This is a genomic window from Pseudomonas sp. WS 5027 (genome assembly GCF_012985695.1).
In the GTDB taxonomy this organism is placed as follows: domain Bacteria; phylum Pseudomonadota; class Gammaproteobacteria; order Pseudomonadales; family Pseudomonadaceae; genus Aquipseudomonas; species Aquipseudomonas hygromyciniae.
In genome coordinates this window covers 57,672-148,220 of the sequence record NZ_JAAQWU010000017.1, presented here as the reverse complement: position 1 = coordinate 148,220, position 90,549 = coordinate 57,672, and the positions used below count along the sequence as shown (strand labels likewise).

Genomic DNA, 90,549 nt, shown 5'->3' with positions numbered 1-90,549 from the left:
CTGTCAAGTGGTTATTTTCAGAAGTTTTCGAGGATTTTCTCAACAACTTCAACCACTTGCGCTTCCGATCTCTCGTTAGCGGGAGGCGAATTCTACAGCGTTACACGCTGCTGTCAACACCTCTTTTTCAACTTCCTTTTAGCTTCGATGAACTAAAGCAACCTACTGCCGAAAACTTCGTAACTCATTGTTTACCAAGGAGTTTTCCGTTTCGACTGCGCCGGAAGTGGGGCGAATTATAGACAGATATAATTCGCCGTCAACCGCTAATTCCAGGTTTATTCGGATTTAAGCGTAATACGCGCAAATGCCTTCTTGCCGGCCTGACAAACGTGGGTCGCACCCAGCTCGTATATAAAGGTGCGATCGACAACCTCACCATCTATACGCACACCGCCAGACCCCAGAAGATCACGCGCCACGGCCGAGTTCTTCACCAGGCCCGCCTTATTAAGGACAGCAGCGATCGGCATTGCCTCGGCAGCAGTCAATTCAATCTCCGGCAGATCATCCGGCAACTCGCCATCCTTCATGCGATTACCCGCAGCACGGTGAGCGCTGGCCGCAGCCTCTTCACCATGGAAGCGCGCAACAATCTCTTCCGCCAGCTTGATCTTGACGTCCCGCGGGTTCGCACCAGCCTCTACGTCGGCACGCAATGCATTGATCTCATCCATGGAGCGGAAGCTCAACAGTTCGAAGTAACGCCACATCAGCGCATCCGGAATAGAAACCAGCTTGCCGTACATCACGCCTGGCGCCTCCTGGATGCCGACATAGTTGCCCAACGACTTGGACATCTTCTTCACGCCATCCAGCCCTTCCAGCAATGGCATGGTCAGAATGCATTGCGCCTCCTGACCATACGCACGCTGCAGCTCACGCCCCATCAGCAGGTTGAACTTCTGATCGGTACCACCCAGCTCGACATCCGCACGCAGAGCCACAGAGTCATACCCTTGAACCAGCGGGTACAGGAACTCGTGAATCGCGATAGGCTGATTGGTGGAATAGCGCTTATCGAAGTCATCGCGCTCAAGCATCCGCGCAACGGTGTACTGGGACGTCAGGCGAATGAAGTCCGCCGGCCCCATCTGATCCATCCAAGTAGAGTTGAACGCGACCTCGGTCTTGGCCGGATCAAGAATCTTGAAGACCTGGGTCTTGTAGGTCTCGGCATTATCCAGAACCTGCTCACGGGTCAGCGGCGGGCGTGTAGCACTCTTACCGCTCGGATCACCGATCATCCCGGTGAAGTCACCTATAAGGAAGATCACCTGATGCCCCAGCTCCTGGAACTGACGCAGCTTATTAATAAGCACGGTGTGACCCAGGTGCAGATCCGGTGCCGTCGGATCAAAGCCAGCCTTAATACGCAGGGGCTGGCCACGCTTGAGCTTTTCGATCAGCTCGGCCTCGACCAACAGTTCTTCCGCACCACGTTTGATCAGCGCTAGCTGCTCTTCAACCGACTTCATAACAGACCCGCAAGGCTCAGATTCAAAGGGAACCAACCATACAAGATCAGGGACTAATTACAAGTTTTGCCCTGCAAACGAACACCATTCGGCGAGCCCTGCATTCGCGAGCTTGCACCACAGATGATTTGGTTATATTTTATACAGTTATTTCATCTTCATCATGTCATTCATCTTTTCCACTTCATCTTTTCAAAGTCAAAATTACCTATGACCACTGAACCGTCTAAAGCGCCGCCGCTTTACCCGAAGACCCACCTGCTCGCCGCAAGTGGTATCGCCGCCCTTCTCAGCCTGGCACTCCTGGTATTCCCTTCCAGTGACGTAGAAGCCAAACGAACGACCTTAAGTCTTGACTTGGAGAGCCCGGTTGAACAACTGACACAAGATCAAGACGCTTCTGACGCGCAACAAGCCACAACCGCAAGCGTCGAGTCGCCGTTTGCACAGATCGAAGACAGCACGGATGACACCAAGACAACCGCCCAGGCAGCACCTGCACCCAAGGTAGCAAAGGGCCCCGAGCACCGTGAAGTAATCGTGGCCAAAGGCGACACGCTGTCGACGCTGTTCGAGAAAGTCGGCCTTCCAGCCGCGACCGTTAACGATGTACTGGCCAGCGATAAGCAAGCCAAGCAATTCACCCAGCTCAAGCGCGGCCAGAAACTTGAGTTCGAGCTGAACCCAGAAGGTCAACTGACCACGCTGCACACCAACCTCAACGATCTTGAAAGCATCACCCTAACCAAGGGCGCCAAGGGCTTCGCTTTCAATCGCGTGACCACCAAGCCGGTGATGCGCTCTGCCTATGTACACGGTGTTATCAACAGCTCACTGTCACAGTCCGCAGCCCGCGCAGGCCTGTCCCACAGCATGACCATGGACATGGCCAGCGTATTTGGCTACGACATCGACTTCGCTCAGGATATTCGCCAGGGTGACGAATTCGACGTGATCTACGAGCAAAAGGTAGCCAACGGCAAGGTCGTCGGTACCGGCAATATCCTGTCGGCGCGTTTTACCAATCGCGGCAAGACCTACACCGCCGTGCGTTACACCAACAAACAAGGCAACAGCAGCTACTACACCGCCGATGGCAATAGCATGCGCAAGGCTTTCATCCGTACTCCGGTTGACTTCGCCCGTATTAGCTCGCGTTTTTCCATGGGCCGCAAGCACCCAATTCTGAACAAAATTCGCGCCCACAAAGGTGTCGACTATGCAGCACCGCGCGGCACACCGATCAAGGCGGCCGGCGATGGCAAGGTACTGTTGGCCGGACGTCGCGGCGGCTACGGCAATACCGTCATCATCCAACACGGCAACAGCTACCGTACGCTATACGGGCACATGCAAGGCTTTGCCAAAGGCGTGAAGACCGGCGGCAACGTCAAGCAGGGTCAAGTGATTGGCTACATCGGCACCACCGGCCTGTCCACCGGCCCACACTTGCACTATGAGTTCCAGGTCAACGGCGTGCACGTCGACCCACTGGGCCAGAAGCTACCAATGGCCGACCCGATCGCCAAGGCCGAGCGCGCGCGTTTCCTTCAGCAAAGCCAACCGCTGATGGCACGCATGGACCAGGAACGCGCCACCATGCTGGCTTCGGCGAAGCGCTAAGCGATGGCGCTCTATATAGGTGTCATGTCCGGGACCAGCCTTGATGGCCTGGACATTGCGCTGATCGAGCAGGATACGGCGGTCAACCTGATCGCCACCCATTACATCCCCATGCCTGAGTCCCTGCGTGTCGAACTGCTAAGCCTTTGTGCCAGCGGCCCTGACGAGATCGCGCGATCGGCGATTGCCCAGCAAAACTGGGTAACACTCGCCGCTCAGGGCGTCCATGCCCTGCTTGAGCAACAGCAACTCACACACCACGATATCCGCGCGATTGGCAGTCATGGACAAACCATTCGCCACGAGCCCGCCCGCGGTTTTACCGTGCAGATTGGCAACCCCGCCTTATTGACTGAGCTGACCGGAATAACCGTGGTCAGTGACTTTCGTAGCCGCGATGTAGCCGCCGGTGGCCAGGGTGCGCCGCTGGTGCCAGCCTTTCACGAAGCGCTGTTTGGCGAGGCTGGCGGCAATCGCGCAGTACTCAACGTCGGCGGCTTCAGCAATCTGAGCCTGATCGAGACCGACAAACCGGTAGCTGGCTTTGACTGCGGCCCGGGCAATGTCCTGCTGGACGCCTGGATTCACCAGCAAAGGGGCGATAACTTTGACCGTGGCGGCCAATGGGCTGCGACAGGAAAGATCCAACCCCAATTACTGACCGCACTGCTCAGCGATCCCTTCTTCCTGACCAAGGGCCCTAAAAGCACGGGGCGCGAAGTCTTCAACCTGCCCTGGCTGGAATACCACCTCGGTCGATTGCCATCATTCAGTGCGCAAGATGTCCAGGCCACACTGCTGGAACTGACGGCGCAGACCATCGTCGAGTCGTTGCAAAGCGCACAACCGCAAACCGAAACTCTGCTGGTATGTGGTGGCGGCGCCCATAACACAACACTGATGAAGCGTATCGCAGCCTTGCTGCCGGCCACTCGCGTCAGCAGTACTGCCACCCACGGTGTAGACCCCGACTGGGTGGAGGCCATGGCCTTCGCCTGGCTGGCCCATTGCTGCCTTGAAGGTATCGCCGCCAACCGCCCAAGCGTTACCGGTGCCCGCGGCCTTCGCGTACTTGGCGCGATCTACCCCGCCTGACACACAGATAGCAAAACGCCGCTTGACCCCATAAGAGCCAAGCGGCGTTTTGCCTATCCGCTATCGATCAGATCGAGAACGACGAACCGCAACCACAAGTCGTGGTGGCATTCGGATTTTTGATCACAAAGCGCGAGCCTTCCAAACCTTCCTGGTAATCCACCTCGGCACCTGCCAAGTACTGGAAGCTCATCGGATCCACGACCAGGCTTACGCCCTCGCGCTCGACGATGGTGTCGTCATCGGCCACATCTTCATCGAAGGTAAAGCCGTACTGAAACCCTGAACAACCGCCGCCCGTAACGAATACGCGCAGCTTCAAGCGATCATTACCCTCTTCATCGACCAGGCTCTTCACCTTGTGCGCAGCACCGTGGGTGAATTGCAAAGCCGTGGGGGTGAAGGATTCAACGCTCATGCTGATAATCTCCCGGCGTAGCGCCGCCATATGCGTGATGGCGGCCATTATCCGCTTCTCCTAGAAAAGCGGTCAACTATTGTTACGGTATATCAATCTGCGTAGCCGCCCTTAAAAACGCAAAAGGCCCGATCAACGGGCCTTTTGCACTGCAGCCGACGCTTTAAGGCAGCATGCCGGCATGGGACAAACCGAGCTTCTCATCGAGGCCGAACAAGATGTTCATGTTCTGCACAGCCTGGCCCGACGCGCCTTTGACCAGGTTATCAATGACCGACAGCACCACGACCAGGTCGCCGTCCTGCGGACGATGCACGGCGATCCGGCATACGTTGGCGCCGCGCACGCTACGGGTTTCCGGGTGGCTGCCAGCTGGCATCACATCGACGAACGGTTCATTGGCATAGCGTTTTTCAAACAGTGCCTGCAGGTCCACCGAGCGATCCTTGACGGTTGCATACAGCGTCGAGTGAATCCCACGGATCATCGGGGTCAGGTGCGGCACGAACGTCAGACCGACGTCACTGCCGGCAGCCCGACGCAGGCCTTGGCGAATTTCCGGCAAGTGGCGATGCCCTTTTACGGCATACGCTTTCATGCTTTCCGAGGTCTCGGAGTACAAGGAGCCTACGGCCGCACCACGACCAGCGCCGCTGACGCCCGACTTGCAGTCGGCAATCAGGCACGAAGCATCCGCCAGACCGGCTTCGAGCAGCGGCAGAAAGCCCAACTGGGTCGCCGTCGGATAGCAACCTGGCACGGCAATCAGGCGCGCCTTGCTGATCTGCTCGCGATTGACCTCAGGCAAACCATACACCGCCTCCTCAAGCAGCTCCGGAGCACCGTGGGGCTGGCCGTACCAATTGGCCCACTCATCGGCATCCTGCAGGCGGAAGTCCGCCGAGAGGTCGATGACCTTGGTCCCGGCCGCCAGCAACTCACCCGCCAAGGCATGGGCAACCCCATGTGGTGTGGCGAAGAACACGACGTCGCAGGCACCCAGGGTCTTGATGTCCGGAACGCTGAACGCCAGGCCATCGTAATGGCCGCGCAGGTTCGGATACATATCGGCAACGGCCAGGCCAGCCTCGGATCGGGAGGTGATGACCACCACCTCAGCTTGCGGATGCTGAGCCAACAGACGCAGCAATTCGACACCGGTGTAACCCGTGCCGCCGACGATACCGACCTTGACCATAAACCTGCCCTCAACGAACCCACTGGAAAGCCGTCGATAATAGGGGTCGTATCGTTCTGCGACAACCGTCAACGTGACGTGCGCGCACTCTAACCTCTACTATCTCCAGTCACCGTGAACCTGGGAATAACTAAAAATGCTTTATCTATGGCTCAAAGCCTTTCATATCGTCAGCATTGTCTGCTGGTTTGCCGGGCTGTTTTACCTGCCGCGCCTGTTCGTCTACCACGCACAAAGCCAGGATGCCGTCAGCCAGGAGCGCTTCAGCCTCATGGAACGCAAGCTGTACAAGGGCATCATGCTGCCGGCGATGATCGCCACCCTGGTATTCGGCATTTGGTTGATCAGCCTAAACCCAAGCGTCTTCAGCCAGGGTGGGTGGATGCACGCCAAGCTGACCCTGGTGGTGCTCCTGATCGGCTACCACCATATGTGTGGCGCCCAGGTAAAACGTTTTGCCCGTGGCGAAAACACCCGCAGCCATGTCTTTTATCGCTGGTTCAATGAAGTGCCGGTTCTGATATTGCTGGCTATTGTAATTTTGGTCGTCGTAAAGCCGTTCTAACTCTAATCAGCCGCACTTAAACCGGGGTACTTCCAATGTCGCTGCCCGCTTTGCTTGAACAACGCCTGCGCCTGCCTGTGGTGGCTGCGCCGATGTTCCTGATTTCCAATCCGCAACTGGTCCTGGCGTGCTGTCGCAATGGCGTGGTCGGGAGCTTCCCGGCACTCAACCAGCGCGAAAGCAGCGGGTTCAAGGCTTGGCTGGAAGAAATCGAAGCGGGCCTGGCGCTGCTGGACAACCCCGCGCCTTACGCGGTCAACCTGATCGTGCACAACAGCAACCCGCGCCTTGAGGCTGACCTGGCGATCTGCGTCGAACACAAGGTGCCGATCGTTATCACCAGCCTGGGTGCGGTCAAGGAGTTGGTAGATGCCGTACACAGCTACGGCGGCCTGGTGTTCCACGACGTCACCACTCGGCGCCATGCCGAAAAAGCTGCCGAAGCAGGGGTCGACGGGCTGATCGCAGTGGCGGCAGGGGCTGGCGGCCACGCGGGCACCTGGAGCCCATTCTCGCTGATCGCCGAAATCCGCCAGTTTTTCGACAAGACCCTGCTGCTGGCCGGCTGCCTGAACCATGGCCACGAGATCCTCGCCGCGCAATTGATCGGTGCTGATCTCGCGTATTTCGGTACACGTTTCATCGGTACCACTGAAAGCCACGCCCCCGATGCCTATAAAGAGATGCTGCTCACATCGCGGGCAGCCGATATCGTGCACACTCCGGCGGTGTCCGGCGTGCCCGCCAGTTTTATGCGTCAAAGCCTGGAAAGCGCCGGTTTCGACCTCGCCGCCCTGCAAGGTAAGGGTGAGATCAACTTTGGCTCCAAGCTCAAGCCACTCAGCGACGAAGCCAAGGCCTGGAAGACTGTTTGGTCCGCGGGCCAGGGCGTCGGTGAAATTAACGATTTGCCCAGCGTCGATGAACTGGTTGCCCGTCTCGATGCCGAATACCGCAAGGCGCGCGAGCAAGCGGTACAATTGCGCTGGCCACGCTGACACACCCGCCAGGCCTGCCGATTGAAGCAGGCCTGCATTACCCCCCTGAAAAGTGACAAGGATGCCCGCATGAGCGACAACCGTTTCAAGATTGTGTTTGATGGAGCCCTGCTCCCGGGTGTCGAAAGCACCACCGCCAAGCTGAACCTGGCCGAATTGTTCAAAAGCGACGTCGAAGCGATCGAAAAGCTGTTCACCGGGCGCCCGGTCGCCCTGAAGCGCGACCTGTCTCACCCCGATGCCGAAACCTACCTGGCGGCCCTGAAGAACGCCGGTGTTGATGCACGTATCGAAGCCGAACAACCCGTGGCCTTCAGCCTGGCTGAAACTCATGAGACCGATTCCGGCCGCTCTGACTTCTCAAGACCAACTGCTTCGCCATACGCACCGCCGCGCGCAGCTGTCGGGGATAATCTTCCAGAGTTTTCCACCCTCAAGGTGTTTACCGTCAACGGCCGTATCGGGCGCCTGCGCTTCCTGGCCTGGACCCTGGTGCTGAGCCTGGCGATGTTCGCCCTCGTGGGCGCCCTGTTCACCGTGGGCCTGGGCATTGCCGCAGTATCTCCCACCGCCGCGATGATCATTGGCTCACTGCTTGGTTTCGTCGTGCTCGTGGCGTCTGTGTGGATCAGTGTCCAGATCACTGTGCAGCGCCTGCATGACCTGGGCTGGTCCGGCTGGTTATGGTTCCTGAACCTCGTACCGATTGTGGGCAGCATTTTCCCGATCCTGCTGATCGTGTTGCCAGGCAATGCGGGCGCCAACCAATATGGTGCGCCACCGCCACGCAACTCGACCGCAGTGAAGGTCCTGGCCACCCTATGGCTAGCGCTGCTTCCATTGATTTTCGCCACTATGGTGATGCTGGCCATGGGCGGTTACCTGGACCAGCTCGAAAGCAGCGTGGACGGCGGCTATGAAAGCAGCTCCATGACCACCGATGAAGACGCTGACCAGAGCGTCATCGTCGGTGAAGAAGACGTGCAAAGTGCTGACGATGCGGCCGAACCTGTAGACTCTCCGGAAGAATGAAGAAACGCCCCACGCCTGTGACGCATCTGTCGCAGGCTCGGTGGCGTTGCGATGGAGAAACGCATGACCCGTTACGCTCTGATCACCGGCGCCTCCAGTGGCATCGGCCTGGCCTTGGCCGAAGCACTGGCCCGGCGCGGCCGCAGCTTGATTCTGGTGGCCCGCCAGCGTGATCAGTTGGAAAGTATTGCCATAGAACTGACCCAACGCTTTGGCGTCGAGGTGTTGTTCCGTGCCTGTGACCTGGGCGAGCCGTTGCGCCTGTCCGGGTTCCTGCTGGAGCTGGAAGAAGGCGAGCGGCAGATCGACTTGCTGGTCAACTGCGCCGGCATCGGCACCAGCGGGCCATTCCTGGCCCAGGATTGGATGACCGAGCAAGACCTGATCGAAGTCAACATCCTGGCCCTGACTCGCCTGTGCCACGCACTGGGCAATTCCATGGCCCTGCACGGCGGTGGGCAGATTCTCAACGTCGCTTCGGTTGCAGCCTTCCAGCCGGGGCCTTGGATGAGCACCTATTACGCCAGCAAAGCCTATGTGCTGCACTTCTCCGAAGGCCTGCGCGAAGAGCTGAAGAGCTGCGGCATCAAGGTTTCAGTGCTTTGCCCCGGCCCAACACGCACCGCGTTCTTCGGCACCGCACAGATGGACACCGCCAAGCTGGGCGGCCTGCAGTTGATGAGCCCGGAAGAAGTGGCTCTGCACACCGTACGTGCCTTGGCCAAGAACAAAGCGATCATCGTTCCCGGTCGCCGTAACCGCTGGCTGGCGTTCAGCCCGCGCTTGAGCCCACGCTGGCTGACCCGCAAGATTGCCGGCGCAATCAACAAGGCCTATTGCCCGCGCTGACCTGCTGAGTACACTCACCCTGCACTTTCATAATGGAGAAACAGCTGTGGATACTCTGTTCACCAAGATCATCAACAGAGAAATACCCGCGAGGATTATCTACGAGGATGACCAGGTCCTGGCCTTCCACGATATTGCGCCAATGGCCCCCGTACATTTTCTGGTGATTCCGAAAAAGCCGATCCGCACCCTCAACGACCTGACGGAAGAAGACAAAGGCCTGGCTGGACACATCCTGTTCACCGCCCAGCGCCTGGCCGTGGAACAAGGTTGTGAAAAAGGTTTTCGCGTAGTCATGAACTGCAATGAGGATGGCGGCCAGACCGTCTATCACATTCATATGCATGTATTGGGTCAACGCCAGATGAACTGGCCACCGGGCTGAAGCCCTATTGCAGGAGCCTGCTTGCCGGCGATGGCGGCCTCAAGAGCCCCATCGCCGGCAAGCAGGTCCTTGTAAGAAGCATGACCCAGCGCAAACGCACGCCCCTCTCTTGCGGTAAACTGGCCGCCGAGATTTTTCCCGGAGGTCAGCATGACTACCCAACGTCACTACTCGCCGATTGACCGACTGCTGCTGCAAGCCGACACGGCCATGCGCACGCTGCTACCTTTCAGCGGCCAGCCGTATCGCCCATCACCGGCCATCGTGCAACCCGAAGCGCAAATGAGCGAGACTGATACCCGTCATGTCGCCGGCCTGATGCGTATCAACCATACCGGTGAAGTCTGTGCCCAGGCGCTGTATCAGGGCCAGGCCTTGACTGCCAAGCTGCCGCAAGTACGTGCCGCCATGGAGCATGCCGCCGAGGAAGAAATCGACCATTTGGCCTGGTGCGAACAACGTATCCGCCAGTTGGGCAGCCACCCCAGCGTGCTGAACCCACTGTTTTATGGTTTATCGTTTGGTATCGGCGCCGCTGCTGGCTTGATCAGCGACAAGGTCAGCCTGGGCTTCGTCGCCGCGACCGAGCATCAGGTATGCAAGCACCTGGATGAGCACCTGGAACAACTGCCGGCCGAGGACGAAAAGTCCCGGGCGATTCTTGAGCAGATGCGTATCGACGAAGAACACCACGCAGAAAGCGCGCTGAATGCCGGCGGCTTCCGCTTCCCGGCGCCGGTAAGGTTTGGCATGAGCCTGATGGCCAAGGTCATGACCAAAAGTACTTACCGCATTTAAACCTCACACGAACATTGTAGGAGCGAGCTTGCTCGCGAAAAACTCAAGGACACCGCGGGCAGCCTGACTAAACCCGTTATCGTTGGCGTTCTTGGCGAGCAAGCTCGCTCCTACAAAAGGTCAACCCAGCTCAATGATCTCGTAATCATGAGTAATGGCCACACCGGCCGCGCCGAGCATGATCGAGGCCGAGCAATACTTCTCTGCCGACAGTTCGATAGCCCGCTTGACCTGCGCTTCCTTCAGCGCGCGCCCCTTGACCACAAAATGCATATGGATCTTGGTGAATACCTTCGGGTCTTCGGTAGCGCGTTCGGCCTCCAGAAAGGCTTCGCAGCTTTCCACCGCCTGGCGCGACTTCTTCAGGATGCTGACCACATCGAAGTTACTGCAGCCGCCCACGCCAAGCAGGAGCATTTCCATGGGCCGTACACCCAGATTGCGACCACCGGCTTCCGGCGGGCCATCCATGACCACCACATGGCCGCTGCCCGATTCACCGAGGAACATGGCTTCGCCCGCCCATTGGATGCGTGCCTTCATCGCCCAGACTCCACTGCTAAAAAAGGGGCGCCAGCTTATCACAGGCCCCCGCGAGCGCAGTGTTCTGCCGCAAGACCATCAACAGTAGGCCTTGATAGATAAATTCCCTGATCGAGTCAGAATGTGTCTGTTAAGCTGGCGCCAAATCAATGGCGCATTGCCATCCATTGGATGGACCTCGCTCGATAAAAATACAAGCCCAACCACACCGTGCAGTCTTTTCGGGATACAACCATGGTTGCTGTTACCCCCACACCCAAGATCAAGAACCTCGATAAGTTACTGACCCATTGCCAACGCCGGCGCTACCCAGCCAAGCAGAACATCATCTGCGCCGGGGAGCGCTCGGAAACCCTGTTCTTCATTATCAAAGGTTCGGTCACCATTCTGATCGAGGATGAAGACGGCCGCGAAATGATCATCGCCTACCTCAACACCGGTGATTTTTTCGGGGAACTGGGGCTGTTTGAGCAAGCCGGCAAAGAACAGGAGCGTAGCGCCTGGGTGAGAGCCAAGATCGAGTGTGAGGTCGCGGAAATCAGCTATGCAAAATTTCGCGAGCTGGCCCAACAAGATCCGGAGATTCTCTATGCCCTGAGCGGCCAGATTGCCCAGCGCTTGCGCAACACCACGCGCAAAGTCGGCGACCTGGCGTTCTTCGATGTCACCGGACGCGTCGCCCGCTGCCTGCTGGAGCTGTGCAAGCAGCCAGATGCCATGACCCATCCCGACGGCATGCAAATCAAGGTCACTCGCCAAGAAATCGGGCGGATCGTCGGTTGTTCGCGGGAGATGGTCGGTCGGGTGCTCAAGGATTTGGAGGAGCGCAACCTGGTTCACGTCAAAGGCAAGACGATGGTGGTGTTTGGCACCCGCTAGTGCGCAAAGACCGGCGCCAGCATCTGGCGGTATAAACCGTCGAGGCGGCTGATTGCATCCGGCGCAGCAAAAGCTTCATGCAGGGCGATATGGCTGTCGGCGCGAACCCGTTGTTCAAGGCCGCACGCCTCATTGAAGCGGTTGACCGCAGCAATCAGCTCCTCGCGATGGTTATCCAGCAACAGCGCGCCATGCACCAGGCCCACCGGGCGCCCGCCACTCTGGCGCCAGCGCTGGGCAGTACCGACCATTTTGCGTCCGTCGAGATTGACGTTATAGCGGCCATCGCAAAAGGCGCCGTCGATTTCGCCTAAAGAAGCATCGCCGCCCAACTCAGTCAGCAAATCGCAGATGGGTTGGCACAGACGCAAGTACCCGGTTTCAATCCGGCCCTGGTCGCCTTCACTGCGCGGCGGTGCGTAGACCAGAGCGATATTGACCGTGGCACTCGATTGCGGCACCGGTTCACCGCCGGTTTCCCGCAGCAATACCGGCCAACCGTGGGCTGCCGACACTTGGCTCGCCGCTTCAAACGCAGGCAAGCGGCTCAGGCGGCGAGGCATCACCAATGCCTGGTCGCTGGGTTGCCAGAACAGCAGCCCGAATGATTGCTCACCCGCACAGACGGCGGCCAGCAAGTCCTGCTCGGCGGCAAGGCCTGCTTCAACGGTCATCGCTACGGGCTGGATCATCGGGCATTTACCTCTCTGAATAAACACAAAAGCAAATGTGGGAGCTGGCTTGTGTGGGAGCTGGCTTGCCTGCGATAGCGATGTATCAGTCGCCAATGCGTTGACTGAAAGTCCGCTATCGCAGGCAAGCCAGCTCCCACAGTGACCGCGTTTCAAGTCAATCCAGCGTCGAACCGCTGACTGGCATACCACGCTCCGGGAAAAACAGGCGCTGCAACTCAGCCCCCGGATTCTCCGCACGCATAAAGGTCTCACCGACCAGGAACGAATAGACGTCGCTGATTTCCATCAACTCTACATCCGCACGATTGACGATCCCGCTCTCGGTAATCACCAGGCGGTCGCGGGGAATTCGCGGCAGCAGGTCCAAGGTGGTTTCGAGGTTGACTTCAAAGGTGTGCAGATTGCGGTTGTTGACCCCCACCAATCTCGTATCGAGGGTTTTCAGCGCACGCTCCAGTTCGTCACCGTCGTGGACTTCAACCAGCACATCCAGGCCCACGCCTTTGGCAACTGCCGCCAGTTCGGCCATCTTTACGTCGTCCAGCGCCGAAACGATCAGCAGCACGCAATCGGCGCCCAATGCCCGGGCCTCGACGATCTGGTACGGGTCGATCATGAAGTCCTTGCGGATCACCGGCAACTTGCACGCAGCACGGGCCTGTTGCAGGTAAGCGTCGGAACCCTGGAAGTAGTCGATATCGGTCAGCACTGAAAGACAGGTCGCCCCACCCTTCTCGTAACTGGCGGCAATTTCTGCCGGCACGAAGTGCTCGCGGATCACCCCCTTGCTCGGCGAGGCCTTTTTGATCTCTGCGATCACCGCAGGCTGCTTGAGCTTGGCCTGGGCGATCAGCGCATTGGCGAAGCCGCGCGGCGCATCGGCGCTTTTCGCCAGGCCTTCCAGCTCGGCCAGGCTCACGCGGGCGCGGCGCTCGGCCACCTCTTCAACTTTGCGGGCGAGGATGTTTTCCAGGACTGTTGGCACACTCATCCTTCATTCTCCATTTTGAATACGGCCGTGAATGCTCCCAGCTCTTCGAGCTTTTCGCGAGCCAGCCCCGTATGCAGCGCATCGTGGGCTAAGGCGACACCTTCTGTAAGACTATAGGCGTGATCGGCTGCGTAAAGTGCCGCGCCAGCATTCAGAACAATCATCTCAGCCGCTTTCTGGCCGTTTTCAGTCTTGCGGCGCCCCAGGGCATCGCGAATCAATTCCAGGGAGGCCGCCGGGCTTTCCACCGCCAGGCCATGCAGGCTCTGGCTCTTCATACCCAGATCTTCTGGCTCGACCCAGTATTCGGTGACTTGGTCGTTCTTCAGCTCTGCCACAAAGGTCGGCGCGGCCAGGCTGAATTCATCCAGGCCGTCCTTGGAGTGCACCACCAGCACATGTTTGCTGCCCAGGCGCTGCAACACTTCGGCCAATGGCCGGCACAGCGCCTGGCTGAACACGCCCACCACCTGATGTTTCACACCGGCCGGATTCGTAAGCGGGCCAAGCATGTTGAACAGGGTGCGCAGACCAAGGTCCTTGCGCGGGCCAGCGGCGTGCTTCATCGCCCCATGGTGAGACTGGGCAAACATAAAGCCGATGCCGACGTTATCGATGCAGCGTGCCACCTGCACCGGTGTCAGATTCAGGTAGATACCGGCCGCTTCCAGCAGGTCGGCACTGCCGCTCTTGCCCGATACGGCACGGTTGCCATGCTTGGCCACGGTGCAGCCGGCGGCCGCCACCACAAAGGAAGACGCCGTCGATACGTTGAAGATATTCGCTCCGTCGCCGCCGGTGCCGACCACATCGACTACACCGTCGAGGGTCTTGAGCTCGACCTTGTCCGCCAGCTCGCGCATCACTGAAACGGCGCCGACGATTTCGTCGATGCTCTCGCTCTTCATGCGCATGGCCATCATAAAGGCGCCAATCTGCGCATCGGAGCATTGACCGGTCATGATTTCGCGCATGACATCGCTCATTTCAGCGGTGCTCAGGTCCAGATGGCCGACGACACGGCTCAGGGCAGTCTTGATATCCATGGAAGGTCCTTAGCGCGTGCCGCCGCTCTGTTTGAGAAAATTGGCGAACAGCTCGTAGCCCTGCTCGGTCAGAATCGATTCGGGGTGAAATTGCACCCCTTCGACATTCAGTGTCTTGTGTCGCAGGCCCATGATCTCGTCGACCGAGCCGTCTTCCAACTGGGTCCAGGCTGTCAGTTCCAGGCATTCGGGCAAGGTCTCGCGCTTGACCACCAGCGAGTGGTAGCGCGTCACCGTCACCGGCAGGTTCAGGCCGTGGAATACGCCCAAGTCGTTGTGAAACACCGGGCTGGTCTTGCCATGCATCACTTGGCGTGCGCGCACGACGTCACCACCAAAGGCCTGGCCGATGGACTGGTGGCCGAGGCACACGCCGAGGATTGGCAACTTACCGGCAAAGTATTTGATGGCCTCCAGGGAAATGCCCGCCTCTGTCGGCGTGCAAGGGCCAGGCGAAACCACGATGCGCTCCGGGTTCAGGGCGGCGATTTCGGCGACTGTCAGTTCATCGTTGCGCACCACCTTGACCTCGGCACCGAGTTCACCCAGGTACTGCACAACGTTGTAGGTAAAGGAGTCGTAGTTATCAATCATCAGCAACATGTGGGTTCAAACCTCTTGAATTCACTGATTTCAAATGACCGCCTTCCAAGAGAGTGACCCGCTGCCAGACGCACTTTCCAGTTGCCAGGATTAGCCGGCAAGGGGCATCGAACAAAGGGTGAAGAAGGCAAATCGGTACAGGTCCGGCCGGGCCGGCAGAGAAAATTCAGGCGCGCCAACGCCAACGGGCGTGTGCCTTGACTACTCGCATCAAGAGTTTGCTGATGATCAACACGGGGAGGGTCTCGTTCATACGTTCCCGCACAGTAACGTAGCCTCGCCGACGGTGCAATATGGAGCAGCAAATACGGGGTTGATGACCGAGGGTTTGTAAGAAAAAACGTTTTTCCTCGCAGAAAACTCCCACTACATTGCTAGTGTTCCACTTCCGATACAAAAACAATCACATGGAATTGCGTATGCTCAGACCATCTTTTGTTGCGCCCCTTGCCGGCTGCCTCTTGGCACTCGCCTGCGCGCAGGCGTTTGCAGCACCTTCACCTTATTCAACCATGGTCGTTTTCGGCGATAGCCTGGCCGACGCGGGCCAGTTTCCCGATGGTTTGTCTGGCGCCAGCTTGCGCTTCACCAACCGTACCGGTCCGACCTTCCAAGGCGACTATGGCCTGGTGTCATCAACCCTGCTGGGCTCGAAACTGGGCGTAGCGCCAAACGACCTGAATGCCTCCACCTCGCCGGTTCGCGCGGCACAAGGCTTGCCCGACGGTAATAACTGGGCGGTCGGCGGCTACCGTACCGACAACATTCTGGATTCCATCACCTCGGTCTCCAACACCGCGATCCCACCCGGCAATGCGGGCGCTGGCACTGTGTTGCGCAGTCGCCAGGGTTATCTGCCGGCAAACGGTGGGCGCGCCGACCCTAACGCGCTGTATTTTCTGTCAGGTGGCGGTAATGACTTCCTGCAACAGCGCGTCGGTAGCCCGGGCGACGCCGTTGCCGCAGGTGGGCGCCTGGCCGACAGCGCCCAAGCCCTGCAACAAGCCGGCGCACGCTACATCATGGTGTGGATGCTACCCGACCTGGGCCTGACACCTGCCATCAACGGCACACCACAGCAGGCAGCGACCTCCGCCCTGAGTAATATTTTCAACCAGGCATTGGTACAACGCCTGTCGCAGATCGATGCCCAGATCATCCCGTTGAATATTCCACTGTTGTTGCAGGAATCCTTCGCCGACCCGGGCCGATTTGGCCTGGCGACCGGGCAAAACCTTACCGGTACCTGCTTCAGTGGTAATAGCTGCACCGCCAACCCCACCTATGGCATCGGTGGCACCAACCCGGATCCGACCAAGTTGATCTACAACGACTCGGTCCACCCCACCGTCGCCGGGCAGCGCTTGATCGCCGACTACGCCTATTCGCTGCTCGCCGCCCCCTGGGAGCTGACTCTGCTACCGGAAATGGCCCAAGGCACCCTGCGTGCGCACCAGGATGAGTTGCGCAACCAATGGCAGGCAGACAATGGCAACTGGCAGGCCGTCGGCCAATGGCGCGCCATTGTGGCCGGCGGTGGCCAGCGCCTGGACTTTGATGATCAACGCAGCTCCGCCAGTGGCGACGGCAGTGGCTATAACCTGAATGTCGGTGGCAGCTATCGGCTCGACGACAGTTGGCGCGTAGGTGTTGCAGCCGGGCTGTATCGCCAGACCCTCGAAGCCGGCGCCAGCGACTCGGACTACAAGCTCAACAGCTACATGGGCAGCGCATTCGCGCAGTATCAGCACAATCACTGGTGGGCCGATGCCGCGCTGACCGGCGGCCGACTGGACTTCGACAGCCTCAAGCGCAAGTTCGCCCTGGGCGTGAGCGAAGGCTCCGAAAAAGGCGACACCGACGGCTGGCTCTGGGCCTTGAGCGGCCGTGTGGGTTATGACATTGCCGGGGTCGGCAGCGATTGGCACCTGTCACCGTTCATCAGCGCTGACTACGCGCGGGTCGAGGTCGATGGCTACGGGGAAAAAGGTAGCCGCTCCACCGCATTGACGTTTGATGACCAGCAACGCGATTCCAAGCGCCTGGGAGTTGGTCTGCAGGGCAGCTACCGGGTCACCCCACAAACCCAGGTGTTTGGCGAAGTGGCTCACGAGCATGAGTTCGAGAATGACACCCAGAAGGTGAACATTTCGCTCAACAGCGTGCAGGGGATCGACTTCAAGCTGGACGGCTACACGCCCCGCAGCAACTCCGACCGTTTGAGCCTCGGGGTCAGCCACAAGCTGACTCAGGAGCTGGCGTTGCGGGCGGCCTATAACGTAAGGAAGGATGACAGCGTGACCCAGCAGGGAGTCAGTGTCGGGGTGAGCCTGGATTTCTAATACGGTCGCAAGTCCAACGTAAAACCAATGTGGGAGCGGCGGTGCGACGATTCGACTTGCCCGCTCCCACACAAACCCGCCCCACAGCTGGATCTGGACCGGCCGTCAGTCCTGCGGGCTCTGCTCGGCCAACGCCACCGCCCGGAACATCGCCCGGCGTTTGTTCAGGGTCTCTTCCCATTCAAGGGCCGGTACCGAGTCAGCAACAATCCCGCCGCCCGCCTGCACATGCAGTTCGCCGTCCTTGATCACCGCCGTGCGGATCGCAATGGCGGTGTCCATGTTGCCATTCCACGCAAAGTAGCCCACGGCACCGCCGTAGACACCACGCTTGACCGGTTCCAGTTCGTCGATGATTTCCATCGCGCGGATCTTCGGTGCGCCAGACAAGGTGCCCGCCGGCAGAATTGCGCGCAGCGCGTCCATTGCCGTCAGGCCGGCCTTCAGCTCGCCGGTAACGTTGGAGACGATGTGCATCACATTGGAGTAACGCTCGATCACCATTTTCTCGGTGAGTTTCACCGAGCCGATTTCCGAAACGCGCCCGGTGTCGTTACGCCCCAGGTCGATCAGCATCAAGTGCTCGGCGATTTCCTTGTCGTCAGACAGCAGGTCTTCTTCGAGCGCCAGGTCGGCCTCTTCGGTCGCGCCACGGGGGCGGGTGCCGGCAATCGGGCGCACGGTGATCAGGTTATCTTCGACACGCACCAGCACTTCTGGCGAGCTGCCCACCACGTGGAAGTCGCCAAAGTTGAAGAAGTACATGTACGGCGTCGGGTTGAAGCAGCGCAGCGCCCGGTACAGGTCGATGGGCGCCGCCTTGAAGTCGATGGACATACGCTGCGACGGCACCACTTGCATGCAGTCACCGGCGAGGATGTATTCCTTGATGGTATCCACCGCACGCTCGTAGTCATCCTGGGTAAAGCTGGAGCGAAACACCGGATCGGCCGCCGGCGGACGGCTGAGGTCCAGGCCGCGACGCGGGGTGATCGGTTGGCGCAGCTTGTCCAGCAGGGCTTCGAGGCTGGCCTGGCCTTGCTCGAACGCATCGGCCTGGGCCGGGTCGGCGAGGACGATCGCGTGCATCTTGCCGGCCAGGTTGTCGAACACCACCACCGCGTCGGAAACCATCAGCAGGATATCCGGCACCCCCAACGGATCGGGGTTCGGGCATTTGCCCAGGCGCTGTTCCACGTAACGCACGCAGTCGTAGCCGAAATACCCCACCAGGCCGCCATTGAAACGCGGCAGGCCAGGAATGGTCGGCACGTTGTAGCGCGCCTTGAACGCTTCGACGAAGGCCAGCGGGTCTTGCACATCGTGGCTTTCGATCTCGACGCCGTCATGGGTGATGCTGACGTGATGGTCATGCACCCGCAAGACCGTGCGGCACGGCAGACCAATGATCGAGTAACGGCCCCACTTTTCACCGCCCTGCACCGATTCCAGCAGATAGGAATTGGGCTCGTCGGCCAGTTTCAGGTAGATCGACAGCGGCGTATCGAAGTCGGCCAGGGTTTCCCGGGCCATGGGGATGCGGTTGTAGCCGGCAGCGGCCAAACGCAGGAATTCTTCGCGGATCATGAGGTGCCTCGTGGCGTGAGGGTCTAACGGTCAGGTATGCAAACGTGCCGCAGCGCGGCCAGGATCAGTCAGGCGCGCCAACGCCAGCGGGCCAGGGCCTTGATGACTTTCATCCAGAGTTTGCGAGTGACCACCACGATGGGATTTCCAGAAGGGGATGGGACAGCGTCGGGCAACGTTATCTCAGCGCCCGCTCCCAAGCAACCGGGGATTAGCAGTCGCAGGTCATCAATGACCAACGCCGGCGACTCTTCAGCAATCGGCCGGCCATGGTTGTAGCCGTAGCTCAGGGCTACGCACTGCACGCCCGCCGCTTTTGCCGCCAGCACATCACTGCGCGAATCGCCGACAAACAGCGACTGGGACGCCGGGATATTGGCCATTTTCATCACAAAGAACAGCGCCGCTGGATCGGGCTTTTTCTGCGGCAGAGTATCGCCGCCGATGATCCAGCGGAAATACCGGCCGATCTTCATCTGGTCCAGCAGCGGCGCAACGAAGCGTTCCGGCTTGTTGGTGATCAGGGCCATTTCCACGCCCTGCTTGTGCAGCCACTTGAGGGTATCGCGTACGCCGGGGTAAACCACGGTCAGTTCGTGGCCGTCTTCGTAGGCGGCGTTGAACAGTTCCAGCGCGTGCTCGGCCTCCACGTCATCGACTCCCTCGGCATCGATGTGATTGGCCAGGGCCCGGCGCACCAGCATCTGCGCGCCGTTACCGACCCAGTCGCGCACCGACTCGATACCCACAGGCTTGCGCCCCAGTTTGAGCAGCATCTGGTCCACCGCCACTGCCAGGTCCGGCACCGAGTCGACCAGGGTGCCGTCCAGATCGAACATCACCAGCCGTGGCAACTTACCGGGGAACAACTGCTCAAAACCGCTCATGGACGCGCCAGCGCCAGTTCTGCACGCATCTTGGCGATCACCGCCTGATAGTCAGGGGTGTTGAAGATCGCCGAACCGGCGACGAAGGTGTCGGCGCCCGCCGCCGCGATGTCACGGATGTTGTTGACGTTGACCCCACCGTCGATCTCCAGGCGGATATCGCGGCCAGAGGCATCGATCAACGCACGAGCTTCACGCAGCTTGTCGAGGGTGCCGGGGATGAACTTCTGCCCGCCGAAGCCTGGGTTGACGCTCATCAGCAAGACCATGTCGACCTTGTCCATCACGTACTTGAGCGTGTCCAGCGGCGTCGCCGGGTTGAATACCAGCCCGGCCTTGCAACCGCCTTCGCGGATCAACTGCAGGGAGCGGTCGATGTGCAGCGTGGCTTCCGGGTGGAAGGTGATATAGGTCGCACCGGCTTCGATGAAGTCACCGATGATGCGGTCCACCGGGCTGACCATCAGGTGCACATCGATAGGCGCGGTCACGCCGTATTTGCGCAGTGCTGCACAGACCATCGGGCCGATGGTCAGGTTCGGCACATAGTGGTTGTCCATGACATCGAAGTGTACGAAGTCGGCACCGGCGGCCAACACGTTGTCCACTTCTTCACCCAGGCGGGCGAAGTCGGCAGAGAGGATCGATGGAGCAATAACGAAGGGCTGCATGACGCACCTTTTCTGAGCTAAATCACGATGGCGCGCATTGTATACCTCATGCTTTGTTGCGCGCACCGTGACCTGACTCAATGGCTAATAGGCGGCGCGGTAGATTTTCTCGATATCCGCCGCGCTGAGCTTGCGCGGATTGTTGCGCATCAGGCGCTCGATTCCCGCTGCTTCTACCGCCATGGCCGGGATCGCCTCCTCGGGCACGCCGAAGCTGCGCAGGCCTTGGGGAATTTCCACTGCGGCACATAGCCGCGTCATCGCCTCCACCGCCTGGTCGGCAGCGTCGTTGATACTCAAGCCGCTGACATTCACGCCCATGGCCTGGGCAATGTCCTGCATGCGCTCGACACAGGCCAGCTTGTTCCAGTGCATCACGTAGGGCAGCAACAACGCGTTGCTCACTCCATGGGCAATATTGAAGCGCCCGCCCAACGGATAGGCCAACGCATGCACCGCGCCCACCCCGGCATTGCCGAACGCCATGCCGGCCATCAGGCTGGCGGTGGCCATATCGTCACGCGCCTGCAGGTGGGCCGGGTTGGCATAAGCCTTGGGCAAAGCCTTGGCGATCAACTTGATCGCACCGATGGCCAAGGCATCGGTGATCGGCGAGGCGTTCAGCGACAGATAGGACTCGATGGCATGCACCAGGGCATCCACACCACTGGCAGCCGTGACACTGCGCGGGCAGGTCAGGGTCATTTGCGGGCTGATCAGCGCGACATCCGGCAGCAGGTAGTCGCTGACGATGCCTTTTTTCAATTGCGCGGCCTTGTCCGAAAGAATCGCCACATTGGTCACCTCCGAACCGGTGCCGGCGGTGGTAGGTATGGCAATCAGCGGCGGCCCCTTGCGCGGCACCTGGTCCACGCCGAACAAATCCGCGAGGGCGCCGTGATAACCGGCATAGGCGGCAACACTCTTGGCGATATCAATGGCACTGCCACCGCCCACGCCGATCAGGCCGTCATGCCCGCCCTCACGGTAGACCTGCATGCAGTCCTCGACGATGGCGACTTCCGGGTCGGGCAGCACCCGGTCGAAAATCTCGTAGGGGCGATCACCCAACTGCGCCAATGCCAGTTGCACCGTGCCGGACTTGACCAACGCGGCATCGGTAACAATCAGCGGGTTATCGATATCCAGCCGGGTCAACTCGGCGGCCAATTGCTCGATGGCGCCTGGGCCGGTGAGCAGTTTGTGGGCGATCTTGAATGAGGAGGTACTCATGTGCGCGGCCTCTTATAAGTTGGGGGGCTGGCACAAGAATAGCTGGGGAATGTGGGTTGTCTGCCATTCAGCGGCTGAATGGCCCCCAGAGAGCACATATCCAATGTGGGTGCGGCGGTGCGACGATTCGACTTGCTCGCGAATGCGTTGGGTCAGCCAATACATGTACTGACTGGCACACCGCATTCGCGAGCAAGCCCGCTCCCACATTTTGATCTGTGCTTGGCGTCAGACCTGTGCGGTGCGCAGTTTTTCGCTACGCCCACGTAGCCACTCCAGGGTCAGCAGCAATACCACCGAGAAGGCAATCAGCAAGGTTGCCGCGGCGGCAATGGTCGGGCTGAGGTTTTCGCGGATGCCGCTGAACATCTGCCGCGGCAAGGTCGCCTGCTCGGGCCCGGCGAGGAACAGCGTCACCACCACCTCATCGAAGGACGTGGCAAAGGCAAACAGCGCCCCGGAAATAACCCCCGGCGCAATCAGCGGCAGCGTCACCCGGCGAAACGCGGTCAACGGCGATGCTCCCAGGCTGGCCGCCGCCCGCACCAGGTTATGGTTGAACCCCTGCAAGGTCGCCGACACGGTGATGATCACAAACGGCACGCCCAGCACCGCATGCACCACGATCAACGAAAAGAAGCTGTTGCCCAGTCCCAGCGGAGCGAAGAACAGGTAACTGGCCACGCCGATAATCACCACGGGCACCACCATCGGCGAAATCACCAAGGCCATCACCAGCGCCTTGCCGGGGAAGTGGCCGCGAGTCAGACCGATGGCCGCCAGCGTACCGAACACCATCGCCAGCACCGTGGCCGCCGGGGCGACGATGATGCTGTTCTTCAAGGCGCGCATCCATTCCGCCGAGGCGAAGAAGTCCTGGTACCAGTGCAGCGAAAACCCCTGCAACGGGTACACCAGGAAACTTCCGGAGTTGAATGACAGCGGGATGATCACCAACACCGGCAGGATCAGGAACAACAGGATCAGGCCGCATAGGATCCGCAAGCTGTAGAACCACACCCGTTCGATGGGTGACATGTAAGGACTGCTGGACATATCAGGCGCTCCTCAGCTCAGGCGCAGGCGGCTGGCGCCCACCAGCCAGTTGTAGATCAGGTACAGCACCACGGTCGCCAGCAGCAGCAAGCCGCCTAGCGCGGTGGCCATGCCCCAGTTGATGCTGGTGTTGGTGTAGAACGCCACGAAGTAGCTGACCATCTGGTCGTTCGGGCTGCCCAGCAGCGCCGGGGTGATGTAGTAACCAATCGCCAGGATAAACACCAACAGGCAACCGGCACCGACGCCTGCATAGGTTTGCGGGAAGTACACCCGCCAGAAACTGGCAAACGGGTGACAGCCCAGGGAAATCGCCGCGCGCATATAGGTCGGTGAAATACCCTTCATCACGCTGTAGATCGGCAGAATCATGAACGGCAGCAGGATATGCACCATGGAGATGTAGACCCCGAGCCGGTTGAATACCAGTTCCAGGGGTTTGTCGATGATGCCCATGCTCATCAGCGCACCGTTGATCAAGCCGCCGGACTGCAGCAACACAATCCACGCAGCGACCCGCACCAGCACCGAGGTCCAGAAGGGCAGCAACACCAGGATCATCAACAGGTTGCTCTGGCGCGCCGGCAGGTTGGCCAGCAGGTACGCCAGCGGATAGGCCAGCAGCAGGCAGCACACGGTAATCACCAGGCCCATCCAGAAGGTCCGGGCGAAGATATCCAGGTAGATCGCCTGGTCCGGCGTGGCCGGGGCAACTTCGCCCAGGTCGTCGATCCGATGATCGACCGCCGCCAGCAGGTAATAAGGCGTCAAGCTGCTGGTATTGCGGCGGATTGCCTGCCAGTACGCCGGGTCGCCCCAGCGTTCGTCGAGGTTTTCCAGCGCTTCTTTATAAGAGGCCGGCACTTCGCTGAACGGCAGCGCCCGCGCGGTTTTGGTCAGCAGGCTGCGATAGCCCGCCAGTTCCATGTTCAAGCGCTTGGACAGATCGCCCAGGGTCTGGTTTTTGCGGGCTTCGCCCAAGTCCTCGCTGACAGCCTGGTACACCGGCTCGCCGGGCAGGCCGCGACCATCCCAGGCGGTAACCGCCACCACGGTACGCGGCAAGCCGGCGACCACCTCCGGGTTACCGACGCTTTTATAGAGCAGCGCAACGATGGGCACCAGGAACACCAGCAGCAAAAACACCACCAGTGGCGCGATCAAGGCCTGGGCCTTCCAGCGGTTAAGCCGCTCGGCCCGCGCCAGGCGTTGCTTCAAGCTGGGGGTGGTGACCTCGTTCGAGGGAACGGCGATGGCCATGGCAAGCTCCGGGTAACGAAAATAAATGCAATCTGCTGAACACCGCAGATCCCCTGTGGGAGCGGGCTTGCTCGCGATGGCGGCCTGTCAGTTGACTCATGTGTAACTGATACACCGCCATCGCGAGCAAGCCAGCTCCCACAATGGGTTATGCGGCGCGGCTTATTACTTGGCGGCCCAGGAATTGAAGCGCTGCTCCAACTGCTCGCCGTTATCCGCCCAGAAGCTCACATCGATCTGCACCTGGTTGGCGATGTTTTCCTGGGTGGTCGGCATATCCTTGAGGATGTCCTTGGCCAGCAGCGGCACGGCCTGGGTATTGGCTGGGCCGTAGGCGATGTTTTCCGAATAGGTTTTCTGCTGCTGCGGTGCGACGGAGAAGGCGATGAATTTCTTCGCTGCCACGGCGCGCTCCTTGCTCAGGCCCTTGGGGATTGCCCAGGCATCGAAGTCGTAGATGCCGCCGTTCCACACCACTTTCAGGTTGCTCTCTTTCTGCACGGCGGCGATCCGACCGTTGTAGGCCGAGCTCATGACCACATCGCCCGAAGCCAGATACTGCGGCGGCTGTGCGCCGGCTTCCCACCACTGGATCGACGGCTTGAGTTCATCGAGTTTCTTGAAGGCGCGGTCCTGGCCATCTTTGCTGGCCAGCACTTTGTAGACATCCTTGGGCGCCACACCGTCGGCCATCAAGGCGAATTCCAGGGTGTATTTGGCGCCCTTGCGCAGGCCACGCTTGCCCGGGAAGTTCTTGGTGTCCCAGAAGTCTACCCAACTGGTGGGCGCAGTCTTCAGTTTGTCGGCGTTGTAGGCCATCACTGTGGACCACACAAAGAACCCCACGCCGCAGGATTGGATCGCGCCTTTCACATAGTCGTCGGGGTTGCCGAACAGTTTCGGGTCCAGCGGTTCGAACATGTCTTCGTCACAGCCACGGGACAGTTCCGGCGACTCGACTTCCACCAGGTCCCAGGACACGCTCTTGGTATCGACCATGGCTTTGACCTTGGCCATCTCACCGTTGTACTCGCCGGCGATGATCTTGCCGTGGCCCGCGCTTTCCCACGGGGCATAGAAGGCCTTGACCTGGGCCGCCTTGTTCGCGCCGCCAAACGACACCACCGTCAGGTCCGGACCTGCCATGACCTGTGAAGCACCCGCCAGGCCAATGGCCAGGGCGGTCAATTTCAGGGATCTCAACATTTATTGTTCTCTCCACGTGCAGGGTTGGGTGAAGCCAAGGGGGCGATCAATTCGCCTCTAGAAGTGGGTCGAGTGCGCGAACGTGCTCGACTTGCCAGCCAATCGGAACCACGTCGCCGACCGTCAGTGCCGGGTCCAGCTCGGCGATCGGTTGTTTCACAAAGAAATCGGCCTTGCCGCAGACTTCCAGGCGCACACGTACGTGATCGCCCAGGTAGATGAATTCGGCCACCCGGCCCGAGAAGCGATTGCTGCAGCTTTCGCTGGAGCCGTTGAGACTGACCCGCTCCGGGCGCACCGACAGGGTCACCGGGCCGCCGATCTGCCCGACATTCACCGCCAGCGCCTCGACCTTCTCGCCCCGCGCCAACTCGACCACGCAACGCTCACCGGTGTGGCTGTGCAGGCGGCCGTTAAGGCGGTTGTTCTCACCGATAAAGTTGGCGACGAAGGTGTTTTTCGGCTCTTCATACAAGGTGCGCGGCGGTGCGATCTGCTGGATCTCGCCCTGATGGAACACCGCCACGCGGTCGGACATGGTCAGCGCTTCACCCTGGTCGTGGGTCACGTAGACCACGGTCACGCCGAGGCGCTGGTGCAGGTGCTTGATCTCCATCTGCATGTGTTCACGCAGCTGTTTATCGAGGGCGCCGAGGGGTTCGTCCATCAACACCAACTGCGGTTCGAACACCAGTGCACGGGCCAGCGCCACCCGTTGTTGCTGGCCGCCGGAGAGTTGCGCGGGGTAGCGCTGGGCGAAGGTGTCGAGTTGCACCATGCTCAGCACGCGCTTGACCCGCTCGCTGACATCGGTCTTGCTCAAACCCCGGACTGTCAGGGGGAACGCCAGGTTCTCGGCCACGGTCATGTGCGGGAACAGCGCGTAATTCTGGAACACCATGCCAATGTCGCGCTTGTGCGGCGGCACATTGTTGATCGAGCGGCCGGCCAGGAGGATTTCCCCGGCAGTCGGCGTTTCAAAGCCTGCGAGCATCATCAGGCTGGTGGTCTTGCCCGAGCCGGACGGGCCCAGCAGGGTCAGGAACTCGCCTTTGCGAATGTCCAGGTTGAGGTCTTTGACGATCAGGTTCTCGCCATCGTAGCTCTTCTGCACACCACGAAAGCTGACCAGCACATCATTTGAATCCACCTCGCTCATACCCGCACCTTTGTGTTTTGGACTGCTGTGGAGCTAGCGTAGTCCAGGCGCAAGCCCCCGGAAATCGGGGCGCAAGAGAGATTGGCATCAGCGCGGTGGAAGGTTCGGGGTAGGGATTGCCCTACACGAATGGCGGGCATGGGACAGTTGCGCGACCAGGAGAACGCGACAAGCCGCAAGCATGGGCTGCGGAGTGTTGCAGGGATGTCGCAAATAGATACGCCTACAGGAGTTTGTGCTCCATGGCGTATTTCACCAGTTCTGCCAGGGAGGTGATGTTGAGCTTTTGCATCAACCGCGCCTTGTGGGTACTGATGGTCTTGCTGCTCAGGGCCAGTTGCTGGGCAATATCGTTGACATTGGCGCCCTGGGCCAAGCGCTCGAACACCGAGAACTCACGCTCGGACAACAGCGAGTGCAAGGGCCGGGCATCGGTGAGGCCGACTTCGAACACCATGCGGTCGGCCAGGTCCGGGTCGATATAACGCCCGCCTGCGGCCACCTTGCGAATTGCCGTCAACAACAGCGCCGGATCACTGTCCTTGGTGGCATACCCCGCCGCGCCGACCTTCAACGCCCGGGCAGCCATTTGTGCCTCGTCATGCATCGACAGCACCAGGATCGCCGGCGGATTGTTCAGCGCACGGATTCGTGCAATCGCTTCCAGGCCGTTGACCCCGGGCATCGAGATATCCAGCAACACGACCTCGCATGGTGTATGGCGCAAGGCTTCCAACAGCTGCTCGCCGTTCCCCGCCTCACCCACCACCAGCAGATCCTTGGCCAGGCCGATCAACTGCTTGATGCCTTCACGGACGATGGTGTGGTCTTCGGCTACCAATACGCGGATCACGGGACTTTCCTCTCTATAACGATTAAACGCCGATATTCAAAATGTGGGAGCGGGCTTGCTCGCGAAGGCGGCGTGTCAGTTGACTTATGTGTAACTGATACACCGCCTTCGCGAGCAAGCCCGCTCCCACAAGGGGCCTAAGGCGCATCCAACGGCACCGTCACGCTCAGGGTGGTGCCCTCTCCCAGTTCGCTGTCCAGGGTCAACTGCCCGCCCATGATCAGCACGCGCTCGCGCATACCCACCAGGCCAAACGACGCCGGGCGCCCCGGTGCGGCGACAAAGCCTGCGCCATCATCGCTGATGGTCAGCCGCAGATTGGCGCCCTCCACCACCAGGGTCAGTTCCACAGTATGCGCCTGGGCATGGCGCATGACATTGGTCAGCGCCTCTTGCAGGATGCGGAACAGGCCAATGGCCTTGGCGTCGCTCAACGCCGGAAGGGAATCCGGCACTTGCACCAGGCAAGGGATCTGCGTGCGCGCCTCAAAGCGCCGCGCCTGCCATTCAATGGCCGATGCAATCCCGGCGTCGAGAATCGGCGGACGCAGCGCGGTGGCCACATCGCGGACCAATTGGAACAGTTGGGCGATCAGGCGCTTCATGCTGTTCAGGCGCTCGTGCAGGCCAGGGTCCAACTGGGCGTAAGCCAACTCGCACATGGACGTTTCCAGCTTCAGCACCGTGAGCATTTGCCCCAGCTCATCATGGACTTCGCGGGCGATCCGCGCCTTCTCTTCCTCGCGCACGGTCTCCAGGTGAGCCGACAACTCGCGCAGTTGCGCCCGCGAGGCGTCCAGCTCCAATTCAATCCGTTTGCTATCACTGATGTCCCAGACGATCCCGTCCCAGACCACCGCGCCATCCTCCATGCGCCGGGTAACGGCCTTGATCTCGGCCCAGCGCTGCTCGCCCTGGCGAGTGAGGATGCGACCTTGCCACGACCAGTTGCTCTCGCTGTCGATGGCCTGGTCCTGGGTCTGGTGATAACTGGCGCGGTCCTCGGGGTGTACCACGCTGCGAATTCCCACATCGCGATGGCTGAGCACGGACGGCGAATAGCCCACCAGGCGTTCGCTGCCTTCGCTGATATAGGCAAAGTCGATGGCCGCGCTCGACGGCAGGCGCTCCAGGCGAAACACCAGCCCTGGCACATTGGCGGCGATGCCTTGCAGGCGCGCTTCACTTTCCTGCAGCGCAGCCAGTGCCCGGCGCCGTTCGGTGACGTCGTTGAGGTACACCACCAGGTACTCACCGCCGGCAAAGCGCAGGAAACTCAGGGATACATCCGTGGGCAACAGGCTGCCATCCGCACGCAGGCACTGGGTGGCGAAACTCTGGGCGCCATCTTCGCTGGCGCGGGCGCGTTTCCACAGGTTCAGCCAGCGGTCCATGCTCAGGCTGGGTTCGAACTCGATCAACGGGCGCTCGATCAGCGCGCCTGGGGCGTAGCCGAGCATGGCTTCGGCGGCGACGTTGGCATAGCGCACATGGCTGTCCCAGTTGACCCAGAGGATACCGACGGTGCTTTGGTCGATGGAAAACTGGGTCAGGCGCAACGCTTCTGCGCCGGCGGCACGGGCCGCGCTTTCCTCACGGGCGGCCAGCAACTGGTGCTCCAGGGCATGTTTTTGCCGACGCTGCCACACCGCGATCGCAAGGCACGCGAGCAACAGCAGGCCCAGCAGCAGGCTGAGGTTTTGCCAGAACCCCGGTGACTCCGAGAGCCGTGGGTATTTGGGTTGCAGCCAACGGGCGTGCAACTGTTCCAACTCACGGGCGGGAATGGCGCGCAGGCCGCTCTCGACAATGTCCGCCAAGGGCGGCCAGTCACGCCGAGTGGCTACCCGCAGCAATTGCGGCAGGCCAATATCACCGACCACTGCCAGGCCGGCGAATTCGGGCTCGACCGACAGCCGGCTCAACTGCGCCTCATCGATCACGGCATAGCGCGCCTGTTGGCTGACCAACAATTGCAGGGCCTGGCGCTCCAGGGGCACGCCTTGCAGGTTCAGGTTAGGGTAATTGCTGCGCAGGTAATCGGCCACGGCACTGGGCATGCGCACGGCAACCCGCGAGTGTTCGTCGAGTTTTTCCAGGTCCACTGCGCCGCTGCCGTCACGGATACCCACGATGTGCTGGGGCACACGCATATACGGGTCAGAAAATAGCCACAGGCGTAGGCCGGCCGGGGTTTGCAGCAGGCCGCGTCCTCGCGCAAGGCGTCTTCCAACTGTTCTTGAGTGGGGAAGTTGCGCCAGGTCAGTTCGATATTCAACGCCTTGGCCAGCGCCTGCATCAGCTCGACATTGGCCCCGGACAACCGCTGCAGGCGCCGGTCGTACTGTGCGTAGGGGGCCTGCAACACCACGCCGACCCGCAGTTGCGGGTGCTGCGCCAGCCACTCGCGCTGCTGGACATTGAGCACCGCCGGCGGCACCACGGACGCAGGCGCGGCACTCGCCATCAAGGGAAAGCACAGATAGCCGATAACCAGCAGACAGCGAAAAATCATCATTCACATCTCACATCCAACCCATTAGGCTGCCGGGATCACTTCTGGCCGGGATTCCACTATGCCCCTGCTTCACCGTTCGACACTGCCAGCATTGTGCCTGTCGCTTCTGTTTACCAGCACCTTTTGCGTACAGGCGGCTGACACCGCGCCGGCTACCGCCGAAAAGCCGCCGGAACGCCAACCTTTGCCCGAGCGCAGCCAAGAAGAAGCCAACGCCCTGGAGCGGCAACTGCCGCCCCAGGAACAGCAACAGTTACAGGCCGGCGACGAGTCATTCCTGGCCCTGTGGAAGCCGGCCAACAGCGCCGAGCCGCAAGGTGTGGTGATTATCGTCCCCGGCGCCGGGGAAACTGCTGACTGGCCGCAAGCAATCGGGCCTTTGCGCCAGAAATTGCCGGATGCCGCCTGGAGCAGCCTGAGCCTGTCGCTGCCCGACCAGAGCCTGGACACCCTGCCACCGCGGGTCATCCAGGCCCCCGACGCGGCTGTCGACACCAGCAGCAAGGATGCCAGCACCGCCGCGCCCAAGCCAATTGAACAAGCGGCCAGCGCCGAAGCCGAAGGCACCGACCCGGCCGTGGTCCCTGGCGTGGATGAGCAGGACAAGACCGACGCAACACGAATCTTCGCCCGTATCGATGCCGCCGTCGCCTATGCCCAGACCCAGAACGCCCGCAGCGTCGTGCTGTTGGGGCACGGGACCGGAGCCTGGTGGGCTGCGCGCTACCTGAGCGAAAAACAACCGGCCCAGGTGCAGAAATTTATTATGGTCGCCGCGCAGACGCCGGTGGGCCGTCAACCGGACCTGCAACAGTTGGTGCCGGCCTTGAAGTTGGCGACTGCCGATGTCTTCTACCAAGACAGCGCCTTGGCAAGCAAACTGGCGCTGGAGCGCGGCCAGGCGAGCAAGCGGCTGAAGAATGACAACTATAAGCAGGTGTCGTTGAAGACGATTCCCGGTAATAGCTCAGCGGCCCAGGAACAGTTGTACCGACGGATTCGCGGCTGGTTGAGCCCGCAAAACAGCGCAAGCTGATCCCCTCCTTGTAGGAGCGAGCTTGCTCGCGAAAAACCTGAGGTCGCCGCGTTTAGCCAGAATAAACGCATTGAGCTTACGTTTTTCGCGAGCAAGCTCGCTCCTACAGGGGCTCAGCGGAAATTGCGCTGCTCGCGAATTATCGTGTAAGCACTATGCAGCTCCCGCGTACGCTCGGTAGCCTCGCGTACTTGCGCAGGGCTGGCGCCACTGCCGGCAATCTTGTCTGGGTGATGGCGACTGAGTAGCCTTCGATACGCACGCTTGATGACCGCAGGCTCGGTCGTGGCGCTCACACCGAGAATCCGAAGCGCTTCCTGGTAGGTGCCGCCGCGGGTGGCCAGGGGTTTGCGATCCGGTTCGTAATCGTGGGCCAGGGCCTGGATCTGTTGTGGCGTCCACCCCAGCCATTTGCCCCACAGTTCGATCAGGTCGCGCTCGGCGACGCTGGCCTTGCCGTCGGCCCAGACCATGCGCCAGCAGGCACGCAGCACACCTTCCGCCGCATGGGGCTGGGACTTGAGCACGCGCAGGTAACTGCGCACGCGATCGGTCCCCGACTTGCCCCGATTGAACGCTGCGATCGCCCGGCGCTGGGCCGGTTCGGTCATGTCCAGCGAGCGCATCTCCACCCGCGCCTGCTGAATATGCCCGTCCACCACCCGCCCGTTGCTCTTCGCCAGGCGGCCCAATAACACAAACAGCAGCTCGTCATTGCGCAGCGCCGGTCGGCCGCCCAGGCGTTCGCGCAGTTGCGCCCAACTGCGCAATTGCAGGCGCCGATCCAGCGCCTGGCCCAATAGCGCGCCCAACATGGCCCCCGGAATACTGGCGATGGCAAACCCCGCCCCGGCTCCGATCAGAGTCCCTGGCCACAGCATCTTACTGGCCCACGGTCAGCAGATTTTCAACCTGCGCCAGGCGCTCCAGCGTACCGACGTCAATCCAGCGTCCATCCATGTGTTCCCCCGAGACCAAGCCTTGAGCCATCGCCGTGCGCAACAAGGGCGCCAGCTTGAAGGCACCGGCGCTGCAACCCGCGAACAGCTTGGGATGCAGCAGCGAAATGCCACTGAAGGTCAGGTTATCGGCATCGGGCGCTGCATCATGAAGCAAACCGTCCTTGATATAGAAATCGCCACCACTGGGGTGATGGCGCGGATTGTCGACCATCACCAAGTGCGCCAGGCCGCTCAAGGGCTGCTTGAGGCGGGCAAAGTCATAGTCGGTCCAGATATCGCCATTGACCACCAGGAACGGCTCGTCTCCCAGCAGGGGCAAGGCCTGGAAAATCCCGCCACCGGTTTCCAGCGGCTCGCCTTCGGGCGAATACTGGATGCGCACGCCGTACTGTGCGCCATCTCCCAGGTAACTCTCGATTTGCTGGCCCAGCCAGGCATGGTTGATGACGATCTCGGTGAATCCGGCTTTGGCCAGCGCCTCCAGGTGATACTCGATCAGGCGTTTGCCGCCGGCCTGGACCAGTGGCTTGGGGGTGTGCAGGGTAAGCGGACGCATCCGCTCGCCCTTGCCGGCCGCCAGGATCATGGCCTTCATACGTGGGCCTCGGCCGGTTGGCGCAGGCTGGACAGCAACTCGCCCAATTCGGCGAGTTCCGGACGATCGGCCAGCACCGCTTCTATATAGGCAAAGAAGCGCGGCACGTCCGCCAGGTAGCGCGGCTTGCCATCACGGTGGCAGATACGCGCGAAGATACCGATGACCTTGAGGTGACGCTGCACCCCCATCAAGTCGCTGGCACGCAGGAAGTCTTCAACATCCGCCTGTACCGGGATGCCCAACTGGCCAGCACGTTCCCAGTAACCACGCTGCCATTGGCGTACCCGCGCTTGGGGCCAACTGAGGAAGGCGTCTTTGAACAGACAGGTAATGTCGTAGGTCACGGGGCCGTAGACCGCATCCTGGAAGTCCAGCACACCTGGGTTCGGCGCGCTGATCATCAGGTTGCGCGGCATATAGTCGCGATGCACCAAGACCTTGGGCTGGGCCAGGGCGCTATCGATCAGCAATTGACTGACCCGCTGCCATAGCGCCACCTGCTGATCATCGAATTCAATGCCCAGGTGCCGGCGCACGTACCATTCGGGGAACAACTCCAACTCCCGGCGCAACAACGGCACGTCATAGCTAGGCAACCCGGCGTCCATCGGCAATTGCTGGAAAGCCAGCAACGCGTCGATGGCCTCGGCAAACAATTGGTCGGCATTTTCACCGTCAATCACATCCAGGTAGGTGTTTTTGCCCAGGTCATTGAGCAAAAGAAAGCCCTGGGACAGATCTTCGGCATAAATTTGTGGAACATTTATTCCCGATTTCGCCAACATTCGTGCGATATCGACGAAAGGTTTGCAGTTTTCCTGGAGGGGTGGGGCATCCATCACGACAAATGTGCGACCTTCGCCTTCCCAACGGAAGTACCGTCTGAAACTCGCGTCGCTGCTGGCCGCAGTCAATGTAGCCGGGGGTACGGCCCCCCAACCCTGGGCATGGAAAAGCTCGGGTAACTGCTGATCAAGCCAGGCTTTGAGGTGTTGCAAACGTAGATCTTGGTCGGGCATTACAAGGGTCTCCGACGGCGCTAGCCGTCAAGCGGGTCATGCTTTATTATCACGCATCTTTTTCAGACCATCGAGAGGCGTGCGGCCCACACCGCGGGCAGATGGCACGCAGGAAGCCCGGACTAATAAGATGGCATTGAAATCCCCCGCGTTTCGTAGAAAATTTCCGTTGCTGGTAACCGGCAGTCTGCTGGCCATGCAACCTTTCGCCACCTCATTCGTGGTCGCCGCGGAACAGTATGACTGCTCAGTCTCTGCTTCGGGTGCCTGGGATTGCGCGCCGAAAGCCAGCGCAGCCCCTTTGCCACCGCGTCCGGTGCATGACGGCAGCGCCGTCAGCTCGGCCAACGGCACGCCGCAAGGCGAAGCTGCTGGTGCCGAAGCCGTGCCGCAGACCAAGCTGGTCACCGAATCCAAGGGCCGTGGCCTGCGCTCGCGCAGCGCCGACTACAGCCACCTGGACTGGGTCCCTCGCGAGAAACTCACCGCTGCGCAACTGGCCGAAACCGGTCCTTATTGCGCCGGTGCGTACATCGAGCCGATCCGTCCTGGCATGAACGACAAGACGGACAAGAGCGATGCGCCGACCTTCATCGGTGCCAAGGCCTCTCGTTACGAGCAGGAAACCCAAGTTGCAACCCTGGCCGGTGACGTGGTCATGCGCCAGGGCAGCATGCAGGTCGAGGCCCAAGAGGCCAGCCTGTACCAGGCCGAGAACCGCGGCGAGCTGAACGGCAACGTGCGTATGCGCGACAATGGCGCGCTGATCGTTGGCGACCACGCCCAGGTCCAACTGGACACCGGCGCCGCGCAGATCGACAACGCCGAATACGTGATGCACAAATCGCGCATCCGCGGTAACGCGCTGTACGCCAAGCGTGCCGAAAACGCGATCATCCGCCTCAAGGATGGTACGTACACCACCTGCGAGCCGGACAGCAATGCCTGGCAACTGCGTGGCAACAACATCACGTTGAACCCGGCCACCGGCTTCGGTACGGCGACCAACGCGACGTTGCGGGTCAAGAACATCCCGATCCTGTACACCCCGTACATCTACTTCCCGATTGATGATCGTCGTCAATCCGGCTTCCTGCCGCCGAGCTTCAGTTCGGGTGGGGAAAGTGGCTTTACGCTGGTCACGCCTTACTACTTCAACCTGGCGCCGAACTACGATGCCACGTTGTACCCGCAATACATGACCAAGCGCGGCATGTTGATGGAAGGCGAATTCCGCTACCTCACCAAGTCCAGCGAAGGTCAGTTCGGCGGCGCTTATCTGAACGATGACAGCGACGAACGGAAGAAGCAGAGCGACTACAACAAAACCCGCTATATGCTCAATTGGCAGCATAAGGGTGGGTTGGATTCGCGGCTGTTGACCGAGATCGACTACACCAAGATCAGCGATCCGTTCTACTTCCAGGATTTGAAGTCCAATCAGATTGGCGTTGAGTCTCGTGAGTTCGTCAACCAGCAAGGCACTGCCAGCTATCGCGGCGATACTTATACCGCTCAGTTGAATGTACAAGCCTACGAGCTGGCGACGATCTCGCAGATCACTCCGTACAACCGGTTGCCGCAGCTAACCATCAATGGTGCGCTGCCTTACCGTCCTGGCGGGCTGTACTTTGCTTATGACGCCGAGGCAGTGCGGTTTGATCGGGATCTGAGGACTGGCAATATCTTCAATAAAGATGGCGGCCCGTTCCCTGACGGCGAACGCCGTCTGGATACATATGTAACTGGGTTGACCCGTGCCAACGGCACTCGATTGAACGTAGCACCAAGCATTTCGCTACCGATGACCTCGAGTTACGGCTTCATCACGCCGAAGCTCAAGTATGCGTACACCAAGTACGATCTTGACCTTGACGGCAGCGGCAAAAAGGATATGGCTGACGCGGGGCTGAAATTCAAGAGCTCTCAAGATCGCGCGATACCAATCGCCAGTGTCGATAGCGGGCTGTTTTTCGACCGCAGCACCCAGTGGTTCGGCAAGGACTACACCCAAACCCTGGAGCCGCGCCTGTTCTATCTCTATGTTCCAGAGAAAGACCAGTCCGACATCCCGATTTTCGACACCAGCGAAAACTCGTTCAGCTACAGCTCGCTCTTTCGCGACAACCGCTTTTCGGGTAAGGATCGGATCGGTGACGAAAACAAACTGTCTCTGGGCGTGACCAGCCGCTGGATCGAAGAAAACGGCTTTGAGCGCCAACGCGTCTCCGTCGGTCAAGCCCTGTACTTCAAAGATCGCGAAGTGCAATTGCCTGGCATTGTCGCCGCCGACCGCGCCGATGCGCAGTCAGATGTCTCGCCAATTGCCCTGGACTACGAGTTCCGCTTCAACCGTGACTGGCGCGCCACTGCCGATTACAACTGGGACACTGAGAGTCACGCCGCACGTTCCGGCAGCGCAATGTTCCACTACCAGCCGGAAGACAACCCAAACAAGGTTATCAACGTTGGTTATCGCTATCGCAACGACCAGGTTGTCTACAACCAGTTGACCGGTAAGTGGCAGTTTGGCGGCGATTACGGCACCGAAGGGCAACCAGGTTTCGAGAAGGATTACTACAAAATCCAGCAACACGATTTCTCGATGATGTGGCCGATCGTTCCACAATGGAACCTGATCACCCGCTGGCAGTATGACTATGCACGCAACCGTACCCTGGAAGCCTTTGGTGGTTTCGAGTACGACAACTGCTGCTGGAAACTGCGCGTGATCAACCGTTATTGGGTTTCCAACGACGAATACACCCAGATCGCCCCGCAGAACGAAAAAGGCGACCACGGGCTCTTCCTCCAAATCGTCCTCAAGGGACTCGGCGGCCTGACTGGCGCCAAGGTAGAGAGCTTCCTCGACAAAGGCATCCAAGGTTATCGTGAACGTGAAGATCAAGCTTTCTGATTGTCTGCGCCCGCTGATGCTGGGCGCGCTGTTCCTGGGTACTGCGGCGGCGCACGCCGCAGTGCAACCGCTGGATAAGGTAGTGGCCATCGTCGATAACGACGTGATCATGCAGAGCCAACTCGACCAACGGGTCAAGGAAGTTCAGCAAACCATCGCCAAGCGTGGCGGTGGCGTGCCGCCGACCAGCGTCCTGGACCAGCAAGTGCTGGAACGCCTGATCGTCGAAAACCTGCAACTGCAGATTGGCGACCGCTCCGGCATCCGCATCACCGACGAAGAGTTGAACCAGGCCGTCGGCACCATCGCTCAACGCAACAACATGAGCATTGATCAGTTCCGTGCGGCCCTGGCTCGTGACGGCCTCTCCTATGAGGACGCCCGCGACCAGATCCGCCGTGAAATGATCATCAGCCGTGTGCGTCAGCGCCGTGTGGCCGAACGCGTGCAGGTATCGGAGCAGGAAGTGAAGAACTTCCTCGCCTCGGACCTGGGCAAGATGCAGCTCTCCGAAGAACTGCACCTGGCCAATATCCTGATCCCGACGCCAGACAGCGCCAACGCCGAGCAGCTCAACGCCGCCGCGGCCAAGACCCAGGCGATCTATGACCGTCTCAAGGCCGGTGCTGACTTTGCCCAGATGGCCATTGCCCAGTCCGGCAGCGACAACGCTCTCGAAGGCGGTGATATGGGCTGGCGTAAAGCTGCGCAATTGCCACCACCGTTTGACCGTGAGCTGAGCGCCATGGAAGTGGGTGGCATCACCCAACCTGCGCGTACGCCGGGTGGTTTCATCATTCTGAAGTTGCTGGAACGTCGCGGCGGTGAGTCTTCGTTGAAGGACGAAGTGCATGTCCGTCACATCCTGGTCAAGCCAAGCGAGATTCGCACCGAGGCTCAAACCAAGGAACTGGCGCAAAAGATCTATGAGCGCATCGAAGGCGGTGAAGATTTCGCCACCTTGGCCAAAAGCTTCTCGGAAGACCCGGGGTCAGCCCTCAACGGCGGTGACCTGAACTGGATCGACCCACGTGCCCTGGTGCCCGAGTTCCAGCAAGTCATGACCGATACGCCGCAAGGTGTGCTGTCCAAGCCGTTCAAGACCCAATATGGCTGGCACGTCCTGGAAGTCCTTGGCCGCCGCGCCACCGACAACACCACCCAGGCCCGTGAGCAACAAGCGCTGACCGTACTGCGTAACCGCAAGTACGACGAAGAGCTGCAAACCTGGTTGCGTCAGATCCGTGACGAAGCCTACGTGGAAAACAAGCTTCCTGGCGCCGACACAACAGGCACCGACCAGGCAGCCCAGTGAAACCCCAGCGTTTCGCGTTGACACCCGGCGAGCCGGCCGGCATAGGTCCAGACCTGTGCCTGCTGCTCGCCTCGCAAGCCCAGCCTCATCCCCTGATTGCCATTACCAGCCGCGACCTGCTCCTTGAGCGGGCCGCGCAACTGGGCGTGGCTGTCGACTTGCTGCCTGTTTCGCCGGGCAACTGGCCCGACCAACCAGCGCCCGCCAACAGCCTGTACGTGTGGGATACCCCGCTGCAGGCCAAGGTGGTTGCCGGGCATCTGGACAAGGCCAATGCGGGCTTTGTGCTGGAGACCCTGACCCGTGCCGGGCAAGGCTGCATCGACGGCGACTTCGCCGGAATGATCACCGCGCCGGTGCATAAAGGCGTGATCAACGAAGCCGGCATCGCCTTTTCCGGCCATACCGAGTTCCTTGCCGAGCTGACCCATACCGAACAAGTGGTGATGATGCTGGCAACCCGTGGCCTACGCGTGGCACTGGTGACCACTCACCTACCCTTGCGCCAGATTGCCGATGCCATCACCCCGGAACGCCTGGAGCGCGTAACGCGCATCCTGCATGCTGACCTGCAACAGAAGTTCGGCATCGCCCAGCCACGGATCCTGGTGTGCGGCCTCAACCCCCACGCGGGTGAAGGCGGCCACCTGGGCCATGAAGAAATCGACATTATCGAACCAACACTAGAGCGCCTGCGCCAAGACGGCATGGACCTGCGTGGCCCACTGCCTGCGGACACTCTGTTTACCCCCAAATATCTGGAGCACTGCGATGCAGTGCTGGCGATGTACCACGACCAGGGGCTGCCCGTGCTGAAATACAAAGGTTTCGGCGCCGCAGTCAACGTGACCCTGGGCCTGCCGATCATCCGCACCTCCGTCGACCATGGCACCGCCCTGGACCTGGCGGGCAGCGGCAAGATCGATACCGGCAGCCTGCACGTGGCCCTGGAAACCGCCTATCAGATGGCCGAGACCCGTATATGACCGAGCATTACCAACACCGGGCGCGCAAGCGCTTCGGGCAAAACTTCCTGCACGATGCTGGCGTTATCGACCGCATCCTGCGCTCCATCCATGCCAAGCCTGAAGACCGCCTGCTGGAAATCGGTCCGGGCCAGGGCGCACTCACCCAGGGCCTGCTCAACAGTGGCGGCCAGTTGGATGTGATTGAGCTGGATAAAGACCTGGTTCCAATCCTCAACCAGCAATTTGCCGGCAAGTCCAACTTCAAGCTGCACCAGGGCGACGCGCTGAAGTTCGACTTCAACAGCCTCAATGCCGCTCCCCACAGCCTGCGGGTAGTCGGCAACCTGCCGTACAACATCTCCACGCCGCTGATCTTTCACCTGCTGAACAACGCCGGGATCATCCGCGACATGCATTTCATGTTGCAAAAGGAAGTGGTCGAGCGCTTGGCGGCTGGTCCTGGTGGCGGTGATTGGGGTCGCCTGTCGATCATGGTTCAGTACCACTGCCGGGTCGAACATCTATTCAATGTTGGTCCGGGCGCATTCAACCCGCCGCCGAAGGTCGACTCGGCGATTGTGCGCCTGGTGCCACACGCGGTGCTTCCTCACCCGGCCAAGGATCATCGCCTGCTGGAGCGAGTGGTGCGCGAAGCGTTCAACCAGCGTCGCAAGACCTTGCGCAATACGCTCAAGGCGCTGCTGAGCAACGCCGAAATCGAAGCTGCCGGTGTCGACGGCAGCCTGCGGCCTGAGCAGTTGGACCTGGCCGCGTTCGTACGCTTGGCCGACCAGCTAGCGATTCAGCCTGCCCCCACCGCCGACTGACCCAGCGCCATCGCTGGTAAGCCGGCTCCTACACGGGTGGACACCCGGTCAGACAGCATGTCTGGCCTAGTGCCCACCTCATGGCCTAGACTGATCCGCATCTGCTGTCCTCCGCTTTTGCTCTTAAGGCCTCTTGCATGTCCGATCCTCGCTATCAGATCGACGTCAGCGTCGTCACCCGCTTCCTGGCGGAACAATCGCAACCCGAACAGAACCGCTTTGCCTTTGCCTACACCGTCACGGTGAAGAACAACGGCCTAGTGCCTGCCAAGCTGCTGTCGCGCCACTGGGTAATCACCGACGGTGACGGCCATGTCGAGGAAGTACGCGGCGCCGGCGTCGTCGGCCAACAGCCACGGATCGACAGCGGTGCCAGCCACACCTACAGCAGCGGCACCGTGATGGCCTCCAAGGTCGGCACGATGCAAGGCAGCTACCAGATGCAGGCCGACGACGGTAAACACTTCGACGCCATCATTGCCCCCTTCCGCCTGGCCGTGCCCGGAGCCCTGCACTGATGGCAGCCTATGCTGTCGGCGACCTGCAAGGCTGCCTGGAACCGCTTAAATGCCTGCTTGAACGCGTAGCCTTCGACCCGGCCAACGATCGCCTGTGGCTGGTGGGCGACCTGGTCAACCGCGGCCCGCAATCCCTGGAGACCCTGCGCTATCTGTACCGCCTGCGCGACTCCCTGGTCTGCGTGCTGGGTAACCACGACCTGCACCTACTGGCGGCCGGTAATAACATCGAGCGCTTGAAAAAGGGCGACACCCTGCGGGAAATCCTCGAGGCCCCGGATCGCGCGGAGCTGCTCGACTGGCTGCGCCGGCAAAAGCTCGTCCATTACGATGAAAGCCGTAATACCGCCCTGGTGCATGCTGGCATCCCGCCGCAGTGGACTCTGAAAAAAGCCCTTAAATGTGCTGCCGAGGTCGAAGCCGCTCTGGCCGATGACACACTGTTCGCCACCTATCTGGACGGGATGTACGGCAATGAGCCAGTGAAGTGGGATAACGACCTGACCGGCGTCACCCGCCTGCGGGTCATTACCAACTACTTCACGCGCATGCGCTTTTGCACCGCCGAAGGCAAACTCGACCTCAAGAGCAAGGAAGGCGCCGACACCGCCCTGCCCGGCTACAAACCCTGGTTCGCCCACAAGGAGCGCAAGACCCGCGACACGAAGATCATCTTCGGTCACTGGGCCGCCCTTGAAGGTCACTGCGATGAGCCCGGTGTATTCGCCCTCGACACCGGTTGTGTCTGGGGTGGCGCCATGACCTTGATGAACATCGACACTGGCGAGCGCCTGAGCTGCCAGTGCGAATCTCCCCTTCCAGTTACACAGCCCGCCGCCGCCAAGCGCTAGACGCCGCTTGCCGCCCGCCCAAGGAGCCCGCCATGACCGAATTCAAACGTATCCCCCCCGAACAAGCCCAGGCCCTGCGCGAGAAAGGCGCCGTGGTGGTGGATATCCGTGACCAGCCTACTTACGCCGCTGCCCACATCAGCGGGGCCAAGCATTTGGACAACGTCAATATCGCCGACTTCATCCGCGCCGCCGACCTCGACGCGCCAGTGATCGTGGCCTGCTATCACGGTAACTCCAGCCAGAGCGCCGCCGCCTATCTGGTCAGCCAGGGCTTCTCGGATGTCTACAGCCTGGACGGTGGCTTTGAGCTATGGCGTACGACGTATCCTGCGGAAATTGCCACAGGCGATTCGCAATAATTTTTTTCAAACCCCGCTACCCCGCGTGACGCTTGGGCTCGCGCCGTTTCTGACGAACGGCGCGCCCAAACTAATTAGGCATCTCGCCTTGACCTCCCGGATTCCCAACTATCATTAAGCGCAGGCCATCCAAAACAGGGGAGAGCCGGTACACCGGCGTGCGGGTCATCGGTAGCGTTTCAAGGTGTTCTGGGGGGAAATGGCCACGGCAAGCGCCACTGGCTGCCAGCATCGACTGATTGATCCGGCGTCGGCTCCACGTATCGAGCGAGGTGACGACGTCATGAGTATTTTTAGCCACTTCCAACAACGCTTCGAGTCCACACAGCAGGAAGAACTCACGCTGCAAGAGTATCTCGAGCTGTGCAAAAAGGACCGCAGCACCTACGCGTCTGCCGCCGAGCGCCTGCTACTGGCGATTGGCGAGCCGGAGTTGGTAGACACCTCCAACAATTCGCGGCTATCGCGAATATTCTCCAACAAGGTGATCCGCCGCTACCCGGCCTTTGAAGACTTCCATGGCATGGAAGAATGCATCGACCAGATCGTCTCCTACTTCCGCCATGCCGCCCAAGGCCTGGAAGAGAAGAAACAGATCCTCTACCTGCTCGGCCCCGTGGGCGGCGGTAAATCTTCCCTGGCCGAAAAACTCAAGCAACTGATCGAAAAGGTACCTTTCTACGCGATCAAGGGCTCCCCGGTATTCGAATCACCCCTTGGCCTGTTCAACGCCACGGAGGATGGCGCGATCCTCGAGGAAGACTTCGGCATCCCACGGCGCTATCTCAACACCATCATGTCGCCCTGGGCCACCAAGCGCCTGGCCGAGTTTGGCGGCGATATCAGCCAGTTCCGGGTAGTGAAACTGTATCCGTCGATCCTCAACCAGATCGGCGTGGCCAAGACCGAGCCAGGGGATGAAAACAACCAGGACATTTCCGCGCTGGTGGGCAAGGTCGATATCCGCAAGCTGGAGGAATTCCCGCAGAACGACGCGGACGCCTATAGCTACTCGGGCGCGCTGTGCCGGGCCAACCAGGGCCTGATGGAGTTCGTGGAGATGTTCAAGGCGCCGATCAAGGTGCTGCACCCACTGCTCACCGCGACCCAGGAAGGCAACTACAACAGTACCGAAGGCCTGGGGGCGATCCCGTTCACCGGTATCCTGCTGGCCCACTCCAACGAATCGGAATGGCACACCTTCCGCAACAACAAGAACAACGAAGCCTTCATCGACCGGATCTATATCGTCAAGGTGCCGTACTGCCTGCGGGTCAGCGATGAAATCAAGATCTACGACAAGTTGCTGTTCAACAGCTCCCTGGCCAAGGCCCATTGCGCGCCCGACACCCTGAAGATGCTCGCCCAGTTCACCGTGCTGTCGCGCCTCAAGGAACCGGAAAACTCGAATATCTACTCGAAAATGCGCGTCTACGACGGGGAGAACCTCAAGGACACCGATCCCAAGGCCAAGTCGATCCAGGAATACCGCGACACGGCGGGCGTGGATGAAGGCATGAATGGCCTGTCGACCCGCTTCGCCTTCAAGATCCTGTCCAAGGTCTTCAACTTCGACCCCCATGAGATCGCCGCCAACCCGGTACACCTGCTCTATGTACTGGAGCAGCAGATCGAACAGGAGCAATTCCAGGCCGAAACCCGCGAGCGCTACCTGCGCTTCCTCAAGGAGTACCTGGCACCGCGCTATATCGAGTTCATCGGCAAGGAAATCCAGACTGCTTACCTGGAGTCCTACAGCGAATACGGGCAGAACATCTTCGATCGCTATGTGCTTTACGCAGATTTCTGGATCCAGGACCAGGAATACCGTGACCCGGAAACCGGCGAGATCCTCAACCGCGTTGCCCTCAACGAGGAGCTGGAGAAGATCGAGAAACCGGCCGGCATCAGCAATCCGAAGGATTTCCGCAACGAAATCGTCAACTTCGTACTGCGCGCCCGGGCCAACAACAACGGCAAGAACCCTACCTGGCTCAGCTACGAAAAGCTGCGGGTGGTCATCGAGAAGAAAATGTTCTCCAACACCGAGGATCTGCTGCCGGTCATCAGCTTCAACGCCAAGGCCAGCAAGGAGGACCAGCAAAAACACAACGACTTCGTCACACGAATGGTCGAACGCGGCTACACCGACAAACAGGTACGACTGCTCTCCGAGTGGTACCTGCGGGTTCGCAAATCGCAGTAAGGCAGCGACGGGCGTGCGCTGCCAGGCCCCAGGCCTGGCAGCTGACCGCTTGTCTCTAAGCTTCCAGCTCGCGGCTTGAAGCTTGTAACGTGAAGCTGCCCGGAGGGCTCCCTATGAGCTATGTGATCGACCGACGCCTCAATGGCAAGAACAAGAGCACGGTAAACCGCCAGCGTTTCCTGCGGCGCTACCGTGACCACATCAAAAAGGCTGTCGAAGAGGCGGTGAGTCGCCGTTCCATCACCGATATGGAACACGGCGAGCAAATCAGCATTCCCGGCCGGGATATCGACGAACCGGTGCTGCATCACGGCCGCGGCGGCAAACAGACTGTGGTTCACCCGGGAAACAAGGAGTTCACCACCGGCGAGCATATCCAGCGCCCTCAAGGCGGTGGCGGTGGCAAAGGCCCAGGCAAGGCCGGCAACTCCGGCGAAGGCATGGACGAGTTCGTGTTCCAGATTACCCAGGAAGAATTCCTAGAATTCATGTTCGAAGACCTGGAGCTGCCCAACCTGGTCAAACGCAACCTGACCGGCACCGACACGTTCAAGACCGTACGCGCAGGCATCAGCAACGAGGGTAACCCCTCACGCATCAATATCATCCGCACCCTGCGCTCGGCCCATGCACGGCGTATCGCCCTGTCCGGCAGCAGCCGCGCCAAACTCAAGGAGGCCAAGGAAGAGTTGGCGCGCTTGAAGCGCGAAGAACCGGACAACTTCGGCGATATCCAGGAAATCGAAGCAGAAATCGAGAAACTCAGCGCGCGCATTCACCGGGTGCCATTCCTCGACACCTTCGACTTGAAGTACAACCTGCTGGTCAAGCAACCCAACCCCAGCTCCAAGGCTGTGATGTTCTGCCTGATGGACGTTTCCGGCTCGATGACCCAGGCGACCAAGGACATCGCCAAGCGCTTTTTTATCCTGCTGTACCTGTTCCTCAAGCGTAACTACGACAAGATCGACGTGGTGTTTATCCGCCATCACACCAGCGCCCGCGAGGTCGACGAAGAAGAGTTTTTCTACTCACGGGAGACCGGCGGCACCATCGTGTCCAGCGCGCTGAAATTGATGCAGGAAATCATGGCCGAGCGCTACCCGGCCAACGAATGGAACATCTACGCCGCCCAGGCTTCCGACGGCGACAACTGGAACGACGACTCGCCCATCTGCCGCGACATCCTGGTCAACCAGATCATGCCGTTCGTGCAGTACTACACTTATGTGGAGATTACCCCCCGCGAGCACCAGGCCCTGTGGTTTGAATACGAACGCATCGGTGAAGCCTTTGCCGACACCTTCGCCCAGCAACAACTGGTCTCGGCCGGCGATATCTATCCGGTCTTCCGTGAACTCTTCCAGCGCAGGTTAGTGACATGACCGCCAAAGAGCATAAGCGCCAACCCATTTCCACGGGGTCCGAATGGACCTTCGAACTGATCCAGGCCTATGACCGGGAAATCAGCCGTATTGCGGCCGGATATGCCCTGGATACCTACCCCAACCAGATCGAAGTAATCACCGCCGAGCAGATGATGGACGCGTATGCCTCGGTGGGCATGCCCCTGGGCTATCACCATTGGTCCTACGGCAAGCACTTCCTCAGCACCGAGAAATCCTACACCCGTGGCCAAATGGGGCTGGCGTACGAGATCGTGATCAACTCCGACCCGTGCATCGCCTACTTGATGGAAGAAAACACCATCTGCATGCAGGCATTGGTGGTGGCCCACGCGTGCTACGGTCATAACAGCTTTTTCAAGGGCAACTATCTGTTCCGCACCTGGACCGACGCCAGTTCGATCATCGATTACCTGGTGTTCGCCAAGCAGTACATCATGCAATGCGAGGAACGCCACGGGATCGACGCCGTGGAGGATCTGCTGGATTCCTGCCATGCCCTGATGAACTACGGTGTGGACCGCTACAAACGTCCCTACCCCATCTCTGCCGAGGAAGAACGGCTTCGGCAGAAGGATCGGGAAGAACATTTGCAGAAACAGATCAACGATCTGTGGCGCACCATCCCCAAACGCGCCGACAAGAACAGCGATAAGGACAATGCGCGCTTCCCCGTCGAACCCCAGGAAAACATCCTGTATTTCCTGGAAAAACACGCGCCACTGCTGGAGCCGTGGCAACGGGAGATCGTGCGGATCGTGCGCAAGATCGCGCAGTACTTCTATCCACAGCGCCAGACCCAGGTGATGAACGAGGGCTGGGCCACGTTCTGGCACTACACGCTGATGAACGACCTCTACGATGAAGGGCTGGTGACCGACGGCTTCATGATGGAGTTCCTCACCTCCCACACCAGCGTGGTCTTCCAACCGGGCTTCGACAGCCCCTACTACAGCGGCATCAACCCCTATGCCCTGGGCTTCGCCATGTACCGGGATATCCGACGCATGTGCGAACACCCCACCGAAGAAGATCGCCGCTGGTTCCCGGAGATCGCCGGCAGTGACTGGTTATCGACCATCAAGTTCGCCATGAGCAGCTTCAAGGACGAGAGCTTTATCCTGCAGTACCTGTCGCCCCAGGTGATTCGCGACCTCAAGCTGTTCAGCATCATGGATGACGACCTCAAGGACGACCTGCTGGTGCCCGCGATCCACGACGAAGCCGGCTACCGCACCATCCGCGAAACCCTGGCGGCCCAATACAACCTGGGCAACCGCGAGCCTAACGTGCAGATCTACAGCATCGACATGCGCGGTGATCGCTCCCTGACCCTGCGCCACCAACAACACGACCGCAAACCCCTGGGAGAGTCCACGGACGAGGTCCTCAAGCACCTGCACCGGCTGTGGGGTTTCGATATCCATCTGGAGACGCTGCAAGGCGACCAGGTCATGAAGACCCACCATGTTCCGCCGCGCAACGACCACAACGACAACGACTACGGCCGCCTGGACCTGGCCGTGGTTCACCTTTGACGCAGCAATGCCTCCATTGGCCTGGCACAGGCGTTATCCTGTAGGGCTAATGGAGGCTTTTTCATGCAAATCTACAAAGTCGGCGGAGCGGTGCGTGATCGCTTGCTGGGCATTCCCGTTACCGATATAGATCGGGTCGTTGTTGGCGCCACCACCGAACAAATGCTCGCCAAGGGCTATCGGCCCGTAGGTTCTGACTTTCCGGTCTTCCTTGATCCGAAAAACAACGAGGAGTACGCCCTCGCCCGCACAGAGCGCAAAAGTGGCCGGGGTTATGGCGGCTTTGTGTTTCATGCCAGCCCCGAAGTCACTCTCGAACAAGACTTGATCCGCCGCGACCTGACCATCAACGCCATGGCCGAAGACGACGACGGCAACCTGACCGACCCGTATAACGGCCAGCGCGACCTGCAAGCCCGGGTGTTGCGCCACGTCTCCCCGGCATTCGCCGAAGACCCCCTGCGTGTACTGCGAGTGGCGCGGTTTGCCGCACGGTATGCCGGCCTCGGTTTTACTATCGCCCCCGAAACCCTGGAATTGATGCGCCAACTCAGTGACTCCGGTGAACTGGAAGCCCTGACGCCAGAACGCAGCTGGAAGGAAATTTCCCGGGCCCTGATGGAAGATCAGCCACAGGTGTTTATCCAGGTGCTGCGTGACTGCCACGCCCTGAAAACCCTGATGCCAGAAGTGGATGCGCTGTTTGGTGTGCCCCAGCCAGAAGCCCACCATCCCGAGATCGATACCGGCATCCATACCCTGAGCGTGCTGGAACAGGCGGCCCTGCATGCCCAACCCCTGACTGTGCGCTGGGCCTGCCTGCTGCACGACCTGGGCAAGGGCCTGACACCTGTGGATAAGTTACCCAGGCATATCGCTCACGAGCAGCGGGGCCTGAAGCTGATCAAAGCGGTCAATGAACGCTTCAAAGTGCCAAAGGACTGCCAGGAATTGGCGCTGCTGGTCGGCGAATATCACACCCATGGGCATCGGGCAATGGAGCTTAAGGCCTCGACCCTGCTGGAGTTGCTGCAGAGTTTTGACGTGTTTCGCCGGCCACAGCGCTTTGAAGAGTTTATCGTCGCCTGCGAAATGGACGCACGGGGCCGCAAGGGCCTTGAGCAAAGAAGTTATCCACAGGCGGATTATCTGCGGGGTGCCGCGCAGGTGGCGCGAGGTGTTGCCGTGGCGCCGCTGCTGGAGAAAGGCTTCAAGGGCCCGCAATTGGGCGAGGCGCTCAAGCGTGAACGGCTCAACGCCCTGAAAGCCTACAAAGAACAACACTCACTGTAGGAGCGGGCTTGCCCGCGATGACTATCGGTATCTACACAACTTTGCCGCAACACCTAAATCCAGGCAGATAGCGCAGTTGTGGCGAGCGGGCTTGCCCCGCGCTGGGCTGCGAAGCTGCCCCAAAACCAGCCGCTGCGGTGTATCTGGTACAACGCATTCGGCTTATTGGGGCTGCTTCGCAGCCCAGCGCGGGCGATGCGGCGTTCCGACAAGCCCGCTCGCCACAGGGGAGTTCATCAGTTTCTGAAAGTTGTGTAGATACCTATGCCGCGATGGCGTCAGCAGCATCCCCGCAAACCAGAGGGCGCCGTCGCCGGCAGGCCGCCCCCTACAGGCCCTGGGTGAGCTGCTGACCGCGCCATTTGAAGGCAACCGGGGCCAGCACCTGGTCGATCTGAGCGTCGCGCCACAACGCGGCGAACGTCTTGCCCACCTCCGGGTGCACACGCTCTGGCGCCATCAACGATAGCGGCCACAACACAAAGGCGTTCTTCAGGATTTCTGCCCGCGGCAACACCAATCCATCGAAGTTACCGCTCAGGTCGCCATACAACAGCACATCGATATCCAGAGGCAGGCCTTTGCGATCCGGCGCATAGCGACCATTGTCGGCCTCGATGAACTTCAAGCGGCGATCCAGCTCCATCAAGGGCAAATCGGTGTACGCCGACACCACCAGATTGAAAAACGGCCCGCTCTTGATTCCCACTGGCTGGCTTTCGAAAACTGCCGAACAGCGCAGGTCCGTCAAAAAGCCCGACAACGCGTTAAGGCCCGCGCACAGGTGGGACTCGCGCTCGATATTGCTGCCAAGACCAAGGTAAACCTGAGTTAGCGACATCCGCGCTCGATCTCCACGCCCACGCCCTTGGCGGCCGGGACTGCACCGGGCTTGGTCAGCTTGAGGTGCAGCCAGGGAATCTGGAACTCTTCCATCAGGACTTGCGCCAGGCGCTCGGCAAACGTTTCCACCAGTTGGAATTGCGCCTGCGCGGCGAAGGCCTGGATACGTGTGGAAACACTGGCGTAATCGAGCGCCAGGGTCAGGTCATCACCGGCCGCGGCGGGGCGATTGTCCCAGGCAAAACTCAGGTCCAGGCGCAGACACTGACGGATACCTCGCTCCCAGTCGTAGGCCCCGATCACGGTGTCGACTTCCAGGCCTTCGATAAACACTCTGTCCAAGCACTCTTCTCCACAGCACGACAAGGGCGCAATGCCCCGTTAGAATCAAGGCGTCCTCGCCCGGAATAGTTAGCATGTCTTGGTTACTGGCGACCCTCGCCTACCTGCTCGGCTCGCTGTCCTTTGCCATCTTGCTCAGCCGCCTGACGGGAAATCCCGATCCGCGAATGAGTGGCTCAGGCAATGCCGGCGCCACCAATATGTTGCGCCTGGCCGGCAAAAAACTCGCCGTACTGACCTTGTTCGGCGACGTCTGCAAAGGTCTGCTGCCGGTACTGATCGCCGATCTCGCTGGCCTCTCCCTGCAACAACAGGCCTGGATTGGCGTATGCGCCGTGCTCGGCCATCTGTTCCCTCTGTACTTTCGCTTTCGCGGTGGCAAGGGCGTCGCGACAGCCGCCGGCATGCTGCTGGGGATCTATCCTCCGGCAGCGCTGCTGGCCATTGCCGCCTGGCTACTGACGTTCTACCTGACCCGCACCAGTTCCCTCGCGGCATTGATCGCCACACCGCTGACCTTGCCGCTGCTGGCCTGGCAGGAACCAGCAGCACTGCTGCCGATGAGCGTACTCACCCTGCTGATTGTCTGGCGCCATCGCGGCAATTTACGCGACCTGTTTGCCGGGCGCGAACGGCATTTTTAAATACGCCCGGTGAACCCGGCTCATGTTTGCCCGCTCACAACGGCGGCAACTGCTCCATCGGCCAGCGCGCCTGCACGCTGATGGCCAGGCTCTCGTGCTGGCCTGCCTGCAAGCGCTGGCACCCGGCAAAGGCAATCATCGCGCCGTTATCGGTACAGAACTCGGGGCGCGCGTAAAACACATCACCCTTCATGTCGCTGAGCATTTTCTCCAGGGACAGACGCAAGGCCTTGTTGGCGCTGACGCCTCCAGCAATGACCAGGCGCTTCATGCCGGCCTGCTTCAACGCACGCTTGCACTTGATGGTCAAAGTCTCCACCACCGCCTGCTGGAACGCCAGAGAGATGTCGCAACGGGCTTGCTCACTGTCGTCCCCGGCGCTGACGCTTTGCTGCCATGTGTTCAAGGCCGAGGTTTTCAAGCCACTGAAGCTGAACATCAGGCCAGGGCGATCGCACATGGGACGGGGGAAGGTATAGCGCCCAGCCACACCTTTTTGCGCCAGGCGTGCGATTTCCGGACCGCCGGGATAATTGAGGCCCATCATCTTGGCGGTCTTGTCGAACGCTTCACCGGCGGCATCGTCCAGGGTTTCCCCCAGAAGCGTGTACTGACCGATTGCATCGACCTGAACCAGCTGCGTATGGCCGCCCGAAACCAACAAAGCGACGAACGGGAACTCAGGCGGGTTTTCTTCCAACATCGGCGCCAGTAAATGGCCTTCCATATGGTGCACGCCAAGGGCTGGAATACCCCAGGCAAATGCCAGCGCCTGGGCGCAGGAGGCCCCAACCAGCAGGGCTCCGACCAATCCAGGGCCGGCGGTGTAGGCGATGGCATCGATCTCGGTCGCCACACAATCGGCCTCGTCCAACACCTGGCGGATCAATGGCAACATGCGTTTGACGTGATCACGGCTGGCGAGCTCCGGCACCACGCCGCCATAGGCCCGATGCAGGTCTATCTGACTGAACAGTGCATCGGCCAAAAGCCCGCGTTCACTGTCGTAAAGCGCGACGCCGGTCTCGTCGCAGGAGGTTTCTAAGCCCAGTACTAACATGGGTTTGCGCCTTGTAGAGGCTGAATTCGAAGGCGCGCATAATAGTCGCCACGCCCCCTCCCGACTAGCGGTTTTCGATCAGAGGCTTTGCATTCCGGGCAATGAGGGGTTAACATCCGCAACCCTTAAAAACCGACGACCTCAGCCGCGATTTTTTTGCGACGAGAACGTTGATTCCCGGTAATGAAAGAAGGTAGCTCTGGATGCCAGCCGTCAAAGTAAAAGAGAACGAACCCTTCGACGTAGCTCTGCGTCGTTTCAAGCGCTCCTGCGAAAAAGCCGGTGTTCTGGCTGAAGTTCGTAGCCGCGAATTTTATGAGAAGCCAACTTCTGAGCGTAAGCGTAAAGCAGCAGCCGCTGTTAAGCGTCACGCCAAGAAAGTTCAGCGCGAACAGCGCCGCGCCGTTCGTCTGTACTAATACACAGACGTTCGTAGCAAGCTTCTGCCAAGCCCGGCCCTCAGCCGGGCTGCTGGCATTTGCGGATATCGCTTGATGCTTCACCGTCGACGCCGCACATGCGACCGAGACAAAGCTTCACTGCTTCAAACGTCAGGACTGGCTCTTTTGCCAGCGGTGCACGTCTCTTCTGACGAGCCTATCAAGGCTACTGACGAGCACACTTATTTTTCCAGGCAGGCGATCAATAGGTCGGCTGTGCCCCACGATGAGCTTCCGAGGCCGCCATTGGCCGTGACCGGACTCCAGGGCAACACTTTCAAACACGTCGAAGACTGATTGGAACTAACGTCAGTGAGCGCTCGACAGATACACTTCCTGACAGCCCAAACAGACAATCGATGATCAAGCCGCCGACGATATGCGCGCCTTGAGTGCGTCACGGGCCCTCATTTACACGCAGTGATGACGAGAACGCCATGGCCGGGCTAATTCCCCAGAGCTTTATTGACGACCTTCTGAACCGCACCGACATCGTCGATGTTGTCAGCTCGCGCGTGCAAATGAAAAAGGCTGGCAAGAACTACACTGCCTGCTGCCCGTTCCACAAAGAAAAGACCCCATCGTTCAGCGTCAGCCCCGACAAACAGTTCTACTACTGCTTCGGCTGCGGCGCGGGCGGCAACGCCCTCGGCTTTATCATGGACCACGACAACCTGGACTTCCCCCAGGCCGTCGAGGAACTGGCAAAAGCCGCCGGCATGGAAATTCCCCGCGAAGAAAGCGGTAGGCCGCACAAACCGCGCCAGCCCACCGATTCGCCGCTGTACCCGCTGCTCACCGCCGCCGCCGAATTCTACCGCCAAGCCCTGAAAAGCCATCCCCAGCGCAAAGCCGCCGTGGACTACCTCAAGGGCCGCGGCCTGACCGGGGAAATCGCCCGCGACTTCGGCCTGGGCTTCGCCCCGCCGGGCTGGGACAACCTGTACAAGCACCTGAGCAGCGACACACTGCAGCAAAAAGCCATGATCGACGCTGGCTTGCTGGTGGAAAACGCCGAGACCGGCAAGCGCTATGACCGCTTCCGCGACCGAGTGATGTTCCCGATCCGCGACAGCCGTGGTCGCATCATCGCCTTCGGCGGCCGGGTGCTGGGTGACGACAAGCCCAAATACCTGAACTCACCGGAAACCCCGGTATTTCACAAGGGCCAGGAACTCTACGGCCTGTTTGAAGCGCGCAAGAACAACCGCAATCTCGATGAAATCATCGTGGTTGAAGGCTATATGGACGTTATCGCCCTGGCCCAGCAAGGTCTGCGCAATGCCGTGGCAACGCTCGGCACCGCTACCAGCGAGGAGCACATGAAGCGCCTGTTTCGCGTGGTGCCCAGCGTGCTGTTCTGCTTCGATGGTGACCAGGCCGGCCGCAATGCCGCCTGGCGCGCCCTCGAAGCCACCCTGTCGAGCCTGCAGGACGGGCGCCGCGCGCGCTTTCTGTTCCTGCCCGAAGGTGAAGACCCGGATACCCTGGTGCGCTCCGAAGGTACCGATGCGTTTCGCGCGCGTATTCATCAGCACGCACAGCCCCTGGCCGATTATTTCTTCCAGCAATTGACCGAAGAAGCCGACCCGCGCTCCCTCGAAGGCAAGGCCCACATGGCCACCCTCGCGGCCCCGCTGATCGACAAGGTTCCCGGCGCCAACCTCAAGGCCCTGATGCGCCAGCGCTTGCTGGAAATCACCGGCCTGAGCGGTGAGGCGGTCAGCCAGCTGGTGCACAGCGCGCCCCAGGACGCGCCACCGGCCTACGATCCGGGCTTCGACTACGACGCCATGCCGGACTACGCTGATTTTCACCAGCCTCAAGAAGCCTTTGTGCCGCAACAGGACTGGACACCGAAGAAACCCGGCGCCGGCGGCAAGAAATGGGACAAGAAACCCTGGAGCAAAAACGGCAAGCGCGGCGACCGCGACGAGGCGTACGCCCCGCGCACGCCAGTGGCCGTAGAAGCACCGACATTGATTGCCCTGCGCACCCTGATCCACCACCCGCAACTGGCGGGCCGAGTGGAAAGTGCCGAACATTTTGCCAACGAGAGCAACACCTACGCCCAGGTGCTGATTGCCCTGATCGAGGCCGTGCAGAAAAATCCTAAGCTAAACTCAATCCAACTGATGGCTCGCTGGCATGGCACAGAGCAAGGACGTCTTTTGAAGGCACTCGCAGAAAAGGAATGGTTAATTGACGGCGATAACCTTGAACAACAGTTTTTAGACACCATTACTAGGTTATCTGCGGGTCAACATACACAGACCCTCGATGAACTTATCAAGAAAGCAAGGCAGCCGGGATTGTCGGCTGAAGAGCAAATTCAGATAGCAAAGCAGATGCGCGACCTCTTAAAACAGAATGTTTCCGCATCAAACCCGACCTCAGCTGGCGTGTGAGGTCATAGCTCGGGTATAATCCTCGGCTTGTTTTTTGCCCGCCAAGACCTTCAGTGGATAGGGTGTTATGTCCGGAAAAGCGCAACAGCAGTCTCGTATCAAAGAGTTGATCGTCCTTGGTCGTGAGCAGGGTTACCTGACTTACGCGGAGGTCAACGACCACCTGCCGGAGGATATTTCAGATCCGGAACAGGTGGAAGACATCATCCGCATGATTAACGACATGGGGATCAACGTATTCGAAGCTGCGCCAGATAAGGATTCTCTTATGCTGGCGGACGCCGATACCGACGAGGCCGCCGCTGAAGAAGCTGCTGCCGCGCTGGCTGCAGTGGAGACCGATATCGGTCGCACCACCGACCCTGTGCGCATGTATATGCGTGAAATGGGTACGGTTGAGCTGCTGACACGCGAAGGCGAAATCGAAATCGCCAAGCGTATCGAAGAGGGCATCCGCGAAGTGATGGGCGCAATTGCGCACTTCCCCGGCACGGTTGACCACATTCTCTCCGAGTACACCCGCGTTACCACCGAAGGTGGCCGCCTGTCCGACGTCCTGAGCGGTTATATCGACCCGGACGACGGCATTACGCCGCCTGCCGCCGAAGTACCGCCGCCTGTCGACCCGAAAGCCGTGAAAGCGGACGACGAAACCGACGACGACGAGGCTGAAGCCAGCACCGATGACGAAGAAGAAGTCGAAAGCGGCCCGGATCCGATCATCGCAGCCCAGCGCTTTGGCGCGGTCTCCGATCAGATGGAACTGGCGCGCAAGGCCCTGAAGAAGCATGGTCGTGGCAGCAAGCAGGCAACCGCCGAACTGCTGGCCCTGGCCGAGCTGTTCATGCCGATCAAACTGGTGCCGAAGCAATTCGAAGGCCTGGTTGAGCGGGTTCGTAGCGCCCTTGAGCGTCTGCGTGCACAAGAGCGTGCGATCATGCAGCTCTGTGTCCGTGATGCGCGCATGCCGCGTACCGACTTCCTGCGCCAGTTCCCGGGCAATGAAGTTGACGAAAGCTGGACCGAAGCACTGGCCAAGGGCAAAAGCAAATACGCTGAAGCCATTGGTCGCTTCCAGGCCGACATCGTTCGTTGCCAGCAGAAGCTGACTGCATTGCAGACCGAAACCGGTCTGACGATTGCCGAGATCAAGGACATCAACCGTCGCATGTCGATCGGCGAGGCCAAGGCCCGTCGCGCGAAGAAAGAGATGGTTGAAGCGAACTTGCGTCTGGTGATCTCCATCGCCAAGAAGTACACCAACCGTGGTTTGCAATTCCTCGACCTGATCCAGGAAGGCAACATCGGCTTGATGAAGGCTGTGGACAAGTTCGAATACCGTCGCGGCTACAAGTTCTCGACTTATGCCACCTGGTGGATCCGTCAGGCGATCACTCGCTCGATCGCCGACCAGGCCCGCACCATCCGTATTCCGGTGCACATGATCGAGACCATCAACAAGCTCAACCGTATTTCCCGGCAGATGTTGCAGGAAATGGGTCGCGAACCGACCCCGGAAGAGCTGGGCGAACGCATGGAAATGCCTGAGGATAAAATCCGCAAGGTATTGAAGATCGCTAAAGAGCCGATCTCCATGGAAACGCCGATTGGTGATGACGAAGACTCCCATCTGGGTGACTTCATCGAAGACTCGACCATGCAGTCGCCAATCGATGTCGCCACCGTTGAGAGCCTTAAAGAAGCGACACGCGACGTACTGTCCGGCCTCACTGCCCGTGAAGCCAAGGTACTGCGCATGCGTTTCGGCATCGACATGAATACCGACCACACCCTCGAGGAAGTCGGTAAACAGTTTGACGTGACCCGCGAGCGGATCCGTCAGATCGAAGCCAAGGCGCTGCGCAAGTTGCGCCACCCGACGAGAAGCGAGCATTTGCGCTCCTTCCTCGACGAGTGATCACAAAACCCCCAGGCCCAGGCCTGGGGGTTTTGCTTTGTGCAGATTAAATCCCCGCCGCTTTACCCCCCTCGTAATGCCCGTCTACACTCGAATTATTCCCCGTGCCATAACGAGACCGTTATGCCCAGACTGCCGACCGTGCTACTGCTGTCGCTGCTGACCTGGACCGCAACGGCTGGCGCGTTGACTCTCACTGATGAAGAGCATGGCTGGTTGGCGGACCACCCGGAGTTGCGCCTGGGCGTTGATGCATCGTGGCCGCCATTTGAATATCGCGATGAAGAAGGCCGCTACCAGGGACTGGCCGCTGACTATGTTCGGTTGATCCAGGATCGCCTGGGCATCAAGGTCAAGTTGATCGAACCCGCCAACTGGAGCGCACTGCTGGAGCAGGCCAGGAACAACCAGCTCGATCTATTGCCGGGCATTATGTCCACCCCGGAGCGCCTGGGTTTCCTGGCATTTTCCCGGCCTTACCTCGACTTCCCGATAGTCATTCTCGCCCACGAAGGCGGCGCCCAACCCCGCTCCCTCAAGGACCTGTATGGGCTGAAGATTGCCGTGGTGGAGAACTATGCTCCCCACGAATTGCTGCGCACCCACCATCCCGACCTGAACCTGGTGGCGATGCCCAACGTCAGCTCGACGTTGCAGGCCCTGGCCACCGACGAGGTGGACGCCGTCGTCGGAGACCTGGCCTCCAGTGTCTGGAGCCTGCGCCAGCTCAAGCTCGATGGTTTGTATGTCAGTGGCGAAACGCCTTATCGCTATCAACTGGCCATGGGCGTGCCCCGCGAGAACAAAATGCTGATTGGCATTCTGGATAAAGTCCTCGCCGACCTCAGCCCCAGGGAAATTGACGAGATCCAGCAACACTGGGTTGGCAACGTCATCGACCACCGCTCCTTCTGGGCCGACTTGCTGCTCTACGGCCTGCCTGCCGTGCTGCTGCTGAGCACCGTGCTGGCCATCGTGATTCGGATCAATCGCCGGCTCAGTTCGGAGATTTCCCGCAGGGTGGCCCTGGAGCAGGAGTTACGCAGCAGCGAATACCATTACCGCGGACTCGTGGAAAGCCTGTCAGCTATCGCCTGGGAAGCGGACGTCAACGATTTCACCTACAGCTATGTGTCACCCCATGCCGAGGAGCTGCTTGGCTATCCACGGGCGCACTGGCTGATCCCAGGCTTCTGGCGCAATATCATCCACCCCGCCGACCTGACACGCGCCGACACCTTCTGCCAACGGGAAACCCGCGCCAACCGCGACCACAGCATCGATTACCGGGTAATCACCGCCGACGGCCGTTGCCTATGGGTCAGGGACATTGTCAGCCTGATCAAGCATGGGCATGAGCCCGTCATGCGAGGCCTGATGATCGATATCAGCGAGGCCAAGCGCACCGAGGAAGCATTGCAGCTCTCACAGGAGAAGTTCGCCTCGGTGTTCCAGCAATGCCCGGACATTCTGGTGATCGCTCGCTTGTCCGATGGTTGCCTGCTGGAGGTCAACAAGGCATTCGAGGACCAGATTGGCCTGAGCGCCGCAGACGTCATCGGCAAGACCGCCACCGAACTGAACATCTGGGGGATCCAGGGCGTGGGCCCCAACCTGCTCAAGCGCGTGCAGACCACCAGCATCCGCAATCTGGAGATGCCGTTCCTGCGCAGTAATGGCCAGGCGTTTACCGGGCTGATCTCCGCCGAACCGTTCCAGCTCGATGCTACCGAAGCGCTAGTAGTGGTGGTGCGGGACATCACCCAACTGAAGGAAACCCAGCAGCTACTGCAGACTTCGGAAGAAAAATTCGCCAAGGCCTTCCATGCCTCGCCCGACGGTTTACTGCTGACACGCCAGCACGATGGCCTGCTGTTGGAGGTCAACGAAGGCTTTAGCCGTATCACCGGTTTCAACAGTGCAATGTCCCTGGACCAATCGACCCTGGACCTGGGCATCTGGGTGGACTTGAACGAACGCAAACACATGCTCGACCTGCTGCATCGCGACGGCCTGGTGCGTGATTTCGTCTGTCATATCCGGCGCAGTGACGGCCAGATTCGCCTGTGCGAAGTGTCTAGTCGTCCGCTGCCTATCGGGGATGACGACTGCATGCTGACCATCGCCCGCGACATTACCGAACGCCAGTTGATGCAGGAAAAGCTGCAACAGGCCGCGACGGTTTTTGAAAGCACGGCCGAAGGCGTACTGATCACCGATACCCGGCAAAACATCAGCGCCGTCAACCGTGCCTTCAGCGAAATCACCGGCTACAGCGAGGCCGAGGCCCTCGGTCATACCCCGCGCCTGCTGGCCTCCGGCCTGCACGACAGCGCGTTCTACGCCGCCATGTGGCATCAACTGACCGCCAACGGCCATTGGCAAGGCGAGATCTCCAATCGCCGCAAGAACGGCGAGTTGTATCCCAGTTGGCTGACCATCAGCGCGGTTCGCAACCACGAGCAGTCAATCACCCACTTCGTGGCGGTATTTGCCGACATCTCCAGCCTCAAGCACGCCCAGGCGCGGCTCGACTACCAGGCGCATCATGATCCGCTTACCGGGCTGCCCAACCGCACCCTGTTTGAGAACCGCCTGCAGACCGCCCTCAATAACCAACAGGAAACCGGCAACCAGGGTGCGGTGCTGTTTCTCGACCTCGACCGTTTCAAACACATCAACGACAGCCTCGGCCACCCGATTGGCGACCTGCTGCTCAAGGACATCGCCGTGCGCCTCAAGGAGCAACTGCGCGACATCGACACCGTGGCCCGCCTGGGCGGTGACGAATTCATCATCCTGCTTCCCGGCCTGCAGCAGGCCAGCGATGCCCAGCACCTGGCGAATAAACTGCTGGCCTGCTTCACCCTGCCTTTTCAGGCGGGCGAGCACGAGTTCTTCATCAGCGCCAGCATCGGCACCAGCCTCTATCCGCAGGACGGCATCGACGTCGCCACCCTGGTCAAAAACGCCGATGCCGCCATGTACCGCTCCAAAGCCAAGGGCCGCAATCGGGTCGAACGCTATACCCAGGACCTCACCGCCCAGGCCAACGAGCGCGTTGCCCTAGAACACGAACTGCGCCGGGCCATAGAACGCGATGAGTTGTTTCTGTACTACCAACCGAAGCTGAGCCTGGAAACCCAGCAACTGATCGGCGCCGAAGCCCTGATCCGCTGGCGCCACCCCACCTTTGGCGACGTGCCACCCGAGCACTTCATCGCCTTGGCCGAAGAAAACGGCATGATCCTGCAAATCGGCGACTGGGTCCTGGAACAGGCTTGCCGCCAACTGCATCAATGGCGAAAGTCCTATGACCCCTTCGGCCCCCTCTCCGTCAACCTTGCCGGAGCCCAACTGCGCCACCCCAACCTGCTGGGGCGTATCGAACAACTACTGCGGGACAACCGCCTGGAGCCGGACTGCCTGCAACTGGAGATCACCGAAAACTTCATCATGAGCCAGGCCGAAGAAGCCCTGGAAGTGCTGCATAAACTCAAGCGCCTGGGCGTACAGCTGGCCATCGACGACTTTGGCACTGGCTACTCGTCCTTGAGTTATCTCAAGCGCCTGCCCCTGGACTTCCTGAAAATCGACCAATCCTTCGTCCGCGGCCTGCCCAACGACCCCCACGATGCCGCCATCGTGCGCGCCATCATCGCCCTGGGCCACAGCATGCAATTCACCATCATCGCCGAAGGCGTGGAAACCCCTGCCCAGCAAGCCTTCCTCGCCGACGAGGGCTGCGAACAAATGCAAGGCTACATCGTCAGCCTGCCCCTCCCCGCCGACATCTTCGCCGCAACCTTCCTCCACATGACCCATTCAGATTTTTCGGATAGCACAGTGGAGAAACCATCGTTATAATCCGCGACCTACTGAGGGCCTATAGCTCAGTTGGTTAGAGCAGGGGACTCATAATCCCTTGGTCGCAGGTTCGAGTCCTGCTGGGCCCACCATGCAAAACAAAGGCTTACGCTTAACGGCGTAGGCCTTTTTTGTTTTCCAATGGAAAATCTTAACGAATTGCTAAACGAATGCGGTCTGTGCCTCCGCACCACCTGTTAGACGTGCGCTAAACAGTGGCCTTTCGATTTCATCCGAGCGTATGCTGTGAAAAATCACGTCATCAAGGATCGATATGAGAAAGGTACTGGCAGTACTGGCAATGAGCCTGACGCTTAGCGGTTGCGCTACCTCCCACTACACTAGCGGTAGAGATTTCCCATCTGAGAACGTAGCTAGCATCATCAAAGGAAAGACGACAACAAAAGAGCTTAAAGCCCTGTTTGGCGACCCCTTCAGTAAAAGCCCAGTCAACGACACCGATGAAAAGTGGGTCTACACCTACGCAAACGGCTCTGCTCACGCACAGAGCTATATCGTCACCATGAAAGTCACCACCACCGGCACCCAGAAAACTCTAGACGTGCTGATTCGTAACGACACAGTAATTAACTTTACGTTCAACGAGGGACAAAACCCTTACAACTCAACCACAAACTAATCAACAACCACATAGCCAAGGAAGCCTCTCATGCCCATAAAGAGAACAGGCAATTTCGACCTCGCAAAAGAAATGAAAATCCGAGCACGAAAAATGATTTCTCAGTTCCTCAGCGAAGAGGAGCTTTTGGAAGTGACCATCGAAATCAACAAAACCACATCCAAACTTTCCTTCCACGCCCCGGACGCAATTTCCGAGAAGATAACAATAAACCTAGCCAAACTTGACCAATAGCCGCAAAACCAGTTCCAAATGGAAAAACACAGCTGATGCCAGCATAAAAATGGAAACCCACAATGGTCTCTACAAGAACAATACTAGCTCTAACAACTGCATTACTCATAAGCATATTTCTGACAGGATGCGCTGAAAGCCCATTCCAAGCATACAGAGCGGCACCAGACAATTTCAATCCAGGCTCAGAGCACCTCTTTAGCTCACCAATTGATATACAGCCAAACACGTTTGGCGGCAACGGATCGGCGTGGTTCAGATTTAACACTTTCAAAAAAGGCACTAGCAACAGCTGGAACATAGAGACGTACTGGCTAGGAAAAGATTGGCTTTTCGTCAACAATATCGCATTCAATATTGACGGGAAAATAACCAACTCCCCTTCAACAAACAACAACAGAGAAATTGTCCATTCAGTCGGAGTATCTGAGCGCCAGTTTAGCCCAGCACCACAAGAACTGATCACCGCACTGACTCACGCGCAAACCGTCATAGTTCGATTATCTGGGCAAAACTACTACCTAGAAAAGCAGCTAACCGCTCAAGAAGTAACCAATATAAAGTGGTATATAAGCTTCATTAAGGAAGGAAAGTAACTTCTCATGCGTGCATCATCGACGCTGCACATCGGCAAGGATGCCTCTCTCCAAAATAATTACGATCAAGCCCACATCACTCCCGGATAAGGCGTGGCCTCCCGGTCTGGCACTGGTTTAGTGGCCTTCGCTATGCCCTTCACTAAATCGTTGTAGCGCTGCTTTGTCTTACCATTGCACCGGTACATGCGAGGAGTCAGGAAACCGCCCCAACGTGCCAGCCAGCGCCTTGGCGGCATTACTTCTGCCGCCTCGATAGCCCAGATAAGCAACTGCTCATCGCTCGGCTGATCGTCTTCAAATTCAAACTCATCGATTGCCTGCATCTCCCGCCCCCTTGGTATTGCCCGACCGGATTAGGATCGGGCGTCTAAATCAGATATGCCCAGCGGTTGCCAGCCCCATAGCTAGGGTCTGCCGAGTGCCAATCAGATTGTTTAGCGCGCTTACATTTCCCAATTCCAGATCCTGGATTTGCTCCAACGCAGAACGAACACCAGCAAGCGGGACATAGCGCCCGGCTGCCTGAGCTGAATTGAAAGCTAAGGTGAACTCATCGGTATGAGCCTCGATCAATGGCTTTAACTTGGCGACCAAAGCGGAAATAGCCTTGCGATGATTTACTAGCCGTTCGAGAGCTGCGATTGCATCAGCGGCTTGCTCATTGGCTTTATCGACTTTCGCTTGTTGCGCCTCGACCTCGGCTTGCAAATGCAGGGCTTCCAGGCGAAGGTTTAGGCGTTTGGTTAGCCGTGCTGTGCTATCAATTTGATCCTCTAGCGTCGCTACGTCTTCACCGGCTCGGCAAGCTGACTCCCATTGCTCATTGAGGGATGCTAGCAACAGTTCGGCGTCGATTAGTTGCTGTTCATGGCTGGCAATCAATTCGACAGTGCTCATGCGCGGGCCTCCAAGCGAACCATGATGATCCCCAGGCTGGCCTCGATTAGAGCCATACGGTGCAACAGGCTTTGCAGTAGGTTGCGGTTACTGGTGCCCACAGGACGCCCAGGCTTACGGATTTCGGCAGCCATTAGCGAGCGCTCCCAGCAAAGTACTCATTGAAGTCAGGGGTGAGCCTTTCAATGATTTGCGCAGGCTGGCTTGCAAGTTTGGCTAACGCTTTTGCGTTGTGCTCCATACCTTTAGCCACTATTTCACCGAACTTATCGCTAACAATTTTTCGATTAGCCGCCATGTTTTCTGACTTAAGAAAAGCCAGGTCTGCCTTGATAGATGCAACGTCTTTTGTCAAACCTTCAAGAAGTCCAACCAACGACTCCAGATCGCTCGGATTAAGCGAAGCGTTTACAAGCTGTCGAGCCATGTTGTTTTACCTGCATATAATTAATTAAGAGCGCTTATTATATCGCAAACAAAAACACACTCTCCCAGCAATGAAACACACGCAAAAATGCTTAGCAAGCTAAGCATTAGGCGACATATTGGTCAGTGCCTCCCATGCACAAAATAGGGGACATCCATACACACCTTTCTGAACAAAGGTGGTTATATGGGTTGTGGTGGTTGTTTTTTACTGATAGCCCTAAAGTGTCAACTGACAGTTTAAACATGCAGGGAATAAACAACCTTAACAACCACCACAACCACCTTTTTAAGCTACTTCACTTTTCTCTCTAGATACCAGAACACGCCATACAGCCGTACCACCGCTTTTTGCGCCTTGTTCCAATCGCAAACCTTCCACAATAACGCCTGCATTTCGTCTCAACCATGCTGCAAACGCCCGCGTGTTGAATCGCCCATTATGGAATGCTACTTCCTCAAGGATTGCGTTTAGTGCCTGTTCCTCTGTCGTCGCACTGGTGAAATGCCCAACATCAGCAAAACGCCCCATTGCCTCACAATTAGTTTGCAGCTCCTTTAGAAAAACACGGTTGCTTCCGTGCACAGAATGCCAAGCGCTCAGTAGCTGGGTTAGCTTCTGGTGCTCTGGATCTTCAGCCCGCGACAACTCCAGCACCCCAGCAGGATCAGCCATAGGCGCCGGACAAACGCCCTCACTGATTAGCCAGCATAAGCACTGCCGCACAAGAGATTCCCATTGCTCAAAGCTACCGAGGCCACCAGCCGCAACCACTGGCGCTCCTGCCCTTTGATAAGTCGAGAGAACACTCAATAGATCAGCTCTATATTCAGCTAACCGCGATCTAATCAGAGCACGCGGGTTAAATCCAAAGCGACGCCGCTCAGGGTTTTCCGGCGAGTCGAGGGATATAGGGAGCAAACGACGGAAAGTGTCACCCCCAGCCCCTACGTTATTACCATTCAATACCCACAGCGCCCGATTTTGTAATGTCACCACTTCAGAACGCCCCAGAATGCGAACCTCCGGGCTTGAACTGGTTAGCATCGAGCAAAGCGCCGCGTTATCGATTGACCCAACAAGGTTATCGAGGATTAGCCCGGAACAACCCGTCAGTAGTTTTGCTGCGAGGCGTTTCTCGATTTCTTCAGGGTTTTTCTCCGGTAGCGGCAGCGCAGCGGTGCTGGCTCCGGCAAGGATCATCAAGCATTCAGAAAGCAAAGTTTTGCCTGTACCAGGGGAGTGCGCTCGAACCAGAAAGCCCGGGGCAGTATCAAGCGCAGCTCGGCAAACCGTTGTCAGTAATGCCGACATGAACACTCCTCGCGCTAGATCATCAGCAAAAGGAAATTGCTCGAACGGCTCCCAGACCCTGCGCAAGGTATCTATCAGCGCATCACGGCCTAGAATGCGAACAGGCGGCAAACCGGGATCGTCGCTAAGATACAAAAGGCCCGTGGCATGATCGTGTCCCGGAACCTCCAGAATAGAGCCATCTGGACGCATAACTGGTGAATGAATAACGCCAGCGACTACCGGCACGCCCCATGCCCCTCGCGCAGCCATAATTCGCGCGGACAAATCTCCAGGACAGTCGGTTGCCACGTAATCACCAGTGCGACGATCAAACCGCTGGAACTGAAACTGTTCTTCTAGATGATTGCGTAACCATGCTGGTTCGACAGCCATAAGCTCACCACCTGCCACACGGACAAGCGCCCCCGCACGCTCAAAAATGACTCCATCAGCGCGCACTACCGCCAACGCATCATTCATTACACGCGGCAAATCTCCTGCCGCAGTTTTGAGGGTGCGAACGGCACGATGTAGCGTAAACCGCTGCCCGCCGTGCGCATGACTGTAAAGTGTAGGCTTGCCACCACTGCGCAGATTTACTTGTGCAATGCGATGGTCATTACTGCTGTACTCCGGCTCTAGAGGATCAGCAAAACGCTCGCCATGCCATTTATTCGGATTATCTAGTATCTGCCCAACAGTTACAGAATCACCGCTTGAGTGAGTTAACTCGAAGTCACCGAATAACTTGTGCTCGCAGACCGCCCGCTCGAAGGTTGCGCGCCTGACCTCACGCTCAGACTCCGGCAGTTGATTGAGTGCGTCCATGCGCTTGTCAATCCAAGCCACTTGCACATCGTGCAGTTCTTGGGCCATTTTTGAGGCCGCGTCGCTCATCAGATCCTTAAGCTGCATGCGCTCGCCGCTATTTAATGACGGAATTGCACTCAAGGTTATGACCGGATCAGCGCCACCATTCAGCACTAATGATGCTGGGCGACGGGCTTCAACCGGAAACACACACACAGGAGGTGCTGCAAAGTCGAGGCGGTGCGGTTGCCATACACTCGAATCAATCGGAGCACGCTTCAGCAAGGCGCCCGATTTGCTTATTGCAATATAACCAAAGCCAGCCAACAAAAGACGCTCAAACAGCACACGACCCGCACGCTCAATATCACGAGAGTCAGCGACTTGAATATACAGTCGCTGCCCACGGATGCCCGCCAGTTGCTGACCATCAGCAAACAACATACTTGAGGATGAGCAACCCCAAACCGATGGAGCATTGCGAAGTGCTGGTGCTGCCGAATAAATAGCCTCTCTGAACTGTTCAGGTGTAAGTGCCTCACCACTAAGTGCCGGATCGTAGTCGAGCATCAGCCAGCCTGCCGCGCGAGCCCATTCAAAATGCACGGCAGTACGGGAAATAGTCCCAGGAGCAGCTTTATCTAGATTGCAGGCAGTGGTAATTGGCGCAGACCCGGCGATAGGCAGACCGTAGCAAAGCGCCTGACTTTCTCGTAGCTCCGACAAAATCGCCACCAAAGCGTTAGGCGTTGCGGCCTCTATTACATTCGCGTGGCCTTCAACCATTTGTCCGGCGCCTTGCTTCACCAGTTTTCCATCTTCCACTAGGAATTGTTTAGTCAAACGAACAGGGTTAGAGCTTGTGATAAGGGTTAGATGCGCGTTCATACGGGTGAGCCCTCCCGGATCAACACATAACGTCCAACACCTCTATGAGGACGTCCAAACGCGTCTCGAACGGTTTCAGGAACTGTGGCAATTTCCCACCCCAGCTCATGTCGCAATGTGTAAATGCGCGCCGCCGGGGCCATGATATTCCAGTAATCACGCAACTCAACAGTAGTCGGCTTGTGTTCGCGCAAGATCTCCCCCACGCGACGCACTTGGGCCTCGGTGCTGGTGTCTAGAAGGGTGATGGCTTCAGACATAGCTAGTTACTCCCAGTAGAACTACGAACGCGATGTTTTCGATCATCGGAGCAAAATTCAGACAAGCCGGTGTCATCCCGCCAAGGAGGCGGGTTAATGTCTTCACCATGATTAAGCCCCCTCAGTTTTAGCTAAGAAGGCTTCCACGACCGACGATCTCCAGGCGATACGCCTAGGGCCCAACTGAATAGCTTTTGGAAAGTGCCCGGAACAAACCCAGCGCCAGAGGGTGACAGGCGAAACGCCCAACCGCCCGCAAACTTGTTTTTTTGACCACAGCTGAAGCGCCAGGTCTGGGTGCAGGTTATAATCAACCATATTGTTGTTGCTCCTTGCTCGGAGCTGGGCTAAGATCCCTTAAGAAATTTGTAGGACGCCCAGCGTGGGTGTTTGCCCCGTCCGATGGTTGCGAGCCATTGAGACAAAGCGTTTAACGAAACGGTCTAGAGCGAAATGTTCTAGACCTTTTTGTGCTTATATGATACCACATGAAATTTGGTCGATTTTAAAGTTAAGAAACATCCTTAACTTCAACCTATTAGTCCCTGATTTAGATACCCATTCTTCGCCATCCATTGGCTTTTTCGTTACCCGCGCCTCCCCGCATGATTCACAATTCAGCACGCCAAGAATCAGCAAGATCTCCCACGCGGTAGCGCACCAGACGACAAACCTTGAGATACGGCAGAGCATAGCCGCCAGTCGAACTGACCAGATGGTGAGGGCGGACGCTTTCACATCAAGCGCATAGCCGAACTGATTGGCTATTCAACCCTGGCAGTTGCAGTCATGGTCATTCGGAAAGCCCCGTGTAGATTGATTCGACAGGGACATTCTCAATAAAGTGGCGGGAAATAGCGAAGGGGGGAAATCGGCGATTAATCCCCCACAAGCAGACGCTCCAAGTGGAGCTCCCAGCTCGCTTGCACATATAGGTGTCTCTTCCGCTGCTTCCAAATATCGACATAAGCAGAGGTATCGCGCCCCAATGTTGCGGCTAGGATGTCGCAGCCTGATTGCACATCTTCGGTGGCTTCGTTGCGAGTGGGCTTTATGCCTGCACGGCTCAGCGCCTCCAGTCCCAGGCAGATTGCAAAGTTCCGGTTCGGGTCGGCTGGTTTTCCTCGGCGAGCTGGTCGTGGTCGCCCCCCGCGCAGTACCTCGGCAGTAAACACGCGCAGGAACTCAGGAACCGCCTCCCCCTTCTCAATATATTGAGCCGCGAATCGCGCAGCCTCATCCCATGCATTACGGTTGGTCGCGGCAGCGTCGATCAAATCCACGCCATCGACGTATGCACGCGTGACACCCTCAACTTTGCGCCACGAGATAGACCGGACATGCATCGGATAACCGTCCCAGTCCACGGGCTTACTGGGAAGAACACGGGAGAACATCGCCAGGACTCGAGCGGTAACTGCTACTGGATCAAACGGCTGTTCTAGCAGCTTCTGGCGCTCCTGCATGCGCGCCAACTCCTCAAATCGCCAGCTCATTGATTTACCACGCTGCGGGTCGGTAACTGCACCACTTCCGCACTCTGCGGCATTCCCGACAATTCATCCAGATAACGCGCCCACCTATCCAAATCCCCACGCTTCTCCGGTAGATAATTCCACCTATCGTAGTGTTTTGCCTGCACCCCTGACCGACCATGTGACAGTAACCATGCTCGGCGCTCCTGATTCACACCCAAGGACGCTAAGTGAGTCTCTATAGTTGCGCGCAACGTGCGCCAAGTGAAACGGCGAGTTTCCCCCTTTGTCGAAAGCTGATCCCCAAGCGCTGAGAAAATATCCAGTGCAGTACCGGGTGTGATGCTGACTTTTCCACGCAGAGAGAATGGCCCAGGTGCTTTGCCTGCCCCTTGAAGCGCTAGTAGCGGCGACAGGATCTCACGGAGTCGCTGAGTCATCGGCAACAGATGCTCACGTGACGGCGTACCTTTTCCGCCCTTGAGGTCGATTAACCGCATCACTTCCCCATGCTCACCATCGTCATAGATGTCTGCCCAAGTGACCCGACAAAGCATTTCTACACGCTGCCCAGCGAGATAAAGCATCGCCTTTGCAATTGCACTACGCCGAGCAGGTAGACCTTCAACGGCCAGAACAACCGCTTTCAGCTCTTCTTTTGTAAGCGCCCAGGTGTTCGCCTGATTGGCGCCTTCAATCGTTGGCACGTCACGCGCGGGGTTTGATTTGAGACCATATTGAACAGCGTCACCAGCACGGAGCGGGTTTAGATCGCTAGCAAGGCCAAACGAAAAAGCCGCCTGAAGGTAAGAGCGCAATTTATCTGCCTGTCGCTTTTTACCATTGGTTGCTGATGCCTTGGTCAAGCGGGCGCCCCGTCCTTTACTGGCGACTGATCGAGTTAGGCAGCGACGCAGGATGTTCGCAATATCGCTAGGTTCGACTTCCTTGGCCTTGCATTTCGACAGATCAGGGAATGGATCGAGAACATCCAGCTTTAGCGCACCACGCACGGCCCTGGTACTGGACTTGCCCCTACGCTCCATATCGTCAACGTAGGCATTCAGCATTTGAGCCAACGTTCCCTGCCTTGCCTCAACATCCGCAGCACGTTGGGTTGAGCGTTGACGCTCCTCTTCCGCTTTTTGATAGTCATCAATACTCGGGAAGGCTCGAATCTCTAACGACTTCGCAGCGGCATAGGCTCGCCACTCAACCAACGTTTTTTCGGAATAGTTCCCAAGTTTTAGACGCTCCTGCTTTTTCTCTCGGCGCAGACTCAGATAGACCAAAACGCCCGTAGCTCGGCGTTCAAAGAGAAGAGAACCCGTCCCTTTCCCTTCCAAGGCCTCAGAGAGCGTGGCTTTCAATGCTGTTATCTTGCTGTGAACCAGTTTCTGCGCCATTCCTAGCTCCAAGATCGTCTTAACGAATTGCTCAACGAATCATAGCAATATTGAGAGATAAGAAGAAACGTCACGAAACGCTAAATCAGCCTGAAAGCCTTGTTTTATCTGAAACCATCGTTTCATGAGCTGTCATTTAATTTCCAATCTTGTGACTCATAATCCCTTGGTCGTAGGTTCGAGTCCTACTGGGCCCACCATACTCAAAGCCGCGCACTGCGCGGCTTTTGTGTTTCTGGATGGACCGCCGCAGATACAGTCTGAATCGCCCCGGCCAGTGCCTCGTGCGGAGGCGCCTCGGCCTGACGCCTCCAAAACCGACGCGCTCGATGTGTTGTTACCGGGGAGTTGACTTGCTGGCGATGAGCCCCATGCAGACGTCAAATTCCCCGGGGCCTCACATCAAAGACCGTTTGCATCTTAGTCACCGCTTGTAGAAAATCATCGTCTTTTTGCACGAATGGATACGCGCATGAAGTTCGAGAAGACCACGCAGTACAGGTCCGAGGAGGGGATCGTCTTCAATCTGTCTCAAATCACCCTCATGGAAAGCGACCGAGGTCGCCTGCGCGAGCTGCACTTTGGCGAAGCGAAACGTGCCCATTACCAAGTCAACAGCATGGTCGTCGATATGTACGACCGAATGCAGGCTCGAAACCTGCCATGCCTGCTGACAGTCTGCATTTCCAATCCCCTCACCCGGCAGCAGGCCGATGCTATCAACACTTTGCGCGGCAACGCCGCCAAGGGAATTGCTGCGGCCTCAGGTGGCGTTGCCGGGAAGGTAGGTGCGTTGGGCGGGCCACTCATTGGCTGGGCTTCAGGTGCAGTCGTGACGACAGGTGTCAACTGGTACCTCAAAGGGGCCCTGCCGAACCTGCATGCAGGTGACGTGCTGGCCAGCATCGAGGGAGAGGTCCATGGCGGAATTGGCCCACAGCGTTCTGTCGTGACGCTGGTCATCAAGGTCTGAGGAACTGCACATGCCCTACATCATGCAATCTGTCGTCCTTCTGGTGCTGGGCGCGATCCTCGTTCAGTTTCTGAAACCATACCCGCTGCGCAAGTGGCTGGGTTTGGCGCTGCTGGCAACGGGCTTGGTCAGCCTCTTCAAGGTGGGTGAGCAGCAGGTGCTGGGCTTTGACCTGGAGCTGCTAGCACTGCTGGCCGTGCCACTGGGCGTGGTGCTTTTCCTGACGCGGCGGCGGTTCACGGAGGGGGACTGAAGCCCTGGCACGATTTCTCGGTACCGTCTCTGACCTAAAATCATATGGGACAACAGTCGATCAACAGCGCGTTGATCAATGATCTTAGCGTTGGACCTTGCCGGCGGATCGGGGGTTACTTTGAACATACTGGTAACGCCTAACGTAGGTTAGATGCCGCCAAAATCACTGCTAAATGATGGGTGGCGGCTGTAACGCAGGCCAGGCGCATCGCAAATATGTAATGCCACATTGACCAGCCTCGCCAACTCTGCGGGCGCGGCCTAATTCTGATCCTAGGCAGTCCGGATCTAGCGCACATGAAAGGTCACCGCAATCGCCACCCGCGAACACGAGCCTGTAACATGCTCCCCCATTGCCACCCACGCCGGAGCCCATCTTGTCCGCCACTCGCCCTCCCGTCCTCGATGAAATCGACCGCCAGTTGATCGCCGCCTTGCAGATCAATGCCCGTGAAAGCGTGGCCATGCTCGCTCGCCAGCTAGGGATTGCCCGCACCACCGTGACCTCGCGCCTGGCGCGCCTGGAGAAGACCCAGGTGATTACCGGCTATGGCGTGCGTCTTGGCCAGCGCGTGGTGGATGGTGGGTTGCAGGCGTATGTGGGGATTACCGTGCAACCGCGCTCCGGCAAGGAAGTGCTGCGTCGCCTCAGCGCCATGGCCCAGGTCCAGCAGTTGTGTGCGGTCAGTGGTGAGTTTGATTATGTGGCTTGGCTGCGTACCGATTCGCCGGAGCAGTTGGATCAACTGCTGGACCAGATCGGCAGTGTCGATGGGGTAGAAAAGACCACCACCTCGATCATCCTCAGTAACAAATTGGATCGTGGCCAGCCAATCTGACCAGAAGATTCGTCACTTCGACTAAAAACAATTCAATACGACGACACATTGCGTCTTATTAACGAGCGCTACGCTCCCTAGAATGGCTGCCATCTTTTCCTATACTTCACGGGTCGTGCCCCCGTCGAGTGCCAGCAAGGTCAGCCATGAACGCCACCTACAAGAACAATCGCCACCCTGCAGACGGTAAAAAACCCATCACTATCTTTGGCCCGGATTTTCCGTTCGCCTTCGATGACTGGATCGAACACCCCGCCGGGCTGGGTAGTATTCCTGCCGCCAACCATGGCGCCGAAGTGGCGATTGTCGGCGCGGGTATTGCCGGGCTGGTGGCCGCCTACGAGTTGATGAAGCTTGGCCTCAAGCCGGTAGTCTACGAAGCCTCGAAAATGGGCGGGCGCCTGCGATCCCAGGCTTTTGAAGGGGCCGAAGGTATCATCGCGGAGCTGGGCGGCATGCGCTTCCCGGTGTCATCGACGGCGTTCTATCACTATGTGGACAAGCTGGGCCTTGAAACCAAGCCGTTCCCCAACCCACTGACACCGGCCTCCGGCAGCACCGTGATCGACCTGGAAGGCCAGACTCATTACGCACAGAAAATCTCCGACCTTCCTGCGCTATTCCAGGAAGTGGCTGACGCCTGGGCCGACGCCCTGGAGGCTGGCTCGCAGTTCGGTGATATCCAGCAAGCGATTCGCGACCGTGACGTGCCACGGCTCAAGGAGCTGTGGAACAAGCTGGTGCCGCTGTGGGACGACCGTACCTTCTACGACTTCGTCGCCACGTCCAAGGCCTTCGCCAAGCTGTCGTTCCATCACCGCGAAGTGTTCGGCCAGGTCGGTTTCGGCACCGGTGGCTGGGACTCGGACTTCCCCAACTCGATGCTGGAAATCTTCCGCGTGGTGATGACCAACTGCGACGACCACCAGCACCTGGTGGTCGGTGGCGTGGCGCAAGTGCCCATGGGGATCTGGCGCCATGTACCGGAGCGTTGCGCCCATTGGCCAGCCGGCACCAGCCTCAGTTCCCTGCACCATGGCGCGCCACGGGCCGGGGTCAAGCGCATTGCCCATGCCGCCGATGGGCGTTTTGCGGTGACCGACAACTACGGTGACACCCGGGAATACGCCGCCGTGCTGACCACCTGCCAGAGCTGGCTGCTGACCACTCAGATCGAATGCGACGAAAGCCTGTTCTCGCAAAAAATGTGGATGGCTCTGGACCGCACGCGCTATATGCAGTCGTCGAAAACCTTTGTCATGGTCGACCGACCTTTCTGGAAGGACAAAGACCCGGAAACCGGCCGCGACCTGATGAGCATGACCCTCACCGATCGCCTGACCCGTGGCACCTACCTGTTCGACAATGGCGACGACAAGCCGGGGGTCATTTGCCTGTCCTACTCGTGGATGAGCGACGCCCTGAAAATGCTCCCGCAGCCCATCGATAAACGGGTGAAGCTGGCCCTCGATGCGCTGAAAAAGATCTACCCGAAAGTCGACATCAAGGCACGCATCATTGGCGACCCGATCACCGTTTCCTGGGAAGCCGATCCGCACTTCCTCGGCGCATTCAAGGGCGCGTTGCCGGGCCACTATCGCTATAACCAGCGCATGTATGCGCACTTCATGCAAAAGGATATGCCGGCCGAGCAGCGCGGGATTTTCATCGCCGGCGACGATGTCTCCTGGACCCCTGCCTGGGTCGAAGGCGCAGTACAGACCTCGTTGAACGCGGTTTGGGGCATCATGACCCACTTCGGTGGCAGTACCCACCCGCAAAACCCGGGGCCGGGGGATGTGTTCGATGAGATCGGCCCCATCGCCCTGGCCGAATAAGGAGCCAAGCCATGCGTGTTGCCCTGTACCAATGCCCGCCATTGCCGCTGGATGTCGCGGGCAATCTCAAGCGTCTGCATCGCATTGCGCATGAAGCGTGCGATGCCGACGTGTTGGTGCTGCCGGAGATGTTCCTCACCGGCTACAACATCGGTGCTGAAGCAGTCGGCGCGCTGGCCGAAGCGCAGGACGGGCAGTCTGCGCAGACCATTGCCGAACTGGCGCGCAACGCGGGCCTGGCGATTCTCTATGGTTATCCGGAACGGGCCGAGGATGGGCAGATCTACAATGCCGTGCAACTGATCGACGCCAATGGTCAGCGCTTGTGCAACTACCGCAAGACCCACCTGTTCGGCGACCTCGATCATTCGATGTTCAGCCCCGGTGGGGACGAGTTCCCCGTCGTCGAGCTGAACGGCTGGAAGCTGGGGTTCCTCATCTGCTACGACCTGGAGTTTCCGGAAAATACCCGGCGCCTGGCCCTGGCGGGTGCCGAACTGATCCTGGTACCGACGGCCAACATGGTGCCCTTCGACTTCGTCGCGGACGTCACCGTGCGCGCACGGGCCTTTGAAAACCAGTGCTATGTGGCCTACGCCAACTATTGCGGGCATGAAGACCAGATCCAGTATTGCGGGCAAAGCAGCATCGCCGCGCCGAATGGGCAGCGCGCCGCCCAGGCGGGCCTGGATGAGGCGCTGATCGTCGCGACCCTCGACCGCCAGGTGATACACGCTGCGCAAGCGGCCAACCACTACCTGGCCGACCGACGCCCCGAGCTATATGCCGCGCTGCATAAACACTGACCCCCGCGCTTTGCGCTAGCATAGGCACTTCCTACGTTCTGGAAGTGCTCATGCCTGCGCCGGCCCACCCTCATCACCTGCAACTGACCCTGGCCAATGGCCTGCGGGTTTCCCTACGTCATGCCCCACGTCTCAAGCGCTGTGCAGCGGTCTTGCGGGTAGCGGCGGGCAGCCATGACATGCCGTTGGCCTGGCCGGGGCTGGCGCACTTTCTGGAGCACTTGCTGTTTCTTGGCACCGCGGTTTTTCCTGCACCGGACGGTTTGATGGCCTACGTGCAGCGCCACGGCGGACAGGTCAACGCCAGCACCCGAGAGCGCACCACGGACTTCTTTTTTGAAGTGCCCGTCCCGGCGTTTGACGGCGCACTGCAGCGCCTGGCCGATATGCTCGCTCATCCGCGCCTGGCCATGGACGATCAACTGCGTGAACGCGAAGTGTTGCAGGCAGAGTTTATTGCCTGGTCCCAGGATGCCGAGGCACAGCATCAAGTCGCGATCCTCGAAGGCATCGCTGCCGGGCATCCGCTGCGGGGTTTTCATGCGGGCAACCGCGACAGCCTGCCGGTGCAACAGGAGGGTTTCCAACAAGGCTTGCTGGGGTTTTATCAAGACTTCTATCAAGCAGGACAGATGACCTTGAGCCTTGCCGGCCCGCAGTCGCTGGAGGAGCTGCAAGCCTTGGCCGAGCGCTTTGGCGAGTGCCTGCGCCCGGGCCCGCTACGCCCGCAGCAGCCACCACCGGCATTGATGGACGGCGATAAACATCGCTATCAATACCTCGACAACCAGCACCTGCATCACCTCATCGCCTGCAACGCGCCCCGCGAAGCCCTGGATTTCCTGTGCACCTGGCTGAATGCGGCGGCACCCGGTGGTTTGCTGGCCGAATTGACAAACCGGGGCTGGGCAAGCGCACTGCACGCCAGGGTGCTGTACTCGTTCGCCGGGCAGGCGCTGCTGGATATCGAATTCACCCTGGGGCCACAGGGCTCACAACAGTCCCTGGCAATCGAAGCCCTGTTGAACGACTGGTTGAGCTTTTTCGCCCACAGCGATTGGACTGCGTTGCGTGAAGAGTACGCCCTACTGATCCAGCGTCAGCGGCAAATCAGGGGGGCCTTGGCCCTGGCTCGCCATGACAGTGAAAACCTCGAAGCGCAGTTGTCGGAGCAGCACTGCCAAGCGCTCAAGTCCCTACTGAACACGCTGCAATCGGCACCTGCGCAACAGGCCTGGCAGTTGCCGCCGGGCAACCCATTCTTGCGACCGCAAGCCCAGGAACCGCGCCCCGGTCTGATTCGCGGCCAGACCAGCGCCCATCGTGGCTTGCGCACCTTCGCCCAGGATCGCTCCCGTGGCCGGCGCGAACTGCCAGGCCTGTCATTCCGCCAAGCGTTGCCCGCCGATAGCGACGAAGGTGCCCTTTACCTGCACTGGCAACTGGATTCGTCCGCCCATGGCATAGGCCGCAGCCTGCAAACACTGCAGACCAACGCCCGCCAGGCCGGCGTGGAAATGTCCTGCGAGGCCGTAGGCAATGACTGGCTACTGAAAATGAGCGGGCTGCATGAACCTATGCCCGCTATCGTCGAACAACTGGCACGCGAGCTGACCCAGCCCGGCGCCAACCTTGAACAACACGCGCCCGCCAGCCCAGCACCACAGATGGCCATCCGCGAGCTGCTCAAGGCATTGCCGGCATGCGCGACCCACATTGCCTCCACTGGGCACCTCAATCCATTGCCCAACGCATGGACCACTGCCACGTGGCAAGGCCTGGGCATGGGCCTCCCGGCTACGTGCGAAACGGCGATCAAAAATGCTGCGGCACGCCTGCCCGGGCAATGTGCCGAGAGGGCTCGCACCACCCCTCCCATCAACGGTCAGTACCGTTGGCATCAGCTAGACACCGCATCCACCGAAGCCGCCTTGCTGTTGCTGTGCCCGACCCCGAGCCAATCCCTGGCCGACGAGGCCGACTGGCGATTGCTCGCTCACCTGGCCCAGACCCCGTTCTACCAGCGCCTACGGGTCGAACTGCAGCTGGGCTACGCCGTATTCAGCGGTATCCGACAGTTCAACGGGCAAACCAGCCTGTTGTTTGGCGTGCAGTCACCGAATGTAGCGTTGGCGGACCTGCTCGATCACATCCAGGCCTTCATCACGCAATTGCCAACCTTGATCAATGGAAGCGACGACCTGGGTAACGCGACCCTGGCCCGGCAATTTTCGTCCCAGGCGCTACCCACATCCCAAGCCGCCGAGTTGCTCTGGCAGGCCAGGTTGGCCGGGCATGGCACGAACTATCTTGAGCAATTAGGCGAGTTGATCCAGACCCGTACACGCCAGCACCTGGTGGAGGCGGCTGCGCAACTCAACCAAGCGGCTGGCGGCTGGCGCTGCCTGGCCAATGGCGCGGCAGTGAGCGATTACTGGCAGGTATGACGCTGATCGTTGCCGATGCTGCAACAGGCTTTTTCCACCAAGACAGCGCTAGCTTGACGAGAAATGAGTAAAATCGCGCCACGCATCTGAACATCTCCGACTGGAGGTGGACTATATGTATTACTTGGTAGTAAACGTCCCATCCCTTCGTAGGAGTATGAATATGACCTGGTCCAAACCTGCTTACACTGATCTGCGTATTGGTTTTGAAGTCACCATGTACTTCGCCAGCCGCTGATTGCTTTTGTATTGCAATGCAACGCCTCGGCTCGCCGGGGCGTTTTTATTTTGAGTCTTGTGTAAAGGAGCGGCGATGTTCGTCCAGATTCTAGGGTCAGCCGCCGGCGGCGGTTTCCCGCAGTGGAACTGCAACTGTGTGAACTGCGCAGGCTTTCGCGACGGCAGCCTGCGGGCCCAGGCGCGTACCCAATCGTCCATCGCCCTGTCCGACGATGGCGTGAACTGGGTGCTGTGCAACGCCTCGCCGGATATCCGCGCCCAATTGCAGGGCTTTGCACCGATGCAACCGGGGCGTGCACTGCGCGATACGGGTATCAGCGCAATCATCTTGATGGACAGCCAGATCGACCATACCACCGGCCTGCTCAGCTTGCGTGAAGGTTGCCCGCACCAGGTGTGGTGCACCGACATGGTCCACGAAGACCTGAGCACCGGCTTCCCGCTGTTCACCATGTTGACCCACTGGAATGGCGGCCTGGCGTGGAACCGTATCGAATTGGACGCCAGCTTCACCATTCCTGCCTGCCCCAACCTGCGCTTTACCCCGTTGCCCCTGCGCAGCGCCGCGCCGCCCTACTCACCCCATCGGTTCGACCCGCACCCCGGTGACAATATCGGCTTGATCGTCGAAGACCTGCGCACCGGCGGCAAACTGTTCTACGCCCCCGGGCTGGGCAAAGTCGACGCGCCGCTGCTGGAAATCATGGCGGGGAGCGACTGCTTGCTGGTCGACGGCACGATGTGGGATGACGATGAAATGCAGCGCCGTGGCGTCGGTACCCGCACCGGCCGCGAAATGGGCCATCTGGCACAGAACGGCCCCGGCGGCATGCTCCAAGTGCTGGAGCAATTGCCCGAGCAGCGCAAGGTGCTTATCCATATCAACAACACCAATCCGATCCTCGACGAAGACTCGCCTGAACGGGCCGAGTTGGCGCGGCGCAATGTAGAAGTAGCCTACGACGGCATGAGCATTGAATTGTAGGAGAGCCCCGATGACCGATACACCGCTGACCCCCGCCGAATTTGAACAGGCCTTGCGGGCCAAGGGTGCCTTCTACCATATCCATCACCCGTACCACGTGGCGATGTATGACGGCCGGGCAACCCGCGAGCAAATCCAGGGCTGGGTCGCCAACCGCTTCTACTACCAGGTGAATATTCCGCTGAAGGACGCCGCGATCCTGGCCAACTGCCCGGACCGGGAAATCCGCCGCGAGTGGATCCAGCGCCTGCTCGACCATGACGGCGCACCCGGTGAAGACGGCGGCATCGAAGCCTGGCTGCGCCTGGGCCAGGCGGTGGGCCTGGATCCGGATCAGTTGCGTTCCCAGGAACTGGTGCTGCCCGGTGTGCGGTTTGCCGTGGACGCCTACGTCAATTTCGCCCGCCGGGCCAGCTGGCAGGAAGCCGCCAGCAGTTCGCTGACCGAGCTGTTCGCTCCGCAGATCCACCAATCGCGCCTCGACAGTTGGCCCCAGCATTACCCATGGATCGACCCTGCCGGCTACGAGTATTTCCGTACCCGCCTGGGCCAGGCCCGGCGTGATGTCGAGCACGGGCTGGCGATCACCCTTGCGCACTACACCACCCGCGCCGGCCAGGAGCGAATGCTGGAGATTCTCCAATTCAAACTGGACATTCTTTGGAGCATGCTCGATGCCATGAGCATGGCCTACGAACTGAACCGCCCGCCCTATCACAGCGTGACCACGCAGCGGGTCTGGCATAAAGGGATCACCCTATGAGTTTCGACCGCAGCAAAAAACCAACTTGGCGCCAGGGTTACCGCTACCAGTACGAGCCGGCGCAAAAAGGCCATGTATTGCTGTACCCAGAAGGCATGATCAAGCTCAACGAAAGCGCCGCGTTGATTGGTGGTTTGATCAATGGCGAGCGTAGTGTGGCGGCCATCATTGGCGAGCTGGAGCAGCAATTCCCCGGCGTGCCCGAACTCGGTGAAGACATCGAGCATTTCATGGAGGTGGCACGTGCAGAGCACTGGATCGAACTTGCCTGAAAAGCCCGAGATCGGCCTGCCGCTATGGTTGCTCGCCGAGCTGACCTATCGCTGCCCGCTGCAGTGCCCGTACTGCTCCAACCCGCTGGATTTCGCCGAGCAGGGCAAGGAGTTGAGTACCGAGCAATGGATCAAAGTGTTTCGCGAGGCCCGGGAAATGGGCGCGGCACAACTGGGGTTTTCCGGCGGTGAGCCGCTGGTGCGCCAGGATCTCGCCGAGCTGATCGCCGAGGCGCGCAAGCTGGGGTTTTATACCAACCTGATCACCTCCGGCATCGGCCTGACCGAGCAGAAGATCAGCGACTTCAAGAAAGCCGGCCTGGACCATATCCAGATCAGCTTCCAGGCCAGCGACGAGCAGGTGAACAACCTGCTGGCCGGCTCCAAAAAGGCTTTCGCGCAAAAGCTGGAAATGGCCCGGGCGGTCAAAGCCCATGGCTACCCGATGGTGCTGAACTTCGTAACCCATCGGCACAATATCGACAAGATCGACCGCATCATCGAACTGTGCATTGCGCTGGAGGCAGACTTTGTCGAACTCGCCACCTGCCAGTTCTATGGCTGGGCCCAGCTCAACCGCGTCGGCCTGCTGCCGACCCAGGCACAACTGACCCGCGCCGAACGCATCACCAATGAATACCGCGCCAAGCTGGAAGCCGAAGGTCATCCCTGCAAGCTGATCTTTGTTACACCGGACTACTATGAGGAACGCCCGAAGGCCTGCATGAATGGCTGGGGCAGTATCTTTCTGACAGTGACACCAGACGGCACCGCCCTACCTTGTCATGGCGCCCGACAGATGCCGGTGCAGTTTCCCAATGTACGCGACCACAGCATGCAGCACATCTGGTACGACTCGTTTGGCTTCAACCGCTTTCGTGGTTATGACTGGATGCCCGAACCGTGCCGCTCGTGCGACGAGAAGGAAAAGGACTTCGGCGGCTGCCGCTGCCAGGCGTTCATGCTAACGGGTGACGCCAGCAACGCCGACCCGGTGTGCAGCAAATCCGCCGATCACGGCATCATCCTCAACGCCCGGCTCGAAGCCGAGCACGCCACGCAGACCATCGAGCAATTGGCTTTTCGCAATGAGCGAAACTCCCGGCTGATCGCCAAAGGCTGACCGATCAACGCTTGGCGATGATGTACACCGCATGCACGATGCCTGGGATATAGCCGCACAGGGTCAACAGGATATTCAGCCAGAACGCGCCGGCGAAACCCACTTGCAGGAACACACCCAGTGGCGGCAGCAGAATGGCGATGATGATACGAATGAAATCCATGGGTCAGCTCCGAATAATCGGCTCGTGTGAGCCGTACAGCTAATCGACCCTGGGCGCGCGTGAGGGTTCAGTGGATCCGGCACAGGACCATCCTCCTCAGGCAAGGATCTCCAACCCATGCTTTTGCACGATACTCAGCAACTTGAGCGCCATGCCACTGGGTTGCTTCTCGCCGGACTCCCATTGCTTGATTGTCGACGCACTGGTGTTCAAGTAACGGGCGAACACCGGTTGGCTGACATGACTGCGCTCGCGCAGTTGTTTGATCTGGTCGGCAGGTATCTGTGCCGGTACGGGCGCAATGCACAGCTCATCGAATTCACGAAGGGTGGTCTTGCTGATGGCGCCAATCGAATGCAGCGCGCTGGCCGATTGATGAATGGACTCCAGCGCTTGGCTTTCATATTTTTTGGTCATGATGTATCTCCACAAACTCCCTGAGATCCAGTAATTGCTGGCGGCATCAGCAAAATGCCGGCTTTTAAACAGGCGCAGCTTCATAGGCATCCCTTCCCCACAAACATACCACCTGGTGGTATAGATTAGAAATAGGGCTCACAACAAATCTTTGCGCCCTACCGGCACTCCCTGCCGGTGCCCGCTAAAAAAAATCCATTTTTCTCGATGAGCCTCAAGCGTCCTTTTCAATCCAGAAATTACACACAAAAAAACGCCCCCAGCCAAAAAAATCAGGCTGGAGGCGCTGCGTATACCGCGAGACGGTTCAGGAATAAGGGTTAAACAGCGATGCCCTTGCGGCATTGCAGTTGGGCGGTGTGCACACGGGAAAACGCACGGGCCAGGCGCAGTAGCATTTCGTCGATATTGCTCTTGCTTACCGTCAGCGCCGGGGTGAAACGCAGGCAGTCGGGTTGGGGGGCGTTGAGGATAAGGCCCTCATACAGTGCCGCCTTTACCACCGCATCTGCCGAATCATCTGACAAGCTCAAGCCCAACAACAGGCCATGGCCCCGCAGTTCGCCTTGGCCATAGCGGCGGGCGAGCCGCGCCAGGCCTTCGCCCAGGTACTGACCGGTATCACGCACGTGTTCGAGAAAGCCGTGACCCAGCACACTATCGAGCACGGCAACCCCGGCGGCCGCCATCAGCGCATTGCCGTGATGGGTGCCTTCCAGTTCACCCAATTCAAAACAGCAGGCTTTGCCGCGAGCCAGCAGCGCAGCCAACGGCACCCCGCCACCCAGGCCTTTGCCCAGGGTGACGATATCGGCGCGCACGCCGTAGCGTTGTTCGGCCAACAAGGTGCCGCAACGGCCCATCCCGGTCTGTACTTCATCGAGAATCAGCAGAATGCCCAACTCCCGGCACAGCCGCTCCACACCCTTGAGGTAATGCTCGGTGGCCGGGATGACGCCGGCTTCGCCCTGGATCGGTTCGAGCATGATCGCCACGGTTTGTGCGTCGACCGCCGCATGCAGGGCCGGCAGGTCATTGAACGGTACGTGGCAGAAGCCAGGCAGTTGTGGCTCGAAACGATTGTCGCCAGAGGCCGCCAGCGTTGCCAGGCTGCGACCGTGACTGGCGTTGCTAGCGGTAATAATGCGATAGGCGCCACCACGGTGCAATTGGCCCCACTTGCGCGCCAACTTGATGGCTGCCTCGCAGGCTTCCGCACCGCTGTTGAGCAGGTAGGCCTGGTCGCTGCCGGTGCTGTGGCACAGGCGGTCCACCAGGTTCAGTTGGCTGCGGTTGTGCAGCCCTATGCCAGGGTTGATCAGGGCTTGCGCCTGGTCAGCCAATGCACGCACCAATACCGAAGGGCTGTGGCCAAGGCTGTTGGCCGCACCGCCCTGGGCAAAGTCGAGGTAGACACGGTCTTCGCTGTCCCATAGCCAGGAACCCTGGCCGCGTACGAAAACCTGCGGTGGACGAGCCACTGTGGGCATCAGGGATTGACTGGAAAGCTCATCACGCAGCATCGGAGTTTTTGCGTCCAGTAACAGATCATCCAGGCTCGGTGCCGGGCGGCGCAGGTTGAAAAGGTTCATGCCTGCACACCCCGCAGGTTGTTGGCAACCCTGGATTGGCGGGAGTTCGGCAAGTCGTTTTTTGCCTTGCCTATGTAAACAGCATCGCTGTAAACGGTATTCATCTCGCGTCTTGGCCCTGTAAGCCCTGTGAATAGGCGCTAGACTAGGCGCCTTGGGGGCATACAGCCATTTCGATTTTCCAGCTTTTTCGATAAGCATTACTTATGGATTTTAAGCAACTGCGTTATTTCGTCGCGGTGTACGAAGAAGGCCATGTCGGCCGGGCCGCAGAGCGCTTGTCGATCTCCCAGCCGGCGCTGTCACAGCAGATCCGCCAGTTGGAGCAGCACCTCGATGTAAGCCTGTTCGAACGCAGCAGCAAACGCCTGTTGCCGACCCTGGCTGCCCACACCTTGTACAACCACGCCTTGCCGTTGCTCGACGGTATGCAGCAAGCCGTCGAGGCGCTGCGCCACTTCAAAGGCCAGGCGCTAAGGACCCTGGCCATCGGTGTGCTGCAAACCGTGCATACCAGCCTGGTCCCGCAGATGCTGGAACGGGTACGCAAGGCCCAGCCACATCTGGTGGTGCAGATCTATGAACTGACGGGCCTGGAGATCGAACGTCGCCTGCTCAATGGCTCGCTGGACATTGGCATCAGCTACCTGCCGGCCCGCCAACCCGGCTTGCACGGCGTGTTGCTGTATGAAGATGAACTGAAAGTAGTCATCCCAGCCGACCATCCTCTGCGTGAATTCAAGAAGGTTTCCCTCAAGCAAGCTGCGGAATTGCCCATGCTGTTGCTGGGTGAAGAATTCCAGATCAGGCAAATCTGGCAGGCGCAACTGGCAAACCTGGGGCGCCGGCCACAGGTCCAGGCTGAACTGAACACCATGGTGGGGATTCTCGACAGCCTGCCCCATACCCGGTTGGCGACGGTACTGCCCGGTCGATCACAGGATGAACACAGCAGCCAGGCGCTATTGTGGAAGCCCTTGAGTGAGCCACGGGTGCCGCTGAAAGTGGGTTTGGTGTGTCGGGATGTGCAACGTCAGCAAGCGACGCTGGAATTGCTGCGCACCTTGCTCGAAGACGTAATGAATGGTCCCCATGGGCCGACGGCCACGGTAGACGGGCTGGCCTGAACTTTTTCGCGGGCAATAAGAAAACCCCGCCGAAGCGGGGCTTTGCAGACTGTTTCCCTGACATCCATTTCACTCCGCCATCCTGGCAGAATCCTACGTGTCCCTGTTGTTGCTTTGCGCTTCCTGCGCGACGTCCATGTGAAGTAGATTAGCTGTGGATCCAATCTGGCGATAGAGGACGATTAGCAGCACGTCATGTAAGAGAATGCTTACACGCCCTCCTCGATTTAGAACTGCGCCTCGTCCAGCAGGAACAGCGATTCACTGCCAGCCTTGACCGAGGCGCTCAGGGAGTGAATACGCGGCAGCAGGCGAGCAAAATAGAAGCGCGCCGTCCCCAATTTGCTGGCGTAGAAGTCTTCCTCGTTCTCTTTGCCCAAGGCAGCCTTGGCCATCAACGCCCACATATAGGCATAGGCCATGTAGCCAAAGGCATGCAGATACTCCACCGAGGCCGCGCCGATTTCATTGGGGTTGGTCTTGGCGCGATCCAGCACCCAGGCAGTCAAGGTGTCGAGTTCGTCCACCGCAGCGCTCAGGGGCTGGGTGAACTCGGCCAGGTCGCTGCTGGCAGTGGCGATGAAATGGCGGATTTCATCGGCAAACAGGGTGTAGAACGCCCCGCCGCTGCCAACGATCTTGCGCCCCATCAAGTCCAGCGCCTGGATGCCATTGGTGCCTTCGTAGATCTGGGTGATGCGCACATCACGCACCAATTGCTCCTGGCCCCACTCACGAATGTAGCCATGACCGCCGAAGATCTGCTGGCCGTGCACGGTAGTTTCCAGGCCCAGGTCGGTGAGGAATGCCTTGGATACCGGGGTCAGCAGCGCCACCAGGTCATCCGCGCGCTTGCGGGTCGCGGCGTCTTCGCTGAACTTGGCGGTGTCCAGTTGCATCGCCACATAAGTGGAAAACGCCCGGCCGCCTTCGTTCGCCGCCTTCATGGTCAGCAACATGCGCCGCACGTCTGGGTGGTTGATGATCGGGTCGGCGATCTTGTCCTTGGCCTTGGGGCCCGTCGGCGAGCGGCTTTGCAGACGGTCACGGGCGTATTCGACAGCGTTCTGGTAAGAGCGCTCGCCGGTCGCCAGCCCCTGGATGCCGACACCCAGACGCTCGTAGTTCATCATGGTGAACATCGCCGCCAGGCCACGGTTCGGCTCGCCGACCAGATAGCCAACGGCGTCGTCGAAGTTCATCACACAAGTGGCGGAGGCCTGGATGCCCATCTTGTGTTCGATCGAACCACAGGTCACCGGGTTGCGTGCGCCCAGGCTGCCATCGGCATTGACCATAAACTTGGGCACCAGGAACAGCGAGATACCCTTGGGACCCGCTGGAGCGTCCGGCAACTTGGCCAGCACCAGGTGGATGATGTTTTCGGTGAGGTCGTGCTCGCCACCGGTGATAAAGATCTTGGTCCCGCTGACCTTGTAGGAACCGTCCGCCTGGGGCTCGGCCTTGGTACGAATAATCCCCAGATCGGTACCGGCATGGGGCTCGGTCAGGCACATGGAACCGGCCCACACGCCCGCGTACATGTTCGGCAGGTAAGTGGCTTTGAGTTCGTCGCTAGCGTGGGTGTTGATCGACACGCAGGCGCCGGACGTCAGCATCGGATACAGGCCAAACGCCAGGCCCGAGGAGTTGATCATTTCTTCGACCTGGGCCGACACTGCCTTGGGCATGCCCATGCCACCGTAGGCAGGATCGCCACCCACGCCCACCCAGCCGCCTTCGGCATAGGTCTTGTAGGCTTCGGGGAATCCGGCCGGAGTGGTGACCACGCCATTGTCCCAGCGGCAACCTTCCTCGTCGCCGCTGCGGCTCAACGGGGCGATGGTCTTGGCGGTTACTTTGCCGGCTTCTTCAAGAATCGCCTCGACGGTTTCAGCATCCACGGTCTCGGCCAGGGCCGGCAATTGCGCCCACAGCTTGGCAACCTCGAATACTTCGTTGAGGACGAAGCGCATATCGCGCAGCGGCGCTTTGTAGTCAGCCATGGCAAACCTCATGAGAACGTTAAAAGTGATTCGGTAGGATCGGTTTCACAGACCCGGAGTGTAACCGAACAACTTTTGTGACACATAGGGTCCGCTTGTGACCAATTGGTATTTAACAGTCACAACCCACCCTCATAAAGCGAACAACTCGGCAGGCAAGCTCATCAGGCAATCACTGCCCGCCTCCACCGCCGCACGATGGGCGCTGGTGCGCGGCAGCAGACGCTTGAAGTAAAACTCGCAGGTAGCCAACTTGCCACGGGCGTAGTCCGCATCGCCTTGGCCTGCATCCAACTGCGCCTGGGCCACCAGCGCCATGCGCAGCCACAGGTAGGCATGGATGATGTAACCGCTGTACATCAAGTAATCCAGGGCCGCCGCGCCGACTTCATCGGGATTTTTCATCGCGGCCATGCCGACTTTGGTCGTCAACTCGCCCCATTGTTGGTTCAGCTCATTGAGCTGCGCGACCTGGGTCTTGAGTTGCGGGTGTTCGGCATTCGCCACGCAAAACTTATGCACGATTTTGGTGAAGCCGCGCAGCAACTTGCCCTGGCTGCCCAACACTTTGCGCCCCAGCAGATCCAGGGCCTGGATACCATTGGTGCCTTCATAGATCGGCGCGATCCGGCAGTCGCGCACCAACTGTTCCATGCCCCACTCGCGGATAAAACCGTGGCCACCAAACACCTGCATACCGTGGTTGGTCACCTCCAGCCCGGTTTCGGTCATAAAGGCTTTGCAGATCGGCGTAAGGAACGCCAACAGGTCCTCGGCCTGCTGGCGCTGCTGCGGGTCATCGCTCTGGTGCGCGGTGTCCAGCAGTTGCGCGGTGAAGTAAGTCAGGGCGCGGTTGCCTTCGTTGAAGGCTTTCATGGTCAGCAACATGCGCCGTACATCGGGATGCACGATGATCGGGTCTGCCGGTTTATCCGGGGCCTTGGCGCCGGTCAGGGCGCGCATCTGCAAACGGTCATTGGCGTACTGGATCGCGCCCTGGAAGCTCGCCTCACCCAGGCACAACCCCTGCATGCCCGTGCCCAGGCGCGCATGGTTCATCATGGTGAACATGCAGTTCAGGCCCTTGTTCGCCTCGCCAATCAGATAGCCCTCGGCAGCATCGAAGTTCAGCACGCAGGTGGCCGAGGCCTTGATCCCCATCTTGTGCTCGATGGAACCGCAACTGACCCCATTTCGTGCGCCGGAATCGGCGAGGAACTTGGGCACGATAAACAGCGAAATACCCTTAGTGCCAGCAGGCGCGTCCGGCAACTTGGCCAACACCAGGTGGATGATGTTTTCGCTCATATCGTGTTCACCGGCGGAGATGAAAATCTTGCTGCCGGTCACCGCGTAACTGCCGTTGGCCTGGGGCACGGCACGGGTCTTGATGATGCCAAGGTCGGTGCCACAGTGGGCTTCGGTCAGGCACATGGTGCCTGTCCACTGCCCGGCGGTGAGCTTGGTCAGGTAAGTGTCTTTCTGCTCTTGGGTGCCGTGGGCGTGGATCGCTGACATGGCGCCGTGGGTCAGGCCAGGGTACATGCCCCAGGAGGTGTTGCTGGAGCCAATCATCTCGCTGAGCACCAAGCCCAGGGACGATGGTAGGCCTTGACCGCCGTAGGCCGGATCCGCCGCCAGGCCGTGCCAGCCGCCTTCGACGTACTGCGCGAAGGCTTCCTTGAAGCCTTTGGGTGTGGTCACCACGCCATTATCAAAATGGCAGCCCTCTTCATCACCCGGACGATTCAACGGTGCCAGCACGTTTTCGCAGAACCTGGCGCCTTCTTCGAGGATCGCGCTGACCATGTCCGGGCTGGCCTCGGTGGCGCCCAGGGCCGCGTAGTGAGCAGGGAAATCAAACACATGATCGATCAGAAAGCGCATGTCGCGCAGGGGAGCTTTATAGGCAGGCATGGTGATGTCTCCGGCGGCAGATGGCTTCAAGCTACTGCCGCCGCCGGCCCCGGACAATCACTGTACAGGCGCTGAATACACCACCATCACTCAACCGGCAGCGCCCTGCATGCGCACCGCACCACGGCGGTTCTGGCCGGCTGCCACCACGCAGTTACGCCCGGCCCCCTTGGCGTTGTACAGCGCTTGGTCGGCGGACTTGAGTACTTCTTCCGGGGTGCGCTGCTCGACCTGGCGCTCGGCGACGCCGATGCTCACGGTCACCGACACACTGGACGCCCCCGAACCCGAACGGCGCTGGCGCCCTTGATAATCGTCCTGGGGGCGGCTGTCCGGGTTACGCAACTTGATGTGGTAATTGGCAATGATCTCGCGGATTTCTTCCAAGTGCGGCAGGCATTCATCCAGGGTCTTGCCGGCAAATACCACGGCAAACTCTTCGCCGCCATACCGATAGGCCCGACCACCGCCACTGACTTTCGACAACTTGCTGGCCACCAGCCGCAGCACCTGGTCGCCGACGTCGTGACCGTGGGTGTCGTTGAAGCGCTTGAAGTGGTCGACGTCGCTCATCGCCAGCACATAGTTGCGCCCCAGGCGCTGCATGCGCTCGTTGAGGGCGCGACGCCCCGGCAGGCCGGTGAGCTCATCGCGAAAAGCCATTTGATAGGCCTCATGGGACACACCCGCGGCGATCATCAACATCACCTGGCTGCACATGATGTTCAGGGTGAACGGCAGGATGAAGGTCTGCGGCAACATCCAGAACATCCCCAGCAACCCCACCAACTGCGCGGCATGCAACGGCCGCGGCTCACGCCAGTACTGGGATGCCAGGGCGACAAAGCCCAACAGAAACATCGGATACGAGAGTTGGATCAAGCTCATCCACGCACCATGCAACGCCGGCCAGCGAATCTCCGCCAGCCAGTTGAGCAACGGTCCCGGGTAACTTTGCTCCAGGCCCAACGCAACGCTGCCTACGGCGAGCAGCACCGCGCAGCGTGCAATAAAGTCGCGGAACAGGTGAGTTTTTTCCTGCCAAAGGGCATAGATGCTGAACAGCATCGGCAAGAGCAGGCACACCAGATGGAACACCACGGCGGCGTCTTCGCGCACGCGGCCATGGTCGCGATAGAAATCGGTCTGGGTATCCAGAAGAAAGTAAGCGACGTACACCGTGACCATCAGGAACAGCTCACGCTGGCGGCGGTACACCGCGCAATAAGCGCCGCCCAGCAGCAACACCAGGGTCGGCAGCACATTGAACAGCGAGGTGAAGAAGACGTTGAGGTCCTTGACGTAAGCAGCCGACAACCCCGCCAGCAATAACAGCAACGACGGTAGGAAATGACTGAAACGTACAGCAGACGCGCGCGACAAGGGTAAAGCTCCGACCCGCAAAAAAGATGGCACAGTGCCTTCACTGTTCACAGTTAAGCACACTCAATGTGACCTGTATCACATTGCCATCACTGTAACGGCAGCAACGGGCAATCCCTGAGCGCGCCACTCAGGTTTTTTCACCGCCCACAAAAAAGCCGCCGCTCCCGAAAGAGCGGCGGCCTTGTAGTGAACCCGCCGGGGCTTAGTAGCCCAGGTCGAAGTTCTCTTCTTTCATGTCCATCAGGTTGTTGGCACCCGACAGCATGGTGGCGACGTGGGTACGGGTACGCGGCAGGATACGCTGGAAGTAGAAGCGCGCAGTCTGCAGCTTGGCAGTGTAGAAGCCTTCTTCGCTGGTGCCGGCAGCCAGTTTTTCGGCAGCCAGGCGCGCCATGTCGGCCCAGAAGTAAGCCAGGCAGGCATAACCGGAGTACATCAGGTAGTCCACGGAGGCGGCACCGACTTCTTCACGGTCCTTCATGGCAGCCATGCCGACCTTCATGGTCAACTCGCCCCATTCCTTGTTCAGTGCAGCCAACGGCGCGACGAACTCGCTGACCGCTGCGTTGCCTTCGTTGGCCTGGCAGAACTTGTGCACGATCTTGGTGAAGCCCTTGAGCGCTTCGCCTTGAGTCATCAGCACTTTACGACCGAGCAGGTCCAGGGCCTGGATGCCGGTGGTGCCTTCGTACAACATCGAGATGCGGCTGTCGCGAACGTTCTGCTCCATGCCCCACTCGGCGATGAAGCCGTGGCCGCCGTAGATCTGTACGCCATGGTTAGCAGATTCAAAACCGACTTCGGTCATGAATGCCTTGGCGATCGGGGTCATGAAGGCCAGCAGCGCGTCAGCCTGTTTCTTGGCTTCGTCGTCGGTGCCGTACTTAACGATGTCCACTTGCTTGGCGGTGAAGTACACCATCGCACGGTTGCCTTCGGCGAAGGCTTTCATGGTCAGCAGCATGCGGCGTACATCGGGGTGCACGATGATCGGGTCAGCGGCCTTGTCCGGCGCTTTCGGGCCAGTCAGGGAACGCATTTGCAGGCGGTCACGAGCGTATTTGAGGCCACCCTGGAAACCGATCTCGGCGTGAGACAGACCTTGCAGCGCAGTGCCCAGGCGAGCGGTGTTCATAAAGGTGAACATGCAGTTCAGGCCTTTGTTCGCCGGGCCGATCAGGTAACCGGTGGCCGCGTCGAAGTTCATCACGCAGGTAGCGTTGCCGTGGATGCCCATCTTGTGTTCCAGGGAGCCACAAGACACCGCGTTGCGCTCACCCACCGAACCATCGGCGTTGGGCAGGAACTTAGGCACGATAAACAGCGAAATGCCTTTGGTGCCAGCCGGAGCATCCGGCAGGCGGGCCAGTACGATGTGGACGATGTTGTCGGCCATGTCGTGTTCACCGGCCGAGATGAAGATCTTGGTACCGGAGACTTTGTAGGAACCGTCGGCCTGAGGTTCGGCCTTGGTGCGCAACATGCCCAGGTCGGTACCGCAGTGTGGCTCAGTGAGGCACATGGTGCCGGTCCACTCGCCCGAGACCAATTTGGTCAGGTAGGCGTCCTGCTGCTCAGGGGTACCGTGCTCGGAAATGGTGTTCATCGCGCCATGGGACAGGCCTGGGTACATGCCCCACGACCAGTTGGCTTCACCGACCATCTCGCTGACGGCCAGGCCCAGGGATTCCGGCAGGCCTTGGCCGCCGTGCGCCACGTCGTGGGCCAGGCTCGGCCAGCCGCCTTCGACGAATTGCTTGTAGGCTTCTTTGAAACCAGTAGGGGTTTTAACGCCTGACTCGCTCCAGGTGCACCCTTCGATGTCACCGACGCGGTTCAACGGGGCCAGCACTTGCTCACAAAACTTGGCGCCTTCTTCGAGAATGGCGTCAACCATGTCTGGAGTAGCGTCCTGGCAAGCCGGCAGGCTCTGATAGTGCGCTTCGTAGCCGAGCAGTTCGTCACGAACGAAGCGAATATCACGCAAGGGGGCCTTGTAGTCAGGCATAGCGATAAACCTCTGCTGATGTATCTGGAATGAACAACCGCGTGGATTTGTTGTAGCGGTCAAACAGTTGTTTGAAACATACGTTTACGCCCTATCCTTGTCAAGCGCCCCGCAGATGCCGTTTGTCATGACGCAGGTCAACGTCACGCACGACAAGGCCTGCAGCGTGATGCCACATGACCGGTCAAAGATTGGAAGATAGGTGTGTTGAAGAAATCGGGGGTAGCAAGAGGCTTGTCGTGGCGAGGGGGCTTGTCCCCCGTTGGGCTGCAAAGCAGCCCCAATAAGACACACCGAGACTTATCACATACACCGAGGTGGCAGGTTTTGGGGCCGCTTCGCAGCCCAACGGGGGACAAGCCCCCTCGCCACAATGAGCCCGCCGGATCAGGCGTAGGTGTCGATCAACGTGCCGAGCATTTCGTCGGAAGCCTTGGCGACTTTCGCGCCCAGCTCCACCTGGAACTTGCCTTCGGCCAGTTCCAGCATATTGCTCGCCGAGTCGGTCGGCTGGCCGCGGTTGACTGCCTGCAAGCGGTCATTCTGGGCGTCCGAAGGCTGGCTGGTGGCAGCACTGGCGATTTTGCCGGCGGCCTGGTCGACGCGGTTCTGACCGGCCTGAATAGTGCTCAGGCCTGAATAAAACGCACTGCTTCCAGAGATTTCCATGGCGTAAACCTGCCTTGCAATAAATCGTGAACCCTTATTGAAGCAGACAATCTGGCAAAAGGCCCGTCAATAACACTAATGGCATAATGCCTTATCCCTAGGAAAAACTAATCGAGCAAGTCCAACTGCAGGTACTCGGCCACCGCTTCGGCCGTGGGCTGCTTGAGCCGTGGCACGCGGCCCAGGCACGGTGCCGGCAGGCGTTCGGCCAAGGTGGCAAGGTTTTCTTCCAGACGGGAGGTCTTCGGGTCGATGATATTGGCCACCCATCCCACCAGCGGCAAACCGTCCCGGGCGATGGCTTCGGCGCTGAGCAGCGCATGATTGATACACCCCAGGCGCACACCCACCACCAGGATCACCGGTAACTGCAAGGCCTTGGCCAGATCCGACAGGTTGTCCTGATCGGCCAGTGGCACGCGCCAGCCACCAGCGCCTTCGATCAGGGTGAAGTCCGCTTGTTTGTCGAGGATGTGCTGCATCGG

The 90,549-nt window shown here is 59.3% G+C and carries 81 protein-coding genes, 1 tRNA gene and 1 pseudogene (1 of these 83 cut by a window edge); 41 read left to right on the top strand and 42 right to left on the bottom strand.

Features of this window, described 5'->3' with window-relative positions; genetic code table 11:
- Positions 1 to 278 precede the first annotated feature (278 nt).
- Positions 279 to 1,478, bottom strand: a complete 1,200-nt coding sequence (gene tyrS / locus HBO09_RS20615; RefSeq protein ID WP_145157402.1) for a tyrosine--tRNA ligase — start codon at positions 1,476 to 1,478, stop codon at positions 279 to 281.
- Between the two features lie 210 nt (positions 1,479 to 1,688).
- Between tyrS and HBO09_RS20610 the strand changes: the two genes are divergently transcribed.
- Both HBO09_RS20610 and HBO09_RS20605 read left to right on the top strand, forming a co-directional pair.
- Positions 1,689 to 3,101: a peptidoglycan DD-metalloendopeptidase family protein gene (locus tag HBO09_RS20610; RefSeq protein ID WP_169997889.1), complete on the top strand. Its 1,413-nt coding sequence runs from the start codon at positions 1,689 to 1,691 to the stop codon at positions 3,099 to 3,101.
- A 3-nt stretch (positions 3,102 to 3,104) separates the two neighbouring features.
- Positions 3,105 to 4,196 (top strand): anhydro-N-acetylmuramic acid kinase, encoded by a 1,092-nt coding sequence (locus HBO09_RS20605; protein WP_169997891.1) that lies wholly within the window; start codon positions 3,105 to 3,107, stop codon positions 4,194 to 4,196.
- Between the two features lie 67 nt (positions 4,197 to 4,263).
- Here the strand turns inward: HBO09_RS20605 and erpA are convergent, their stop codons facing one another.
- Positions 4,264 to 4,614, bottom strand: coding sequence for an iron-sulfur cluster insertion protein ErpA (erpA, locus tag HBO09_RS20600; RefSeq protein ID WP_003176443.1), 351 nt, complete (start codon positions 4,612 to 4,614; stop codon positions 4,264 to 4,266).
- A gap of 163 nt (positions 4,615 to 4,777) precedes the next feature.
- The gene (gene argC, locus HBO09_RS20595; RefSeq protein WP_169997893.1) at positions 4,778 to 5,812 is read right to left on the bottom strand and encodes an N-acetyl-gamma-glutamyl-phosphate reductase; all 1,035 of its coding nucleotides are present in this window, start codon (positions 5,810 to 5,812) and stop codon (positions 4,778 to 4,780) included.
- 136 nt (positions 5,813 to 5,948) lie between these two features.
- Between argC and hemJ the strand changes: the two genes are divergently transcribed.
- The 6 genes from hemJ to coq7 all read left to right on the top strand — a co-directional run bounded on the left by hemJ (position 5,949) and on the right by coq7 (position 10,439).
- On the top strand, positions 5,949 to 6,377 hold the full coding sequence (hemJ, locus tag HBO09_RS20590; protein WP_169997895.1) for a protoporphyrinogen oxidase HemJ: 429 nt from the start codon (positions 5,949 to 5,951) through the stop codon (positions 6,375 to 6,377).
- A gap of 35 nt (positions 6,378 to 6,412) precedes the next feature.
- On the top strand, positions 6,413 to 7,375 hold the full coding sequence (locus HBO09_RS20585) for a nitronate monooxygenase family protein (RefSeq protein WP_169997897.1): 963 nt from the start codon (positions 6,413 to 6,415) through the stop codon (positions 7,373 to 7,375).
- A 69-nt stretch (positions 7,376 to 7,444) separates the two neighbouring features.
- Entirely contained in the window at positions 7,445 to 8,407 is a 963-nt protein-coding gene (locus tag HBO09_RS20580) for a DUF805 domain-containing protein (RefSeq protein WP_169997899.1), read from the top strand.
- Positions 8,408 to 8,470: 63 nt separating this feature from the next.
- Entirely contained in the window at positions 8,471 to 9,256 is a 786-nt protein-coding gene (locus HBO09_RS20575) for an SDR family oxidoreductase (protein ID WP_169997901.1), read from the top strand.
- A gap of 46 nt (positions 9,257 to 9,302) precedes the next feature.
- A complete protein-coding gene (locus tag HBO09_RS20570; RefSeq protein WP_032858506.1) occupies positions 9,303 to 9,641 on the top strand; it encodes a histidine triad nucleotide-binding protein in 339 nt (112 codons plus the stop codon).
- Between the two features lie 150 nt (positions 9,642 to 9,791).
- A complete protein-coding gene (gene coq7 / locus HBO09_RS20565; RefSeq protein WP_169997903.1) occupies positions 9,792 to 10,439 on the top strand; it encodes a 2-polyprenyl-3-methyl-6-methoxy-1,4-benzoquinone monooxygenase in 648 nt (215 codons plus the stop codon).
- Between the two features lie 120 nt (positions 10,440 to 10,559).
- On the opposite strand, the gene HBO09_RS20560 is transcribed toward coq7, so the two are convergent.
- Positions 10,560 to 10,982, bottom strand: coding sequence for an OsmC family protein (locus HBO09_RS20560; protein ID WP_005792019.1), 423 nt, complete (start codon positions 10,980 to 10,982; stop codon positions 10,560 to 10,562).
- Positions 10,983 to 11,216: 234 nt separating this feature from the next.
- On the opposite strand from HBO09_RS20560, the gene crp reads away from it, so the two are divergent.
- Positions 11,217 to 11,861, top strand: a complete 645-nt coding sequence (crp, locus tag HBO09_RS20555) for a cAMP-activated global transcriptional regulator CRP (protein ID WP_169997905.1) — start codon at positions 11,217 to 11,219, stop codon at positions 11,859 to 11,861.
- Here crp and HBO09_RS20550 read toward each other — a convergent pair.
- The 4 genes from HBO09_RS20550 to HBO09_RS20535 form a co-directional block, all read right to left on the bottom strand.
- A complete protein-coding gene (locus HBO09_RS20550) occupies positions 11,858 to 12,553 on the bottom strand; it encodes a lipoate--protein ligase family protein (protein ID WP_169997908.1) in 696 nt (231 codons plus the stop codon). The two genes, crp and HBO09_RS20550, sit on opposite strands and share 4 nt — an antisense overlap.
- A gap of 157 nt (positions 12,554 to 12,710) precedes the next feature.
- Entirely contained in the window at positions 12,711 to 13,547 is an 837-nt protein-coding gene (trpC, locus tag HBO09_RS20545) for an indole-3-glycerol phosphate synthase TrpC (protein WP_169997910.1), read from the bottom strand.
- Positions 13,544 to 14,593 carry an anthranilate phosphoribosyltransferase gene (trpD, locus tag HBO09_RS20540; RefSeq protein WP_169997912.1) on the bottom strand — a complete coding sequence of 350 codons (1,050 nt, stop codon included), beginning with the start codon at positions 14,591 to 14,593 and terminating at the stop codon, positions 13,544 to 13,546. The genes trpC and trpD overlap by 4 nt, the downstream gene beginning before the upstream one ends.
- Before the next feature lie 9 nt (positions 14,594 to 14,602).
- The gene (locus HBO09_RS20535) at positions 14,603 to 15,196 is read right to left on the bottom strand and encodes an aminodeoxychorismate/anthranilate synthase component II (protein WP_169997914.1); all 594 of its coding nucleotides are present in this window, start codon (positions 15,194 to 15,196) and stop codon (positions 14,603 to 14,605) included.
- A 419-nt stretch (positions 15,197 to 15,615) separates the two neighbouring features.
- On the opposite strand from HBO09_RS20535, the gene estP reads away from it, so the two are divergent.
- Positions 15,616 to 17,538, top strand: coding sequence for an esterase EstP (gene estP, locus HBO09_RS20530; protein ID WP_169997916.1), 1,923 nt, complete (start codon positions 15,616 to 15,618; stop codon positions 17,536 to 17,538).
- Between the two features lie 105 nt (positions 17,539 to 17,643).
- Here the strand turns inward: estP and trpE are convergent, their stop codons facing one another.
- From trpE to HBO09_RS20480, 10 genes and pseudogenes are all read right to left on the bottom strand, one after another.
- Positions 17,644 to 19,125 (bottom strand): anthranilate synthase component I, encoded by a 1,482-nt coding sequence (trpE, locus tag HBO09_RS20525; protein WP_169997918.1) that lies wholly within the window; start codon positions 19,123 to 19,125, stop codon positions 17,644 to 17,646.
- 68 nt (positions 19,126 to 19,193) lie between these two features.
- Entirely contained in the window at positions 19,194 to 20,012 is an 819-nt protein-coding gene (locus tag HBO09_RS20520) for a phosphoglycolate phosphatase (protein ID WP_169997920.1), read from the bottom strand.
- Positions 20,009 to 20,683: a ribulose-phosphate 3-epimerase gene (rpe, locus tag HBO09_RS20515; protein ID WP_029296776.1), complete on the bottom strand. Its 675-nt coding sequence runs from the start codon at positions 20,681 to 20,683 to the stop codon at positions 20,009 to 20,011. The genes HBO09_RS20520 and rpe overlap by 4 nt, the downstream gene beginning before the upstream one ends.
- An 84-nt stretch (positions 20,684 to 20,767) precedes the next feature.
- Positions 20,768 to 21,916 (bottom strand): iron-containing alcohol dehydrogenase, encoded by a 1,149-nt coding sequence (locus HBO09_RS20510; protein ID WP_169997922.1) that lies wholly within the window; start codon positions 21,914 to 21,916, stop codon positions 20,768 to 20,770.
- Between the two features lie 228 nt (positions 21,917 to 22,144).
- Positions 22,145 to 22,972 (bottom strand): ABC transporter permease, encoded by an 828-nt coding sequence (locus HBO09_RS20505; protein WP_029296783.1) that lies wholly within the window; start codon positions 22,970 to 22,972, stop codon positions 22,145 to 22,147.
- Between the two features lie 12 nt (positions 22,973 to 22,984).
- Positions 22,985 to 24,232, bottom strand: a complete 1,248-nt coding sequence (locus HBO09_RS20500; RefSeq protein WP_169997924.1) for an ABC transporter permease — start codon at positions 24,230 to 24,232, stop codon at positions 22,985 to 22,987.
- Positions 24,233 to 24,397: 165 nt separating this feature from the next.
- Entirely contained in the window at positions 24,398 to 25,438 is a 1,041-nt protein-coding gene (locus HBO09_RS20495) for an ABC transporter substrate-binding protein (protein ID WP_169997926.1), read from the bottom strand.
- Between the two features lie 46 nt (positions 25,439 to 25,484).
- Entirely contained in the window at positions 25,485 to 26,597 is a 1,113-nt protein-coding gene (locus HBO09_RS20490; RefSeq protein WP_169997928.1) for an ABC transporter ATP-binding protein, read from the bottom strand.
- Between the two features lie 223 nt (positions 26,598 to 26,820).
- A complete protein-coding gene (locus tag HBO09_RS20485) occupies positions 26,821 to 27,450 on the bottom strand; it encodes a response regulator transcription factor (protein WP_029296794.1) in 630 nt (209 codons plus the stop codon).
- A gap of 137 nt (positions 27,451 to 27,587) precedes the next feature.
- Positions 27,588 to 29,968: pseudogene (locus HBO09_RS20480) on the bottom strand (PAS domain S-box protein).
- Positions 29,969 to 30,026: 58 nt separating this feature from the next.
- Between HBO09_RS20480 and HBO09_RS20475 the strand changes: the two are divergent.
- Complete coding sequence (locus HBO09_RS20475) at positions 30,027 to 31,004, top strand: alpha/beta hydrolase family protein (protein ID WP_169997930.1); 978 nt, start codon at positions 30,027 to 30,029, stop codon at positions 31,002 to 31,004.
- Positions 31,005 to 31,117: 113 nt separating this feature from the next.
- On the opposite strand, the gene HBO09_RS20470 is transcribed toward HBO09_RS20475, so the two are convergent.
- The 3 genes from HBO09_RS20470 to HBO09_RS20460 are packed head-to-tail and all read right to left on the bottom strand — an operon-like array spanning position 31,118 to position 33,583.
- Positions 31,118 to 31,885, bottom strand: coding sequence for a DnaJ domain-containing protein (locus HBO09_RS20470; protein WP_169997932.1), 768 nt, complete (start codon positions 31,883 to 31,885; stop codon positions 31,118 to 31,120).
- Position 31,886: 1 nt separating this feature from the next.
- Positions 31,887 to 32,561: an N-acetylmuramate alpha-1-phosphate uridylyltransferase MurU gene (gene murU / locus HBO09_RS20465; RefSeq protein ID WP_169997934.1), complete on the bottom strand. Its 675-nt coding sequence runs from the start codon at positions 32,559 to 32,561 to the stop codon at positions 31,887 to 31,889.
- Positions 32,558 to 33,583 (bottom strand): phosphotransferase, encoded by a 1,026-nt coding sequence (locus HBO09_RS20460; protein WP_169997936.1) that lies wholly within the window; start codon positions 33,581 to 33,583, stop codon positions 32,558 to 32,560. Before HBO09_RS20460 ends, murU begins: the two co-directional genes overlap by 4 nt.
- A 130-nt stretch (positions 33,584 to 33,713) precedes the next feature.
- On the opposite strand from HBO09_RS20460, the gene HBO09_RS20455 reads away from it, so the two are divergent.
- The 11 genes from HBO09_RS20455 to HBO09_RS20405 all read left to right on the top strand — a co-directional run bounded on the left by HBO09_RS20455 (position 33,714) and on the right by HBO09_RS20405 (position 47,784).
- A complete protein-coding gene (locus HBO09_RS20455; RefSeq protein ID WP_169997938.1) occupies positions 33,714 to 36,500 on the top strand; it encodes an LPS-assembly protein LptD in 2,787 nt (928 codons plus the stop codon).
- Complete coding sequence (locus tag HBO09_RS20450) at positions 36,481 to 37,815, top strand: peptidylprolyl isomerase (RefSeq protein ID WP_169997941.1); 1,335 nt, start codon at positions 36,481 to 36,483, stop codon at positions 37,813 to 37,815. The genes HBO09_RS20455 and HBO09_RS20450 overlap by 20 nt, the downstream gene beginning before the upstream one ends.
- Positions 37,812 to 38,801 (top strand): 4-hydroxythreonine-4-phosphate dehydrogenase PdxA, encoded by a 990-nt coding sequence (gene pdxA, locus HBO09_RS20445; protein ID WP_169997943.1) that lies wholly within the window; start codon positions 37,812 to 37,814, stop codon positions 38,799 to 38,801. The genes HBO09_RS20450 and pdxA overlap by 4 nt, the downstream gene beginning before the upstream one ends.
- Entirely contained in the window at positions 38,798 to 39,610 is an 813-nt protein-coding gene (gene rsmA / locus HBO09_RS20440; protein ID WP_169997945.1) for a 16S rRNA (adenine(1518)-N(6)/adenine(1519)-N(6))-dimethyltransferase RsmA, read from the top strand. The genes pdxA and rsmA overlap by 4 nt, the downstream gene beginning before the upstream one ends.
- 137 nt (positions 39,611 to 39,747) lie before the next feature.
- On the top strand, positions 39,748 to 40,128 hold the full coding sequence (gene apaG, locus HBO09_RS20435) for a Co2+/Mg2+ efflux protein ApaG (protein WP_169997947.1): 381 nt from the start codon (positions 39,748 to 39,750) through the stop codon (positions 40,126 to 40,128).
- Positions 40,128 to 40,979 (top strand): symmetrical bis(5'-nucleosyl)-tetraphosphatase, encoded by an 852-nt coding sequence (locus tag HBO09_RS20430; protein ID WP_169997949.1) that lies wholly within the window; start codon positions 40,128 to 40,130, stop codon positions 40,977 to 40,979. The genes apaG and HBO09_RS20430 overlap by 1 nt, the downstream gene beginning before the upstream one ends.
- Positions 40,980 to 41,011: 32 nt before the next feature.
- Positions 41,012 to 41,341 carry a thiosulfate sulfurtransferase GlpE gene (gene glpE / locus HBO09_RS20425; protein ID WP_169997950.1) on the top strand — a complete coding sequence of 110 codons (330 nt, stop codon included), beginning with the start codon at positions 41,012 to 41,014 and terminating at the stop codon, positions 41,339 to 41,341.
- A gap of 283 nt (positions 41,342 to 41,624) precedes the next feature.
- A complete protein-coding gene (locus tag HBO09_RS20420; protein ID WP_017739508.1) occupies positions 41,625 to 43,547 on the top strand; it encodes a PrkA family serine protein kinase in 1,923 nt (640 codons plus the stop codon).
- 113 nt (positions 43,548 to 43,660) lie between these two features.
- Positions 43,661 to 44,932 carry a YeaH/YhbH family protein gene (locus HBO09_RS20415; RefSeq protein WP_029296821.1) on the top strand — a complete coding sequence of 424 codons (1,272 nt, stop codon included), beginning with the start codon at positions 43,661 to 43,663 and terminating at the stop codon, positions 44,930 to 44,932.
- The gene (locus tag HBO09_RS20410; protein WP_029296823.1) at positions 44,929 to 46,491 is read left to right on the top strand and encodes a SpoVR family protein; all 1,563 of its coding nucleotides are present in this window, start codon (positions 44,929 to 44,931) and stop codon (positions 46,489 to 46,491) included. Before HBO09_RS20415 ends, HBO09_RS20410 begins: the two co-directional genes overlap by 4 nt.
- A 63-nt stretch (positions 46,492 to 46,554) precedes the next feature.
- Positions 46,555 to 47,784, top strand: a complete 1,230-nt coding sequence (locus HBO09_RS20405) for a multifunctional CCA addition/repair protein (RefSeq protein WP_169997952.1) — start codon at positions 46,555 to 46,557, stop codon at positions 47,782 to 47,784.
- Between the two features lie 328 nt (positions 47,785 to 48,112).
- On the opposite strand, the gene folK is transcribed toward HBO09_RS20405, so the two are convergent.
- Positions 48,113 to 48,625 carry a 2-amino-4-hydroxy-6-hydroxymethyldihydropteridine diphosphokinase gene (gene folK, locus HBO09_RS20400; protein WP_169997954.1) on the bottom strand — a complete coding sequence of 171 codons (513 nt, stop codon included), beginning with the start codon at positions 48,623 to 48,625 and terminating at the stop codon, positions 48,113 to 48,115.
- Positions 48,616 to 48,969 (bottom strand): dihydroneopterin aldolase, encoded by a 354-nt coding sequence (gene folB / locus HBO09_RS20395; protein WP_029296829.1) that lies wholly within the window; start codon positions 48,967 to 48,969, stop codon positions 48,616 to 48,618. The genes folK and folB overlap by 10 nt, the downstream gene beginning before the upstream one ends.
- A 74-nt stretch (positions 48,970 to 49,043) precedes the next feature.
- Here folB and plsY point away from each other — a divergent pair, with 74 nt between their 5' ends.
- A complete protein-coding gene (plsY, locus tag HBO09_RS20390; protein ID WP_029296831.1) occupies positions 49,044 to 49,613 on the top strand; it encodes a glycerol-3-phosphate 1-O-acyltransferase PlsY in 570 nt (189 codons plus the stop codon).
- A 34-nt stretch (positions 49,614 to 49,647) separates the two neighbouring features.
- Here plsY and tsaD read toward each other — a convergent pair whose 3' ends face one another.
- Complete coding sequence (gene tsaD, locus HBO09_RS20385; protein ID WP_169997956.1) at positions 49,648 to 50,673, bottom strand: tRNA (adenosine(37)-N6)-threonylcarbamoyltransferase complex transferase subunit TsaD; 1,026 nt, start codon at positions 50,671 to 50,673, stop codon at positions 49,648 to 49,650.
- Between the two features lie 203 nt (positions 50,674 to 50,876).
- Between tsaD and rpsU the strand changes: the two genes are divergently transcribed.
- From rpsU to HBO09_RS20355, 6 genes are all read left to right on the top strand, one after another.
- Positions 50,877 to 51,092 (top strand): 30S ribosomal protein S21, encoded by a 216-nt coding sequence (gene rpsU / locus HBO09_RS20380; RefSeq protein ID WP_002551877.1) that lies wholly within the window; start codon positions 50,877 to 50,879, stop codon positions 51,090 to 51,092.
- Between the two features lie 458 nt (positions 51,093 to 51,550).
- Positions 51,551 to 53,521 carry a DNA primase gene (gene dnaG / locus HBO09_RS20375; protein WP_169997958.1) on the top strand — a complete coding sequence of 657 codons (1,971 nt, stop codon included), beginning with the start codon at positions 51,551 to 51,553 and terminating at the stop codon, positions 53,519 to 53,521.
- A gap of 67 nt (positions 53,522 to 53,588) precedes the next feature.
- Positions 53,589 to 55,439: an RNA polymerase sigma factor RpoD gene (gene rpoD / locus HBO09_RS20370; protein WP_169997960.1), complete on the top strand. Its 1,851-nt coding sequence runs from the start codon at positions 53,589 to 53,591 to the stop codon at positions 55,437 to 55,439.
- A 123-nt stretch (positions 55,440 to 55,562) separates the two neighbouring features.
- A complete protein-coding gene (locus tag HBO09_RS20365; protein ID WP_169997962.1) occupies positions 55,563 to 59,306 on the top strand; it encodes a bifunctional diguanylate cyclase/phosphodiesterase in 3,744 nt (1,247 codons plus the stop codon).
- Positions 59,307 to 59,321: 15 nt separating this feature from the next.
- Positions 59,322 to 59,398, top strand: a tRNA-Ile gene (locus HBO09_RS20360).
- A gap of 182 nt (positions 59,399 to 59,580) precedes the next feature.
- Entirely contained in the window at positions 59,581 to 59,946 is a 366-nt protein-coding gene (locus tag HBO09_RS20355) for a hypothetical protein (protein WP_094992826.1), read from the top strand.
- Positions 59,947 to 60,091: 145 nt separating this feature from the next.
- Here the strand turns inward: HBO09_RS20355 and HBO09_RS20350 are convergent, their stop codons facing one another.
- The 9 genes from HBO09_RS20350 to HBO09_RS20305 all read right to left on the bottom strand — a co-directional run bounded on the left by HBO09_RS20350 (position 60,092) and on the right by HBO09_RS20305 (position 68,238).
- Positions 60,092 to 60,646, bottom strand: coding sequence for a hypothetical protein (locus HBO09_RS20350; protein WP_141232170.1), 555 nt, complete (start codon positions 60,644 to 60,646; stop codon positions 60,092 to 60,094).
- A 195-nt stretch (positions 60,647 to 60,841) separates the two neighbouring features.
- Entirely contained in the window at positions 60,842 to 61,102 is a 261-nt protein-coding gene (locus HBO09_RS20345) for a hypothetical protein (protein WP_094992823.1), read from the bottom strand.
- Positions 61,103 to 61,151: 49 nt separating this feature from the next.
- The gene (locus tag HBO09_RS20340) at positions 61,152 to 61,676 is read right to left on the bottom strand and encodes a hypothetical protein (RefSeq protein WP_094992822.1); all 525 of its coding nucleotides are present in this window, start codon (positions 61,674 to 61,676) and stop codon (positions 61,152 to 61,154) included.
- Positions 61,673 to 61,810, bottom strand: coding sequence for a hypothetical protein (locus HBO09_RS20335; RefSeq protein ID WP_169997964.1), 138 nt, complete (start codon positions 61,808 to 61,810; stop codon positions 61,673 to 61,675). Before HBO09_RS20335 ends, HBO09_RS20340 begins: the two co-directional genes overlap by 4 nt.
- Positions 61,810 to 62,103 carry a hypothetical protein gene (locus HBO09_RS20330; protein WP_094992821.1) on the bottom strand — a complete coding sequence of 98 codons (294 nt, stop codon included), beginning with the start codon at positions 62,101 to 62,103 and terminating at the stop codon, positions 61,810 to 61,812. Before HBO09_RS20330 ends, HBO09_RS20335 begins: the two co-directional genes overlap by 1 nt.
- A gap of 288 nt (positions 62,104 to 62,391) precedes the next feature.
- Positions 62,392 to 65,097 carry a hypothetical protein gene (locus HBO09_RS20325; RefSeq protein WP_169997966.1) on the bottom strand — a complete coding sequence of 902 codons (2,706 nt, stop codon included), beginning with the start codon at positions 65,095 to 65,097 and terminating at the stop codon, positions 62,392 to 62,394.
- Positions 65,094 to 65,357 (bottom strand): helix-turn-helix domain-containing protein, encoded by a 264-nt coding sequence (locus HBO09_RS20320; protein WP_094992819.1) that lies wholly within the window; start codon positions 65,355 to 65,357, stop codon positions 65,094 to 65,096. Before HBO09_RS20320 ends, HBO09_RS20325 begins: the two co-directional genes overlap by 4 nt.
- Before the next feature lie 878 nt (positions 65,358 to 66,235).
- A complete protein-coding gene (locus HBO09_RS20310) occupies positions 66,236 to 66,853 on the bottom strand; it encodes a hypothetical protein (protein ID WP_141232169.1) in 618 nt (205 codons plus the stop codon).
- Positions 66,850 to 68,238, bottom strand: a complete 1,389-nt coding sequence (locus HBO09_RS20305) for a tyrosine-type recombinase/integrase (RefSeq protein ID WP_169997968.1) — start codon at positions 68,236 to 68,238, stop codon at positions 66,850 to 66,852. Before HBO09_RS20305 ends, HBO09_RS20310 begins: the two co-directional genes overlap by 4 nt.
- Positions 68,239 to 68,710: 472 nt before the next feature.
- On the opposite strand from HBO09_RS20305, the gene HBO09_RS20300 reads away from it, so the two are divergent.
- From HBO09_RS20300 to pqqE, 11 genes are all read left to right on the top strand, one after another.
- Positions 68,711 to 69,211, top strand: a complete 501-nt coding sequence (locus tag HBO09_RS20300; RefSeq protein WP_169997970.1) for a hypothetical protein — start codon at positions 68,711 to 68,713, stop codon at positions 69,209 to 69,211.
- Between the two features lie 10 nt (positions 69,212 to 69,221).
- Positions 69,222 to 69,464 (top strand): hypothetical protein, encoded by a 243-nt coding sequence (locus HBO09_RS20295; protein WP_169997972.1) that lies wholly within the window; start codon positions 69,222 to 69,224, stop codon positions 69,462 to 69,464.
- Positions 69,465 to 69,843: 379 nt separating this feature from the next.
- Entirely contained in the window at positions 69,844 to 70,305 is a 462-nt protein-coding gene (locus HBO09_RS20290; RefSeq protein ID WP_038443879.1) for an Lrp/AsnC family transcriptional regulator, read from the top strand.
- A gap of 146 nt (positions 70,306 to 70,451) precedes the next feature.
- Complete coding sequence (locus HBO09_RS20285) at positions 70,452 to 72,143, top strand: NAD(P)/FAD-dependent oxidoreductase (RefSeq protein ID WP_029296874.1); 1,692 nt, start codon at positions 70,452 to 70,454, stop codon at positions 72,141 to 72,143.
- Positions 72,144 to 72,154: 11 nt separating this feature from the next.
- The gene (locus tag HBO09_RS20280) at positions 72,155 to 72,949 is read left to right on the top strand and encodes a carbon-nitrogen hydrolase family protein (RefSeq protein ID WP_169997974.1); all 795 of its coding nucleotides are present in this window, start codon (positions 72,155 to 72,157) and stop codon (positions 72,947 to 72,949) included.
- A gap of 50 nt (positions 72,950 to 72,999) precedes the next feature.
- Positions 73,000 to 75,396: a pyrroloquinoline quinone biosynthesis protein PqqF gene (pqqF, locus tag HBO09_RS20275; protein WP_169997976.1), complete on the top strand. Its 2,397-nt coding sequence runs from the start codon at positions 73,000 to 73,002 to the stop codon at positions 75,394 to 75,396.
- A 163-nt stretch (positions 75,397 to 75,559) separates the two neighbouring features.
- Positions 75,560 to 75,634, top strand: a complete 75-nt coding sequence (gene pqqA / locus HBO09_RS20270; RefSeq protein WP_003194766.1) for a pyrroloquinoline quinone precursor peptide PqqA — start codon at positions 75,560 to 75,562, stop codon at positions 75,632 to 75,634.
- A 75-nt stretch (positions 75,635 to 75,709) separates the two neighbouring features.
- Positions 75,710 to 76,621 carry a pyrroloquinoline quinone biosynthesis protein PqqB gene (gene pqqB, locus HBO09_RS20265; protein ID WP_169997979.1) on the top strand — a complete coding sequence of 304 codons (912 nt, stop codon included), beginning with the start codon at positions 75,710 to 75,712 and terminating at the stop codon, positions 76,619 to 76,621.
- 10 nt (positions 76,622 to 76,631) lie between these two features.
- Entirely contained in the window at positions 76,632 to 77,384 is a 753-nt protein-coding gene (gene pqqC / locus HBO09_RS20260) for a pyrroloquinoline-quinone synthase PqqC (RefSeq protein WP_169997981.1), read from the top strand.
- Positions 77,381 to 77,656 carry a pyrroloquinoline quinone biosynthesis peptide chaperone PqqD gene (gene pqqD / locus HBO09_RS20255; RefSeq protein ID WP_169997983.1) on the top strand — a complete coding sequence of 92 codons (276 nt, stop codon included), beginning with the start codon at positions 77,381 to 77,383 and terminating at the stop codon, positions 77,654 to 77,656. The genes pqqC and pqqD overlap by 4 nt, the downstream gene beginning before the upstream one ends.
- Complete coding sequence (gene pqqE, locus HBO09_RS20250; protein WP_169997984.1) at positions 77,628 to 78,779, top strand: pyrroloquinoline quinone biosynthesis protein PqqE; 1,152 nt, start codon at positions 77,628 to 77,630, stop codon at positions 78,777 to 78,779. The genes pqqD and pqqE overlap by 29 nt, the downstream gene beginning before the upstream one ends.
- Before the next feature lie 4 nt (positions 78,780 to 78,783).
- On the opposite strand, the gene HBO09_RS20245 is transcribed toward pqqE, so the two are convergent.
- The 3 genes from HBO09_RS20245 to HBO09_RS20235 form a co-directional block, all read right to left on the bottom strand.
- Positions 78,784 to 78,942: a YqaE/Pmp3 family membrane protein gene (locus HBO09_RS20245; protein WP_007904205.1), complete on the bottom strand. Its 159-nt coding sequence runs from the start codon at positions 78,940 to 78,942 to the stop codon at positions 78,784 to 78,786.
- Between the two features lie 96 nt (positions 78,943 to 79,038).
- A complete protein-coding gene (locus tag HBO09_RS20240; RefSeq protein WP_029296888.1) occupies positions 79,039 to 79,359 on the bottom strand; it encodes a DNA-binding transcriptional regulator in 321 nt (106 codons plus the stop codon).
- Between the two features lie 320 nt (positions 79,360 to 79,679).
- On the bottom strand, positions 79,680 to 80,951 hold the full coding sequence (locus HBO09_RS20235; protein ID WP_169997986.1) for an aminotransferase class III-fold pyridoxal phosphate-dependent enzyme: 1,272 nt from the start codon (positions 80,949 to 80,951) through the stop codon (positions 79,680 to 79,682).
- Positions 80,952 to 81,157: 206 nt separating this feature from the next.
- Here HBO09_RS20235 and HBO09_RS20230 point away from each other — a divergent pair, with 206 nt between their 5' ends.
- On the top strand, positions 81,158 to 82,078 hold the full coding sequence (locus HBO09_RS20230) for a LysR family transcriptional regulator (protein WP_169997988.1): 921 nt from the start codon (positions 81,158 to 81,160) through the stop codon (positions 82,076 to 82,078).
- A 227-nt stretch (positions 82,079 to 82,305) separates the two neighbouring features.
- Here the strand turns inward: HBO09_RS20230 and HBO09_RS20225 are convergent, their stop codons facing one another.
- The 6 genes from HBO09_RS20225 to bioD all read right to left on the bottom strand — a co-directional run.
- Positions 82,306 to 84,084: an acyl-CoA dehydrogenase C-terminal domain-containing protein gene (locus HBO09_RS20225; RefSeq protein ID WP_169997990.1), complete on the bottom strand. Its 1,779-nt coding sequence runs from the start codon at positions 84,082 to 84,084 to the stop codon at positions 82,306 to 82,308.
- A gap of 132 nt (positions 84,085 to 84,216) precedes the next feature.
- Complete coding sequence (locus HBO09_RS20220; protein ID WP_169997992.1) at positions 84,217 to 86,001, bottom strand: acyl-CoA dehydrogenase C-terminal domain-containing protein; 1,785 nt, start codon at positions 85,999 to 86,001, stop codon at positions 84,217 to 84,219.
- A 90-nt stretch (positions 86,002 to 86,091) separates the two neighbouring features.
- Complete coding sequence (locus tag HBO09_RS20215; RefSeq protein ID WP_169997994.1) at positions 86,092 to 87,384, bottom strand: GGDEF domain-containing protein; 1,293 nt, start codon at positions 87,382 to 87,384, stop codon at positions 86,092 to 86,094.
- 205 nt (positions 87,385 to 87,589) lie between these two features.
- Positions 87,590 to 89,395 carry a phenylacyl-CoA dehydrogenase gene (locus tag HBO09_RS20210; protein WP_169997996.1) on the bottom strand — a complete coding sequence of 602 codons (1,806 nt, stop codon included), beginning with the start codon at positions 89,393 to 89,395 and terminating at the stop codon, positions 87,590 to 87,592.
- A 387-nt stretch (positions 89,396 to 89,782) separates the two neighbouring features.
- A complete protein-coding gene (locus HBO09_RS20205; protein WP_169997998.1) occupies positions 89,783 to 90,064 on the bottom strand; it encodes a pyrroloquinoline quinone biosynthesis protein PqqE in 282 nt (93 codons plus the stop codon).
- Positions 90,065 to 90,171: 107 nt separating this feature from the next.
- Positions 90,172 to 90,549, bottom strand: the 3' portion of a protein-coding gene (gene bioD, locus HBO09_RS20200) for a dethiobiotin synthase (protein WP_169998000.1). Its footprint extends 303 nt past the window's final position; 378 of the gene's 681 nt are visible here — the last part of the coding sequence; the start codon falls outside the window, past its right edge; the stop codon is at positions 90,172 to 90,174.

Bases quoted from the DNA above. Each gene is read 5' to 3' on its own strand.
- HBO09_RS20405 (WP_169997952.1), top strand. From the start codon at position 46,555: ATGCAAATCTACAAAGTCGGCGGAGCGGTGCGTGATCGCTTGCTGGGC.
- HBO09_RS20610 (WP_169997889.1), top strand. From the start codon at position 1,689: ATGACCACTGAACCGTCTAAAGCGCCGCCGCTTTACCCGAAGACCCAC.
- plsY (WP_029296831.1), top strand. From the start codon at position 49,044: ATGTCTTGGTTACTGGCGACCCTCGCCTACCTGCTCGGCTCGCTGTCC.
- hemJ (WP_169997895.1), top strand. From the start codon at position 5,949: ATGCTTTATCTATGGCTCAAAGCCTTTCATATCGTCAGCATTGTCTGC.
- murU (WP_169997934.1), bottom strand. From the start codon at position 32,561: ATGAAGGCCATGATCCTGGCGGCCGGCAAGGGCGAGCGGATGCGTCCG.
- trpE (WP_169997918.1), bottom strand. From the start codon at position 19,125: ATGATCCGCGAAGAATTCCTGCGTTTGGCCGCTGCCGGCTACAACCGC.
- HBO09_RS20205 (WP_169997998.1), bottom strand. From the start codon at position 90,064: ATGGAAATCTCTGGAAGCAGTGCGTTTTATTCAGGCCTGAGCACTATT.
- HBO09_RS20335 (WP_169997964.1), bottom strand. From the start codon at position 61,810: ATGGCTGCCGAAATCCGTAAGCCTGGGCGTCCTGTGGGCACCAGTAAC.
- HBO09_RS20510 (WP_169997922.1), bottom strand. From the start codon at position 21,916: ATGAGTACCTCCTCATTCAAGATCGCCCACAAACTGCTCACCGGCCCA.
- dnaG (WP_169997958.1), top strand. From the start codon at position 51,551: ATGGCCGGGCTAATTCCCCAGAGCTTTATTGACGACCTTCTGAACCGC.
- HBO09_RS20495 (WP_169997926.1), bottom strand. From the start codon at position 25,438: ATGTTGAGATCCCTGAAATTGACCGCCCTGGCCATTGGCCTGGCGGGT.
- tsaD (WP_169997956.1), bottom strand. From the start codon at position 50,673: ATGTTAGTACTGGGCTTAGAAACCTCCTGCGACGAGACCGGCGTCGCG.
- HBO09_RS20220 (WP_169997992.1), bottom strand. From the start codon at position 86,001: ATGCCTGCCTATAAAGCTCCCCTGCGCGACATGCGCTTTCTGATCGAT.
- HBO09_RS20235 (WP_169997986.1), bottom strand. From the start codon at position 80,951: ATGAACCTTTTCAACCTGCGCCGCCCGGCACCGAGCCTGGATGATCTG.
- HBO09_RS20500 (WP_169997924.1), bottom strand. From the start codon at position 24,232: ATGGCCATCGCCGTTCCCTCGAACGAGGTCACCACCCCCAGCTTGAAG.
- HBO09_RS20535 (WP_169997914.1), bottom strand. From the start codon at position 15,196: ATGTTGCTGATGATTGATAACTACGACTCCTTTACCTACAACGTTGTG.
- rpoD (WP_169997960.1), top strand. From the start codon at position 53,589: ATGTCCGGAAAAGCGCAACAGCAGTCTCGTATCAAAGAGTTGATCGTC.
- tyrS (WP_145157402.1), bottom strand. From the start codon at position 1,478: ATGAAGTCGGTTGAAGAGCAGCTAGCGCTGATCAAACGTGGTGCGGAA.
- HBO09_RS20475 (WP_169997930.1), top strand. From the start codon at position 30,027: ATGCCCCTGCTTCACCGTTCGACACTGCCAGCATTGTGCCTGTCGCTT.
- HBO09_RS20430 (WP_169997949.1), top strand. From the start codon at position 40,128: ATGGCAGCCTATGCTGTCGGCGACCTGCAAGGCTGCCTGGAACCGCTT.
- HBO09_RS20320 (WP_094992819.1), bottom strand. From the start codon at position 65,357: ATGTCTGAAGCCATCACCCTTCTAGACACCAGCACCGAGGCCCAAGTG.
- trpD (WP_169997912.1), bottom strand. From the start codon at position 14,593: ATGGATATCAAGACTGCCCTGAGCCGTGTCGTCGGCCATCTGGACCTG.
- HBO09_RS20455 (WP_169997938.1), top strand. From the start codon at position 33,714: ATGGCATTGAAATCCCCCGCGTTTCGTAGAAAATTTCCGTTGCTGGTA.
- HBO09_RS20285 (WP_029296874.1), top strand. From the start codon at position 70,452: ATGAACGCCACCTACAAGAACAATCGCCACCCTGCAGACGGTAAAAAA.
- estP (WP_169997916.1), top strand. From the start codon at position 15,616: ATGCTCAGACCATCTTTTGTTGCGCCCCTTGCCGGCTGCCTCTTGGCA.
- pqqF (WP_169997976.1), top strand. From the start codon at position 73,000: ATGCCTGCGCCGGCCCACCCTCATCACCTGCAACTGACCCTGGCCAAT.
- HBO09_RS20550 (WP_169997908.1), bottom strand. From the start codon at position 12,553: ATGATCCAGCCCGTAGCGATGACCGTTGAAGCAGGCCTTGCCGCCGAG.
- HBO09_RS20585 (WP_169997897.1), top strand. From the start codon at position 6,413: ATGTCGCTGCCCGCTTTGCTTGAACAACGCCTGCGCCTGCCTGTGGTG.
- HBO09_RS20310 (WP_141232169.1), bottom strand. From the start codon at position 66,853: ATGAGCTGGCGATTTGAGGAGTTGGCGCGCATGCAGGAGCGCCAGAAG.
- HBO09_RS20295 (WP_169997972.1), top strand. From the start codon at position 69,222: ATGCCCTACATCATGCAATCTGTCGTCCTTCTGGTGCTGGGCGCGATC.
- HBO09_RS20470 (WP_169997932.1), bottom strand. From the start codon at position 31,885: ATGCTGTGGCCAGGGACTCTGATCGGAGCCGGGGCGGGGTTTGCCATC.
- HBO09_RS20325 (WP_169997966.1), bottom strand. From the start codon at position 65,097: ATGAACGCGCATCTAACCCTTATCACAAGCTCTAACCCTGTTCGTTTG.
- HBO09_RS20340 (WP_094992822.1), bottom strand. From the start codon at position 61,676: ATGAGCACTGTCGAATTGATTGCCAGCCATGAACAGCAACTAATCGAC.
- HBO09_RS20355 (WP_094992826.1), top strand. From the start codon at position 59,581: ATGAGAAAGGTACTGGCAGTACTGGCAATGAGCCTGACGCTTAGCGGT.
- HBO09_RS20460 (WP_169997936.1), bottom strand. From the start codon at position 33,583: ATGCCCGACCAAGATCTACGTTTGCAACACCTCAAAGCCTGGCTTGAT.
- HBO09_RS20605 (WP_169997891.1), top strand. From the start codon at position 3,105: ATGGCGCTCTATATAGGTGTCATGTCCGGGACCAGCCTTGATGGCCTG.
- HBO09_RS20580 (WP_169997899.1), top strand. From the start codon at position 7,445: ATGAGCGACAACCGTTTCAAGATTGTGTTTGATGGAGCCCTGCTCCCG.
- HBO09_RS20245 (WP_007904205.1), bottom strand. From the start codon at position 78,942: ATGGATTTCATTCGTATCATCATCGCCATTCTGCTGCCGCCACTGGGT.
- rpsU (WP_002551877.1), top strand. From the start codon at position 50,877: ATGCCAGCCGTCAAAGTAAAAGAGAACGAACCCTTCGACGTAGCTCTG.
- rpe (WP_029296776.1), bottom strand. From the start codon at position 20,683: ATGCAGCCCTTCGTTATTGCTCCATCGATCCTCTCTGCCGACTTCGCC.
- HBO09_RS20410 (WP_029296823.1), top strand. From the start codon at position 44,929: ATGACCGCCAAAGAGCATAAGCGCCAACCCATTTCCACGGGGTCCGAA.
- HBO09_RS20365 (WP_169997962.1), top strand. From the start codon at position 55,563: ATGCCCAGACTGCCGACCGTGCTACTGCTGTCGCTGCTGACCTGGACC.
- HBO09_RS20330 (WP_094992821.1), bottom strand. From the start codon at position 62,103: ATGGCTCGACAGCTTGTAAACGCTTCGCTTAATCCGAGCGATCTGGAG.
- rsmA (WP_169997945.1), top strand. From the start codon at position 38,798: ATGACCGAGCATTACCAACACCGGGCGCGCAAGCGCTTCGGGCAAAAC.
- HBO09_RS20505 (WP_029296783.1), bottom strand. From the start codon at position 22,972: ATGTCCAGCAGTCCTTACATGTCACCCATCGAACGGGTGTGGTTCTAC.
- HBO09_RS20420 (WP_017739508.1), top strand. From the start codon at position 41,625: ATGAGTATTTTTAGCCACTTCCAACAACGCTTCGAGTCCACACAGCAG.
- HBO09_RS20300 (WP_169997970.1), top strand. From the start codon at position 68,711: ATGAAGTTCGAGAAGACCACGCAGTACAGGTCCGAGGAGGGGATCGTC.
- pqqB (WP_169997979.1), top strand. From the start codon at position 75,710: ATGTTCGTCCAGATTCTAGGGTCAGCCGCCGGCGGCGGTTTCCCGCAG.
- HBO09_RS20225 (WP_169997990.1), bottom strand. From the start codon at position 84,084: ATGGCTGACTACAAAGCGCCGCTGCGCGATATGCGCTTCGTCCTCAAC.
- HBO09_RS20230 (WP_169997988.1), top strand. From the start codon at position 81,158: ATGGATTTTAAGCAACTGCGTTATTTCGTCGCGGTGTACGAAGAAGGC.
- trpC (WP_169997910.1), bottom strand. From the start codon at position 13,547: ATGAGTGTGCCAACAGTCCTGGAAAACATCCTCGCCCGCAAAGTTGAA.
- HBO09_RS20280 (WP_169997974.1), top strand. From the start codon at position 72,155: ATGCGTGTTGCCCTGTACCAATGCCCGCCATTGCCGCTGGATGTCGCG.
- HBO09_RS20560 (WP_005792019.1), bottom strand. From the start codon at position 10,982: ATGAAGGCACGCATCCAATGGGCGGGCGAAGCCATGTTCCTCGGTGAA.
- glpE (WP_169997950.1), top strand. From the start codon at position 41,012: ATGACCGAATTCAAACGTATCCCCCCCGAACAAGCCCAGGCCCTGCGC.
- coq7 (WP_169997903.1), top strand. From the start codon at position 9,792: ATGACTACCCAACGTCACTACTCGCCGATTGACCGACTGCTGCTGCAA.
- HBO09_RS20415 (WP_029296821.1), top strand. From the start codon at position 43,661: ATGAGCTATGTGATCGACCGACGCCTCAATGGCAAGAACAAGAGCACG.
- HBO09_RS20345 (WP_094992823.1), bottom strand. From the start codon at position 61,102: ATGCAGGCAATCGATGAGTTTGAATTTGAAGACGATCAGCCGAGCGAT.
- argC (WP_169997893.1), bottom strand. From the start codon at position 5,812: ATGGTCAAGGTCGGTATCGTCGGCGGCACGGGTTACACCGGTGTCGAA.
- crp (WP_169997905.1), top strand. From the start codon at position 11,217: ATGGTTGCTGTTACCCCCACACCCAAGATCAAGAACCTCGATAAGTTA.
- folK (WP_169997954.1), bottom strand. From the start codon at position 48,625: ATGTCGCTAACTCAGGTTTACCTTGGTCTTGGCAGCAATATCGAGCGC.
- apaG (WP_169997947.1), top strand. From the start codon at position 39,748: ATGTCCGATCCTCGCTATCAGATCGACGTCAGCGTCGTCACCCGCTTC.
- HBO09_RS20305 (WP_169997968.1), bottom strand. From the start codon at position 68,238: ATGGCGCAGAAACTGGTTCACAGCAAGATAACAGCATTGAAAGCCACG.
- HBO09_RS20240 (WP_029296888.1), bottom strand. From the start codon at position 79,359: ATGACCAAAAAATATGAAAGCCAAGCGCTGGAGTCCATTCATCAATCG.
- HBO09_RS20575 (WP_169997901.1), top strand. From the start codon at position 8,471: ATGACCCGTTACGCTCTGATCACCGGCGCCTCCAGTGGCATCGGCCTG.
- pqqC (WP_169997981.1), top strand. From the start codon at position 76,632: ATGACCGATACACCGCTGACCCCCGCCGAATTTGAACAGGCCTTGCGG.
- HBO09_RS20490 (WP_169997928.1), bottom strand. From the start codon at position 26,597: ATGAGCGAGGTGGATTCAAATGATGTGCTGGTCAGCTTTCGTGGTGTG.
- erpA (WP_003176443.1), bottom strand. From the start codon at position 4,614: ATGAGCGTTGAATCCTTCACCCCCACGGCTTTGCAATTCACCCACGGT.
- HBO09_RS20520 (WP_169997920.1), bottom strand. From the start codon at position 20,012: ATGAGCGGTTTTGAGCAGTTGTTCCCCGGTAAGTTGCCACGGCTGGTG.
- HBO09_RS20210 (WP_169997996.1), bottom strand. From the start codon at position 89,395: ATGCCTGACTACAAGGCCCCCTTGCGTGATATTCGCTTCGTTCGTGAC.
- pqqD (WP_169997983.1), top strand. From the start codon at position 77,381: ATGAGTTTCGACCGCAGCAAAAAACCAACTTGGCGCCAGGGTTACCGC.